The organism is Streptomyces sp. NPDC088254 (genome assembly GCF_044740925.1).
In the GTDB taxonomy this organism is placed as follows: Bacteria; Actinomycetota; Actinomycetes; order Streptomycetales; family Streptomycetaceae; genus Streptomyces.
Map to the genome: position 1 here is coordinate 227,970 of NZ_JBIURQ010000004.1, position 112,304 is coordinate 340,273.

Sequence of the window (112,304 nt, forward strand, 5' to 3'; positions counted from 1 at the left end):
AAAATCAATTATCGTACTGCCATTCGGGGTCCTCTCCTGAAGATCTTTCGGGTAGTCTTCAAACCAGTCGTAATATTGCCTGCTGGAAAGCCGCACGCTGGGAGAGTTAGCTCTGGCGGATCCCATCATTCCAAAGCGGCGCAGTATTCGCATGCCCATAACAGCCGCTCGGAGAATGTTAGACTTCCCCTCATTATTAGGACCGACCAGAACTGCCAACTCTCCGAAGTTGAGGCGCGGGGTCTGTTTGATGGATCGGTAATTCTTTACCGACAGTCCTGAAAGCTGCACTTTCGTAGCCCCTTTGCCCGTGCGGCGGTTGTGGTGCTCAAGCTTATCGGCGCCCTACGAACCGTACGATGCTTTTCTTGCAGTTCGTCCGCGTCGGTTACGTGGCGTAACGCTGTGGTGTCTGGTGCTGTTCGAGTGCCGAGCCACCGTCCAAAAGCACCCGCGTACGCGAGCGCCCTCCCGGGCCGTCCTCGGGCCGTGGAACGGCGCTCAGCGATGACCAACGTCGACAACTGCGGACAGCTCAGCAGCAGGTCAGGACGTTGATCGATTCGGCGGCCGCAGGTCACGGCCGGCCCGCGACTGGAGCAAGTCCCGCACAACACTCCTGCGTAGCTCGTACGGGCACGGCGACGCGCTGGCCGATGCACTCGGCTCGCTCCGGATTCTTGGAGTGTCCGGGAAGCTCACTGCCGTCGATCCGTACGGGGGGGGACACGTTGATGAACGAGCAGGAGTCCGCAGCCACCCTCCGAGAGATCCCCGGCCTGAAGCAGCGATGCGGTGATGACCGTCAGCTCGCCGCATTGGATGACCTCGCAACGATGCTGGCACAGTGCGCGGCCACTCCAGGCAGCTACTTGTGGTTCGCCGGCGACTGAACGTCCTACCGCTGAGGCCTCCGCCGCCTGCCAGGCGACCAGACGGCAATCAACGCGAGGCCGTTTCTGGGCCGTCCAACAGTGACCCACATCGATAAATAACGCGCACATCAGCGCAGGTCAACGCGACACCCAACAGCATCAGTCGAGTTGAATACTCATTCAACCAGTTCGTCATGAAATGGGAAGCAAGATCTCATCAATGGGCCGGAAGCCCACTGGATTATCGACTACCAATCTCCTACCAGTGCCGTGATTCACCTCGCCATCCACGATGACCACTCGGCGAGCACGATGCCAAATGACGGCCTCTTGGTAAGCCTCATAGGGAAGGCGGACGCGGATTTCCGACCGCCTCCCCCTGCGTACTGTTGAGATTGTGGCAAAGCCGAACGGGTCATCTCCCACGTGTCTCAACTCCACAATATTCCCTGAGAATGTCGATGTGGAATCGATGCGATGCTTTTTCAGCTTTTCTGCGGCCTCCTCGATCTTATCTGAAGCATCTGATTCAATTGACACTGAATCAGGAATTGTCTCTGGGGCGGGAACAGAAGAGGCCCATTCGAAACTTGTCTCGAATTCGCTAACCGAAGGTTCCGTTAGGATCTTGGCCAGCGCAGAGCAAAACTCCCTGCTGACACCGCGTGCAACCACGGCATGCAGATCTCCCACACTGGGCGAGGACTCAGGCTCGACAATAATCTCTTTCACTGCCATAAGCGACTGCGCCAAAGTGCGCGTCACTCGACGCTCAAAAGGTTCCGGAGCAGCTTGAAATAGCTCAAGGTCGGCCGTCTGCGAATATTCTCCAGGAGTCTCTTGTGTATGCGATAGAGGAACTAGAATGGGGATGATAAAAGAGCCTTCTTGGGTGTGATCCATCCGTGCACGTCGCAAGACTGCGTCGCCCTGGCGTGCATAGTTGCCCCCGATGTCGCCGCGTTCATTCCATGCGGTGGTACCAACTGCCCTGAGCAACTTGCGCGCGGAGGTGATCACCGTAGATGCGGCCTCGAATGGGATCGTATCTGTGATGGCATAGTCATTCGCAGCCCGCAGGTACGTCACATCCATCAGGTGATATCGAATACTCAGAGCTACGTCTTTTGGACTTCTATGCTCTTGCCTAGCTATTCTTTCAACGATCCCGACAGCAATCCCCGGATCGTTTACAGCTGGGACCCCGATCATGACACCATCTCGGACCCATATCGTGCCGGCCGATCCAGGAGGCTGACTTTCCCATCCCTCAGCTTGCAAGTAAGTGCGAATTTGAGAGACGTTCGGGATCCTGACGCCACGCGAGCCTAGGGCATCGTTGGAATGAAGCATGATTTCACCTCCCTTTCCCACAATTCCAACGTTGCCGCGGTAAGTCGCTGCGTCTTTGGGACCACGATCTTGTCAGTAGGAGCCCCTGCGCCGTTTACCCGCACCCAAAATGCGGCTGCCCTGTGGTTGGTTCCGGCATCGTGATGCTGAACCCAGTCCACGGGATCCTTATAATCCAGAATAACTAGCACGAAATAGACCGGCACAGCTGAGGTTGACCAGCTATCCCGCCAGTGCAGCTCTGAGCCCCAAGTGGCACTATTGCCTGAAATTTTGAATTGCGAGCTACACTTGATCTGAACTCGCGCTGCTGCTATCGCAAATTCCAAGCTGCCGTCTACTGCGATGGCATCTTCATCCGGTGCCGTCTCGTTGAAGCCGACCGCAGCCTGGCTAAATATCGATTTCACATAGGCGACACCGAATCTACCTTTAGCCGTGTTCGGATCCAGCGTGGCGATCGAATGCAAGTGCGTTGCCCCCTCCCCGCCGTGCGGCTTCCCCGTCCCGGCCCGCCAGCGCACATCTGCATGACTGTCCGCCCAGCCCTGGGTTCAACCTGCAACGAGATCGAAATCCTAGCCACGAAGTGACGACCTGTCACTAGTCGTGACCTTCAGTCGCTATCGTGGCCAGCTCACGCAACGAGCCGCGTGCCACGGCCGTGCCAGAAGCAGGGGTCACCAGCGGTCAACAAGGGTGGCTAGCCGGGCATCCGTGCCCGCTCGCTCGACTAGCGACGTCGCAGGTCACCTGCACTACGCCCTCGCCTCTCTCCTAAAGTGGTTGTCCAGCACGCTCACTGAGTCCACACTCTCTGGAACTCTTCGGCCGGGATGGCCTCCAGCGGATCTTCTTCAGGATCGATCGCTTGGTCTGTCAGGCCGCCGTGCTCGTCCTCCAGGTGCTCCCAGCTGTACCGGTGGAGCTGCCCGGCCGAGGTCAGCTCGGCCTGCTTGATGACGATCAACTCGCCGCGGTCGGGTACGGCCTCGATGTACCAGAGGCCGCCTTCCTCGTCAGCGTGGCGGAAGTGGTGCCGCAGCGTGGCGCTCTCGTCGAGTGCTCGCAGGTACGCCATGATCTCTGCCGCGATTCGCTCCAGGTCAACCACGGGACCATCGTGCCAGCGCAGCGCGCGCAGTTGGGCCGCTCTGACATCCATAAGTGACATCAACGGCCCCGGACGCCAGCACTCCTAGGCGACCGTGTAGGGCCAGCTTGGTCATGTGGCTCCCCGGCAGGGCCGAGGAGTGATCGAACTCCTAAAGCGGTGCTCAGTCTCAACACCACTCAGGACGAAGGCGTGAAGCCGGCGGACTGGTCGAGGTGGAACGCGGAGCCTGGCGCCGTCGGTGTCCACCCCTCACGCAGGGCAAGACGAACGGCCGCGGCAACACCGGACGGCAGTACAGGCCCAGCCTCGCTACCCATCCAGTTACTCGGATGCGGCTGGTCGGTGGTGACCACGAGCGTCGCTCCGGGGGTGTCCGCATGCTCGACCGCGAACGTGCACGGCGACCAGGCCAGCCCCTGGGAGTACGTCGGTCTGCCTCGCAGCCGCCAGCGGTAGGCCGTGCCGTCGACATCGATCCGTCGCGATCCCTTGCGGACCAGTGCCATGCCTCCCCCTTCACCACCAACGATGCTAGCGAGCCCGGCCCCAACCCTCCGTCTCAGTTTCCTTCTCATTCAGCGCCGTTCACGGCCGTTCAGACGAGACCGTAGCCCGTAGCCGCTCCCGCGACCGACCGGCCATGAATGCAGGTGAACGGACCCGTACGCGGCCCCACGAGGCACCACCACAGTTGGAAAGCGTGTTGCCTTAGTGGTCTGCGTCGTAAGTCCTTCGGGGGTTGATCATGCTGCGAGGACGGCGGAGGATTCTTCCCGTCGGTCGGGTGTGTGTCGGTCGAGCCTGGCCAGCAGATCGTCCAGGTCGGAAGTGGTGAATTTCCACTGGAGCGGCTGTGCTGCGGCGTTGTAGCGGTCTTCGAATGCTTGGAGCCGGTCTCGAATCTGGTCGAGGTTCGTGAAGTCGTTGGGTGCCACGACTTTGCGTTGGACGACGGAGAAGAAGATCTCGACCTGGTTGGTCCACGACGCGTGGACGGGGGTGTGGATCATGACTGCGTTGGGAAACGCCTTGGTCAGGCGGTCGGCGGCCTTCTTGCCGCGGTGGGAGGAGCCGTTGTCGACGATCCAGAAAACGCGTTTCGCGCTGGCGTAGGGCTCGGTGGTCATGACCTGGGTGACCACGTTCATGAAGGGCGCGATGCCGGTGGTGGGCTCACAGCGGCCGAAGACCTTCGCGCGGTGGACGTCGTAGGCGGCCAGGTAGGCCAGGGCTCCGCCACGCTGGTACTCGTGGTTGACCCGCATCGCCCGGGCCTGGCCCGGGGCCAGGGTGGGGTGGCAGCGGCAGCGGGCCTGGATCGAGGTCTTCTCGTCCGCGGAGATCACGTACTCCTCCGTGCCGAGGGGGACGCCGTCGAAGGTGCGGGCGTACAGGTCCATGATCCGGGCGGCCTTGAGCCGGAAGTCCGGGTCGCGGATGAAGATCCAGGACCGGTACTGCCACGGTTTGAGCGCGTCCTCACGCAACCAGCGGCGCACCGTGGACGCCGAGATGGCGTCGGTGATCCCGCGCGCGGTCAGCTCGGCGGCCAATTCCGGGCAGGACCAGCGCGACAGCGGCACGCTGGTCTCGGCGGGAAGCTGGCAGGCCAGCGCCTTGGCCTCGGCAACCTGCACGGGAGTGAAGCGGGCGGGGCGTCCGCAGCGTTTACGGTCGGCCAGGGCCGGCAGCCCGCCGACGGCGAACCGGCCACGCCAGGTCCGCACGGTGTCCACGTGCAGACGGGTCTCGGCGGCTATCCGGGCGTTGCTGCGGCCGCGTGCCGCCAGTAAGACGACCGTCGCCCGTTGCCGCATCTGGTGCGGGGTCTTGTGGCCGTAGGCCAGCTTCTTCAGACGGTGGCGCTCGGCGGCGGTCAGCACCACGGGCACGGCAGAGCAGGGAGGCATCGCAGGCAGGGCAACCAAATCTTCCAGGGCGCGTAGGGGGATGGGGGGCTCCTGGTGCGTCTGGCGGCCGAGGGCTCAGGCGGCGGGTGGTGCTGCTGCGTGGCGCGTCTGCTGGATCAGGACGGTAGTGGCTCGTTCCAGGAGTTCGCAGAGCGCGGCGTGTTCGGAGGGCGTGAACGCGTCGGTGAGTGCGCGCTCAAGGATGATCACCTCCTGGTAGGCGCGGCCAAGGAGCGCCTGCCCCTCATCGGTCAGGGTGGCGATTTGCACCTTGGCATGCACCGGGGACGCCTCGCGGCGGATGAGTTCCTTGGTCTCCATATTGGTCAGCACGCTGCTCATACTCTGCTGCGTCACCCCGCAGGAGCGGGCCAGTTGGGCACCGGACATGCCGCCTTCGCGCGAGAGGGCCAGCAGCACGGTGTACTGCGTCATGGTGAGCCCGTAGGCGCGCAGCACCGCCTCGTGGTGCGCCATCAACGCCTGCTCCGACCGCCTGATCCGGGTACAGAGGGACTCCTCGACCGGGGCTTCCACCATGCACTCCCACTCCATTGACAGGTTCATGGGTTGACTCAGGAACCTTATATGCATACTGTCCTCGACTGTCAGGTTACTGAGTCAACACAAGGGGCTGTAACCATGAAGGCTGTCCTCCTCGACACCGAGGACCACTACCGGGTCGCCGAACTCGATGAGCCCACCCCCGGCCCCGGCGAGGTGGCGATCCGCGTCGCCTACGCCGGGATCCAGTGGGGGGACACCATGGTCCGGGACGGCCACTTCCCCATGCCGCGCCCCTTCGTCCCCGGCTTCGAGGCGTCCGGGCACATCGCCGCGGTCGGCGAGGGCGTCGACGCAAGCCGTGTCGGTGCGCCCGTTGCCGCGCTGACCACGGCAGGCGCCTATGCCGAGGTGGTCCTGGCATCCACCGCGCTCAGCCTGGACATCGGCGACCTGCCGCTTCGGACGGCCGCAGGTCTCGGCTGGGGCGCCCCGACCGCTTACGACCTGATCAACACCACCGCGCAGGTGCGGCCGGGCGAGAGCGTGCTGATCCACGCCGCGGCCGGCTCAGTCGGCACGCTCGCCGCCCAGTTCGCCCGGTTGGCCGGGGCCGGCCGGATCGTCGGTGTCGCCGGCAGTACCGCCAGGGCCGACTACGCCGCCCAGTTCGGCTACGACCAGGTCCTGCTGCGCGAAGAGTTCCCGGCCAAGCTCGGCACCGAACGCTTCGACGTGATTCTCGACCCGGTCGGCGGTGGGACCCGCCGCGTCGGCCTGGAGCAGCTAGCGGCGCACGGCCGACTCGCGGTGTTCGGCAACCTCAGCACCTACGAACCCGTCCTGGCCGACACCAACGACCTGCTCATGCACGGCAAGTCACTCATGACGTACAACAGCAACCTGCTCAGCCAGACCCACCCCGAGCGCCTCGCCGGCAGCGCCCGCCGTGCACTCGGTCTCGTCGCAGACCGCAAGGTGCGCGTGGACATCACCGCCGAATACGACCTGACAGACCTGGCCACCGCCGTGCAACGGCTCGCCGAGGGTGCCACCCACGGCAAGAGCATCCTCCGCGTCGCCTGACAACACGCCGAAAGCGTCGACCACAAGGTCAGCCCCACGCGCCCCGCCCGGGCGGAAAGGGATCACCCCAGACGCGGGGGCCGAGCCCACATGCCCCCTCATCAGCGCTGGGCAGCGCCCCAGGTCGCTGCCCAGCCTGCCGGTGCCCCACACGGCCACGCCAATCGCGTCAACCCCCGAAGGACTTCCGGAGTCGACCACTTAGTGCCGCATACCGCCTCGCCGGGACGGTCCACGCCTCCGTATGGTCTGCGCCGGGAACAAGGTTGAACGACGACGCGAACTGTACGGGGAGAAGAGGGACAGTGAGCAGAAGACGCTACGTCGCCAGGGGCGTGCCGGGTGGGTACCGGATCTGGGACAACCGAGGCCGTCGTTGGTGGGGCGATCTCTACGAGTTCTGCCCTGATGATCTCCTGGCTGAGCTCAATGGGCAGGCGGACCAAACGCGGATCACCGCGCTGATGAAGCGCTACCGAGCGCAGAAGCGATAGGCAGCGCCGAGAACTGAACGATGACGGCGCGCACCACAAGCGCACCAGATCCAGCGGGGACCAGCGGGGAATCACGGTGAAAGCAACCAGGGCCGAAAGCACCACTCACCGGCCGTTCGCGCAGGTCAGCACCCCAACGAACCTCAAATGATCGCAGCTTCCCAAGCTGAGTGTCTCCTGTTGTCGGAGCCGGGTGGCGCGCATGCCGCGGACGTCTCATGTCGTTGTCGCCAAGTAGCCTGCGCCTAGTGCACTTTCCAGCGCTGGAGGTTCCGTGGACGCGACCGCCCTCACCAATCCTGCACGGCTGTGGTCGGCGCGAGAGGTCTTGGTGCGGCAATGCCCTATACCAGCAGCGACCGGAGTCTACGGGTGGCACTTCAAGGAGCCACCTCACCCCGACTTGGCCCCCGAACGACTGCTCTACGTCGGCATAGCTCCGCGCCACATGTCCAACCGGACCAGCACGCAGAACCTGAGGAAGCGCGTCCGGTACCACTACCGGGGGAACGCGGCTGGATCAACTCTGCGGCTCACCCTTGGCTGCCTGCTCGGGCTCGAGCTACGCCGAGTAGGTAGCGGGAACCGCCTGACGTTCTGTAAGAGCGGAGAAGCCAGCCTCAGCCGATGGATGGCCGACCACGCGCAAGTGTGCTGGCTGGAACACGACGAACCGTGGACGTTGGAGTCGGAGCTCATCGCTCAGATTGACCTTCCCCTGAACCTCGACCAGAACCGCCACAACGGCTTTCACGACCGCCTCAAGGAAGTGCGCGCCAAAGCTCGGGAGCGGGCAAGAGCCTTGCCCGTCAGCGCATAGAAGGAGGCACGGGTGAGCAACGCAGACCTGCCCACGCCTCGGCGCAGCGAAGCCAAGCGCTCCCAGGACCGGCGCCGCCGCGAGCGCATGCGGAGCAATGGGAGCATCGAACGCTACACAGCGCTAGAGATCGGTGAACGGGACGGTTGGATCTGTGGCCTATGCCAAGATCCAGTGGACCAGGCCTATCAGCATCCAGACCCTCGGTCGCCGAGCATCGACCACGTCCGCACTATCGCGGCCGGCGGCGCTGACACTCGCGACAATGTGCGGCTCACTCATTGGGGCTGCAACCATGAACGCAACGCCAGCACGCCGCTGGGGATTGTCGAGGAAGCCGAAGCGCAGCGCGCTGTCCTCCTCCGGATACCCGCGCTCCAGGCCTATGCAGAAAGCCTCAGGGCCGAGGACATGGTCCGTCGCTCTCAGGCTTTCCACGCACCTGAGAGGTATCGCGCCAAGTTGGCGCGTCGGGTGGAACGCTACGAACGCGAAGGACGCTGACCGCGCACGCCTCTACGAAGGAGGCGCGTGCCACAGCCGTGCCAGATGCGAGGGTCAGCCACGGTCAACCAGGGTGGCTGACGGACGCACTCGTGCCCGCTGACTCCGCCAGCAAAGCCGCAGGTCACCGGTCCTACGGCTCAGCCTCTCTCCTAAAGCGGGTGTCGCAGGTTCGAATCCTGCCGGGGGCACGAAGAAACATCAGGTCAGGGGCCCTTCCATCCAGCGGAGGGGAGGGCCCCTGCGGTTGCAGCACACATACGGCACCGACGCCGCGGCCACCTACAGTTGCTGCTCCCACGGATTGACCACCAGAGCCCCGGTTCGGGCCACGTGCTTGATGTTGCGTGTGGCCACCGTCCAGCCGTTGGCCAGGGCGGTGGCGGCGATCAGGGCGTCCGGTGGGTCGATGCTGGTGCCGACGGCCTTGAGCGTCTTGTGGATGGTGAGGTAGGCAGCGGCTTCCGATTCGCCGATCGGTGCGATGCGGTCACGGAATTCGTGCCGTAGCGCAGCGAGGGCTTGTGCGTAGCGGGCTTGCCTTACGGGATCCGGGGCGGCGGCAACGCCTGCCTCGATCTCAGCCACGGTGATGACGCTCAGGAAGCGGTTGGGGCGGGCCGTGGACCGGAACCAGGCCAGGACGCGCGGGTCGGGCTTCGCCCGGGCCGTGAGCTCGGCAACGACATTGGTGTCGAGCAGGTAGATCACTCGGCGTCCGTCTGCGCATCGTAGGAACGGGCGCCGAACTCCAGCCCCTCGAAGGGCCGGGAGAGCAGGAATTCCTCGAAGCCGTCGTTACTCAACGTAACCCAGCGGTGCAACATCTCGGGCAGAGCCTCGATCTCCGTGTCGGCGAGCTCCGCGTCGAAATGCCGACGCTGGTCCTCCGGCAGGGACTCCCGGATGTCACGGATGGTCCGCAGCGGATGCGACGACGGGCGCGGCGGGTGAGCGTCTCCGCTCGGAGCTGTGGTCATCGGCATCCCCTCCGCGTGCATCGGGCTGCGTACTGCTGCTGCTCCCAGGCTACGGGTTTCCGCCTGGCCGCTCACAACCTTGGTCCGAGAGTGGGGCATGGGTCGTGTCTGGCGCGCCGAGCGACAGCCGCAGTTCTTCGGCGTACGCGCGGTCGCCCTCCAATGCGTTCATTGCTCATCTGGCCGCGGCGGGCCACAAGACGCACAGCTTTCAGATCACCATCAAGGGTGAGCCCGGGGCGCTGACTCCCGACTTGTACGACGCGACGGATCATGCGCTGTATGAGACGAAGGGGCGGACGACGCGGGCCAATGTGCGGATGGCGACCGGGCAGTTGGCGGACTGCCGCCGGCACATCCCCGGCCGCAAGGAACTGCGCGTTGCTGTGCTGCTGCCCAGCGAGCCCACAGAGGACGTCAAGGATCTCCTGGGTGAGGAGTACGTGGAGTTGGTCTACCAGACCGAAGACGGCGGCTTCGCCGGCTGGCCGCTTGCCTACAACCAGCCCTGGCCGACTGGGGTGGGGCACGCGTGCCGCCCGGCGAGTAGGTGGTAAGTGGTCTGGAGAATCGTGGGGCTGGCGGGTACGGGAGCGCTGCCTGGTGCAGAAGACGCCGGGCAGCCTTACACTCACAGCGTCTAACTGAATGATCGTCAAAGAAAGCAACTACCTTGCTTAAAGCACGAATAGCCACTGTTCTCGGCGGTATCGCCGCCGCGACCTTGCTCACGATCGGCAACGCCTCGGCCGTCATCTTCAGTGTCGAGAAGGCCGGCACCACGACGTTTGACGGCAGTGTTCCGTCCGCCATGGCGTGCGCCCATAACTCCGTGGGCAAGGCCTGCTTCCGCGAGGTCGGGGACTGGTTCGAGATCGTCGACGAGAAGAAGGACGGGCACGCGACCCTTGCTGCCTGGCGCCTCGTCTACCCCGAGAGCCAGGCGACTGTTCGACAGGGAACCATCTGGAACACCGCTGGCTTCCAGACGTACCGATACAAGAACAAGGACTTCAACGAGGGATACATCCTCGAGCTGCGGGTCTGCGCCGGCGAGTGGCACAACAAGCATGTCATTGACAGCTCTTGCAGCGCATGGACTACGACCAAGGCCTGAAAGCACCCACGTCAACCGCGGGCCCTCGGCCCGCGGTTGACCCGCTTCGATCGCGGGAGGCAGCGCTGTGCCGTGGTCAGGGGACTGCGCTGCGGCCGGTACTGGTCCAGAGCCGGCGCACATCCTGTGGCACCTGCGGAGACAGGGCAGGGGGCGGGGCCCCTGCCCTTACCCCGCAGGCCCTCGGCTATGTGAGGTGCGCGTCTTCGACGCAGCCGCTTCCGGTTGCGGCCGACGTACGGTTGAAGTACCGAGGGCATCACGCACTCCGGCCCCCACGCCGGGTCGTCCTCGGCGAGAGACGAGTGAATCCGGGCCGCCCCCGTGGTCGGCGCGGAGACGGGTCGGCACCATGTCCGCCGCGATCGAAGCAACTCAGCGAGCTGATCACGGCAGGAGCCGCGCTGAGCGCCCCCGCAGGTCCACAGCCCCGCCGAGGAGAGACGTGATGGCCCTGTCCCGGCTGGACATCCACCGGCGGAACCGAGGAGAGCGAACGCTCGTCACGCTTGCCGGCGACATCGGACCGACCACGACGCCGCTGCTGCGGGCCGCAGTGGAGCAGTGTCTGCTGGACGGCGTCACCGAGATCGACATCGACCTGACCACGGTCGGCTCCTGCGACGCCAGGGGCTTGGACGTCCTCCTGTCGGCAGCACGGCGCGCCGGCCGGGTCCACGCTCGCCTGCGGCTGCACCATCCGTGCGCTCAGATCGCCCGGCTCCTCGATGCCACCGGATCGACTTCGCTGCTCCTTACGGCCCCCGTGAGTCCCGTGCCGCCCACCGCATCCGGCGACCTCATGAGTACCGCGACGCGGGCGCCAGAGGACCTGGCCCGTCGGCCGGACCAGCCGGTCCTCAGGGACGGTATCCGCCTTCGCCGGCTGACCCGCCGGCAGGCAGAAGACATGCGCGAGGACATCGCCGACCTGGCTGCGGAGTCCGTCGCGGGCACCGCCGGAGAGGCATACCACGACCGCGGAGACTTCCTGCACTGCTTGGCGGTCACCGCCCACCGCCCCGGCTTCGCCCTGCTGGTCGCCGAGACGACGGTGCTGGTCGGTTGCGCCTTCGGTTCTCCGGCGGGCTCTGACGGCTCCGACGGCCGGCAGGGCGGCGGAACACTCCAGGAGATCATCCAGCGGCTCACTTCCCGGACACGGTTCGTCGTCCTCACCCAGGTCGTGGCCCATCCGCACGCACAGCACCGCGATATCGCCCGCCGACTGCAACAGCGTCTGCTCACAGACCTGCACTCCTCCCTCGGGGTCACCCTGCTGCATCCTGGCGACCAGGCAGGACAAGCCGCCTTCTCGTCCTGGGGCTGGCAGAACATGGGTGAGGTCGTGGGGCTGCACGGCGCCGTCGCCCCCTGCGTGCTGACCTTGTCCGCCGAAGGACAGCCCTTGGCACGCCGGTGATGCGGCAGTGCGATGGCTTCGCGCCACACCGCCTGGCACAGCCGGGAGTAATCTGAGACATACCGAGAACTTCCGGGCGCACGATGACGACGGCGCCGTTCCCGGCGAGTGACAGACACGGGCAGCCGGGAACCGCCCGGAACGGAATCGCACGATGAACACCACCACAGAGCCCGCCGAAGGTGCGGCGCCAGGTGACGGACACTCCTACCGCATGCCCTTGCCCCGGCTGCGCCTCACGCCGGACGTCAGCCATGGCCCGCTGGACGGCGCATGGTGGCCGCGCTGCGACGCACTGGAACTGGAGCTGCCCGTGCTGGTCGGCTCCTTGGATCCGGGCATCGGCACCATCACCCGCGTGACCGTGGGGACGGCCGCTTGGCCCGATGCCCCGCAGGAGGTGATGGCACCCGGCCACGTGATCGAGGTGGTGCTGACCGATTCCGCCGCCGAGGCGCATGCCATCACCGTGGACTGCGGCACCGTGGGGCGCTGGGAACTGCTGGTGATCCCCCCGGACGAGCCGGCCCGAGTGGCCACCCGGCTGCTGACCGCTGCCGCCGACCCCGCGAACCCACTGTCGGCTCCGCGCCTGCTGGCACTCGCCGAGAGCGGCCTCGACGGACAGGACACATGGGAGTCGGAAGGAGGAGCCGGACCCAGGTGAGCAGCCCGGCCGGCTCCGCCCGACCGGCGGGCCGGGCATCCACGACCGCATGATGGAGCCATGGCACCGACAGACCCGTTGTCATACGGGCCCGCCCCCGCCCGAAGCGTGACCGCGGAAGGTGAGGGGATGACAGCAGGACGGCGCCAGGACCGGTCCGAAAGCTTCGGGGAAGCGCTCCTCGGAAAGATCCTCGACAGCGCGCACGAACTCCCACCCCATCTCATCGGGCCCTTGGTCGCCGACGTGGTGGAGCGGCTCGGTGGCCGCCGTCCGCAGGTGCTGTTGCAGGACTACGGCCAGTCGGTGCTCGTACCGCTGCCCGGTGGTGGACTCACCGGCGGGGAACCGCATGTGATCGACGACTCCGAGGCGGGCCGCTGCTTTCTCGACGCGGTTCCCGTGGAGGTGCCCGAGGAGGACGGCGTCCGGGTCCATCTGCCCCTGCTGGACGGCGGTGACCAGGTGGGGGTCATGGCGGTGACGCTGGACAGCGTCGATGACGACGACCGCCGCCTGCTGCTCAGAATCTCCGGCCTGGTGGCCGACCTTCTGGTGACCAAGCACGGCTATTCCGACCTGTTCTTCGACGTCCGACGCGATGAGGGGATGAGCGTCGCCGCGGAGATCCAGTGGTCCCTGCTGCCACCGCTGGCCATGATCATGCCCCGGGTCGCCGTCGCCGGGATCCTGGAACCCGCCTACGACGTGGGCGGCGACAGCTTCGACTACGCGCTGAACGGCGACGTCCTCCACGTGGTCATGATCGACGCGATGGGGCACGGACTGGACGCGGCCACGATGGCCACCGTGGCCATCGGCGCCTACCGCCACGCCCGCCGCGCCGGCATCGGACTGTCGGAGATCTACGCGTTCATGGACCGCGCCGTGGCCGAGCAGTTCGGTCCCGAGCATTTCGTCACCGCGCAGATGCTGCAGCTGGACACGACGACGGGACGGGTGCAGTGGGTCAACGCCGGGCACCCGCCGCCGATCCTCGTCCGCGACCACCGCGTGGCACAGCGTCTGGTCGTCCCGACGACCCTTCCTGTCGGCCTGGGCGGTTCGGAGCCTCGGGTGAGCGAGCTGGGGCTGGTGCCCGGGGACCGCGTCCTCTGCTTCACCGACGGAGTGGTCGAGGAGCACAAGAGCGGCGGGGAGGAGTTCGGGGAGGACCAGCTGATCGACTGCGTGAACCATCTGGAGAGGACCGGCCGCGGCATCCGGGCGGTGACGCGCTCCCTGTCCCACACACTCAAGCGGGCGCGGGGCGGACAGACCAGCGACGACGCGACGCTGCTGATGGTGGAGTGGCGCGGCTGACCTCTCGTCCCCGCCGTCCGTCACCGTTGCGCGACGGCAGATACCGCACATCCGTGCGACCGCTACCCCCCTCGCCGTCGGTGAACGCGGAGTGGTGTGGGCAGTACCGAGGGCATCTCGCACACCGGCTTCCACGCCGGGTCGTCCCCGGCGAAGGATGACATCCGGGCCACGGCACAGGTGGCCCGAGGACAGGTGCGCGCCATGTCGGCGACCTTGTAATCCCACCCTGCCGCACCGCGACCCCGTCGCAGCCCCGGCCGCGCGTCTCGCGCTGAAGACCGACGGCGCCTCCCGCGGGCTGTTGGACGGAGCCTGGTGGCCGCGGTCGCGGGACCTGCTGAGTGAACTGGCGGCGATCTACCGGCACGACCGGGGCGCGCGGGCCCTGGTCACTCTGGCCCCCTGGCCGGTGTGATCGACCCCGTCACCGCACCCCGGGTGCGCGCCGCTCTGGAGCAGTGTCTGCGGGACGGCATCACCCTCATCGACGTCGATCTGACCACCGTCGACCGCTGTGACGACAACGGCCTGCGCGTCTTCCCCGACGTGTCGGAACATGCCGCCGAGGCCCAGGCGTTCCTGCTGCTGCATCACCCCTCCCCGCAGACCGAACGACTGCTCATGGACACGGGCTCCGACGGTCTGCTCTACCCGATGAGGCCGGGAGGGGCGCGCCCTCAGCGGGCCTGACGTCGACAGAAGCGCCCCAGGGAACGGGCCGCCGGACGGGGGGCGCTGGTGCGCCGGTCGAGCCGTACGCCGGTCGTGCCCCGCGTCGCCCCGTCAGCCCACAGGACCACGCCCGCTCCCGGTGTCGATGAGGATCTGTTCCGCGTCGCTGACGTTGTCCGCCCGGACCGCCTGGGCCATCGCGGCACGGGCGGCATCCGGTGCCGCGTCGGGCGGGACGACCAGCAGCGAGAAGATGTCCCGGTCGCCCCGGGTGATCAGGACCGTGTCGTCACCGACCGGGAAGGAGTCGACGTGCACCACGTGGTCGTCCACGACGACACGCGTCGGGAGACCCTCCCAGGCGGCGGCATCCAGCCCCACACGGGTCACGGGGCCGAGGTGGGCGACGAGGGCACTCAACAGGGCGGGCAGCTCGGCGCCGATGTCGCGCGAGCGCGGCCACCACGCGCCGTCGAGGACGCCTTTGCGTGATTCGGTCGTCTCCAGCCTGAGAAGCGCAGATCCCGGTCGCACGGCCTCGTGGACGCCACTGGGCAGACGCCGGGGAACAGGTGGTGTATCCGAGCTGGTCATGACGACCACCCGTCTGTAGGGCCGGTGCGACGACGGGACTCCGCCCCGCAGCTCTCACGCTACTCCTGGCGCCACGCGCACTGACGTCTGCAAGATCGCCCGCCCTCTCGCCCCGCCCCCGACGGAACGGATCCAGCACACATGAGGTCGGGAAGCCCCGTGAACACTGCAGAACCACGGAGTGGTGTTTTTGGTGTTCGGCCCGGCGGACGAGAGGACCGTCGAGATCGCCGAGGCGCTCGCCGTGATCCGCCTCGACCTCGACGGTTCGGCTTCCTGACCCGCTTCCTCCAGTAGCAGCATCGCCGAAATCATGTTGCTCTGCGGCCGAGGGTCTCGCGACGGTCACGTCGCCGGGTGGTTCAGCGCTCACCGGTCTGGCCGCCAGGTCAGTGGTGCCGCCGGCCGTGTTCCGATCCTCTGGCGACGAGTCCACCGCACCGGTTTCCCACATGTCGTGGGCTTGCTGGTCGGATGTCGGCCGACGAGAGGGGGCGTGAGTGAGATCAGCGTGCCGGAAGGACGGCGGACAGTACGCTGAATCCAGCGGGATCGGGCCCGCAGCACAGTGTCCGGGAGGTGCTTCATGACGGCCGATATGGTGGCCCCGGCATGGATGCATGAGCAGATCACGGCGGAGGAGTACGACTCCTGGTCCGAGGAGCAGTGCGCCGGTATCGAGGTCGTGGACGGGATGGTCGTCGTGAGTCCGAGCGCGTCCAAGCGGCACAACCGGCTCGCTCGGATTCTGGCGAACGCCCTGGATGCCGCCGCGGGCCCTGAGTGGAACGCGGACACGGGCTTCGACGTCCGGCTTCAGGACGTCCCGCTCACCAATCGCCGCCCGGACGTCATCGTGTACCGCGCGGACACGATCGACATCACCCCCACTCGCCCTGAGCACGTGCTGCTGGTCGCGGAGGTGGTGTCGCCAGGCTCGGAGACCACCGACCGGATCGTGAAGGTCGACCAGTACGCCAAGGCAGGCATCGGCTTCTACTGGCGGATCGAGCAGGCCGTGACAGGCGTTCCTCTCGTGTACACCTACGTTCTCGACCCCGCGACGAAGACCTACCGGGACGGAGACGTCTTCACCGGCGTCCTCAAGGTCGCGGCCCCTTTCCCGGTGGAGGTCGACCTCGGCCAGGTCTGACCATGCACTGCTTGGCAGTCGGCGACGCGTGAGCGATGCGTGAGCGGACGGCCCGATTCGGGGCGGTATGAGCCGGATCAAGCGGCTCGCCGCGCGATTCTGACCAGGGAAAACCGCACCGTACGGCAGCGCCGGGCAGCCCTCGGCAGGAATTCGATCCCACTCCTGAAGCGGGTGTCGCAGGTTCGAATCCTGCCGGGGCGCAGAGAAAAGGGCCGGCTCAGGAGGGATTCCCTCCTGAGCCGGCCCTTCGGCGTTCCAGGCTCCGTGCCCGCTCCCGGGAGCACTCCTCCACCGTCTCCGATGAGCCAGGCCGTGTGTTCTCCTGATCAGGCCGGGTGAAGGTCAGATGGTGAGCGGCCGCCGACGGAGGAACTCGGCGTCTGCCCGCACGCCGAGTCGGGGCCGGACGACATGTCACGTCCTCGACTGTGCACACCCTTCAACGAGCCACGGACGCGCAGCGCACGCAGGTTTTCGCCGCCGGGCGAACTTCGAGGCGCTCCGTCGGGATCGGCTCACCGCATTGCTCGCAGCGCCCGTAGTCGCCCCTCTCCAGCCGTTCCAGGGCGCGATCGAGATCGTTCAGATGCTCGCGCGCCTGGAACAGCAGGGCGGCGACGTGCGCCCGCTCGAAGGCCGTGCTCCCGCCATCCGGGTCGTGCTCGTCGTCAATGGCCACCAGTGCGTTCGCCTCGACGATCCCTTCGAACTCACAGCTGAGGGCGGATATCTGGTGCAGCGTGCCGACACGGTCGGCCGCGAGCAGCGCCCGCATCGACTCGCCCTGGGACGCGGCGAAAGCGGCATTGGTGCATTGATCGCTCATATCGGAGGAAACCTCGTTGTCTTGTGCCGAATTCCCGGGTGCTCGGCGATGACGGCTTCAGCGATGACGTGGGCGGCCACGCTGGTACTGCTTCGAGATGGACCAGATGCCAGTCCTGCGGATAGCCGTCGACCGAGCTGTACTGGCACATGGGGGCCACCCAGGCCCGGTTCGGGAAGGTCGTGCCGCGGAGGGTGAGCGGCGAGAAGAGACGGCTCATCGGAGGCCTCGCAGGAGAGGTGTGGGAGGCCGGGTGCCCCGCAGCCGTCGAGCCGTGACGGCCTGGGTTCCTGCGGGGTGCCCCGCACGGTGGGTGCCCCCGAGTACCCCGGCCGCTCCTGGCACACACCACCGGCCAGGCGTGCTCACCCCGCGCGGATGTCCGGGCACGTGGCGGTCTCGGGCCGTGGTCGCGTGCGCACCCGGGTTGTCGTCCTCCGGCAGCGTCGGGCGGCGAGGGCGAGTGCGGCGGTGGCGACGGCCCCGGCGAGGGCGAGTACGCCCAGGGCGTTCGCCGGCGTGCCGACGGTGGAGGTGAGCGCGAGGACCACGAGCGGGCAGATGAACTGGCCGAGGAAGAAGGAGCCCGTCCACAGGCCGGTGCCGCGGCCGCGGTCGACGTAGTGGAGCTTGGACATGGCGAGGGTGAGCAGACTCGGCAGCATGATGCCGCTGCCGAGGCAGTTGATCACCGCGCCGGCGGTCAGTACGACGGGGTCGGGGGCGAGCCAGATCACCGCGAAGCCGAGGGCGCAAAGGCCGAAGGCGGTGGGCAGCCAGGCTTGCGGGCTGCGGCCGGCCTTGGCGAAGACGACGGCGCCGATCACGACCGCGGCACTGGAGCCGGCTGTGGCCAGTCCGATCACGCCGGTGTTGCTCACGCCCATGTCGTCCAGGAGGAACGCCATCTCCACCTGGACGGTGTAGAAGAGGACGGCGCCGAAGAGGGTCAGCGCGCAGGTGCCGGCCAGCGGACGCCAGGGGAAGGGCCGTTTGGCCATCGGTTCCGCGGCCGAGGTGGCGGGCTCGTCCGCTTGGTCGGCCGGGCGGGGCCGCGGCAGGAAGGCGGCCATGGCCGGGGCGAGCAGCAGGCTCACGGCGTAGGCCCAGAACGGCGCGCGCCAGCCGGCCGATCCGGCCGCACCGCCCAGCACGAAGAAGGCCGTCGCGGAGATCGAGGCGCACATCGTCTGCATCGCGAGGTAGCGGTCGCGTTGCCGACCGGAGTAGTAGTCGCCGATCAGCGTGGTACTGCAGGTCATGATGGCGGCTTCGGCGACGCCGACGAGGGCGCGGCTGGCGACGATGGCGCCGAGGGAGTCCAGCCACAGGGGGGCGGTGCCGAGGATCGCGTACAGCACGGTCGAGACGACGAGCAGGCGTTTGCGGCCGATCCGGTCGACGAGGACGCCGGCGAAGGGGGCCAGCAGCGCCAGGGAGAGGGCGGGGATGGTCAGGGCCACGGGGACGAGCGCGTCGACGCCCGGCACGTCGGCGAAGTGGGCGTGCATCTGCGGCAGGACGGGGGCGATGAGCACGGCGCCCAGGATGGGCAGACAGGCGCCGGCCATCAGCAGCGTGAGGCGAAGCCGGTGGCCGGGGCCGGAGACGGTGTGCTCGGGCGGGGCGTCCACGACAGCTGCGGGAGGCGGGGAAGGGAGCGGGGGCACGGATGCAGGCATGCGGGAACTCCACGTGGCGGGTCGGGAGGGGGACGGGGCGGTGCGGCCCTCGTGGTCGGGCCGTCCGGTATCCGTGGCAGGTTCGGAGTGGGGAGCCGATGACTGCCGGGCGTCGCGGCGGGCCGGCTCGCCGGGCGCCTGCGCGGTCCCGGCAGTGGGGGATGGTGTGGCTCCGGTGCCGGGTGGGGACGACTATGGGTCAACGGACAGGTCCTGCCTAGCCCTCATCCGATCGATATCGAAGATGTGGATCATCCGGGCCTTGGATGCCGGGCATCCGTAGGAGCCCGTTATCTCGGTGCGACCGTGGCGATACGGCCGGGCTCGGAAGCGGCCAGCTCCGCTCCCACGCGGGCCGCGGTCTCGCGCAGCCAGATGTGGGCCGCGTCGTGGGTGTGCACCGGGTGCCACCACAGTGCCTCCTGGAGCGGGACCGCCCCATAAGGCGGTTCCATGAGGCGTACGGCGGCCACGCCGCGCAGCTTCTCGGCGAGGCGCTGCTGTACCAGGGCGATCCGGCGGGTGCCCGCGACCAGGAAGGGCAGTGCTTGGAAGCTGTCGACGGAGACCTCCACGCGGGGATCGACACCGAGCATGCTCAGCTGCCGGGCGGCCGGAGCGTCGTAGGCGCGCTGGTAGACGACCCAGGGAAGCCGTGCCAGGTCGTCCATGGTCAGCTGGTCGCCGACCTCGTCGTTCGTCTCGGCCACCAGGAAGGCCCAACGGTCGGTGAACAGGTCGACGGCGGGGAAACCGCTGATGATGCCGCGCGGCATCAGAAGCCCGTCGGCCGTGCTGAGCAGCGGTGCCGTGTCCTCAGTGACATCGATGGGTGTCCTCTGGAAGCGCAGCCGTACCCCCGGGGCCTCGGCGTGCACGGTCCGGGCGAGCTCGGTGCCGAACACGGCGAGGGCGTAGTCGGAGGTGAGGAGGGTGAACTCGTGTTCCTCACTGCCGGGAGAGAAGTCGGCCCTGCTGCTGAAGACCCGTTCCAGCAGGTCGCAGGCGGTCGAGGTGCGGTCCAGCAGAGCGCGGCCGAGGGCGGTCAGTTCGTACTGTTTGCCGACGCGTGAGAGCAGTTCGTCGTCGAAGTGGCGGCGCAGGCGGGCCAGGGCCGCGCTCATCGCCGGCTGACTGAGCCCGACGCGCTGCCCGGCGCGGGTGACGTTGCGTTCCTCCAGCAAGGCCCGCAGGGACAGGACGAGATTGAGATCGAGGCCGGAGAGGGACATGGCGCCTCCAGAGCGAGCCCCTTGCGGGCGGCAATCATTCACACCACAGATGATCATTATCTAAAGAATCTATTTCCCAGATTACGGGGTGGCGGTCACATTGGTCTCACCGCAATCTGGAGGACATTCCCGTGAACCTCGCAGTCGCTTCCGCGTCCTTCTCCTTCTCCGGGCCCTTCGCCCTTGGCGTTCTCTCCTCCTCCGACCTGGCGCCTTTCCCCGGTCTTGTGACCCCCGGGGGGCGCGTTCTGGATCTTCGTACGGCCCTCGGGGAGCCGGCCCTGACGGCCCGGGGGATCTTCGAGCGCTGGGACGAGCTGCTCCCTCGCCTGCACGAGGTAGCGGCCGACGAGACGGCCGACTGGCGGCCGTTGGAGCACCTGCGGGCGCACGCGCCGGTCGCGCCCCGCCAGGTCTTCCAGTCCGGTGCCAACTACCGGCAGCACGTGATCGACCTGGAGGTCGCCCACCGCGCCCCCGACGACCCTCGCACGGTGGAGGAGGCGCGCGCGGAGATCGCCGCGGTCATGGACCGGAGGGCGGCCGAGGACCTGCCGTACGTGTTCATCGGCCTGCCGAGCGCGATCACCGGCCCCTTCGACGACGTCGTACTTCCGGACTGGGCCGAACAGCCCGACTGGGAGCTGGAGTTGGCGGCCGTCATCGCCAGGCCCGCCTACCGGGTGACGGTCGCGGAGGCCCTGGAGTACGTGGCCGGCTACACCATCGCCAACGACCTCACCGACCGCTCCACCGTCTTCCGCCGGGACATGAAAGCCATCGGCACCGACTGGCTGCGCTGCAAGAACGCTCCCGGTTTCACCCCGCTCGGCCCGTGGATCGTGCCCGCCGATGCGATCGCCGACCCGGGTGACCTACGTGTCACGCTGAAGCTCAACGGCGAGACCATGCAGGACGAGTCCACCAAGGACATGCTCTTCGGCATCGCGCGGCTGGTGTCGTACATCTCCCGGACCTCCCGGCTTCTGCCCGGCGACCTGGTGCTCACCGGCAGCCCGGCCGGCAACGGCATGCACTGGGGACGGCTGCTGCGCGACGGCGACGTCATGGAGGGCTCCATCACGGGCCTGGGCGCGCAGCGCAACCGCTGCGTCGCCGAGAGGACCGCGTCGTGACGGCCCCGCCCGACCCCCCGGATGCCGAGGCCGCGATCGCCGAGGCCGCCAAGCGGTGTTCCAACTGGGGGCGTTGGGGCGAAGACGACGTGCTCGGCACGCTGAACTTCCTCGACGAGGCCAAGCGCCGCGAGGGTGCGGCACTGGTCCGCCGGGGCATGAGTTTCTCGCTTGCGCAGCGGTTCGACATGAACGGGCCGCAGAAGGGCTGGCGCCGCCGCACCAACCCCGTCCACACCATGCTGGACACGGGAACGGACGCGGCGCTGGGCAACCAGGGCTTTCCGCACGGCATCGGCGGCGCCGACGACGTGATCACGATGCCCCTGCAGTGCTCCACCCAGTGGGACGGGCTCGGACACATCTTCGACCACGGCAAGGCGTGGAACGGGCGGGCGGCCGAGAGGGTCGTCACCTCTGACGGCGATCTGGTCACCGGCATCGAGCACATGGCCCCGTACGTCGCCGGGCGCGGAGTCCTCCTCGACGTCGGCCGGGTGATCGGCGACGAACGCGGGGAACTGCCGGACGGTTTCGCGATCACCGAGGAACACCTGACCTCGACGGCCGAGGCGCACGGCGTGGCCGTAGGCCGCGGGGACATCGTCATCGTCCGGACCGGGCGGCTGACGCGCGCCCGCCGCGAGGGCTGGGGCGACTACGCGGGCGGAGACTCTCCCGGTCTGTCCTTCACCACCGCCGGCTGGCTGCACGCGAGCGAGATCGCCGCGATCGCCACCGACACGTGGGGCTTCGAGGTACGGCCGAACGAGTTCGACGGCGCCTTCCAGCCGCTGCACCAGGTCGTCATCCCCAACATGGGCCTGCTCATCGGCGAGATGTGGGACCCCGACGCTCTCGCGGACGACTGCGCGTCCGACGGCGTGCACGAGTTCTGGCTCACCGCCGCGCCCCTGCCCATCACCGGAGCCGTCGGCTCCCCCGTCAATCCGGTCGCCGTCAAGTGAACCGTCCAACAAGGGAGTCGGCCATGGAAGGAAAGAGAGTCCTGGTCATCGGAGGGGGTACCTCCGGCAACGTCATGACCGTGCTGCTGCGGCGGGCCGGCGTCGACGTCGACCTCGTCGAGGTCAAGGAGGACTGGAACGTACGCGGCTCCGGCATCACCCTCCAGGGCAACGCCCTGCGCGTACTGCGCGAGATCGGCGTCTGGGACGAGGTCCGCGAGCGCGGCTTCGGCTTCGACTCCCTGGGGCTGACGACGCCCGACGGCACCGTGCTCCACGTCGGCGAGGTCCTCCGCACCGGCGGAGACGACCTCCCCGCCACCCTGGGCATGCAGCGCCCGGTGCTCCAGCGCATCCTCGTCGACGCCGTCCGGGCATCCGGCGCGAACATCCGGCTCGGCACCACCGCCGAGATCCTCACCGAGGACGACACGTCAGTGACCGTCCGGTTCAGTGACGGCACCGAGGGCAGCTACGACCTCGTCGTGGCCGCCGACGGCCTGCATTCCGCGACCCGCGCCGCCATCGGCATCGACGTCAAACCCGAGCCGACCGGCATGGCCATCTGGCGTGTCCCGGCGCCCCGCCCGGCCGGAGTGGAGCGCAGCGACCTCTGCCACGGCGGGCCCTGCTACATCGCCGGCTACACGCCCACCGGCGAGGACACGATCTACGCCTATCTGGTGGAGGCCGGCCGCGACCGCGACACGATCCCGCCCGAGTCCTACGCGCAGGAGATGCGCCGCCTCGCTGAGGGCTACGGCGGTGCCTGGGACGAGATCCGTGACTCGATCACCGACCCGGCGCAGGTGAACTACACCTGGTTCGACCGGATGCTGGTCGAGGGGTCCTGGCACCGGGGCCGGGTCGTCCTCGTCGGCGACGCCGCGCACTGCTGCCCGCCCACGATGGCCCAGGGCGCGGCGATGGCCATGGAGGACGCCTGGGTGCTGTCCCAGCTGCTGACCAGCGGATCCGCGTGGGACGAGGAACTGCTCACGCGCTACCACGAGCGGCGGATCGATCGGGTCCGGTTGGTCGTCGAAGCGTCCGTGCAGATCGGGCAGTGGCAGCTCGACGGCGTGCCCGGTGACGTGCCCGGGCTGCTGGGCGCCACCATGCCGGTGCTCAAGGAGCTGCCGTGACGGCCCACCCGCCCCCGGCTACCGCTGGGAGCCGCCCCCAGCCCGACCCCCGCCCCTCGTCGAGCATGGACGCGCACACTTCCCCGACTGTCGACGTACACGCGCACGTCCTGATCCCCGAGGTCGAGGCCCTGGTGGCCGGCCTGCCGGGCCTCGCGGAGGCCAGGGCCCTCGACGCCCGCCGCAACGGGCCCGCGGCCCAAGCCGTCAGCGGCCCCATGGTCGCCGAGCGCATTCCGAGGCTGACGGACGTTGCCGTACGGCTGGCCGCGATGGACGCACAGGGTGTGGACGTCCAGTTGGTCAGCCCGTCGCCCTCGCACTACCACTACTGGGCGGACGAGGAGACGGCGGAGAAGGTGTACCGCCTGGCCGACGAGGCGACGGCCGCCCACTGCGCCCGGGCGCCCCACCGGCTGCACGGTCTGGGCCTCGTCCCCCTGCAGCACCCGGAGTCGGCCGTGCGCGCGCTCGAGCTAGCCGTGGATATGGGCCTGTTGGGTGTCGAGATCTCCTCGCACGCGCCAGGCCGGGAGCTGTCCGACCCCGCGTACGAACCCTTCTGGACCCGGGCCGAGGAGACGGGCGCGATCCTCTTCCTGCACCCCTTCGGCTGCACGCTCGACGAGCGCCTCGACCAGTGGTACCTGTCCAACACCGTCGGCCAGCCCACCGAGAACGCCGTCGCCCTCTCGCACCTGATCTTCTCCGGGGTGCTGGACCGGCACCCGGAGCTGAAGGTGATCGCCGCGCACGGGGGCGGCTATCTGCCCACCCACATCGGCCGCTCCGACCACGCCTGGTCGGCCCGCTCCGACGCGGGAGCGGGCTGCGCCCACCTGCCCAGCAGCTACCTCAAGCGCTTGTACTTCGACTCCCTGGTCCACGACCCGCAGGAACTGCGGGCGCTGATCGGCGCGGTCGGCCCGGACCGTGTGCTGCTCGGCTCCGACTTCCCCTTCGACATGGGCACCGAGGACCCCGTCGGCGCACTGCGCGCCGCACGCCTGCCCGACGACGACTTCCACGCCGTGCGCGGTGGCAACGCGACAACGCTGCTGCGCCTCACCTGACCCCCGCACAGGAGAACCCGCCATGAGCACCCGCCTGCTCACACATCTGCGGCACGTCGACCTCGCCGTGCCCGACTACGACAAGCAGCTCGACTTCTACGCCGGCGTCTGGGGCCTGACCCAGGTCGCCGAGGACTCCGGCATCTCCTTCCTCGCCGCCGAAGGCAGCCCCGAGCAGTACGTGGTACGGCTGCGCAAGGCCGAGGAGAAGCGCCTCGACCTCGTCTCGTACGGCGCCGCCTCCACCGAGGACGTGGACACCCTCGCCGATCAACTCCTTGCGAGAGGCGTTCAGTTGATCTCCCAGCCGGGCAAGATCGACACACCCGGTGGCGGCTACGGCTTCCGCTTCTTCGACGTCGACGGCCGCACCATCGAGGTCTCCGCCGATGTCGAGGCACGGCAGCACCGCCGTATCGAGGAGAAGGAGGCGATCCCGGTACGCCTGTCGCACGTGGTGCTCAACTCCCCCGATCTGAACAAGACCCGTGAGTGGTATGAGACCCACCTCGGCTTCCGGCTCTCCGACACCCTCAGCTCGACGCACATGGGCGAGGTCATGCACTTCATGCGGATCTCCAACCAGCACCACTCCATGGCCATCGCCAAGGGCCCGCACACCTCCCTGCACCACGTCTCCTTCGAGATGCGCGGCCTGGACGAGTACATGCGCGGCTCCGGCCGCGTGATCCGCGCCGGCTTCAAGAAGGTCTGGGGGCCGGGCCGGCACCTGGCGGGCGACAACACGTTCACGTACTTCCTGGACCCGCACGGCAACACCGTCGAGTACACGACGGAACTGGAGCTGCTGGACGAGGACACCTGGCACCCCCACGTCCACGACTTCTCCCGGCCCGAGGTCACCGACCAGTGGGGCACCGCCAACCCCATGAACGAACTGGTCGCCAAGGAGTCCTTCAACGACGTCGACCGCGGCTGCTTCGTCGCCCCGCCGGTCTGACCCCCTCGAACCCCGGGGACGCGGTGGCCCTGTCGACCGCCCTGACGCCCTTGCCGCGTCCCCGGTTTCCACCGCTGTTCGAAGACCCCCGGAGCCTGGAGCCGTGCATGCGTTTCGCCACCTATGAACATCGACACCAGCGACGGGTCGCCGTCGTGGCGGAGGACGGCACCCTCCACCCGGTTCCCGGGGCGCGCTCGCTCACGGAGCTGATCAGCTGCGGCGACGGACTCGACGCGCTCCTGCGCGCCGGCGCCGCCACGCTCGACGTCCCGCCGGGCCCTCACGTGTCCGAGGTGCGGCTGCTGCCACCGCTACAGCCGCCCACCGTGCGGGACTTCGTCACCTTCGAGGAACACGTCGAAGGCGTACGGCGCTCCGTCGACGGGGCCGGCGTCGGCGGGGTGCCCGAAGCCTGGTACGACGCCCCGACGTTCTACTTCACCAACCCGTACGCCGTCATCGGCGCCCACGACGACGTCCCGGTGCCGCCGGGCAGCGGAGTCCTCGACTTCGAGCTGGAGGTCGCCGCCGTCATCGGCCGGGAGGGGCGGGACCTGACGCCCCAACAGGCACGGGACCACATCATCGGCTACACCGTCTTCAACGACTGGTCGGCCCGCGACCTGCAGTCCCGTGAGATGCAGGTCCGCCTCGGCCCGTGCAAGGGCAAGGACACGGCCGCCACCCTCGGCCCGTACCTGGTCACCGCCGACGGGCTGGAGCCGTACCGCGACACCGACGGCTTTCTGCGCCTGGCGCTCACTGCCTCGGTGAACGGCGAGGTCGTCGGCAAGGACCTGCTGTCCAACATGAGCTGGACCTTCGAGGAGATGGCCGCCTACGCCTCACGCGGCACCGTCGTCCGCCCCGGCGACGTGCTCGGCTCCGGCACCTGCGGCAACGGCGGCTGCCTCGCGGAGCTGTGGGGCGTCCGGGGCGAGCAGTCCCCGCCCCCGCTGAAGCCGGGAGACACCGTCACCCTCACCGTGGAGGGCATCGGCACGGTCTCCAACACCGTGGTCGCGGGCAGGGAGCCCGAGCCGCTGCCGACCGCCCGCCGCCGCACCCGGGAGCGGCCGTGAAGGACCTGCACCCCCAAAGACTCCTCGGCAAGGTCGTCGTCGTGACCGGTGCCGCGCGCGGCCAGGGCGCCGCCGAGGCCGAGGCACTGACCCGTGAGGGCGCCCGCGTCATCGCCACCGACGTGACCGAGGCCCCCGGCTGCCGCCGCCTCGACGTCACCGACGAGGAGCACTGGGCGGAGCTGGCCGCCGAACTGCGGGAGTCGTACGGCCAGGTGCACGGCCTGGTCAACAACGCGGGCATCACCTGGCGCGCCCGCCTCGGCGATGTGACCCCCGACGACTTCGCCCGAGTCCACGCCGTCAACGTCACAGGACCGCTCCTTGCCATCCAGCACCTCACGCCCCTCATGCCACCCGGCTCGTCCATCGTCAACGTCGGCTCCACCGCCGCGCTCAGCGGCCACTACCCGGTCGCCTATACGACCAGCAAATGGGCGCTGCGCGGCCTGTCGAAGACCGCGGCCACGGAGCTCGGCCCGCGCGGCATCCGCGTCAACACGATCCACCCCGGGTTCATCGAGACCGGGATGACCGCCTCCGCCGCCCCCGCCTTCCGCGAGGCGAACATCCGCGAGACCCCTCTCGGCCGCACCGGCACGGTGGACGAGATCACCCCGCTCGTGGTCTTCCTCCTGTCCGACGAGTCCTCCTTCATCACCGGCGCCGAGATCCCGGTCGACGGCGGGCTCACCGTGCACGGCGGCGTCAAGTCCATCTCGGACGCTCTGAGTTCGACTGCTGTGGATTCGGCTGCTTCGAGTCCGGAGGGGAATTGAAACGGCTGGAAGGGAAGGCGGCCCTGACATCGGGCACGGCCCGCGGTCATGGACGCGCGGCCACACTGTCGTCGCCCCGACCAGCCGGTGCAGGCTGCCCAGGCCGGACGGCGGGGTGCCGCCCTCGCTGCTTCTGTTGGTGAGCAGGTGCAGCCGCCCGCCCCGTAGCGCGACCGGGTGCGCACCTCTTCAGCAGCACGGCGTCGGTCTCGCTGCGCGCCCGGTAGAGCACGACGACGTCGCCAGGGGCCCCCTCAGACATGGCCCGCATGGGCGTGATCCCCACACGCCCGGCGATCAGCTGGGCACCGGGCCGAGTCCGGCACAGCGAGGTGGACGCCCCGCATGATCCCTCGACGCCGACGCGGCTGACGACCAGGACGTCCCGCTCACCGATCGCCGCCCGCACCAGGAGCACGACCGAGGCCAACCCGACGGCGCCCCGCCAGTCCTCGCTGGGAGTGACCACCGCTTCCCCGGCGTAGACGGCGGCGCACGCCACCGCGAGCGCGGGCACGGACCGGCGGGCGGGCTCGGCCAGTCCGACGAGGTAGGCCGCGAACCCGGCGACGGCCTACGGCTCGCGGGGGATGTCGAGGAGCGACGCCGTGACCAGGGCGGCCAGTACGGCCGTCAGCACCGCGACGGGCCAACGGCGGCGCACGGCGATCGGCAGGCCGACCATGGCTGCGATCAGCAAGCCGAGCCAGGGCGGCCCTGTGTAGACGGGCTGCCCGTGGTCTTCGGGGTCAGACCTGGGTATGACCCTCTGGCTTCGGGCAGGGTCCGGGTGGGTTTGTCCGGGCGTCCGGGTCGGGGGTCAGGATCGCGGTGACGACCGTCGTGGATGACTTCATGACGTCGGCGACGAATCTCAGGCGGCCGACGGCGAGGCGGCGTAGGGCCGGGCCGTGGTCGGCTGCTACGACGAGGGCGGCCGCGAGCAGGAGCAGCCGCCACGCTGCCATCACCGGGCGGCGCGCCGGACGGGGCAGTTCCGTCAAAGAGGCGTGCAGGCGCTCGCAGTGGAACGGGACGTGGCGCTGCTCGTCGGACAGGATCCGGGCGGCCACGTCCGAGGTGAGCGGGTCGTCCGTACCGTCGCGCAGGGCGCGGTAGTAACGCAGGGCCACCACTTCCGCGATCATCAGCACCAGCAGTTCCATGCGCAGGCCCATCAGGCGCCGTAGCCGCACGAAGACCGTGTCGCTCCAGTGGCCCGCCAGCGTCTTCCGGCCGCCCGCCGCCAGGAGCAGGGCGAGGAGGCGGGCGTGGTTCTGTTCCTCGGCGACGAAGAGTCTGACCGCCTGCGCGTAGTCGGCGTCGCCGGCCTGGTCGGCTTTGGCTACGAGGTTGGCGCCGTCGCCGTCCTCACCGACCTGGAAGCGCTGGATGCCGGCCCACACCGCCGGGTGCAGCGTCGCGCCCCTCGTCCAGTCAGGGTCGCCCTGGGCGCTCCTGCGGTCGCGTTCGTCCTCGAACCGCCTTGTCCACTCGGCGAAGCCGCTCGTACGCACCCCGTCCCCCCTTCCCGGACACGGACGCCGTGCCCCGGAAAGGGGGGACGCGCGCGGGGGCCGAGCCGTTCCACTTCGGCTCCGGCGGCGGTCTCAGGCCGGCTCGGGTTGCGGCTCCGGGCGTCGGGCCGGGGCGAGGGACGGTTCCCAGAGTCTGGTGGTGCGCCGGTAGCCGTAGATCACCGAGGCCATCGCCAGGACGAGGAGGGGGCCGGACACGGCCGGGTACGCGGCCAGTTCCGTCGGCAGGAAGCGGTACGACACCAGGAGCGCGGCGAAGACCGCGGTGCCGTGGAGAACGAGGTGGACTCCCGCCCGGTCCCAGCCCCGGTCGAACGAGCGCAGGCCCGCCTCGATCGTGAGCGCGAACACCACGCCTGCGACGAGGTCCACGCCGTAGTGGTAACCGAAGCCGAGGGTCGCCGTGAGCGTGGCGATCAGCCAGAACGTGCCCGCGAACCGCAGCAGGCGGGGCGCCTTGCGGGTGTGGATGAAGATCGCGACGGACCACGCCGTGTGCAGGCTGGGCATGCAGTTTCGGGGGGTGAGACCGTCGTACGGCACCGGCTGCGGGGCGGTGACCGTGGGCGGGGTGTTCGGCCACAGGTTGGCCACCGCCCACTGCACGCCGCCGGTGCCGGAGGCCCCCGGGCCGTAGGCGAAGACCGGCCCCACGACCGGGAAGATCATGTAGATGGCGGGCCCGAGAAGGCCGATCACCAGGAACGTGCGGACCAGGTGATGGCGCGGGAAGCGGCGTTCGGCCGCCACGCGGCGCAGCTGGTACAGCGCGACGACGACCGCGGCGACCGCGAGCTGCGCGTAGACCCACTGGAGAAGGTGGGAGCTGATCGGGCTGGTGGCCTCGACCATCCGGCCCACCAGCCACGACGGGTTGCCCAGCGCCTGATCGGCGGTCACCACGTAGGGGTCGAGCACGTCGGTGCGGGTCTTCGCCGTGATGAACAGCCAGGTGTCGCCGATCTTGCGGCCGGCCACCAGCAGCAGGGCCAGGCCGACGCCCTTCAGCAGCAGGACGCGTTCCGGGCCGGTGCGGCGCGTGACGGCGATGACCGCGGTGCCCAGCATCACCCACAACGCGCCGTTTCCGACGGAATGGTCCTCGGGTATCCGGGCGTCGACCGCCCACCGCACCAGCGCGAAGACGGCGTCGATGCCGATCGCCGCGCCGGCCGCGACGAACCGCTGCCGCCAGGTGAGCACCACCATCATCAGCGCCAGGCCGCCGTACAGCGGCCCCGGCTTCGGGGCGAACACCAGGGCTTCCACCTGGGTGGTGATGGGGCCCGGTTCGCCGTAGCGGCGTGCGGCGATCTCCAGTGCGACGAGGAGCACGAGAGCGACCGCCCCCGCCGTCGCCCACAGCATTGCGCGCCCATGACGCCGCGCGACCGGCGAGATCCTGTCGCTTGTCCGCGAAAACACCCGCGATGGTCTGGTTATCAATCGTCTGGCCGCTTTTGTCGAGTGGTCGATGAACGAAAGGCGACAGGGGTCACCATCGCGAGATCGAACATACTATCGGATAGAGTGTGAAGTCGGGCTTGGGTCCTTGAATCGGTCGCCCTCGGGGCGGCACGGGACTCCTGAGTCTTCTCCACCCCGGCTGTCTATCACCGTGCTTCGCCGACCGGTAGGTCGGTGCTCACAGTGACGCCGGGATCATCCGCCGGCTCGCCCCCGTAGCCGCCGGGAAAGAGCGCGGCCCCATCTCTGGGGCGGGGTCTCGACATAGCGGTGGGTCAGCCAGGAGAGAGGGAGGAGAACGGCTGCGAAGGCCGCCTCCAGGACGAGGTCGTCGCGGGCGGAGCGGCCGATCGTGGCGTCCGTCACGGCCAGCATCACCGGGTGGAGCAGGTAGACGGAGTAGCTGATCGCCCCCAGGGCCGTCAGCCAGCGGGGGGTCCGCCGGTGCCGGAGGGCCCAGCCGGCGGCGAAGGTGAGGACGGCCAGCAGGAACGCCGTGAGCCAGCCGCGTTCCGTGAACTGGCGGGCGTCGCCGTGGCCGTGGGCACTGGCCACGGCGCACAGCAGCACCACCGCGGTCGCGCAGGCGGTGGCGCGCCACCTCACCTGACCGTGCTCGGCGCGGTGGATCGCCGTGCCCAGGAACATCACGGCGAGGATCGTCAACCCCTCCCAGACGGGGACCGTGCCGTTCGCCGTCACCAGCAGCAGGGCCAGCAGTCCGCCCAGCACGCCCCCGGCCGTGCGCAGTACGGGCCGCCCGGCGCAGGCGCAGCAGACGGCGGTCGTCATGGCGACGGAGGTGATCGCCACCAGCGGGCCGGTGCCCAGGGCGTGGGAGAGGGCCGAGGGCGGCAGGCTGACTCCGGCCGCGACGCCGGCGGCGGCCAGTACGGCCAGGGTGACCGCGACCGTCGCCGAACGGTAGTGCCGGCCCACCGTGAAGAGGGCGACGGTGAGGAGATAGAACGCCATCTCGTAGGAGAGCGTCCACAGGACCAGCAGGAGGTTGGGGGTGCCCAACAGCTCCTGGAACATGGTCAGATGGGCGGCGGCCACGGTGGCCAGGGGCTGCTGCGCCAGGTCGGGGCGGATCCGGGCCAGGTCCAGCGCGTGCAGCGCCGCCAGCACCGTGACGGCCACCGCCCACAGCGGGTACACGCGGAACAGGCGTCCGATCCAGAACGTCCGCACGGAGCCGCCGCGTTCGAGGGACGCGGGGATGATGTAGCCGCTCACCAGGAAGAACACCATGATGCCGTAACGGCTGGTGTTGAACTCAGGCATCAACTCCTGCCGGAACTGCGGCAGGAACGCGTACGAGGAGTGGTCGAAGACGACGACCAGGGCGGCGAGGCCTCTGAGGGCGTCCAGCCAGCCGGCCCTGGGTCTCTCCCGCAGCGGTGTCACTTGGGGTGAGAGCGATGAATCGGTGCGTAATCGGCCGGGTTCCACGGGTACTTGGGAGGGGGGCATGGACAAGCGCCTTTCTTCGCGGGGGAGATCGCGCGTTGGAGGCCGAGTCGTTCTGGTCGCCGGGTGTTACTTCTTCGGCTTCGAGCGGTCCGGCAGGGCGAGTTTCAGGGAGACGCAGGGTTCCGCCTTGGTCCCGGCGGCGTAGTGCTCGACCGCGCGGGCCCTGTGGTCGCCCGCCGTGTTCTCGAAGGCGAGCAGGTCGCCTCTGCCCAGGGTGAAGTCCCAGCTCGACTTCAGGGGTACCACGGGTACGGGGTCGCCCTGCTCGTCCAGAGCCACCAGCGTGGAAGCGGGGGCGCTGCGCTCGCACACGTACCCCGGTGGCAGTACGTCGATCGTCACGTGGATCTCCCAGGGGCGCAGCGCCCTCGCCAGGGCCTCCTGGGCCTCCACGCTGATGAACTGCTCCCGGACCGTGAGCCTCACTTTGCCGTCGCCGCGCCCCTGCACCGCGTACGCGACCGGCTGGGCCGGTGGTTCGGAGGCGAGCACGGGGCCGAGCCCGAGCAGCGAGGCGAGTCCGAGCAGCGCGCAGGGCAGCGCCACGACGGCCAGGCGGCGGGGGGCGAGCAGGCGGCGCGGCGGTGTCGCGGGGGGCGGCTGCTCGCGGAACGCGATGTCCCGTTTCAGCTCGGCCAGCAGACGGTCCTCGAACGTCGGCCTCGTGCTCATGCCTCTCCCCCGGAGACGTACATCAAGGGTCCGTCCGGCGTCCGCGCCGCCTCCGGACGCCGCCGGGTCACGGGTGCAGCCGAAGCCGTGGGCGCGGCACTCGCAGTCGTCGGGACCGATGCCGTCGTCGCGGCCGTCGCCGTCGTCGCGGCCGCCTCGGCGCGCAGCGCCCGGCGCGCGCGGTGCAGGCGCACCCTCGCGGTGACCTGGCGGATGCCCAGCGCGGCCGCCGCCTCGGTGATGGTCAGCTGGTCCACGGCGATCAGCTCCATCACCGCCCGCTCCCCCTCGGGCAGTCGCGCCAGCGCGGCCAGGGCGCGCCGCCCCGGGCTCTCCGCGTCGAGCTTGTCCTCCAGGCGGACGACGTCGTCGGCGTCCAGCAGCCGTCTCCCGGACAGGCGCAGATCGCGTGCGGCCTCACGGGCGATCCGGCGGCGCTCCGACGACACGACGTTGCGCGCGACGCCGTACAGCCAGGCCGTCTCGCTGCCGAGACTCGGGCGGTACGAGGCGGCCGAGTCGAGGACGGCGAGGAAGATCTCGGCGGTCAGGTCCGCCGCGGTGTGCGGGTCGTCCACCCGGCGGGCCACGAAGCGCAGGACGGCGTCCACATGACGTCGGTAGAAGTCCTCGAAGAGGCGCGGGTCCCGTAACGCCGCCTCCGGCTCACCCCGTTCAGCGCCGTCCACGGGCGGCCTCCTTGTCGTCGTCGGGCAACGTCGTCGTCTGTTCTTGGTCCGAGGCGGGAGAAGCGTTACACGGGGCGGGCGTGACATGTGTGCCGTCGGCCGCCCGTTGCCCGAGACTGGCCCTGTGAGAGTGACCGATCTGCACCGCCGTCTGCTGGCCGACCTCCTCGACCTGGGCGCGCCTTACCTCTTGGCGCTGACCGGTGGTCACGCCGCCCAGGCGCACGGGCTCGTGGAACGCGTCGTACGGCATGTGGCCGTCGCGACCGAGAGCCCGGCCGGGATGGAGGACATCGCCGGCGTGCTCCGGGCGGGGCTGCAGGAGCGCGGGTGGCTCGTCCCTCGGCCTCCGGAGACGGATCCCCTCTCCGCCCGGCTGGTCGTCGTCGAACCGGTCACCGGTGAGGAATGCCAGGTCGACGTCCTCAAGGAGGTGCTGTGGCGGCCGCCCGTGCCCACGGACCTGGGTCTCGCCCTCTCCCTGGAGGACGTGGTCGGCACGAAGGTCCGGGCGTTGGCCGACCGGGGGCTGGCCCGCGACCTCATCGACGTCCACGCCGCCGCGGGGCGCTGGAGCCACCCCGAGCTGGAGGAACTGGGCCGTCGCCACGCCCGCGACGCCTTCGACCTCGCCGACCTCCAGGCCCGTCTGACCGGCGCGGAGATGATCGACGACGTCGAGTTCACCGCGTACGGCCTCGACGGTCCCGCCGTGGCCGCGCTGCGCCGGTGGGCGCAGGAGTGGGCGGACGACATCGCGGAACGCCTTCTGGAGTCGTCGCCTCCGGAGGAGGAGTGAGGGTCGCACTGCCCGGACCCCTGACTCTCAAGGGCTACTGAGCCGGCTGGGAGGCTGACGTGAACGTCAAGGACATCATCGAACGCAAGAAGCAGTGGCGGGCGCATGCGGCCCGGGTCAAGGTGCTCCCGACGGACCAGCGGATCTCGGGCCGGTTCAGCGGCGGGCGAGGACCCGGGTGATCAGTTCGGTCAGCAGGTGGGTGCGGGGGAGCATGTGGGGGATCTTCACGTGCTCGGTGTCCGCGTGGGGGCCCTCGCCCACCGCGCCCAGGCCGTCCAGGGTGGGGCAGCCCGCCGCCGCCGTGTAGTTGGCGTCGGAGGATCCCCCTACGGCTCTTCCCGCCAGGGGCGCCTGGCCCAGGTCCGCGGCGGCGCGCGCGGCGAGGGCGAACAGGTCGGCGGAGGCCTGCGGTGGCATCGGCGGGCGTTGCGCGCCGCCCACGATCTCCAGACGCGCGCCGGGCGTCACGGGAGCGAGACCGCGTACGAGGGCGTCGACGCGGTGCTGCGCCGTCGCCGTCGGCACCCGGACGTCCACCCACAGGCTCGCGCGCGCGGGCACCGTGTTGCGGACGCTGCCCGACGACAGCAGCGTCGGCGTGACAGTCGTCGCGCCGAGGACGGGGTGGGCGGCGTCGGCGGGCAGCGCGGCCTCGATGCCGGCGACGGCCAGGACCTGGTGGGCCGCCTCGACGGAGGCGTTGATCCCCTCGTGCGGCTCCACCCCGGCGTGCGCGGCCCGGCCGTGCACCACGATCTCGTACCGCGAGGTGCCCTTGCGGGCGGTCTTCACCGCGCCCCGCGCGTCGGCCGCCGCCTCCAGCACGAAGGCGGCCGCGCAGCGCCGCGCGGTCTGCTCGACGAGCGCGCGCGAGGTCGGGGAGCCGACCTCCTCGTCCCCGGTGACCAGCACGCACACCCCGGACGGCGAGGGCAGCGAGGCCAGCGCGTGGAACATCTGCACCAGGCCCGCCTTCATGTCGAGGACGCCCGGACCGCGGGCGATCCCGGCCTCGGCCGACCAGGGGTGGGAGCGGAGCGAGCCGAGGGGCCACACCGTGTCGTGGTGGCCCAGCAGCAGGACGCGCGGACTGCCGAACGTCCACCGCAGGTGGGTCACCCCGTCGATCACGATCGTCTCCGGCGCGGCACCCAACAGCCGTGCGCCGAACACGCCGACCGTGCGGGCGCTGCGCGCCACCGCGGCGTGGTCGGCGGAGAAGGACTCGCACCGCACGAGTTCCTCCAGGTCGGCCAGCATCGCCCGCAGGCCGGCCGGCATCGCCGGCGACTCCGCCCGCCGTCCTGGCATGGCCCGTCTCCTTCCGCCGGGAGCGCCGTCGCCGTATCCACGACGGTAGGGCGGGTCGGGACCTGCCACCAGCGGCGGGGCCGCGAAGGCCCGGCGAACGGGCTGCGAGGGCCCCGCCCGGTCAGAGCAGGCCCAGGTCGTCCAGTTCCCTGTGGAGGTCCGCGCGGGGGTGGTCGGCGGGCGTCGACGGCACGGAGCGGCGCTTCGGGGCGCGGGCGGTGGCACCGGTCGCGAGTGCCGGGGCGGCGGCCTCGGGGCGGGCGCCGCGGTCGCGGTCGCGGAAGAGCCAGGCTCCCGCGAGACCGCCGACCAGCCCGCCCAGGTGGCCGAGCCAGCTCACGCCGGGCGTGCCGGGGACGGCCGTGGTGAGCAGGTAGGCGAAAGAGGCCGCCATGACCAGGCCGATCAGGGTGTCGATCAGGTGCCGGTCGAAGAGCCCGCGGACGACGACGTAGGCGAAGTACCCGTAGACCAGGCCGCTCGCGCCGACCGTCACCGCGTCGCCCTGCTCCAGGAGCCACACCGCCGTGCCGCTGGTGAGGGCGACCAGCAGGCTGAGCCCGAGGAAGCGGGCGACGCCGCGGTACGCGGCGAGGAAGCCGAAGACGAACAGCGGGCCGGAGTTGCTCTCGATGTGGGCCCAACTCCAGTGCAGGAACGGAGCGGACAGCACATGGGGCAGCGATCCGACGTCGCCGGACGACACGCCGAAGTCACGGGCGAGTCCGTAGTCCTGTGCCGCGTTGGCCAGTTGCACCAGCCAGACGATCGCCAGGAACGCGAACACCGTGAAGAACGCCTTGCGCGCCTCCGCGATCAGCTGTTCCGGACTGACCGGCGCCCCTTCCGTCCTGTTCATCCCGCTTCCCCTCCCCGGCGGATCCCGTCTCCCTCTCCTCGCACTCTACGGAGTTCGGCGGCTCCTCGGGATCCCGCCCGGGCCAGTGTCAGGGTCACCACGACCGACGCGAGCGCCATCGCCGTCATCGCCGTTCCCGGCGAGGCGAGTTGGGCCGCGGCGCCGGCGAGGGCGGCGCTCACGCCCTGGAGGGTGAGCATCCCGGCGGAGTGCAAGCCGAGGGCCTGGCCGGCGAGTTCGGGCGGGGTGAGGGCCATCAGGCGTTCCTGCTGGACGAGGCTCGCGCCGAATCCGACGGAGGCCAAGGCGACGGTGACCGCGGCGACGGGCAGCGGCGGGCGAAGGACGAAGACGGCGTACGGGGCGGCCAGGAGCAGCAGGAGCGGGGTGGCGAGGCGGCTGCGCACCGCGGGCGGGAGGAGGCGGCCGACGGCGAGGTCGCCGGCCAGCATGCCCAGCGCCGCGCACGCGAACAGCGTGCCCGCGGCATCGGGGTCGTACGACACGAAGAGGGCTTCGCAGCCGACGATCAGACCGTTGGGCAGCCACAGGCCGAGATAGAGCAGCCGGCGTGGACGGGAGGACCACAGGCGGGCGTTGGTGCGCCAGGTCCGCGCGACCGAGGGGCGGCCCACGGCACGGGGTGCGCGGACGGTCAGCCCGACGCGGGCGACGAGCGCGGCGCCGGCGTGGAGGAGGGCGGCGAGGAGGAGGACGGGCCGTGGGGAGAGGACGGCGACGAGGACGCCGCCGGTCGCGTACCCGGTGATCTGCAGCAGCCCGTGCGTCATGTTGAAGACGGACCGCGCGGCGAGGTAGCCGCCCTCGGGGACGATCTCGTTGAGCAGGCCCCAGCGCACCCCGCCGCCGAGGGCCGCGACCAGCCCCTGCGCGAGGACGGCGACGAAGACGGCCCCGATCGGCAGCCCCGGCAGGGCGAGTACGGCCGTGATGACGGCGAAGGCCAGGGAGAGGCCGGCCAGGACACGTCTCGGCGGGAGGCGGTCGGCCCCGGAGAGGAGGAGCGTCGCACCGAGGACCTGGGCGAGGGACGGCCCGAACATGCTCACCGCCGAGAGGAACGGAGAGCCGGTGGCACGGTGGACGAGGGTGCCCAGGGCGAGTCCCGCGATGGTCTGGGCGGCGGTGTGGGCGGCTGAGGACAGGAGGAGGGGGCTGAACTCCGGGGTGCGGAAGAGGGGTCGGTATCCGGTCGCGCTGAGCGTCATGCGGGGAGTCTCGGGCGGGGCGGGAGGGGGTGGTTATTGTTTCGCCGGGGTGCGAAACGTTGGGGTGCGGTGGGGAGTCGGGCTTGGCTGGGCCTGGCGTGGGAGGGGCGTGAGCCCTGGCTCCGAGCGGGACCGTTTTGCCGTGTGGCAGAGGTGAGGGGGTGGGGCGGGTGGGGTGGTGGCAGGTGAACGCCGACACGCTCGCCGGGAGCCGGTTTCTGATCTCGCCGCTCGCCGAGACCTTCGCGAGTCTGAAGCTGCTGCACTCCGGGGCGGGCGCTCATCCCGGGGAGACGGCCTGGCTGCGGGCGCATCTGCCCGGTTACCGGGCGCGGCTAGCCGCCGATCCCGTCACGGCGCGGCTGGTGCGGGCGGGGCTCGGGCGGTACTGGCTCGCGGACTTCCTGACGCCCACCCCGAGGGACGGGGAGAGCTTCGAGGACGGCCTCGGCAGGGTGCGGTCGGCGCGGCCGGCGGACGCCCTGGCGCATCTGCGGATGTCCCTCGCGGGACCGCTGCCGGACGTCCTTGAGCGGGACGATCTGCCCGAGCGGGCGGCGGCGCTGCTGGAGTACGTGTGGGAGGCGGCCGTACTGCCCTACTGGGAGCGGCGGCGCAGAGTCCTCGAAGCGGATGTCGCGGTGCGGACGGCGCAGGTCAGTCGGGGCGGGTGGGCCTCGGTGCTGGATTCGTTGCGGCCGGGGACGCGGTGGCTCGGGGAGAGCCGGCTGCAGGTGAACCTGCATGAGTACCCTCCTCGGGAGATCTCCGGCGCGGAGCTGCTGTTCGTGCCGGTGACTCCGCGCGCGGGGTGGGTGTCGTGGGAGGAGGCGGAGGGGCGGGGAGGGGCTGGGGAGCGGGGAGGGCGGGGACGGTATGCCGTCGTCTATCCCTGCGTGGGGGCTCTCGCCGGGGACTGCGGCGGCGCAGCGGCGACGCCTGCGCTGAGCGCGCTGCTGGGGGCTGGGCGGGCGATGGTCCTGGTGCTGCTCGGGGAGGGTGCGCTGACCACGACGCAGCTGGTCGCGTCGACCGGGCAGGGGTTGGGGTCGGTGGGTCGGCATCTGCGGGTGCTGCTGGACGCGGGGCTGGTGGAGCGGCGGAGGGTGGGACGGTCGGTGCTGTACTCCCGGACGGGGGTGGGGGATGCGGTGGTGGAGGCGGGGGGTTAGTTGCTGCGCGGGTCGGCTGGGGCTGGGGGGGGGTGGGTCGCGCAGCCCGGTGCTGCCGGGGTGCCGCCGCGCCCACCCGTGCCGCCCCAGCGGCACGACTGCCCGCGGTCGGGCGGACCGGGCGGGCCCGCGTGGTTGGGCGGGTGTGCGGCCTGGGCCGGGCGTGATGCGGGGTGGACACCGGGTGCGGCAGCACCGGGAAGGGGCGCGGGGAACTGCGCGACCGGCCACGACGGCGCAGCGCCGAACCGACAACGCATCGCGGCACTCCCCTCGGCGCAACCGCGAACCGGCGCACGGTGCTTTCCAGGCACCGCGCCCGGGTGAGGGGCAGGGTTGAGGCAGCGGAGCGTTTAGCATCGCGGGCATGACTACTGATGCTGTTGGTTCGCCCCTCGACGTGGAGATCGGTGCGCTCAAGGGAGGCGGCGCTGAGCTCTCGCGGTATGCCGGGCAGGTCGTGCTGGTGGTGAACGTCGCGTCCAACTGCGGTCTGACGCCGCAGTACACGGGGCTGGAGCGGCTCCAGGAGCGGTACGCCGAGCAGGGCTTCACCGTGCTCGGGGTGCCCTGCAACCAGTTCCTCGGGCAGGAGCCGGGCTCCGCCGAGGAGATCGCCGAGTTCTGCTCCGCCACGTACGGCGTGACCTTCCCGCTGACCGAGAAGGTCGAGGTGAACGGGGACGGCCGGCACCCCCTCTACGAGCGGCTCGTCGGCTTCGCCGACGCCGAGGGCCACTCCGGCGACATCCGGTGGAACTTCGAGAAGTTCCTCATCGGGCGGGACGGCACAGTCGTGGCCCGTTTCTCGCCGCAGACCGAGCCGGAGTCCGCCGAGGTCGTCGCCGCTGTCGAGAAGCACCTGGGCTGAGAATCCCCGGGCCGGGATTCCCGAGTGCGCCAGGGCGCAAGCCGAGCCCCCTCGGCAAGGACGGCGAGCTCGTCGAGAGGGCTTGGCCGGTCGCGGCACTGAGCGAGGAGTTCAGGACCTGTCCTCCCCCTGAGCCGTGACCGGAGACTACGCCTTGACCGAGGCGACGAAGACGTTCCACGCGGTGGCGGGGAAGTCCAGCACGGGCCCGTTCTCGACCTTGGAGTCCCGAACGGCCATGGCCGCGACGACCGGCGACTTGATCTCGACGCACGCGCCGTTGCCGGTGGAGTAGGAGGACTTGGTCCACGTGTCCGTGGCACCCTGACGAATTGCCATTTTTTTGCTCCGGATTGCCGGTGTGATGAGTTGCTGTGTCGCCGCCCCGGGCAGGAACGCGAGCCCAGGAACGGTTTCCGCCAACGGCGTTGCCCGATGGCGTGATCGACGCTACTCGCCGACATCGACGTACGAAGCGACTATTCACTCGACCGGATGGCATATTCCAGATGAGTCTTCCGTCCCGGTTGGGTCGGGTGTACTCTGCGGCACCTTCCACACCCGACGGCCTCTCAGCGGCCGCCAACGGCACTACTGGGCGTACTCCTTGGCGATCCGCGAGATGAACTGCCGGGACTGCTCCACGTTCAGCGCCTGCGCCCGCAGATGCTCGTACATCACGCTGTACTTCTGGACGTCGTTCGGCTTCTCCAGGTACAGATCGCTGGTGACTCCCTCGATGTAGACGACGCTGGAGTCGGACGCGTCGGGGAACTCCAGGATCGCGTACTGGCCGTTCAGGCCCGGGTGCGCGCCCATGTCGAAGGGGATCACCTGCACGGTGACGTGCGGCAGTTGGGACTGCTCGACGAGATACTCCAGCTGATCCCGCATCAGGGACCTGCCGCCCACGACACGACGCAGCGCCGCCTCGTCCATCACCGTCCACAGCCGCAGCGGGTTCTCCTCGGCGCTGATGCGTTCCTGACGGCGCATCCGCACCTGCACCCGCTTGTCGATCTCGGCCGGCGCGGTCTCCGGCAGCGCGCCGGCGATCAGCGTCTCGGCGTACTGCCGGGTCTGCAGCAGGCCGGGCACCACCTGCGGGTCGTACACGCGCAGGCTCGCCGCGTCGGTCTCCAGGCCGATGTAGACGCTGTAGGGGACGTCCCCGAAGGCGTGCCACCAGCCCTGCTGACGGGAGTCCTTCGCCATCTCCATCAGCGAGTCGACCATCCGCTGGTCCTCGACCTCGTAGACCCCGCACAGATCGCGGACGTCACGTTGGCTGATGCTGCGCCGGCCGTTCTCCAGACGGCTGATCTTCGACTGCGACACGAGCAGGCGGTCGGCGACCTGTTCCGCCGTCATGCCCTTGTCCTCGCGGAGCTTGCGCAACTCCTGGCCCAGCCGGCGCCGCCGGACGGTGGGATTGACATTCGACGCCACGGGACGTGCACCTCCGGCTGCATGCCTGTATCTGACACTTTGCGTATCTGCTGTTGAGCAGACTGCCACCAAGGTGCTTTCCACCGCTGGAAAACGGTGGATATGCGATCGCCTGCCCCGGACATGCGTCCGCGCGGGACGGCGACACCGAAGGACGTCCCTGCTGACGGACGTACGGCGTCACCGCCCCGCGCGGGCCGCGGCGGCTCCCGAACGGGTCTTACGGGTCGTGCGCATCGCACGGGTACTACGGGTGCTACGGGTCTCACGGGGGTGAAGGGGTCCCCGTCAGCCGTCCCTCAAAGGTGTGCTCAGTGGGCCACGACGCGTGCCATGGCGCTTCGATGAGGCTGCACCGGAACGCCACGGGCGGGCTCCGGGGCCGTCCTCGCTCCCGGTCCGGCCTGACGGCCGGCCTGGGCCGGGCTCCGGCGCGGCTGGGCCGCCGCGCCGTTCTGAACGTCCATCACGGCGTGCGCCACGAGGCCGCCCATGGGGTCGTGCCTGATCAGGTCCCGCAGCCGGGAGCGGGACGAGCGTCCCTCGTTGCCCGGGTACAGGTGCTTGCCGAGACCGACCGCGTGCGCCAGCGCGGCGAGCGCCGCGGTCCGCGGGTCCGGCGGCACGCCGGTGCGGATCGCGGAGTCCAGCCGGGCCCTGATCTCCCGGCTGATCGCCGTGTCGGTCGCCTGGTAGCGAGTCGTCGGCAGCACTCCGCACATCTGGCCCGCCACGGCATGCACCATGCCGCACCGCTCCAGATGCGAGAGGTAGGTCTGACGGAGCCCCAGCCGGGGTCCGCCGATCCAGTGGACGGCCCGTACGGGAGCGCCGCGCCTTCGCAGCAACTCCAACGCGCAGTCCAGAGTCGGATCTCCAGTCGGCCGTGGGGACACCACGGCGATACGATCCCCGTCTGGGGCTATCCGTCCGGCCAGCGCCAGCTCCACTAGCTGCGCTCCGGCCAGACCAAGGTCGAGCGACTGCGGCTGCGCAGTGGTACCCGTGGTCGGGTCCAATGCCAGCAGCAGAAGCTCCTCCGGAAGTGTTCTGCGGCTCCTGCCCATCCATGCCTCCCCGCGTGGATGAATGACAGGGTGACCCCTCTCACATTCATCTGTCGAGGGTGCGTGACCGGTTCGTAGTGGAACCAGTAGGTATGTCGTTCTCGTCTACCGCAGGAGCCAAGGTCACTACCCAGGACACTGGTAGATGGTTCGGACAGCGCGTACGGCACTGTCACGGGCGGCGGTTCACGGTTCGGCAGGCGCGCGCGGTGGGCGTGCGGCACATGAGGAGGCATCGGTGGCGGGCGAGTCCCCCGACAAGTCGAAGTCGAAGCAGCGCGAGTCGTCGGCAGAACCGACGTCGGGGAGCGCCGGCGCGGTTCCCGAAGCTCGGGATCCCAGGGTCGCGGCGGCACGTGACGGCGAGGCGTCGAGTTCGTCGAGTGCGGCACGCGGGGGTGTGGACACGGCGACAAGGGTGTTCTCCGTCCGCGAGCTGAAGACCGACGAGGACGGGCAGGAGGAGCGGGGCGAGCCCGAGGAGAGCGCTGAGGAGGCCTCAGAGGCGGCCGAGGGCTCCACGGAGAAGGCCGACGCCTCCGACGGCGCCTCCGGCGGCTCGGGGAGCGGCGACGGGCGTCTGCGGGCCGCGGTGGCCCAGTGGGTGGCCTCCGCGGACGAGGAGACGGCCGAGGCCCCGGAGAGCACGAAGGACGCGAAGGACTCGGACGAGACCGAGGGGTCGTCCGCGGCCCGGAGGGATTCCGGGGCCGAGGAGGAGTCCGAGAAGGACTCCGGGGCGAAGCCCGTCGCCAAGTCCGCGCCCAAGTGGGCCGCGAAGGACGACGCCAAGGCCGAGGACGAGGCGGGCGACGCCCCCGAGGACGAGGCTCCCAAGGGCGGCGAGACCTCCGAGGAGGACACCGCCGAGGACGACGAGCCCGAAGCCGGCAAGGCCGACGACGCCCCCGCGAACGACACGGAAGCCAAGGACGCCAAGTCCCCCAAGGCCGCCGAGGACGACGAGGACGCCGACACCGACGCCCCCGTCGACCAGCCCACCGCCATCTTCAAGATGCCGTCCGCCAAGCCCGCCGTGGACCAGCCCACCACGATGCTGAAGCTCGGCGGCGACGCCACCGAGCCCGTGTCCGGGGCGAAGAAGGACGCGAAGAAGCCGGCCACCGACAAGCCGAAGGCCGACGCCGACAAGCCGAAGGCCGACGACAAGGCGAAGGCCGCCGACGGCGAGGCGGAGCCCGACCCCACCCCCGCCCCCGAGCGCACCAGCAAATTCGTCGCGCTCAAGCCCCTCGACGACCCCTCCACCCGCAAGCCGCCGACCGCCGCCCCGGCCGAGCCGACGCCCGCACCGGCCGAGCCCGGCGCCAAGACGACCGCCAAGCCTGAAACCAAGCCGGCCGCCAAGCCGTCCCCGCAGCCGACCACCGAGCCCTCGAAGCCCGCGAAGCCGGCCGCCGACGCCACCGCCGTCGTGCCGCAGATCGGCCCCGAGCGCACCACCCAGCAGCCGCTGCCGCCCAAGCCGCCGCTGGACCTGCTGGCCGAGCTGACCAACACCCCGCCGCCCCCGCCCACTCCGCTGCGCACGCTGGGCCGCCGGGTCAAGATCTGGACGCCGCTGTTCGTGCTGCTGGTGATCGTGTTTGCGATCGCGCAGGCCGTACGGCCGCTCCCGGCACCCGCGCTGGCTCTCACCGCGAAGGAGACGTACACCTTCGAGGGCGGCAAGCTCACGCTGCCGTGGCCCGCGGACGGCCAGGGCTCGATGGACGTCACCGGCATCGGCACCATGAGCAGCTTCGGCGACCAGAAGCCCGTGGCCATCGGCTCGGTGGCGAAGGCGATGACGGCGTACGTCGTGCTCAAGGACCACACGCTGAAGTCGGGCGAGGAGGGGCCGGCCATCACCGTCGACCCCACCGCCGAGAAGGAGGGCGGCTACGACGTCAGCGGCGGCGAGTCCACCCTCAACACCGTCAAGGCGGGCGACAAGCTCACCCTGCGTCAGGCCCTGTCGGCCGTGATGATCCCCTCGGCGAACAACATCGCCCGGCTGCTGGCCCGTTGGGACGCGGGCAACGAGGCGGCCTTCATCGCCAAGATGAACGCCACCGCCAAGCAGCTGGGGATGACGAACACGACGTACACCGACGCCTCGGGGCTGAAGGAGACCACCGTCTCCACGGCCGCGGACCAGGTGAAGCTCGGCAACGAGCTGGTGAAGATCCCCGCCCTGGTGGAGATCACCAAACTGCCGAAGTGGTTCGACCCGACCGGCAAGGAGTGGCGCAACTACAACACGCTCGTGCCTTACAACAACGCCATCGGCCTGAAGACCGGCTCCACCAGCAAGGCCGGCGGCAACCTGCTGTTCGCCGCGACCAAGGAAGCCGGCGGCAAGACCGTCACCCTGGTGGGCGCGGTCCTCGGCCAGCACACCGCGCCGATCATCGACACGGTCAACGCGGTCAGCAAGACCGCGCTGCTCGCCGCCCAGGACGCGATGACCTCGGCGAAGATCCTCAAGAAGGGCGACGTCGTCGGGTACGTGGACGACAGGATGGGGCACCACACTCCCGTCGTGGCGACCGAGGACGTCTCGGCGGTCGGCTGGGCCGGGCTGACGGTGAAGCTGTCGTTCGCCCCCGGTGAGGTTCCGCACACGGCGAAGGCGGGCACCCAGGTGGGCACGCTCACCGTCGGCGACGGGGTCAGCGGGGCCGTCAAGGTTCCGGTCGCGCTCCAGTCGGAGCTGGCCGAGCCTGGCTTCCTGGACAAGCTGACCCGCGTCAGCTGAGCCCCGCACCGCTCACAGTCCCCTCACGCACCCCGCCGGGCAGCCGCCCGGCGGGGTGCTGATCACCGGCGCCCAACACTGGCAGATACCCCTCACCAGCACGACCCGCACCACCACCCGCCACGAGGCCGCCGCCGTGGCGATCGGAAGGCGCGCCCTGGGACACCGGATCCGGCTGGGGGTACCTCCCAAGGCCCTTAAGGCACTGGGGGAGGACGGCACCGCCCCCTCCGCACCGGCGCGATGCGGAGGGGCATCGGACCGTCCAGGCCGCAGCGGGCACCCGGGAGCGTGCGGAAACCCGCCTCCGCATCACCGGACCACGGACACGATCCGTGCGTGCCGGATGCGGAGCGAAAGCGGGGGACCAGTGTGCCCACAATCGTTCGGGGCACGCGGCTGAGCGTGAGTCCTGGCACCAGGACTCACTCCCGCTCAGTCATCAGGAACGGTGCGTGCTAGCGTCCCGAACCGGGACAGGTCGGCGGTCGTGGCGACGCGGCCGTGCAGCGAGCGCGAACGCGACGCGACCGAGGACGGGAAGACGGGACACGGGGAGTGCCTTCAGGTGGCCACTGCGGAGCCGAGACGCGCCGACGACACACGGGTGCGCTTGCCCGCGCCGCAGGCGGGCGACCACGACCGTGACGCCCGCCCGGCCCCCGCTGCCCCAGACGCCTCAGACGCCTCAGACGCCCGCGACGACGACCTCGCATCCGGTGACCCCGTGAAACCCGACGCCGAGCCTGCCGGCCCGCGGAACACCACCGCCGCCCCGCAGGAGACCGCCCCCGAGCCCACCCCCGCTCCGGGCGGCGTCGCCGAGCGGGCGCGCGCCTGGTGCCGGCGGCATCTCGTGCTGTCCGTCACCCTGCTGTCCGGTCTCCTCCACGTCATCTGGTTCTTCACGTTCGCGAACAGCGGCGGGGACCTGGCGGCGCAGGACGCGTGGGCCGAGTTCGTCGGCCGGCACCCCGATTCCGCGTACAACCTCGCCTGGTACGGCGGCATGCACCCGGTGTCGTACAGCGTGGTGTCGCCGTATCTGATGTCCGTGCTCGGCGTCCGTACGACGATGATGATCGCCGGGACGATCTCGGCGGGGCTGCTGACGCTGATCCTGCTGCGCTGCCGGCCGGTGCGGGACCCCCTGCCGCCGGCGCTGGCGGGCGTGTTCGGGCTGCTGTGCAACGCGATCTCGGGGCGGGTCACCTTCGGGCTCGGCACCATGTTCGCGCTCGGCGCGGTCGCCGTCGTGTTCTGCTGGCCGCACCGCTGGCGCTACAAGCGGTGGGCCAAGGCTCTGTGCGCCGCGCCGCTGGCCGCGCTGGCCACGATGGGGTCGCCGGTGGCGGGCCTGTTCGTGGGGCTGGTCGCCGTCGCGATGTTCCTGCAGAAGCGGCGGCCTGGCGCGTGGGCGCTGGGCCTCGCCCCGGCGGTGGTCGTGGCGCTGTCCGCGTGGCTGTTCCCGTTCTCCGGAACCCAGCCGATGCTGTTCGGCTCGACCGTGCTGCCGATCCTGTTCTCGGTGGTGGTCTACATCGCCGTCCCGCAGGACTGGACGACCGTGCGGATCACGGCGGCGGTGTACGGGACCGCGGTGCTCATGGTGTGGATCGTGAGCTCGCAGATCGGCTCGAACATCACGCGGCTGCCGATGCTGTTCGCGGGTGTGGTGCTGATGGCGGCGCTGCCGTTCGCGGCTCCGAAGACCCGCAAGTGGTACGCGATCGTGCTGACCACGGCCGTGTTCGTCGGCTTCGTCGGCTTCAAGACGGTCGACGACATCATCCACACGACGCCGAGGGCGTCCTGGGCACGTGAGCTGGCGCCGCTGGTCAACGAACTCCAGGAGGTCGGCGCCGAGCGTGGCCGGGTGGAGGTCGTGCCGGCCCGCTCGCACCGCGAGGCGTCCGCGCTCGCGCCGTACGTGAACCTGGCCCGCGGCTGGAACCGCCAGGCCGACATGAAGCGCAACCCCCTCTTCTACGACGACACCCTCAACTCCGCGAACTACCACCAGTGGCTCCAGCGGTGGGCCGTGCACTTCGTGGTCCTGCCGAAGGACGAGCCCGACGGGGACGGCGGGCAGCGGGAGCGTGCGCTGTTGCAGCGCGGGCTGCCGTTCCTGGAGCAGATCTGGGGCGACGCCAACTGGCAGCTGTTCCGGGTGAAGGACCCCGCGTCCCTCGCGGAGCCGAACGCCGTCGTGCAGCGGGCGGCGCAGGGTGAGCTGACGGTGGACGTGCGGAAGGCCGGGCGGGTGCTGATCAAGATCCCGTACTCGCCGTGGCTGAGCATCGTCGACGCGGAGGGCGAGAAGCTGGAGCCGCCGCAGGAGACCCAGGCGTCCAAGGACCGCTCCGAGGGCGAGGCCAAGACGTACGACAACCTCAACGGGTGCCTCTTCGAGACCGAGGAGGACGGGGAGGGCGACAAGTGGACGATGCTGGTCGCTCCCCGGGCGGGGACGTATCGCCTTGCCGCGCCGTACGAGCTGCCCCGGGGGACACCGTGCCCGGACGAGATGCGGTGACGTTCCCGTCCCGGTGACGGCGGCCGGAGTGGGCGTCGCCGCCCGGGGCCGGTCAGCGCAGGTCGGCCACGTGGGTGTCCGTGCCCGGGATCGTCGGGATGAAGGGTGCCAGCAGTTCCAGCCGTCCGAGGCCCGACTCCCCCACCGCCGTCTCCAGGTCGGCGAAGTGGGCGTCCCAGCAGTCCCTTGGGTCGCTCTGCAGGAACCACAGCAGGGTCAGCCGGGTGCCGACGCCCTCGACCTGCTTGACGTACGTCATGCGGTCGCCGGGCAGGGGGGTCGGGCGGAAGACGGTCACCATCGCCGTCGGTGAGCCGGCGAGACGCCGGGGGAGCAGGCGGGTGCGCAGCCAGTCCAGGAGGGCGGGGCGCTGCTCGGGGGTGTCGGCGTCGACGACCTGGAGGACCAGTCCGGCGTAGGGGTGGTCGAGGGCGTGGAAGTCGCGGGGGCCGGCCGCACCGTCGCGGTAGACGGTTGTCTCGTGGTCCTGGAACGCGGTGAAGACGTGGGTGCGGTCGCGGTAGACGCGGGCGTCGCGGTTGAGGCGTTTGTTGATGGCGACCGTCCAGCGCATGTGGTCGTCGTAGCGGCCGTCGGTGATCCAGTAGGTGGAGAGGTAGCAGCCGGCGGTGACGGGCTGGGCGATCGCCGACTTCTCGGGGGCGCGCAGGAGCTGGAGGTCGCGGGTGGCGACCCAGCGGCGGCCCGCGTACATCCAGGGCATGGCCATCGCGCCGGCGTAGTAGTGGTCGTCCTCGTACCAGCGGTTGTAGGCGTACTCATGGCCGGGATGGGGTTCGACCATGGTGATCAGGGCGTGGCCGGGGTGGACCCCGTAGGGGCCGACGGCGGCCAGTTCGGCGTAGGTCTCGCTGTGGGTCTCGTCGCTGCGGGTCTCCTCGCTCATGGCGTTCCCTTCCGTCCTCTTCCGTCCTCCTGCGGTCGCCCATACTCTGACGCCCCGTCAGGTGATGCGCCAGGGCGCGTTCCGAAAGTAGCGTCGTCCGCCCGCCGGGCAGGCGGGACTTTCGAAACACGCCCCAGACCCGGGAGGTCCCGATGCCCCTGCTCACCGGCAAGACCGTCGTCGTCTCGGGAGTCGGCGCCGGGCTCGGCCACCAGGTCGCCGCCGCGGTCGTACGGGACGGCGGCGCCGCGGTGCTGGGGGCACGCACGGAGGCGAACCTCGCCAAGAGCGCGGCGGAGATCGACCCGGACGGGACGCACACCGCGTACCGGGCGACGGACGTCACCGACGAGGAGCAGTGCGCGGCGCTGGCGGGGCTCGCGGTGGAGCGGTTCGGCGGCATCGACGCCGTGGTGCACGTGGCGGCCTGGGACTCCTACTTCGGCGGGCTGGAGGACGCGGACTTCGCGACCTGGCAGTCGGTCATCGACGTGAACCTGCTGGGGTCGCTGCGGATGACGCGGGCATGCCTTGACGGGCTGCGGGCGCGGGGCGGTTCGGTGGTGTTCATCGGGACGCAGTCGGCGGTGGCCGCGCCCTCGCAGGTGCGCCAGGCGGCGTACGCGGCGTCGAAGGGGGCGCTGACCAGCGCGATGTACTCGTTGGCGCGGGAGCTGGGGCCGTCCCGGATCCGGGTCAACACCGTGCTGCCGGGCTGGATGTGGGGGCCGCCGGTGCGGGCGTACGTGCAGTTCACGGCGGCGACGGAGGGGGTGGCCGAGGAGGTGGTGCTCGGGCGGCTGGCGGAGCGGATGGCGCTGCCGGAGCTGGCCACGGACGCGGATGTGGCGGACGCGGCGGTGTTCCTGGCGTCGGACCGGGCTCGGGCGATCACCGGGCAGTCGCTGCTGGTCAACGCGGGCGAGCTGATGCGGTGAGCCCTGGGGTGGGCCTTGCGGCGGGCTGCCGGTGAGCCCTCTCCACAGGTTCATGTAAGTGAACATCGGACAGCATGACGAATATTTTTACCTCCCTTTGACCTTACGGTTACTTGTCGTGTTCACGCGACAGCGCCCACGATGAGCGCCGGGCTGATCCCTGGGAGGGCGCACATGAACGGTCTCGACTGGACCGTGCTCATCGGCTACTTCGGCGTGATGGTCGCCATCGGCGTCTGGTCCCACAAACGCGTGGACGACGTCAGCGACTTCTTCACCGCGGGCGGCAGGATGCCGTGGTGGCTGTCGGGCATCTCGCACCACATGTCGGGCTACAGCGCGGTCATGTTCACCGGGTACGCCGGGATCGCCTACACCTACGGCGTCACCTCCTTCGTCACCTGGTCCTTCCCCATCGCGATCGGCATCGCCATCGGGTCCAAGCTCTTCGCGCCGCGCATCAACCGGCTGCGCTCGCGTCTCCATGTCGCCTCCCCGCTGGAGTACCTGAAGAACCGCTACGACCTGAAGACGCAGCAGGCGCTCGCCTGGTCCGGGATGCTGCTGAAGATCGTGGACGTGGGCGCCAAGTGGGCCGCCATCGCGACCCTGTTGTCCGTCTTCACCGGCATCTCCCTCAACCAGGGAATCCTGATCACCGGCGGCATCACGGCCGTGTACTGCACGATCGGCGGACTGTGGGCGGACGCGCTGACCGAGTTGGGGCAGTTCGTCATCCAACTCCTCGCGGGTGTCGCGATGTTCGTCGCGGTTCTGGCCGAACTCGACGACAAGGGCCTCGGGCCGGTCAGCGCGTGGGACGAGCCGGCCATGAAGGGCCACGCGGAGCCGCTGGTCGGCGACTACGGCGTGGTCTTCCTGCTGGCGTTCCTGTTCATCAAGCTCTTCGAGTACAACGGCGGCATGCTCAACCAGGCCCAGCGGTACATGGCCACCGCCACCCCGCGGGAGGCCGCCCGCTCGGCGCGACTGTCGGCGGTGCTGTGGCTGGTGTGGCCGCTGGTGCTGTTCTTCCCCATGTGGATGTCACCGCTGCTGGTGAAGTCGCAGAAGCCGAACGGCTCCGACTCCTACGCCCTGATGACCGAACAGCTCCTGCCGCACGGTCTGTTGGGCCTCGTCATCGTCGGCTTCTTCTCGCACACGATGGCCATGTGCTCCTCCGACGCCAACGCCATCGCCGCCGTGTTCACCCGGGACTGCGCGCCGGTGGTGTGGCGCAGGGCGCGCACCTGGAGCGAGGGTCAGGGCCTGCGGGTGGCGCGGATCGCCACGGTCGTCTTCCTCGGGCTGTCCATGGCGGCGGCGACCCAGGTCAACTCGCCCACGTTCAAGGACATCATCACCGTGGTGATCAAGTGGGTGGCCGGGCTGATGGGCCCGATGGCGATCCCGATGATGCTCGGCCTGCTGCGCCCGTTCCGGCGCTCCGGCCCGACGGCGGCCCTGACGAGCTGGTCGATGGGCCTGCTCGCCTTCTGGCTGGTCAACTACCCGATCAACTGGAACGTCGAGGGCGGCGTGCCCCTCCAGTACCAGGTCTCGGTGCCGCTGGCCGTCTCCCTGGTCCTCTACATCCTGATCGGCTACCTGAAGCCGGAGGACACCCCGGAACGTCTGGCGATCATCGACCGCGTCAACGGCGACGGGGGCGACACGGGCGCTGCGGCGGAGTCCGAGAGGGCGGCCCGCACCTCCAGTCCGTCCGGGGCTTGAGGACGAGACCCGCCGACCTCGACGAGTCTCAGTCCACCCCGCCCCGGGGATACCGCGCCAACCAGGCGGCGGAAGCCCCCGCAGGGCTGTGCAGGGCCGGCCCCTGCGTCATCTCCATCGCGAAGTCGTCGCACAGTTCCAGCATCGTCGGACGGCCCTCCAGCTCGGCCACCCAGGCCGGCGGGAGGGCCGTCTCGCCGTGCAGCGCGCCGAGCAGCCCGCCGGTCAGCGCGCCGGCCGGGGCCGAGCGGGCGCCGTGGTTCACCGCGAGGCGCAGCCCGTGCCGTACGTCCTCCGCGACGAGGGCGCAGTACACGGCCGCCGACAGCAGTCCCGCCGCCGTCCCCTCCCCCGCCAGCTCCGCCACCCGCGCCGGGCCGGGCATCCCCTGCCGCACCGCGCCGAGCGCGCGCTGCAGCGCCTCCGACACCGGCTCGTGCCCGGGGCGGGCGGCCAGCACGGCGAGCGCCCGCTGCACCGCGCCGTCGAGACTGTCGCCGCGGGCGAGGGCGTGCACGGTCACGGCGTACGCGCCCGCGGAGAGGTACGCAACCGGGTGGCCGTGGGTCTGGGCCGCGCACTCGACGGCGAGCTGGGCGACGAGCTGCGGCTCCCAGCCGACCAGCAGCCCGAAGGGCGCCGACCGGGCGGCTGCCTCGGGGCCCGTCTCGTCGGGGTTCTTGGGCGCCTCCAGAGTGCCCATCACCTCGTCGCCGAGCCCGAGGAGCAGCGCGCGGGGCGGGTCCCGGCGGACGTACAGCCACTCCTCGTGGGCCAGCCAGCCGTCCTCCTTGCGGCGCAGGTCGGGGCCCCAGTCGCGCTGGGTGGCCGCCCATCTGAGGTAGGCGCGGTGCAGGTCGGTCGGCGGGTACCAGGCGCCGGTGTCCCGACGGACCTGGGCGCGGATCAGGCCGTCCACGGTGAACAGGCTGAGCTGGGTGAGGTGGGTGACGGCGCCGCGACGGCCGTGGACGGGGGCGAGGTCGACGACGGCCTCGGGGCCGTGGGTCTGCCGGATCTCCTCCAGGCCGAGCCGGTCGACGGGCGCGCCGAGGGCGTCCCCGACGGCGGCGCCCAGCAGCGTGCCGCGCACCCGGCTGCGGAAGTCCTGCTGTTCGGTACGGCCCCAGACCGGGCCGGCTGTCGCACCCACCAAGTCCTCCCGGCACCGTCCGTACGTACGACGTTCGCCACTGTAATCGAACGAGGCCGGAGCGGCAGAGGAGGCCTGCCCGGCACGACCGGGGACCGCCTGTCACGGACGGGCGGGGTCGCCGACGCGCTCAGTTGACGACGCGCACCTTCGTGCCCGTCGCGCCGAACGCCCACAGGGCCGAGCCGTCGGCCTTGGCCATGCGGATGCCGCCGGTCTGGGCGCCGGCGGCCGGGTTCGGGGACGCGCCGTCGACGGCGTTGGAGAAAGCGACGTTCACGCCGGACTTCACGGTGAAGTACACGATGTGCTCGATCTCGACACCGTCGGAGCCGGTGGTTGCGTCCTTGCGCAGGGAGATCGTGTAGTTGCCGGGGTCGGGGTCGACGGTGCCCGGCCAGACGAGGAAGGTGCGGCGGGCCGCGTCGTCGGCGTCGACCAGCCAGACGCGGCGCTGCTGGAGGGAGTAGACGATACGGCGGCCCGTGCCGGAGTCCTCGGGCACGGCGGCCTTCGCCGGGGCGGACGGCGCGGGCGCCGGGGGCCGGGGGCTCGCGGAGGCCGACGCGGAGGGCTTGTCCGCCGTCACCGCCGGCCGCTCCCCCTTGTCGGCCTGCAGCGTCAGCGCGCCGACGGCGACGATCGCGCCGGCCGTGAGACCGGTGACCCAGGCCCACGAGGGAAGCCGTCGGGCAGCCACGGGCACATCTCCTCAGATACGGGGCCCCGTCCTCCGGGGCCCGATCATCGTACTGTGCGGTTCCTGCCCCCGGGTTCCCGTCCCCCGGCCGCCGGTTCCCGTCCCCCGGCCCGCGATCCGACGCCGGGACCATGCCCGGCCCGGCGTCGGATCGCGCTGCCTGCACGGAGGGAGTCTCAGTCCAACACCGGGAGCAGTTCGGGCAGATGGCCGTCCGAGGCGGTGGCCGCGCGCTGTCGTTCCTCGGGGACCTCGCCGTACAGGGTGGTGCGGGGCCGGGAGGGGCGGCCGGCCGCGTCGGCGACGGCGATCAGGTCCTTGACCGACTTGTAGGAGCCGTAGGAGGAGCCCGCCATCCGGGAGATGGTCTCCTCCATCAGCGTGCCGCCGAGGTCGTTCGCCCCGGAGCGGAGCATCTCGGCCGCGCCCTCCGTGCCCAGCTTGACCCAGCTGGTCTGGATGTTGGGGATCCAGGGGTGCAGCAGGAGGCGGGCCATCGCGGTGACCGCCCGGTTGTCCCGTGTCGTCGGTCCGGGGCGGGCGATGCCCGCGAGGTAGACCGGGGCGTTGGTGTGGATGAAGGGGAGCGTCACGAACTCCGTGAAGCCGCCGGTGCGTTGCTGGATCCCGGCCAGGGTGCGCAGATGGCCGAGCCAGTGCCGCGGCTGGTCGACGTGGCCGTACATCATCGTCGAGGAGGAGCGGATGCCCAGTTCGTGGGCGGTGGTGATGACCTCGATCCAGGTCGCCGTGGGCAGCTTGCCCTTGGTCAGGATCCAGCGCACCTCGTCGTCGAGGATCTCGGCGGCCGTGCCGGGGACGGAGTCGAGGCCGGCCTCCTTCGCCGCCGTCAGCCACTCGCGGATCGACATGCCGGTGCGGGTCGCTCCGTTGACGACCTCCATCGGCGAGAAGGCGTGCACATGCATGCCGGGGACGCGTTCCTTGACCGCCTTGGCGATGTCGAAGTAGGCGGTGCCGGGCAGGTCGGGGTGGATGCCGCCCTGCATGCAGACCTCCACCGCGCCCACGTCCCAGGCCTGCCGGGCGCGGTCGGCGACCTGCTCCAGGGAGAGGGTGTAGGCGTCGGCGTCGGTGCGGCGCTGCGCGAAGGCGCAGAAACGGCAGCCGGTGTAGCAGACGTTGGTGAAGTTGATGTTGCGGGTGACGATGTAGGTGACGTCGTCGCCTACCGCCGACTTGCGTACGTCGTCGGCGACTTGGCACAGGGCGTCCAGGGCGGGGCCGTCCGCGTGCAGGAGGGCGAGGGCCTCCTCGTCGGTGAGCCGGGTCGGGTCGTCGGCCGCCGTCGCCAGCGCCTGCCGTACGTCGGTGTCGATGCGCTGCGGGACCATGCCGGGGGCGGCGGCCTCGCGCAGGGCGGCCCAGTCGCCGTAGACCTCGTCGAAGTCGTCACGCCGGTCGGAGGTGCGGCCGTCGGTGTCGATGGTGCGGTGCAGGTCGGTGCGGCCGGACGCCTCGAAGGCCTCCTCCGGCTCCTGCCACGGGAGCCCTTCGACGACGGCGTCCGGACGGGCGAGCCCGGTCTCGGGGTCGGCCAGCGCCCGTACGTGCGGCCGCAGCCGCGGGTCCAGCCAGGGCTCGCCGCGCTGGACGAACTCCGGGTAGACGCACAGCCGTTCGCGCAGGGTGAAGCCGGCGGCCTCCGACTTCGCGGCGAGCTCCTCGATCTGCGGCCAGGGGCGTTCGGGGTTGACGTGGTCGATGGTGAGGGGCGAGACGCCGCCCCAGTCGTCGATGCCGGCGCCGATGAGGCGTTCGTACTCGGAGTCGACGAGGTTGGGCGGCGCCTGGAGACAGGCGCTCGGGCCCATGATGTGCCGGGCGACGGCGACGGTGGCGACCAGTTCGTCGAGTTCCGCGTCGGGCATGCCGCGCATCGCGGTGTCCGGCTTGGCGCGGAAGTTCTGGATGATCAGTTCCTGTATGCCGTGGTAGGCGCGCGAGACCTTGCGCAGCGCGAACAGCGACTCGGCGCGCTCCTCGTAGGTCTCGCCGATCCCGATGAGGACGCCGGAGGTGAACGGCACGGAGGAGCGGCCGGCGTCCTCCAGGACGCGCAGCCGCACGGCGGGCTCCTTGTCCGGGGAGCCGTGGTGGGGGCCGCCGGGCTCCGACCACAGGCGGGTCGCGGTCGTCTCCAGCATCATGCCCATGCTGGGCGCGACGGGCTTGAGCCGCTGGAAGTCGGTCCAGGACATCACGCCCGGGTTGAGGTGGGGCAGCAGCCCCGTCTCCTCCAGGATGCGGACGGAGACGGCGCGGACGTAGGCGATGGTGTCGTCGTAGCCGTGCGCGTCGAGCCACTCGCGGGCCTCGGGCCAGCGGTCCTCCGGCTTGTCGCCGAGGGTGATCAGGGCTTCCTTGCAGCCGAGGGCCGCGCCCTTGCGGGCGATGTCGAGGACCTCGTCCGGGGACATGAACATGCCGTGCCCGGCGCGGCGGAGCTTGCCGGGGACGGTGACGAAGGTGCAGTAGTGGCACTTGTCCCGGCACAGCCGGGTGAGGGGGATGAAGACGCTCTTGGAGTAGGTGATGACGCCGGGGCGGCCGGCCGCCTCCAGGCCCGCGTCCCGGACGCGGGCGGCGGACTCGGCCAGGTCTTCCAGGTGCGCGCCGCGGGCCTGGAGCAGGACCGCGGCCTCGGAGACGTCGAGGGCGACGCCGTCCCGGGCACGTTTGAGCGCGCGACGCAGGGAGTTCTCGGTGGGTCCTGCGCCGCCGGGGCGGTCGGCGGGTCCGGTTCCGGAGGTCGCGGAATTCGTCATCTCTTGAGCATACGTTCGCGCTGATCAGGGCCGACGGGGACGCCCGGATACGCCTGCCCGGCCGGCGTCACGCGATGGCGCCGGCGGCGGGCAGGTACCGGGCGCAGTCGTCGAGCAGCCCCAGGACCTCCTTCTCGCCCGCCGGGGGCAGTTGCAGCACGACCTCCTCGATGCCCAGGTCGGCGTAGTACGCGAGCTTGCCGGGGGACGGCTGGACGGCGTACGGGACGACCTGGAGGGCGGACGGTTCGCGGCCGGCGTCGGCCCAGGCGGCGCGCAGCACGGGCAGCGACTCGGACAGGCCGCGCCCGCCGATCGGCAGCCAGCCGTCGGCGTACTCGCCGATGTGGGCGAACAGTTTGGGTCCCGCCGCCCCGCCGATCAGCGTGCGGGGGCCGACGACCGGGCCCCGCGGCCGCTGGACGGGCTTGGGGTGGGCGTCGCTGGCTCGGACGGAGGCGTAGGGGCCTTCGTGGGCGGTGGGCCGCGCCGACCACAGGGCGTGCATCACCGCCATCCGGTCCCGGACGAGTTCACGGCGGGTGCGCCACTCCACGCCGTGGTCGGCGGCCTCCTCGACGTTCCACCCGTAGCCGAGGCCGAGGGTGAACCGTCCGCCGGACAGGTGGTCCAGGGTCGCGATCTGCTTGGCGAGGCCGATCGGGTCGTGCTGGGCGACGAGAGTGATGCCGGTTCCCAGGCCGAGGTTCTCCGTCACGGCCGCCGCCTGGCCGAGGGCGACGAAGGGGTCCAGGGTGCGGCCGTACTCGCGAGGCAGGTCGCCGCCGGCGGGGTAGGGCGTTGTCCGCTCCACCGGGATGTGGGTGTGCTCGGGCAGATAGAGGCCGGCGAACCCGCGTTCCTCCAGCTCCCGGGCGAGGCGGGTCGGGGTGATCGTCTCATCGGTGAGGAAGATCGTGACGGCGATGCGCATGAGTGGCCTTTCGTCTCGTCCGACTCGGCGACGCGGGAGTCGCCCTCATCTGTACCGCCGCAAGGAGCGACTGTCCATACCGACCGGTCGGCATCAGCCGTGGGCCGCGCTTCTCCCGGCGACGACGGTCGCCGTCGGGCCTACGCTTCCAAGAGTGGGCTTCTTCCCGGCCGGCGGCGGCCGTGAGCGGGTGACGAGGACCGTGCGGGGCACACTGCCCGCCGGCGCCCCCGACTATGTGTACATACCCGTCGACGTCCCGCCGGGTGTACGGGAGTTCAGGGTCGCGTACGCCTACGACCGCCCGTCCGTCCCCCCGGGCACGCCCCGCAACGCACTCGACGTCGGCGTCTTCGACGAGCGGGGCACCGAGCTCGGCGGAGAGGGCTTCCGGGGCTGGTCGGGAGGCGCCCGCTCGGAGTTCTTCGTCCGCGCGGACGAGGCGACGCCCGGCTATGTCGCCGGCCCCGTGCGCGAGGGGAGGTGGCATGTGGCGCTGGGCCCCTACACGGTGGCCCCGCAGGGCTTGTCCTACGAGCTGACGGTCACGCTGACCTTCGGCGAGCGGGGCGAGACCCCCCGGCCGGCGTACCCGCCGGAGCGGGCGCGGGGCCGGGGGCGAGCCTGGTACCGGGGCGACTGCCATCTGCACTCCTGGCACTCCGACGGCCGCCGCACACCCGGCGAGATCGCCGCGCTGGCCCGGGCGGCCGGACTGGACTTCGTCAATACCTCCGAGCACAACACCCATGCGGGGCACGGCGCCTGGGCGGACGCGGCCGACGACGACCTGCTGGTCCTCCTGGGTGAGGAGGTCACCACGCGCAACGGCCACGCCCTGGCCGTGGGCACGGACCCCGGCACCTTCGTCGACTGGCGCCACCGGGCCCGCGACGACTGCTTCGGCCGGTTCGCCCGGCAGATCCGCGCGGCGGGCGGCCTGGTCGTCCCGGCCCACCCGCACGCCCCGTGCGTCGGCTGCGGCTGGCGGTTCGGCTACGACGAGGCGGACGCGGTGGAGGTGTGGAACGGGCCGTACACACCGGACGACGCGACGACGCTGGCGGACTGGGACGCGCGGCTGGCGTCGGGGGCGCGCGGGGGCCGGCGGGAGTGGCTGCCGGCGATGGGCGGCAGCGACGCGCACCGGGCCCCGGACGCGGTGGGGCTGCCGCAGACGGTGGTCCTGGCCGACGACCTGACCCGGCGGGCCGTCCTGGCGGGCCTCCGGGCCGGCCGGTCGTACGTGGCCGAGTCGGCCGGACTGTCGCTGACGTTCACGGCGACGGACGCCCGGGGGGCGGGGGCGGGCATCGGGGAGCGGCTGGACGTGGAGCCGGACACCCCGGTGACCGTCCGCCTGGAGGTGACGGGCGCCCCCCGCTGCACGGTCCGCTTCGTGACCGACCAGGGGGTGCTGTTCACGGGCGGCCCGCTGCCGGTGTCGGGCCGGGGCGTCGCGGAGTGGGCCACGACGCCCTCGCGCGCGACGTACGTGCGGGCCGAGATCCGGCACGAGACGGCGGTGGGTCCGGTGCCCGGGGTGATGGCCGCCTTGACGAATCCGGTGTTCCTGGGGCGGAAGTGAAGCATCCCCCTGACGGGAAAAGGGGCAGCACCTCCTGCTCGTCACCCCGCTCCGCGAGGACCTGGAGACGGACGCGTCCAGCGGAGCGGAACTGCCCCGGATGCGCGAGGTCATCGGCGCCAACCGGTCGAAGGCGGCCACGACGAAGTGCCCGCGCCACTGGCGGGAGACGCCGGGCCGAGGCGGCCGCAGTGGGTCAAGGACCGTCCACGCCGTCCGCCGCCAGGTCGGCGAGTACCGCCGCGTGGTCCGAGGGCCACACGCCGTCGACGGGGCCGTGGCCGGCGCGGCGGACGGCGCGGATGTGGCCCTCGCCTGCGGGGCCCGGCAGGCCGACGTGGATGTAGTCGATGCGGGCTGGCGGTTCCAGGAGGCGGGCCGCGTAGGGGTTCTCGGGGGTCCAGGTGGCGGAGGGGGCCGTCGGGTCGGCGTACTCCCAGGCGTCGTACAGGACTTGGCCGGGCACCGCGGGCTCGGTCTTGTAGCCGCCGAACAGGCGCACCGCGTCGGAGTCCGGCACGGCGTTGAAGTCGCCGGTGACCACGGGTGGGAAGGGGGTGTCGCCGCGGTGCCGGGCGACGAACTCGGCGAGCGCGGTGACCTGTTGGCGGCGTAGGGCCGCGGCCGCCGGGGCCGAGGTGAGGTGGGCGGTGAAGAACGGGACGTCGTGGGCGGGGGTGGCGAGGCGGGCGTACAGGGCGGTGCGGCCGTCGGCGAGGTCGGCCGGCGCGGGCAGTTCGAGCACCTCCCGCTCGACCACGGGCCAGCGGCTCAGCACCGCGTTGCCGACGTCGACGGACGCGTCCCCGATCCGTCGCCGCCAGCGTTCGGGGGACGGGGAGGGGCCCCAAGCCCAGTGCAGGCCCAGCTCGCCGGCGAGCCACTCCGCCTGGTTCTCACCGCCGGAGGCCCACACCTCCTGCAGTCCGACCACGTCGGGACGCAGATCGCGCAGCACGGACAGGATCGCCTTCTGCCGCGCCTCCCACGGCCCGAAGCGCCACCAAAGATTCCAGGTCACGACCCGCATCGACAGCCTCCGTCCCACGGCACATGAGCATCGTATGGTGGCGGCATGACGGTCAACACGACGATGAGCCTGCCGGACGACGTGGCGGCCTTCGTGAAGGCCAAGGGCAACGCCTCCGCCTATACGGCGCGCATACTGCGTCAGCAAATGCTCGCCGAGGAACTGCAGAGGTCGGCGTGGGTGCGCGCCGAAGCCGACATCACGGCCACGGTCGCGGAGCCCGGTGAGAATGAAGAGGCCACGCTGGAGCGGTGGGGCCGGGTGGCGGGGTGATGAGGCGCGGGCACGTCTACGAACTGCGCTTCGCCGGTGGGCCGGCACACGTCCTGGTGGTCTCTCCGATGTCCTCAACGACCAGCACAAGTCGGCGACCTGCGTGTTGATCTACCCGCAGCAGGTGCGCGAGGCCACACTGGTGGACATCCCCGTGACCTCCCCCTCCTCCGGCACCGTCGTGCTGGGTGAGTTCCGGACGCTGGCCGCCACCCGCTTCACCCATGACCTGGGCCCTGTGGAGGAGCGGGTGATGGAGGCGGTCGAGATCGGGCTTCGCGCCGTTCTCGACCTGTGACCGCCGGCAGCGGTTCTCACCCAGGCCAGACGATCGCCTGAACCTCGCTGTACGCGTGCAGGGCGTAGGAGCCGACGTCGCGGCCGACTCCGCTCTTCTTGAAGCCGCCGAAGGGGGCTTCCATGTTGCGGGCGACCGTGTTGACGCCGACGCCGCCGGCGCGGAGGCGGCGGGCGACGCGGAAGGCCTTCGCCACGTCGGCGGACCACACGTAGTCGATCAGGCCGTAGTCGCTGTCGTTGGCCAGGGCAACCCCCTCCTCCTCGTCGTCGAAGGGGATCACCACGACCACCGGGCCGAAGATCTCCTCCCGGGCGACCCGCATGTCGTTCGTGCAGTCGGCCAGGAGGGTCGGGGCGACGTAGAACCCGCGCTCCAGTGGCGGGCGTTCACCACCGGCGACGATCACCGCACCCTCCTTGCGGCCCAGTTCGACGTACGACTCCACCCGGTCGCGGTGGGCGGCGGAGATCAACGGGCCGACGACGGTGTCCGGTTCGCTCGGGTCGCCCACCTTCAGCCGGCCCGCGTACGCCGCCAGCCCCTCCACCAGCCGTTCGTACACGCCCCGTTGGGCCAGGACGCGGGTCGGGGCGGTGCATATCTGGCCGCTGTAGAAGGAGAAGGTGGTGCCGATCCCGGCCACCGCCGACCTGACGTCCGCGTCGTCGAGGACGAGCGCCGCGCCCTTGCCGCCCAGCTCCATCAACTGCCGCTTCATGGAACGCCCGCACTCCTCGGCGATGCGCTGCCCGACCGCAGTGGAACCGGTGAAGCTCACCATGTCGACGTCCGGCGAGGACACCGCAGTCTCACCGACCTCCACCGCGCGGCCGGAGACGACGTTCACCACACCCCTCGGCACCCCGGCGGCCTCCAACGCCTCCGCCATGCGGTACACGGACAGCGGATCCTGCGGGGCCGGCTTCACCACCACCGTGTTGCCCATGGCCAGCGCCGGGGCGACCTTGCCCGCCGGGTTCGCCCACGGGTTGTTGTACGAGGTGACGCAGGTGACGACGCCGACCGGCTGGCGCACGGCCAGCGCGCCCGTCACCCCGGCCTTCCCCATCGGGCCGGCCTCGTTGATCTGCGGCGGGATCGCCCACTCGGCGGGCTCCACGCGCGCGTACCGGCGGAAGCGGGCCGCCCCGACGCCCACCTGCATCGCCCGCGCGGTCCCCGTCGTCGCGCCCGTCTCCGCGCGGGCCAGTTCGGTGTACGGCCCGAGGTGGCCGCGGATGAAGTCCGCGGCCCGGGCCAGCACCGCCGCCCGCTCCTCGGGCGCAGTCCGCGACCAGGGGCCGAAGGCCTCGCGGGCCGCCGCGCAGGCCGCGAGCACCTGCTCCCGTGATGCCTCCGGAGCCCATCCGACCCTCTCCTCGGTCGCCGGGTCGGTCACCGCGTAGTGACCGCCGTCCGGTTCGGCCCACGCACCGCCGACGAACAGCCGCTGCCCGTCGCCCGCTCGGCCGCCGCTCGCGGTCGACCCGGATCCCCGGCTCACTTCGTCGCCACCGTCCGTGTGTCGCGGCCCGAGCGCAGCACCCGGCCCGGCACCGCCCCGGTCACCACGTCGTCGCGGATCGCGGGGACCCCGTTGACCCACACCGCCCGCACGCCCAGCGCCTTGGAGTCCAGCCGCGGGCTGTCTCCCGGCAGGTCGTGCACCAGGGTGGCCGTGCCCGCGTCGATCCGCTCCGGGTCGAACAGGACCAGGTCGGCATGGAAGCCCTCCTCGATCCGGCCCCGCTCCCGCAGGCCGAACAGCCGCGCGGGGTCGTCGGTGAGCATCTTCACCGCCTGCTCCAGGCCGACGAGCCGGCGCCCGCGCAGACAGTCGCCGAGGAACCGGGTCGTGTACGGCGCCCCGCACATGCGGTCCAGGTGCGCGCCCGCGTCGGAGCCGCCCAACAGCACGTCCTCGTGCTGCCAGGTCTCCGCTCTGAGCGCCCACGACGCCGGGTCGTTGTCCGTCGGCATCGGCCACAGCACCGTGCGCAGCCCGTCGGCGGCGCAGATCTCCACCAGGCAGGCGAACGGGTCCAGGCCGCGCTCCGCCGCGATGTCGCGCACCACCCGGCCGCTCAAGCCCCGGTTCGCCTCGCTGTAGGTGTCGCCGATGACGTACCGCCCGAAGTCGGCCAGCCGCCGGAAGACGCCCGCCTCCTTGGAGTCGGCGCGCCGCAGCATCTCGGCCCGGACGGCCGGGTCACGGAGCTTCTCGATCCGCTCCGGGACCGGCAGCGCGAGGACCGGCCCCCAGCCGGGGATGAGGTTGAGGGCGCAGAAGGTGCCCAGGGACATGTTCATCGGGGTGAGGATCGGCATGGTCAGGGCCACCACCCGGCCCCCGGCCTTCCGCGCCCGCTCGCTCGCCGCCAGCTGCCGGGGCACCCGCTCCGGCACGGCCGCGTCGACGGTGAGGACGTTCCAGTTCAGGGGGCGTCCGGCCGTCGCGCTCATCTCGACGAACAGGTCGATCTCGGCGTCGCTGAACTGGTCGAGGCAGCCCGCGACGATCGCCTCGATCTGGGTGCCCTCGTGCTCCCCGACGGCGCGGGCCAGCGCGAGCAGTTCCCGGGGGCGGGCGTGCCGGGAGGCGACCGGCTGTCCGTCGCCGTCGGAGTGGGTGGAGGACTGGGTGGTGGAGAAGCCCCATGCGCCGGCGTCCATCGCCTCGTGCAACAGCCCGACGATCCGGTCGAGTTGTTCCTCGCTGGGCTGCCCGCCGACCGCGTCCGGCCCCATCACGTACCGCCGCAGCGCGCAATGCCCCACCATGAACCCGGCGTTGACGGCGATGCGGCCCTCCAGCGCGTCCAGGTACTCCCCGAACGAGTGCCAGTTCCAGGGCGCGCCCTCCTCCAGCGCGACCAGCGACATGCCCTCGACCTTGGACATCATGCGGCGCGTGTAGTCGGCGTCGCCGGGCCGCTCCGGGTTGAGCGGCGCGAGGGTGAACCCGCAGTTCCCGGCGGCGACCGTGGTGACCCCGTGGTTCAGCGAGGGCGTGGCGTAGGGGTCCCAGAACAGCTGGGCGTCGTAGTGGGTGTGCGGGTCGACGAACCCGGGGGCGAGGACGAGCCCGGAGGCGTCCTCGGCGGACCTCGCCTCCTCTGTGACGTGGCCGATCACGGCGATACGACCGTCCCGTACGCCGACGTCGGCGGCACGGGCGGGCGCGCCCGTCCCGTCGACGACGGTCGCCCCTTTGATGACGTGGTCGAGCATGGGGGTGACTCCTTCGAGTGCGTGAGGATGCCTGTCCGGGGGTGCGGGGCTGTACCGATCCGCGGCTCCGCCGCGTGGGCGCGACCAGCCACGGCGCACCCGCGCCCTCACCCGCCGACGGCGATCACGCGGCGGCCCGGAACCGCGAGGTGCGGTGCACGGGATCGGTGTCGATCTTCGGGATCACGTGCTCCCCGATCAGCCGGATCGTCTGCAGCGTCTCCTCCTTCGGCACCCCGACGGGCAGTCCGAAGGACAGCTGGTCGGCGCCCGCCTGCTCCCACCGCTTGCACTGGCGCAGCACCTCGTCCGGGTCCCCGCAGATCAGCAGCTCCTCCTCCACCAGCAGCTCCACGAACTCCGGGGTGTACTCGGGCAGCGTCTCGGGCCACTCCGGGAAACCCTCGGGCCGCGGGAAGGTGTCGTGGTAGCGGAAGACCAGCGAGGGCAGGTAGTGCAGCCCGCCGGAGGCGGCGATCCGGATCGCCTCGTCGTGGGTGGGCGCGCAGATCGCGGTCGTCGTCACCATCACGTTGTCGTTGACGAAGTCCCCGACCGGCTCGGCGTTCACGATCGCCGTCTTGTACTGCTCCAGCACCCACTCCATGTCGGAGACCTTCTGGATGCTGAAGCCGAGCACGCCGAGGCCCTTGCGGGCCGCCATCGCGTACGAGGGCGGGGAGCCGGCCGCGTACCACATCGCCGGGTGGGACGAGCCGTACGGCTTGGGCAGGATCTTCCTCGGCGGGAGCTGCCAGTGCTTGCCCTGGAAGCCGGCGTACTCGTCCTGGAGCCACATCTTGGGGAACTCGGCGATGGTCTCTTCCCAGATCTCCTTGGTGTGGTTCATGTCGGTCACGCCCGGGATGAACCCGAGGATCTCGTGTGAGCCGGCCCCGCGTCCGCTGCCGAACTCGAAGCGGCCCTCGGAGAGGTGGTCGAGCATGGCCACCTTCTCGGCGACCTTCACGGGGTGGTTGACCTGGGCCAGCGGGTTGAAGATGCCCGAGCCGAGATGGATGCGGTCGGTCGCGTGCGCGAGGTAGCCGAGGAAGACGTCGTTGGCGGAGAGGTGGGAGTACTCCTCCAGGAAGTGGTGCTCGGACGCCCAGGCGTACTTGAAGCCGGACTTGTCCGCCTGGATGACGTACTCGGTCTCCTCCATCAGCGCCTTGTGCTCGGCCAGCGGGTCGGTCTCCGCGCGCTTGCCGACGTATCCCTGTACAAAGAGCCCGAATTCCAAGGAGTTTCACCGTCCCCAGGTCCACCGATTCCTTTTCTGACGCCTCGTCAGATCAGCTTCCCGCCGACTGTGGCACCACCCCCTCGCACCGTCAATAGCCGCACCCCCACGAGCTGACTGACCGTCAGATGATGCTGACCCCGGCCAGCCATCCCCCGTCTATGACGAACGGCTGCCCGGTGATGTAGGAGGAGTCGTCCGAGGTGAGGAACAGCGCCAGCCGGGCCACCTCCTCCGGACGGCCGATGCGGCCCAGCGGCACGAGCTTGCGGTACAGCCCGTCGAGTGCCTTGGTGGTCTCCTCGGCGTCCGCGGCCGGGTCCAGGGCGGCCGGGTTCGACATCGGCGTGTCGATGGCCCCGGGGCACATCGCGTTGACGCGGATGCCGCGCGGGGCCAGTTCCAGGGCGGCGACCCGGGTGAGCCCGACGATCGCGTGCTTGGTCGCCGCGTACGCGCCCACGGCCGCCATCCCGGTCAGCCCGGTGTAGGAGGCCGTGTTCACGACGGTACCGCCGTCGGCCATGGCCGGGGCCACCGTCCGCACCCCCAGGAAGCAGCCGACCTGGTTGACCCGGACCACCTCCATGAACTCGTCGAGAGGCGTGTCGGTGAGGGAGTTGAACCGCAGGATGCCGGCGTTGTTGACGAGGCCGTCGACCCGGCCGTACGCCTCCTGCGCGGTGTCGAGGGCGTGCCGCCAGCTGTCCTCCTCGCGCACGTCGAGGTGGGCGTACAGCGCCCCGATCTCGTCGGCCAGGGCCTGCCCCTGCTCGTCGAGGACGTCGGCGACGACGACCCGCGCGCCCTCCGCCGCGAACAGTCGCGCCTCCTGCTCGCCCTGCCCGCGCGCGCCGCCGGTGACGAGCACGACACGTCCGTCCAGCTTGCCCATGGTGTCTCCTCAGGGGTGTGCGGCGATGCCGAGTCGGGGGCCGGCGTCGAGGTGCGGGGCCACGTCGGCTCCGAACGCCTCGATCTGGTCGGTGAGTTCGGTGCGGGAGCGGCAGCGGAAGCGGACCTGGATCTGGTCCACGCCCATCGCGCGGTACTCCCGCAGGGAGGCGGCGAGTTCCCCCGGCGGGCCGGTGAGGGTGCGGCGGCCGACGTCCCAGGCGGGCGTGCCGACGTAGAGGGGCTCGGTGATGGCCCCCACGGTGAACGGGGAGTCGAGGCCCGCGCCCGCCCGCAGGGAGCGGAGGCGTTCGATCTGCGCGGGCAGCCGGTCGCGCGGGTCCCCCTGCGGCAGCCAGCCGTCGCCTCTGAGGGCGGCGCGGCGCACGGCGGCCGGGGAGGAGCCGCCGACCCAGAGGGGCACGCGCGGCTGGGCGGGCCGGGGGCGCTGGCCCAGCCCTTCGAAGTCGTACGCCTTTCCGTGGTGGACGGGGTACTCCTCGGGGCCGAGCGCCGCCCTGAGCGCGTCGACGCACTCGTCCAGGACGGCTCCGCGGCTCGTGAAGTCGACGTCGAGCGCCTCGAACTCCTCCGGCACGTGCCCCGCGCCGACGCCGAGGATCAGCCGGCCGCCGCTGAGGTGATCGAGGGTGGCGTACTGCTTGGCGGTGACCAGCGGGTGCCGCAGGCCGACGATCGCGACATGGCTGAGCAGGCGGACGCGTTCGGTGACGGCGGCGAGGTGGGCGAGGGTGGCCACCGGGTCGTACCAGATCGTGCCCATCGCGGACGCGAGCCGGCGCGGCACGGCGACATGGTCGCAGCAGGCGACGTAGGAGAAGCCGGCGCGGTCGGCGGCGCGGGCGACGGCGACCAGGTCGGCGGGGCCGGCGTCGGCCTCCCAGCGCTCGGCGTACAGGGCGGACTGGGACTGGACGGGCAGCTGGATGCCGTAGGCGAGGCTCACCGGGCGCCGCCCGGCCACAGACCGTCCCGCGTCAGCCCCAGCAGGTCGATCGCGTTGCCCCGGACGATCCGTTCGACGACCTGGGGGTCCAGGTGGCCCATCTGCGCCTCGCCGACCTCGCGCGACTTCGGCCAGGTGGAGTCGGAGTGCGGGTAGTCCGTCTCGTACAGCACGTTTCGGACGCCGATCGCGTCCAGGTTCCTCAGCCCGAACGCGTCGTCGAAGAAGCAGCCGTAGACGTGCTCGGCGAACAGCTCCGACGGCGGGCGGTGGACCTTGTCGGCGACGCCTCCCCAGCCGCGGTTCTCCTCCCAGACGACGTCGGCGCGCTCCAGGATGTAGGGGATCCAGCCGATCTGCCCCTCCGCGTACATCACCTTCAGGCCCGGGAAGCGTTCGAACTTGCCGCTCATCAGCCAGTCGACCATCGAGAAGCAGCAGTTGGCGAAGGTGATGGTGGAGCCGACGGCGGGCGGGGCGTCGGCGGAGGTCGACGGCATACGGCTGGAGGAGCCGATGTGCATGGCGACGACGGTGCCGGTCTCGTCGCAGGCGGCGAGGAACGGGTCCCAGTCGTCGGTGTGGACGGACGGCAGCCCGAGGTGCGGGGGTATCTCGGAGAAGGCGACCGCGCGGACCCCGCGCGCGGCGTTGCGGCGGACCTCGGCGGCGGCCAGCTCGGCGTCCCACAGGGGGATGAGGGTGAGCGGGATCAGCCGGCCGCGCGCCTGCGGGCCGCACCACTCCTCCACCATCCAGTCGTTGTAGGCGCGCACGCACAGCAGGCCGAGCTCGCGGTCGGCGGCCTCGGTGAAGGTCTGGCCGCAGAAGCGGGGAAAGGTGGGGAAGCAGACGGCGGACTGGACGTGGTTGACGTCCATGTCGGCGAGGCGGGAGGGGACGTCGTAGGAGCCGGGGCGCATCTGCTCGTAGGTGATCACCTCCAGCTTGATCTCGTCCCGGCTGAAGCCGACGGCGGTGTCGAGGCGGGTCAGGGGGCGGTGCAGGTCCTCGTAGACCCACCAGTCGCCGACGGGGCCGTCGTCCCCCGGCGCGCCCATGACGGGCGAGAAGCGGCCGCCGAGGAAGGTCATCTCCTTCAGCGGGGCGCGGACGACGCGGGGTCCGGTGTCCAGGTACCTCTTCGGGAGGCGGTCCTGCCAGACGGTGGGGGGTTCGACGGTGTGGTCGTCGACGGAGATGATCCGGGGGAAGCTCTCGTCGGTCGCCAAGGTCTCCGATGTCTCCATGGGGGCACGGTAGCGCCGATCTGACGGTCCGTCAGTAACGGTGTGCGAGACGGTTTCGTACGCGTTCGTGAGCGGCGACAGCGCGGGGCGGGGCCGGTTCGCGGGCCTTCGTGTGCGGAGGATGTGTCACGGCTGTGTCGCTTCCGTGTGCCGGCCCGCGATCGGCGTCGCCCCCGGCTGACGGTTCCGGCACGGACAGGGCAAACTGACCTGGTCGGTCATGATGCCTAGGGGGACCCCGATGAACGAGGGTGTACCGCGCGCACCGGAGCCAAGACGCCCCGGCTCCTCGGAGGAGCCCGCGGCGCTGCGCTTCGACGTGCTGGGTCCGGTGCGGGCCTGGCGCGGCGATCAGCCGCTGGCGACCGGATCTCCTCAGCAACGCGCGCTGCTCGCCGCCCTGTTGCTCCGCGAAGGGCGTACGGCGACGGCCGCCGAGCTGATCGACGCGCTGTGGGGCGAGGAACCGCCGTCGCAGGCGCTGGCGGCGGTGCGGACGTACGCCTCCCGGCTGCGCAAGGCGCTGGACCCCGGCGTTCTGGTGAGCGAGTCGGGCGGGTACGCGGTGCGCGCCCCGGCCGACGGCTCACTGGACCTGACGGCGGCTCAGGAACTGTCCGCCGAGGCGGAGAAGGCGCGCGGTGCCGGGGATCTGCGGCAGGCGCGGGAGACGCTGAACCGGGCGCTGGCGCTGTGGGACGGCGAGGCGCTGGCCGGGGTGCCCGGCCCGTACGCGGAGGCGCAGCGCGTCCGCCTGGAGGAGTGGCGGCTCCAACTCCTCGAAAGCCGGCTCGACATGGACCTGGAGCAGGGCTGCCACGCCGAGGCGGTCTCGGAGCTGACCGCGCTGACGGCGGCGCATCCGCTGCGCGAACGCTTCCGTGAGCTGCTGATGCTGGCGCTGTACCGCAGCGGCCGGCAGGCGGAGGCGCTCGCGGTGTACGCGGACACACGGCGGCTGCTCGCCGAGGAGCTGGGCGTGGATCCGCGCCCCGGCCTGCGTGAGCTGCAGCGCCGTATCCTCCAGGCGGACCCGGAGCTGGCGGAGCCGTCGGCCGCGACGGAGGCGGCGGTGGTGCTGGTGCGGCCCGCGCAACTCCCGGCGACGGTGCCGGACTTCACGGGCCGGGCGGCCTTCGTGACCGAGCTGAGCGAGGTGCTGGCGGGGGCGTCGGGGCCGCAGGGCGGCGGTGAGGGCCGGGTGATGGCCGTGTCGGCGCTGGCGGGCATCGGGGGCGTCGGCAAGACGACGCTGGCCGTGCACGTCGCCCACCAGGCCCGGTCCGCCTTCCCCGACGGGCAGTTGTACGTCGACCTCCAGGGGGCGGGCGGTAGGGCGGCCGAGCCGGTGACCGTTCTCGGCGCCTTCCTGCGCGCCCTCGGCACGGCGGACTCGGCGGTGCCCGACTCCCTGGAGGAGCGGGCGGCGCTGTACCGGTCGGTGCTGGACGGGCGGCGGGTGCTGGTCCTGCTGGACAACGCCAAGGACGCGGCGCAGGTGCGTCCGCTGCTGCCGGGCACGGAGGGGTGCGCGGCCCTCGTGACCTCCCGGGTGCGGATGGTGGGGCTCGCCGGCGCGCATCTGGTCGACCTGGACGTGATGTCCCCCGACGAGGCGCTGTCGCTGTTCACGAAGATCGTGGGCGAGGAGCGGGTGGCGGCGGAGCGGGAGGCCGCGCTGGACGTCGTCGCGGCGTGCGGTTTCCTGCCGTTGGCGATCCGTATCGCCGCGTCGCGCCTCGCCGCCCGCCGCACGTGGACGGTGTCCGTCCTCGCGGCGAAGCTCGCCGACGAGCGGCGGCGTCTGGACGAGTTGCAGGCCGGCGACCTCGCGGTCAAGGCGACCTTCGAACTCGGCTACGGCCAGCTGGAGCCGGCCCAGGCGCGTGCCTTCCGCCTGCTGGGCCTGGCGGACGGCCCCGACATCTCCCTGCCGGCTGCGGCGGCCGTCCTCGACCTGGCGCAGGAGGACGCCGAGGACCTGCTGGAGTCCCTCGTCGACACCTCCCTGCTGGAGTCGGCGGCCCCCGGACGCTACCGCTTCCACGACCTGGTCCGCCTCTACGCGCGTGCATGCGCGGAGCGGGACGAACAACCGCCCGGCGAGCGGAAGGCGGCGATGTCGCGCCTGCTGGACTTCTACCTGGCGACGGCGGCGGGCGTCTACGCCATCGAGCGGCCCGGAGACCGGCTGGTGGACCATCTGGCGGGGACGGAGTACCCGGGGCTGCGCTTCGCCGAGGCCGCCGCCGCGCTGGACTGGCTGTACACGGAGGCGGACTGCCTGCTCGCCTGCGTGCGCCAGTCGCTCGGCGACGAACGGCTGCGGCGGGCCACGGACCTGCTGTGGGCCGCCAAGGACCTCGCGGAGTCGGGGGCCAACGCCCGGGACTACGAGGTGTCGGCGGCCGCCGCACGCGAGGCCGCGCGGGCCGTGGGCGATCCGCGCACGGAGGGCCGGGCCCGGATGGCCATCACCAACGTGCACCTCGTCGCCGGCCGTTTCGCGCAGGCCGACGAAGAGGCCGCCCAGGTCATGGAGTTGACGCGCGTCACCCGGGATCCGCTGCCGAGCGGCTGCACCCCGAACGACCGCGGGATCATCGCCCTGTACCAGGGCCGCCACCGTGACGGCGAGGCCCTCCTGAACGAGGCCATCGCCAACTACCGGGCCGACGGCAACCGGCCGGGCGAGGCCAGCGCGCTGTGCAACATGTCGCGGATCCTCCTGGCCACCGGCCGCACCTCGGGCGCCGTGGCGCTGGCCCGGGAGGGCGTCGCCATCTACGACAGGCTGGGGCACTCCCTGCGGGGCGCGAACGCCCGCTACGCGCTGGGCCTCGCGCTGACGCAGGCCGCTCAGTTGGAGGAGGCCGTCAGCTGCCTCGACGACGCGCTGGAGGTGTTCCGGGAGTGCCGCCAGCGGCTCTGGGAGGGCATGACCATCTTCCGCACGGCCGAGGTCCATCTCGCCGCGCGCCGGTCCGCGCAGGCGGCGGCCATGGCCGAGCACTCCCTCTCCGTGCTGCGGGGCATCGGGGGCGAGTGGCGGCGCGCGAACGTGCTGACGGTGCTCGGGCGCAGCCTGCGAGGGCTCGGGCAGTCGGATCGGGCGCGGGCCTGCTGGCAGGAGGCGCTCGCCGTCTTCGAGCAACTCGGCTCGCCGGAGACCGAGGAGGTCCGGGCGCTGCTGGCCCCCGTCCCGGCGGTCTGACAAGGCCCTGGTCCGGCGCATTCATCGTTCGTTTATCGCCGTCAGGCAGGCTCGTCCCACGTCGATCCGGCGCGTCGGGGGGCAGGCGGGTCGATGTCGGCCCCCACCACCAGGGTGGGCGCCCCGAACGCCCGTCCAGCGACCCGCGGGGGAGTCGCTGGACGGGCTTCACGGACCTCGTCCCGTCCTTTAGGAGCCACATCATGAGCGAGCAGCACAACAGCGAGGCACAGGCCGCCGCCAAGCCGGCGGAGAACCACGCCACGGGCGAGAAGCCGGCCGTCACCACGCTGGAGAACCACGCCACGGGTGGCGTCGCCGACGTCCGCACGATGGAGAACCACGCCACCGGCGGCGTCGCCGACGTGCGCACCCTTGAGAACCACGCCACCGGCGGGGTCGCAGACGTCCGCACCCTTGAGAACCACGCCACCGGCGGGGTCGCAGACGTCCGCACGATGGAGAACCACGCCACCTCTGAGCGCGCCGAGTAGGCACCTCGACGGGGGAGTTCGGCCGCGGTGGCGGGGAGGGGACGCCACCGCGGCCGACGTGTGTCCGTCAGAGCTTCCGAACGGGCGTCCGGGCGCCCTCCCGCAGCTCCCCCTTGACCACCTTCCCGCTCGCGTTGCGCGGCAGTTCCCGTACGAACTCGACCGCTCTGGGCACCTTGTAGTTCGCCATCTCCCTGCGGGACCAGGCGATCAGGTCGTCGGCGGTCAGCGGTGCGCCGGGGCGGCGGACCACGTAGGCCTTGCCCACCTCGCCGAGGCGGGCGTCCGGGACGCCGATCACCGCCACGTCGGCCACATCGGGGTGCAGGCCCAAAAGTTGCTCGATCTCCGCCGGATAGGCGTTGAAGCCGCCGACGATGAACATGTCCTTGATGCGGTCGGTGATGCGCAGGTTGCCCCCGGCGTCCAGGACGCCCACGTCACCGGTGCGCAGCCAGCCGTCCTCGTCCAGCACCTCCGCCGTGGCCGCCGCGTCCTCGTAGTAGCCGCGCATGACGTTGAAGCCGCGGACCAGGACCTCCCCGGGGACCCCGGGGCCGAGCACCGCGCCCTCGGCGGAGACCACCCGCACCTGGGTGCCGGGGATCGCCCGGCCGGACGTCGAGGCGATCACCGCCGGCTCGTCGCCCCGGCGGCACATCGTGACGATGCCGCTCGCCTCGGACAGGCCGTACGCCGTGAGCACGGTGGACACGCCCAGCTCGCCCCGTAGCCGTTCCACCAGCCGCAGCGGCACCACCGCCGCGCCGGTCACCACCAGGCGCAGCGTGGAGAGGTCGTAGGCGTCCCGGGACGGGTGGTCCAGGAGGGACTGGTGGAGGGTCGGCGGGCCGGGCAGCACCGACACCCGCTCGGACGCGACGTTCGCCAGCACCGTCTCCACGTTGAACACCGGCTGCGGGATCATCGTCGCGCCCCGCGTCAGACAGGCGATGACGCCCGCCTTGTAGCCGAAGGTGTGGAAGAAGGGGTTCACGACGAGGTAGCGGTCGCCCCGGCGCAGTCCGGCCAGGTCGGACCAGATGTCGTACGCCCGCAGCGTCTGCCCGTGGGTGATCACCGCGCCCTTGGGGCGGCCGGTCGTGCCGGAGGTGAAGACGATGTCCGAGGGCCAGTGACCGGCCACCGCCCCCGCCCTCGACCGGACCTCGGCCGCGCCCACCCCCTCCCCGCCCGCCAGGAAGTCCTTCCAGGCGCGGAAGCCGACGGGCGCGTCCTGGGACAGCACCACCACCTCGCGCAGCGCGGGCAGCCCGGGCAGCGGCCCCTCCCCCGGCCCCTCACCGGCCGCCCGCCGAAGCGACGCCACGTACGAGGTCCCGAGGAAAGTGCCGGTCACGAACAGCAGTCGCGCGCCGCTGCGCCGGAGCACATCGGCCGCCTCGCCGCCCTTGAACCGCGTGTTCAGCGGGACGAGGACCGCGCCCGCCGACACCGCTCCGAGCGCCGCGACCATCCAGTCCAGGGAGTTGGGCGCCCAGATCGCCACCCGGTCGCCCGGCTCCACCCCGTTCGCCAGGCAGGCCGCCGCCGCACACTCCACGCGGGCGCCCAGCCCGGCGTAGGAGACGCGCGTGCGGCCCTCCACCACCGCCTCGGTGTCCGCGAACCGCACGGCGGCCCACCGGACCAGCTCCGGGATCGTCTCCCACTCCACGTCACGGCCCATGACGCCTCCCCGGCACAGTAGCTGACTGACCGTCAGATTAGCTGTAACCTGACGACCTGTCAGCTCCGTCCGTCCCTGTCGCGGAGGTGTGCGCGCATGCCCGGAGCACCAGGAATCAAGGACGCCACCGCCGTCGTCGGCATCGGCCAGACGCCCTTCGCCAAGCGCCTCCCCGAGGACGAGAAGACGCTCGCCTGCCGCGCCGTCCTCGCAGCTCTCGACGACGCCGGGATCGCCCCCGGCGAGGTCGACGCGCTCGCCTCCTACACCATGGAGGAGACCGACGAGGTGGAGCTCGCGAAGGCCGTCGGCTTCGGGGACCTCACCTACTTCTCCCGCGTCCCCTACGGCGGCGGTGGCTCCTGCGCCACCGTCGCCCACCTCGCCGCCGCCATCGCCGCCGGCCAGGCGACGGTCGGGGTCGCGTGGCGGTCGCGGAAGCGGGGCAGCGGGCCCCGGCCGTGGACCGACACCGCCGTCCAGCTCCCCACGCCCGCCCAGTGGACGCGGCCCTACGGGCTGCTGCGGCCCGTCGACGAGATCGCCATGCTCGCCCGCCGTTACATGCACGAGTACGGCGCGACCCGCGACCACCTCTTCAACGTCGCCCTGGCCTGCCGCAACCGCGCCAACCAGAACCCCGCCGCGATCATGTACGAGCGGCCCCTCACCCGGGAGTCGTACATGACCGCCCGGTGGATCAGCGAGCCCTTGTGCCTCTACGACAACTGCCTGGAGACGGACGGTGCGTTGGCGTGCGTGGTGGTGAGCCGTGAGCGCGCCCAGGACTGCCGGCAGCGGCCCGTGTACGTGCACTCCGCCGCCCAGGGGCTGCCCGCCCAGCACCACGGCATGGTCAACTACTGGAACGACGACCCGCTCACCGGCCCCGCCTGGGCCGCCGCCCGACACCTGTGGAAACACGCCGACTTCACCCCGCAGGACGTCGATGTCGCCCAGATCTACGACGCGTTCACCCCGCTCGTCCCGCTGTCCCTGGAGGGGTACGGCTTCTGCGGCCGGGGCGAGGGCGGCGCGTTCACCGAGGGCGGCGCGCTGGAGACCGGCGGACGGCTGCCCGTCAACACCGGCGGGGGCGGGCTGTCGGAGGCGTACGTCCACGGCTTCAACCTCATCAACGAGGGCGTCAAGCAGCTCCGCGGGACCAGCACCGCCCAGGTCCCCGGCGCCGCCACCTGCCTCGTCACCGCGGGCGAGGGGGTCCCGACCTCCGCGCTGCTGCTCAGGAACTGAGGAGTCCGAGATGCTCGAACCGGTCGTCGACACCGACGGCGCCCCCTTCTGGGCCCACGCCGCCCGCGGCGAACTGCGCGTCCAGGCCTGCGCGGACTGCGGCGAGCCCCGCTTCCCGCCCCGCCCCTGCTGCCCGCACTGCCAGTCCTTCGCGAGCGCATGGCGGCGCACCGACGGACGCGGGCGCCTGTGGTCGTTCGTCGTCCCGCACCCGCCGCTGCTGCCCGACTACGCCGCCCACGCCCCGTACAACGTCGTCCTGGTGGAGCTGGCCGAGGCGCCGAGGATCCGGCTGGTCGGCAACCTGGTGACCGAACCCGGAGCGCCGCTGGACTCGTTCGACCCGGCCCGGCTGCGCATCGGCGCCCGGGTGCGGGCCGTCTTCCCCGAGGGCGGCCTGCCCCAGTGGGTCCTGGAGCGGCCGTGAGCGTGCGGCTGTCCCGCGACGCGGACACCGGCGTCGCCGTCGTCACCCTCGACCGGCCGGACCGGCTCAACGCCATCGATCTCGACATGGCCGGGCGGCTGCGCGAGGTGTGGCGGGAGCTGCGGTTCGACGACTCGGTGCGCGCGGTCGTCCTCACGGGCGCGGGCCGGCGGGCGTTCTGCACCGGCATCGACCGGGACGCCGTCGTGCCCCAGCCCGCCTCGCCCTACATGCAGGACGATCCGCTGCTCACCGTCGGCCCGAAGGCCAACGACCTGTGGAAGCCGGTCCTCGGCGCGGTGGAGGGCATGGCGTGCGGCGGCGCGTTCTACCTGCTCGGCGAGTGCGAGTTCCTCGTCGCCGGCGCCGACGCGGTCTTCTTCGACCCGCACACCACGTACGGGATGGTCAGCGCGTACGAGTCGGCACTGATGGCGCAGCGGATGCCGTACGGGGAGGTCGCCCGGATGACGCTCATGGGCGCCGTCGAACGCCTCTCCGCGCGCCGCGCCCACGACATCGGCCTGGTCTCCGAACTCACCGAGCCCGGCCAGGCGTTGCCCACGACGCTGACCCACGCCGCCACCCTCGCCGGCCTGCCGCCCACCGCCGTCCAGGGCACGGTGAGGGCCCTCTGGGCGACCCGGGCCCCGTCCCGTGCCGCGGCCTTCGCCGAGGCCCCCCACCTCATCACCCTGGGCAACCTGCCCCCGGAGCGTCAGGCGGAGCTGTTCACGGGCCGCCGGGCCGAGGGGTACCGGGTGCGGTGAGCGGGCCGGGTCAGGTCGTTCGCGCCGTGCCGGTGCCCTTCTCCGCGTCCAGGGCGTAGACGCAGCGGTCTTTGCTGCAGGCGTAGACGACTCCGTCGCGGACGACGGGGGAGCCGGTGATCTCGCCGCCGGTGGCGAGTTTCCAGCGCAGGCGGCCGTCGTCGGCCTTGAGGGTGTACAGGAGGTGGTCGGTGGAGCCGAAGTGGATGCGGCCCTCGGCGACCGCGGGGGCGCCCACGATGTCGCCGCCCGCCTGGAAGCGCCACTTGGGCGTGCCGGTGACCGCGTCGAGGGTGTAGAGGCCCTTGCCGCTGCCGACGTGGACGTGGCCGCCGGCGACCAGCACCGGGTCGATGGAGGAGCGCGCTTCGGTGGCGATGCGCCAGCGGTCGCGGCCGTCGGCGGCGTCGAGGGCGTAGACCGTGCCGAGGTAGTCGGCGAGGTACACGCCGCCGCCGGTCACCGCGGGGCCGGACACGAACGTGGGCGGGGAGAGGAAGACCGCCGGGGCCTCGAAGTGCCAGCGCACCATCCCGCTCGCCACGTCGACGGCGAGGACGCGGGTGCCGGCGGAGAGGTAGACGTGGCCGTCGGGGGCGGCCGTGACGCGGACGGGGACGCCGCCGCAGGACGCCATGTCGCCGACGGGGTACGACCAGCGCTCGTCGCCCGTGCGGGCGTCCAGGGCGCGCAGCCGGGCGTCCTGCCAGACGTAGACGGTGCCGTCGTGCAGGGCGGGGCCGGCCTCCGGTGACTCGAAGTCGGTCTGGCAGCCGGTCACCTCCCACAGCTTCTGGCCGGTGGAGGCCTCCCAGGCCTGGACGCCGCCGCCGCGGGTGCCGGTGACGACGGTGCCCCGTTCGGCCTTCAGGCAGTACACCCAGCCGTCCGTCGGCAGCCGCCACAGGTCGGTGCCCTCACGGGCGTCGAGGGCGAACAGGGTGGGGCCGTCGGAGGCGTGGACGCGGCCGTCGGCGACCGCCGTCGACCAGGCCACGTCCCGCGTCTTGAAGCGCCGCCGCCCCGTCGCCACGTCCAGCGCGTGCACCTCGAAGGAGGTGACGTAGACGAGGTCGTCGGCGACGGACGGGGTGCCCCACACATCGTTCGACATGCGGAAACGCCAGGGACGCCAGCCGGCCGGGGTCTCCGGCGGCGCGGACGGGGCGGCCGGCAGGGCGGCCGGGTCGGCGCCGTTGACGCCGGGGCGGGGCCGCGACCAGGAGGCGACCAGGCCGGGCTCGGGCAGGGGCGCCTTGACGGCGGCGGTGGCACGGACGTCGGCGACGCGCGGCCCGGGGCCGATCGGCACGGCGGCGCCCGGCAGCCGGACCGGGCCGGTGCCGGGGGCGGCCGTCGCGGGGCGGGAGAGGACGACCGGGTCGTGCGGGGGCGGCGGCGGGGGCGGCAGGGCCGGCCGGGCGGGGCTGGGCGCCGGTTTCGCCGGGCGGCCGCCGCGGCGCGTCTCGATGAGGGCGACCGCCTTCTCGGGCAGCCACGCCGACGCCGTGCCGCTGTCGTCGGATCCCGAGCCGAAGAGATGCGGGGCGAGCTGGGCCTGGAGGTCGGCGGGGTTGGGGCGGCCCGTGGCGTCCATCTGCATACAGGAGTCGATCAGCGGGCGCAGCTCGTCCGGGAGTCCGTCGAGGTCGGGCTCCTCGCGCAGCAGCATGAAGACCGTCTCGACCGGGTTCGCCCCGTGGAACGGCGGGTGCCCGGTGGCCGCGAAGACCAGCATGGAGCCGAGCGAGAACACATCGCTCGCGCCGGTGACGCTGCGTGAGTCCTTCGCCTGCTCGGGGGACATGTACGCGGGCGTGCCGACCGCCACGTTCGTCATCGTCAAACGTGTGTTCGACACTCCGGAGGCGATCCCGAAGTCGATCACCCGGGGGCCGTCCTCGACGACGAGGACGTTGGACGGCTTCAGGTCCCGGTGCACGAGTCCGGCGCCGTGGATGGACTGCAGCGCCTCGGCGACGCCCGCGGCCAGCCAGCGCACCGCCTGGGCCGGCAGCGGCCCGCACTCGTTCACTATCTCCTCGAGGGAGGGCGCGGGAACGTAGGCGGTGGCCAGCCAGGGCACGGCAGCGCGCGGATCGGCGTCGACGACGGCGGCCGTGTAGAAGCCGGAGACCGCCCGCGCCGCCTCCACCTCGCGCGTGAAACGCACGCGGAAGAGCTGGTCCTCGGCGAGCTCGGTCCGGACCGTCTTGATCGCCACGCGCCGGCCCGAGGCCGACCGCGCGAGATAGACCAGCCCCATGCCGCCGGCCCCCAGCCGTCCCAGCACCTCGAACGGCCCGATCCGCCGCGGATCGTGCTGCGTCAGCTGATCCACCACTTGCCTGCCACCTCCCCGTACGAGCCACGCCACCCGTGTGTGTACGCGACCCCGTGCAGCCCATTTGTGTACGCGGCCCCGTGCAGCGTCTCACCACCGCACCGCCGTGGCGGCACGCACCCCGATTCTTCCTGGCCCGGCCACCGGTTGCGAACCCGGCGACAAACGGGGTGTCCAACGCCATTCCGGGGCAAAAGCTACAGCTCAGCGCTCCAGAACCGCGAACGACGCCCCTTGATTGTCGGTGACGACGGCCACCGTTCCGTACGAAGCTGTGAACGGCCCCGCCTGCACCCGGCCGCCGAGCCGGGTCACCGCGCCGAGAGCCGCCTCGCAGTCCTCCACGCCGAAGTGGACGAGGAAGTGCGGCGGCATCATCTCGGGGAACACGTCGGTGACCGGCGCCCGCCCGAAGTCGGGTTCCGCGCCGGACCCGAACAACGCCTCGTGGAAGAGGTGCCCGTAGAAGGTGTTGGCCGTCCCGGTGTCACGGGCGTACAGCTGCGCCCAGGCGAACGCGCCGGGCCGGCGCCGGACACCGAACCCTCGGTGGACGCCGGGCTGCCACAGGCCGAAGACTGCGCCCTCCGGGTCGGCGGCGAGGGCGGCCCGGCCCAGGCCGTCGACCGGGTAGGGCGCCATGATCACCTGCCCGCCGGCCGCCTGCACCCGGCGGACGGTGGCCCCGGCGTCCGGCGTCGCGAAGTACACCGTCCACACAGTGGGCATACGGCCGTCCGTCTTGTGCGCGAGACCGGCGACGGGCTCGCCGTCCAGCCGGGCCCACACGGTGGCGCCGTACGCCGTACCGGGCTCCTGGAACCCCCACCCGAACAGCTCACCGTAGAACCGCTTGCCCGCGCCCACGTCGGGAAGCTGCGCGTCCACCCAGCAGGGGACGCCCTCCGTGACGCCCGCCGCGTCCACCGATGCCCTGTTTTCGGCCATGCTGCCAAACTAACCGCGCCGTCCGCGGGCCGCAGACCAGGCACACCCGCCCCCGCACCCCCTCGCACCCCATTTGCAGTCGGCCGAATAGCGCTCCGATCACCCCTCGGTAAGCTGACGGCATGACAGGACAAGTGCGTACCGTCGACGGCCGCGTGGCCGGTCGGCGCGGGCAGGCGACGCGGCAGAAGCTGCTCGACTGCCTCAGCGAGATGCTCAGCTCCTCCCCCTACCGGGACGTCAAGGTCATCGACGTCGCCCGGAGGGCGGGCACTTCGCCCGCGACGTTCTACCAGTACTTCCCCGACGTCGAGGGCGCCGTCCTCGAGATCGCCGAGCAAGTGGCCGCCGAGGGAGCCGGGTTGACCGAGCTGCTCGAAGGACGGTCCTGGGTCGGCAAGGCGGGCTGGCAGACGGCCCAGGAACTCGTCGACGGCTTCCTGGAGTTCTGGCGGAAGAACGACGCCATCCTGCGCGTCGTCGACCTCGGTGCGGCCGAAGGCGACAAACGCTTCTACAAACTGCGTATGAAGATCCTCAACTCGGTGAACAACTCCCTTTCGGACGCCGTCGCCGAGTTGCAGGCCAAGGGGCGAGTCGACAAGGACGTGAACCCGGCCGCGATCGCGGGTTCGATCGTCGCGATGCTCGCGGCGGTCGCCTCGCACCAGAAGGGTTTCCAGAGCTGGGGCGTCAAGCAGGCCGAACTCAAGCCGAACCTGGCCCTGTTGGTGCACCTGGGCATCACCGGCAAGAAGCCGACGAAGTAGCGCCCTTGTAGCACTCCCGCATCGATGCCCCGAGTCCTGTCACGCAGGCGGTGGTCCACCCCGGTGGGCCACCGCCTGCGGCCGTGTGAGGAGGATGTGCGGTCCTGTGCGGTCCTCACCGGCGCCCGGCTCGAAGGTGTGCGAAAGTGCGCGCGGGCGCCTTGTTCACGCCGGCAGCGGGCGGTCCTTCACGACGTGCTTCATCACGAGCGTGGACGTCAGCCGCTGCACCCCCGGCAGGGTCGCCAGCCGCTCGTCGTACAGCCGCTGGAAGGCCGCGAGGTCGGCGGTGGCCACCCGGAGCAGGTAGTCCGGCTCGCCGAACAGCCGCTGCGCGTCCAGGACGTGTTCCACCTCGCCGACGGCCCGCTCGAACTCGGCGACGGTGTCCCGGTCCTCCTGCCGCATCGAGACGAAGACCAGCGCCTCGAAGCTCAGCCCCACCGCGGCCGGCTCCACCACCGCGCGGTACCGGCTGATCGCCCCCGACCGCTCCAGCTCCCGCAGCCGCCGGTGGCAGGGCGAGACGCTCAGCCGCACCCGCGCGGCCAGCTCCGTCACGGTCAGCCGCCCATCCTGCTGCAGCTCGGCAAGAATCTTCCGGTCGACGTCGTCCATGGGGCAGATCTTTCTTCAAGCACGCGCTTGCTGGGAAAACAACGGAAACACCTTCGCCCGTATCGCCACTATTGTCCCCTGCATGGACTCGGGAATCCTGCTCTCCTTCCTCCTCGTCGACCTGCTGCTGGTGTGCGTGCCGGGCGCGGACTGGGCGTACGTGATCGCCGCCGGGCTGCGCGGCCGCTCGGTCGCCGCCGCCGTGGGCGGCCTGGTCGGCGGCTACGCCCTGCACACCGCTCTGGCCGCAGCGGGCCTGGCGGTGCTGGTGGCGGGCTCGCCGGCGCTGCTCACCGCGCTGACGGTCGCGGGCGCGGGCTACCTCGTGTGGCTGGGGTGGAGCGTGCTGCGCCGGCCCGCGGTGCCGGAGGCGGGAGAAGCACCCGCCACTGAGGGCGGACGGCGGGTCTTCCTGCGCGGGGCGGCGATCAGCGGCCTGAATCCCAAGGGCCTGCTGCTCTACCTGTCGGTGCTGCCCCAGTTCCTCGTCACCCGGGACGCGGCCCTGCCGGTGCCGGCGCAGACCGCGGTCCTCGGAGTCCTGCACATGGCGTGCTGCGCCGCCGTCTACCTGACGGTGGGCGTCCTGGCCCGCACACTGCTCGGGGCCCGCCCGGCCGCAGCCCGCGCGGTCACCCGCACCTCGGGGGCGGCGATGCTGGGGATCGGGGCGTTCCTGCTGCTCCAGCACGCCTTCTGAGCACCCCCTACGGGGCGCCCGGGACGTCCCTGAGGGTGATCCGGAAGAGGCGGATCTCGCGTTCCACCCGCGCCTGGTACGTCGCGTACGGCGGCCAGAACGCCAGCGCCGCCCGCCAGGCCGCCGCCCGCTCCTCCCCCGTCAGCAGGCGGGCCGTCACGGGGAGGTCGGCGCCCTTGAAGCTGATCTCGGCGTCGGGGTGGGCGAGGAGGTTGGCGGTCCAGGCGGGGTGGCCGGGCCTGCCGAAGTTGGAGCCGACCAGCAGCCAGCTCCGGCCGCCCTCCTCGGGCACGCAGGCGAGGGGCGTCCGGCGGGGCCGCCCGCTGCGCGCGCCGGTGGCGGTGAGGACGACCCCGGGCAGCATCTGCGCGCTGAGCAGCACCTTTCCCCGGGTGAGCCGGTGGACGGCACGGTCCAGGGCGGGAATGACATGGGGCGCGACCTTGGCGAAGGCCGGGGCCGAGGACATCTTCTGCACGAGACGTACGCCGATCACGCCGTCACCTCCGTTCGCCCGAAGACGCGGGCCTCTTCGGCGGCGCGGGCGCGCAGCCGGTGCGCCGGGCCGAAGAGCAGGTCGTCGCCCGCGGCCCGCTTGAAGTAAAGGTGGGCGTCGTGCTCCCAGGTGAAACCGATGCCGCCGTGCAGCTGGACGGCTTCCGCGGCGGCGCTGCGCTGGGCCTTGAGGGCCTGGGCCAGGGCGAGCCCGCCGACCCGCTCGCCCCGGGGCGTCGCCCAGGCGGCGTAGTAGGCGGCGGAGCGGGCGGCCTGGACCTGGACGTGGACGTCGGCCAGGCGGTGCTGGACGGCCTGGAAGGAGCCGACGGCCCGGCCGAACTGCTCGCGCTGCCCGACGTACTCGACGGTGCGCTCCAGCGCGCGGCCGGCGGCCCCGGCGGCCTCGCAGGCGAGGACGGCGGCGGCCTGGTCGCCGAGCCGCAGGAGGGCCCGCAGCACCTGCTCCCCGTCTCCGTCTCCCAGTAACTCCGCTTCCACGTCACGCAGTTGGACGCGCCCCAGCGGCCGGGTCGCGTCCAGCGCGGTCTGCCGGGTGCGGACGAGGCCGGGGGCGTCCCCGGGGACGAGGAAGAGGAGGGTGCGGGAGCGGACGTATCCGCCCGTGCGGGCGGCGACGAGCAGCAGGCCGGCGCTGTGCCCGTCGAGGATCTGCGCCGCCTCCCCGTACAGCCGCCAGCCCGCGCCGCCGTCCCGTCCGCCGCCGTCCCGGCCGCTTGCCGTCCGGCGGGCCTGGACGCCGCCCGCGCGTCCGCCGCCGGCCCAGTCGCCGTCGTTGCCGCCGGTCAGCCCGAGGGCGGTGGCCAGGGCGGGGCCGGGGACGGCGAGGGCGGCGGTGAGGTCGCCGGAGGCGAGACGCGGGAGGAGGGCGGCCCGCTGGGCGTCGTCGCCGAGGGCGAGGATCAGCGGGGCGGTGAGGACGGAGGTGGCGAGGAGCGGGGAGGGGGCGAGGGCACGGCCGGTCTCCTCGCAGGCGAGCGCGAGGTCGGTGACCGGGCAGCCGACGCCGCCGTACTCCTCCGGGAGGGCGAGGCCGGGCAGGCCGAGCTGGTCGGCGAGGGCGGCCCACAGGGCGGGGTCGTGGCCGGCGGGGGCATCGAGGGCGGCCCGCAGCTCATGGGGGCCGCAGCGTTTGCAGAGCAGTTCCCGCAGGGTGCGGCGGATCTCGTCCTGTTCGGCGGTGAAGCTGGGGTCCATGGGCGGCACTCCCCTCCGGAACGCCCCCTCCGGACGCCCCTGTCCGGACCGCTCCGGATTTGACGGAGCGTCATATTAGGGCGGGCGGCCGGGGATGCCCAGAGCGACGACGCCTGCCCTGACGTACGTTTCTGATGTACCGTCAGATTCATGGTGACCGTCAGCTCTCGCAGGGTCGCCGTGGTCGGCGCGGCCCTCTCCGACTGCGGCCGGGTGGACGACGCGACCCCGTACGCCCTGCACGCCCAGGCGGCCCGCCGCGCGCTCGCGGACGCGGGACTGGACCGCGCCCACGTCGACGGCTTCGCCTCCGCGGGCCTCGGCGCCCTCGCGCCCGTCGAGGTGGCCGACTACCTGGGCCTGCGGCCCACCTGGGTCGACTCCACCTCCGTCGGCGGCTCCACCTGGGAGGTCATGGCCGCCCATGCCGCCGACGCGATCGCGACCGGGCACGCGAACGCCGTCCTGCTCGCCTACGGCTCCACCGCCCGCGCCGACATCCGGGCGGGCCGGCGGACCGGCACGTTCGCGTTCGGCACCCGCGGCCCGCTCCAGTTCGAAGTCCCCTACGGCCACACCCTGATCGCCAAGTACGCGATGGCCGCGCGCCGCCACATGCTGGAACACGGCACGACCATCGAGCAGTTGGCCGAAGTCGCCGTCCAGGCCCGCGCCAACGCGGCCCTCAACCCCGACGCGATGTTCCGCACCCCGGTCTCCGTGGACGACGTCCTGTCCGGCCCGATGATCGCCGACCCGTTCACCAAGCTGCACTGCTGCCTGCGCTCCGACGGGGGCGCGGCGGTCCTGCTGGCCGCCGAGGAGTACGTACGGGACTGCCGCACCGCCCCCGTCTGGATCCTCGGCGCCGGCGAGCACGTCTCGCACGCGAGCATGACGGAGTGGGACGACTTCACCGTCTCCCCGGCGGCGGTCAGCGGGCGACTCGCCTTCGAGCGGGCCGGGGTGGGGCCGGCGGAGATGGACTTCGCGCAGATCTACGACGCGTTCACCTACATGACGCTGGTGACCCTGGAGGACCTCGGTTTCTGCGGGAAGGGCGAGGGCGGGGCGTTCGTGGAGAAGGGCCGGCTCAGGGTCGAGGGCGGGGAGCTGCCGGTCAACACCGACGGCGGCGGCCTGTCGGCCCAGCACCCGGGGATGCGCGGTCTGTTCCTGCTGGTGGAGGCGGTACGGCAGCTGCGCGGCGAGGCGGGGGCGCGGCAGGTGCGCGGGCGGGACGGCGGCCTGCCCCGCCTGGGCGTGGCCTCGGGGACCGGCGGATGGTTCTGCTCCTCGGGGACGGTGGTCCTGGGCCGGGAGTGAGAACCGGCCCGGCCCGGACGCGCACCCCTTCGGTAGCGCACGGGCGATACTCGCGGCATGGCAACGGATCTTCACGAGCTGCTGAGGTCGCTGCGGGTGTGGGACCCGGAGGTGACCGAGCTGCCGGCCTTCGACCCCGGGGCGGCGCCCGCCGATCCGCTCACGCTGTTCACGACGTGGTTCGGCGAGGTGGCGGCGGCGGGCGAGCGGGAGCCGCACACCATGACCCTCTCGACCGTCGACGAGGAGGGACTGCCGGACGCCCGGATCGTCATGCTGCACGGCGCCGACGCCGACGGCTGGTCCTTCGCCAGTCACGCGACGAGCAGGAAGGGCCGCTCCCTCGCCGCCCGCCCCTGCGCGGCGCTCACCTTCTACTGGCCCGTCCTGGGCCGTCAGGTCCGGCTGCGCGGCCCGGTCGCGGCGTCGCCCTCCGCCGAGTCCCAGGCGGATCTGCACGCCCGCTCGACGGGTGCGCTGGCCGCCGCGCTGACGGGCCGGCAGAGCGAGGTCCTGGCGTCGCCCGAGGAGCTGGCGAGAGAGTCGGAGGCGGCCTGGGAGCGGGCCCGCCGTGAGCCGGACGCCCCCTCGCCGACCTGGACGCTGTACCGGCTGCGGCCCGCGGAGGCGGAGTTCTTCCAGGGGGACGCGCGTCGGCGGCACCTGCGGCTCAGGTACCGGCGGGAGGGCGCGGCCCAGGAGGGTGACACGGGCCGCGAGGACGCGTCCTGGGTCAGGGAACTGCTGTGGCCTTGACCACAAGAGACGATCAATGTCCACGGATGTTCCAGTTTGTCTGATCACGGTCAGATAAAAACCACTCCCCGCTCGTAGCGGTCGCCCTGACGACGCGTAAAGATTCACTTCTGGCTGTCGTCCGCCGCGTGGGAGCGGTGACACCGCCGGGGGGGCTCACGTAGGTCGTCCTGTCCGGGCTCGTCGTGCCCGGACCCAGTGAACCGACTCTTCACGCTTTCGCCGTGCCCGCGTGCGCGCAGTTCCGCGCGCACGTCCGCACGGACGCGCCCCCTCCGCGGTCTCACCCGCCCGCGCCCTGACCGGGCGACAGGGACCGCGAGAAGGAGTGTGCATGGGCCGAACCGCCCGTGAGAAGGCGTTCAGGTGGAGTGCGGCGACCGTCGCCGCCCTGGCCGTGACCGCGACCATGACCCCGTTGTCGTACGCGACCACGAACGACGAGCCGGCCCCGCAGCGGGTCGGTTCCGCGCCGAAGATCCCGCAGGGTGCCGTCCGCGCGGCGGACCCGGCGGCCGGGGAGTCGCTCGACCTGAGCGTCGTCCTGGAGCCCCGCGACCCGGCGGCGCTGAGCCGTTTCGTCGCCGAGGTGTCCGACCCCAAGTCGCCGAACTACCGCCGCTACCTCGGCACGGGCGAGTTCGCGAAGGTCTTCGGCGCGCTGCCGCAGACCGTCGAGAAGGTCCGCGCCGAGCTGGAGGACAAGGGCCTCACGGTGGGCGAGCTGGGCTCCGACGGGCTCACCCTGCCGGTGCGCACGACGGTCGCCGAGGCGTCCAAGGCCTTCTCCACCGAGTTCGACGGCTACAAGCTGAAGGACGGCGACACCGGCCTCACCAACACCCGCGCCCCGCAGTTCGACGGCGCGGTCGCGGACGACGTCCGCGGTGTGGTCGGCCTGAGCACGCTCGCCTCGTACGAGCCGCGCAACACCGGCGCGAAGAGCGCGGCCCGCAAGCAGCGGACCGCGGTGACGAGCGACGGCGCCCGTCAGTCCCGGCTGACCGGCACCACGCCGACGATGTGCACGTCCATCAGGGACCTGTACGCGTCGACCGACGGCGGCTCCCAGCCGGCCTACGACAAGCAGGACTACTGGAGCGCCAAGTCGCTGGCCTCGGCCTACAACATGGCGGACCAGCCCAACGTGCAGACGGGCACCACCATCGCCGTCTACTCGCTGGAGAATTACGACCTGCGGGACATCAACAGCTACCAGGCGTGCCACGGCACGAAGGTGCCGGTCAGCTCGGTGCGGGTGGGCCGCGGTCCCCAGGAGCCGGCCGACCTGTACACCGGTGTCGGCCTGGAGACCGCGCTGGACGTCGAGACCATCGTCGGCCTCGCCCCGCAGTCCAAGATCCTCGTCTACCAGGGCGAGAACACCTGGGACCAGGGCACCGAGACCTTCCGCCGGATCGTCAACGAGAACCGCGCGAAGGTCGTCTCGGTCAGCTGGGGCAGCTGTGAGCTGAACACCCCGAACGAGGTCCTCGACGCCGAGAACCTGATCTTCCAGCAGGCGGCCGCCCAGGGCCAGACCGTCGTCGCCGCCTCCGGCGACAGCGGCTCCACCGGCTGCTACAGCCCCAACTACGCCGCGCCGAACGCGAACCAGCTGGTCACCGACAACCCGGCCAGCTCGCCGTACGTCCTCGGCGTCGGCGGCACGACCATGCGGACCGCGGTCACCAACCAGACCACCTGGAACGGCTCGGGCGGCGGTGTCTCCCGGCGCATCCAGCTGGCGAACGACGGCTTCCAGAACCGCACCGGGGCCGGTTACAGCAACGCCTGCGGCGCCGGCGAGGGCAAGGTCTGCCGTCAGGTTCCGGACGTCTCCGGCGTCGGCGACCCGGCCACCGGCTACCCGGTCGCCTTCGGTCACGACGACGACGGCACCCAGTACTGGAACATCATCGGCGGCACCAGCGGCGCCGCTCCGGTGTGGGCCGCGCTGATGGCGCAGGCCGACCAGGACCTCGCCTGCCAGGCCAACGGCTCGGTCGGCTACGTCCATTCCGCGCTGTACCAGCTCCCGGGCACCGCGTTCCGTGACGTCACCACCGGCAACAACAACGTGACGGCGTCCGGCAACTTCAGCGGTTCGTACCAGGCCGGCACCGGCTACGACCTCGCGACCGGCCTCGGCTCCCCGAACGGCCGCGAGATCGTCAAGGGTCTGTGCCAGGCCGTCCCGGCCTCCCCGGCCAGCACGTTCAACGCGCTGACCCCGGCCCGTGTCCTCGACACCCGCTACGGCATCGGCCGCGCCGGCACCACCCCGGTCGCCGCGAACGGCACCGTCAAGCTGAAGGTGGCGGGCGTCGGCGGCGTCCCGGCGACCGGCGTCACCGCCGTCGTCGTCAACGTCACGGCCGTCTCGCCGACCGCGTCCGGTTTCCTGATCGCCTACCCGAGCGGCACCACCCGCCCGTCCTCGTCCAACATGAACTGGCTGAAGGGCCAGATCGTCCCGAACCTGGTGACCGTGCCGGTCGGCAAGGACGGCTCGATCGACCTCTTCAACGCCGGCGGCGGCACCACGCACTTCATCGCCGACGTGTCCGGTTACTACTCCACCGAGGCCGGCGGCAGCACCTACCTGGCCAAGGGCCCGGCCCGGATCCTCGACACCCGTAATGCCATCGGCGTCCCGGGCAAGACCCCGGTCGCCGGCAAGGGCACGGTGTCCCTCCAGGTCGCGGGCGCCGGCGGCGTCCCGGCCTCGGGTGCCACCGCCGTGGTCCTCAACGTCACGGCGACCGCGCCGACCTCGACCGGTCACCTGATCGCGTACCCGAGCGGTGCTGCCCAGCCGACCGCGTCGAACATCAACTGGCTCAAGGGCCAGACCCGTCCGAACATGGTCGTCCTGCCCATCGGCCCCGACGGCAAGGTGAACCTGTACAACGCCGGCACCGGCACCGTGCACTTCATCGCGGACGTCTTCGGCTACTTCTCGTCCGCGCCGGAAGGCTCGTCCTTCCACACCGCGGGCCCGAGCCGACTGCTCGACACCCGGTACGCCCTCGGCACGGCCCGCAACACGCCGATTCCCGGCGGCACCAACCTGGTGCTGAACATCAACGACGGCCACACCCTGGCGAAGGCCAAGGCCGTGGTCCTCAACGTGACCGTCACCGCCCCGACGACCAACGGCTTCCTGACCGTCTGGCCCGACGGAACCACCCTGCCGAACGCGTCCAACCTCAACTGGACCGCCGGCCAGACCGTGGCCAACCTGGTGACCGTGCCGGTCGTCAACGGAAAGATCGACTTCCGCCCGAACGCCGGCAGCGCCCACGTGATCGCGGACCTGTTCGGCTACTACCTCTGACCGACGGCCCGTAACACTCCTCTCACAGGCCCCGCCCCCGCCGCTTCCGAGCGGCGGGGGCGGGGTCTTTCGTGCGGCGGGCGGGGCGCCTGCGCACTTCTCTACCGACCGGGCCGCCCGGGTCACGTGACGGAGTCGTCGGCTCTCGTCGCCGGTTGGGTCGGCTTTTGGGCCAGGAGGTATGCCTGTTGGCCCTGGCGGGGTTTTTCCTGGGCGTTCGGTTCGCGGATCAGGCGGGCTTCCACTGGCAGTCCGGCCCGGGTCAGCAGGTCGGTGATGTGGTCCGGGGAGACCCAGTAGACGTCCAGGGACAGGTCGTGGCCGTAGGCGTTCTCCAGGTGCCGGAGCCTGTCGCCGGCCTTGAAGGCGAGCAGCAGATGACCGCCCGGAGCCAGTACGCGGTGGAACTCGGCGAACACCACCGGCAGCAGCTCCGGAGGCGTGTGCACGATGGAGTACCAGGCGATGACGCCGCCGAGACTGCCGTCCGCCAGGTCCAGGTCGGTCATCGACCCTTCGTCGAACCGCAGGTCCGGATGTCTGCGGCGGGCGACCGCGACCGTCTTCGGGGACAGGTCGACGCCGAACGCGGTCACCCCGAGCGACTGGAGGTGCGCCGTCACATGGCCGGGCCCGCAGCCGAGGTCGGCGACCGGTCCGGCGTCGAGGGACCGCGTGAGCCGGGCGAACGTGCTGATCATCGCGCGGCCGTACAGGTCGTCCTCGAACAGCGGCGGGACGAGCTCGGCGTAGTCGACGGCGACGGTGTCGTAGGCCGCGCGAGTGGCTTGCAGGTAGGTCGGTTCGGTCACGGGTGGAGACCTTAACGCCCCTGCTGATCAGACCAGTTGACCTTCAGCTGCGAGAGGGGAACGTCACCGGGTGACACAGTCGCGGATGATCTTTCTCGCCAACAGGCTTCCCGGGGCGGACAGTTCCTCGGCGATCGTCCCTGCCAGGCGGGGGTCGAGTGTGATCGTCGCCGGCTGGGCCTCGGTGCGGGAGAGGCGGGCCAGGCGCTGGGGTTCGGGTACGGGGGCGCAGTCCTCGCCCCGGCGGTGGGCGGGCTGCTCGGGGTCGGCGTGGAGGGGGCTCTCGGGGCCGTCTCCCGTGCGGTGGGGCAGCGCACGGGCGTGCGCCGCGACCCGGTCCCAGAACTCCCGCTCGGTGCTCGCGGCCTTACCGTGGCCGAACGTGCGGGCCGTCACCGCCAGCCGGTGCACCTCGAAGCCGACGGCATCGGCCAGTCGCCGGTCGCGCAGGACGGAGTCCACCGCCCGGGTGGACGCTATCCGGGCGGCGACCTCGTCGGCCTGGAACTCGACGTGCAGCGAGCCGGACCGGGTGAGCCGGGTCAGCAGCCGCGCCGTGCCCCGCACCAGCAGGCCGGGCAACCACATGATCCAGTTGTTCGTGCGACCGCGGGCCTTGAACCTGTTCACCGCGGTCGTAGCCTCGTCCGCATACCGAGAGGTGGGGGACAGAGCGACACCGGAATGAGTCCCTTCGGGGCGACTCTGCGTCAGGTCCGCACCACCCGCCAGCGAGCTGAGAGCCGTGCCGACCAGGGTGCCGCGCCGGATGTCGCCCGCCGCGAAGTGGCCCACCTCGTGGGCGACGGCGGCGACGCGCTGCTGCGGGGTGAACGTCTGCCACAGCGGCAGGCCCAACTCCAGGCACGGCCTGCGCCGGACGCCCGTGAGAGAGAGCCGTACGGCGAAGTTCCCGCTGAGCTGGACGATGTCGATGTGCCGCGCCCGGGCGGCGTCCGCGATCGAGTCCAGCAAGGCGAACAGGGACGGCGCGTCGTCCCGTCCGAGCGTGGGCAGGTCGGGTCTGGGCCTGCTGAAGCGGGGCCGCACCTGGACGGCGAGCCCGATCATCAGCAAGCCGATCAGCGGCTGCACCACGGTGCTCCAGCCGAGAACGACGAGCAGCAGGCCGCCGATCAGCAGACCCGCCGTACCGACGTGCACCAGAGCGGCCAAGCCGCAAGCGGCCGCCGCCGACCAGCCGATCCGGCGGAACCCGACCGTCTCGGGTTCTCTTGAGGACACTTCCAGCTCACGCATCGCGCTTCCCCCCTGATGACAACGCGTCGATCACAGAGTGCCCCGGTCAACATCAGGAACTTATAAGGGAGTTACTCCGGGTCGGTCGACAGGCGGCCGTGGCGGTGGACGTCACGCCAGGCGTCCCTGCGGCCCGCCTCCCACATCGCCCCGCGCAGGGTCCCCTCGTACCGGAAGCCGCACCGCTCAGCGACCCGGCAGGACGCTTCATGCCCTACGGCATGACCCAACTCCAACCGGTGCAGGCCGAGTTCCCCGAACGCCCAGCTCGCCATCAGCCGCAGGGAGCGGGTGGCCACCTGGCGGCCTCGCGCCTCGGGCAGCACCCAGTAGCCGACGTTGGCGACGCTCTGCACGGTGTCGAGGGAGTTCAGCCCGATCTGCCCGAGGACCGTCCCGTCACCGGCGTCCGTGACGCAGAAGGCCGCGCCGGTCCCGGCCACCGCCTGCGCGGCCTTCGAGCGCAGCGACTTCCGGGCGTCCCCGGCGTCCGTGACGTCCCGCAGCGGTGTGTTCCAGCGCAGGAACTCGGGGTCCTGGTGACCGCGCAGCCAGGCGTCCACATCGGCCTCGGCGTCCGGGTCCCAGGCGCGCAGGAGGAGGCCGTGACCCCGGAGGCCGGATGCGGGCAGGACGGAGCGCGGCACACGTATCTCGGTCATCCGGTCATTGAACACCGGGAGCGTCCGGAGCCCCCGCAGGCCCGTCCGGGGCTCCCGCACGACCGTCCGCAGCGCCCGCTCGACCGTCCGCGCCAGGAGGGCCGCCGTCCGTACGGCGGAACACCGGCACGCCCTCCCTGAAGGCCACCTCCAGCTCCGCCCCGGCGGACAGCTCCCCCGGGCCGACGATCTCCGTGGCCATCCGCGGCCCCTCCGCCAGATCGACCACCGCCGCGACGTACGGCGTCCGCTCCCCGAAGGGCGGCAGGTCGTTGCGGTGGACGACGGACCAGGTGTAGAGGGTCGCCCGGCCGCTCGCGTCCTCCCAGTTCACGTCGTCGCTCCAGCAGTACGGGCAGAACTCCCGCGGGTAGTGGTGAGCCCGCGCGCAGACCGCACAGCGGCGGATCAGCATCCGTCCCCGCGCCGCCGCGTCCCAGTACGCGCGCGTGAAGGCGTCGGCGTCGGGGACGTCGTACCGGCCCTCGCCCGCCGCGCCCATCTCAGAACCACCCCAGCGCGCTGTCCAGCGACCACGTCTGCCATGCCATCGCGAACAGCGCCACCGCCGAGATCAGCGCCATCATCGCGTTCTGCCCCTGCTCCGCCCAGTCGTGGATCATGAGGGTGAAGTAGAGGAGGTTGAGCAGCAGCCCGCCCGCCAGTGCGACCGGGGTCAGGAAACCGGCGACGAGACCGAGCCCGAGTGCCAGTTCCGCGTAGACGACCACGTACGCCATCGCCCGCGGCCTCGGGGCCACCACCCTCCGGAAGCCCGACCGTACGGCGCTCCAGCGATGCCGGGCCGCGACGTCCGCCGCCCACGCGATACCCGTGCCGCGCTCGAACCAGCCCTTTTTGTCCTTGTGCCGCCAGCTCTCCAGCCACCACAGGCCGAGCCCGATCCGCAGCACGGCCAGCCATTGCGCACCGGTGAGCCAGATCGTGTCCATGAATCTGACGGTACGTCAGCTCAGGAGCGCGGGGAAGGCCGCGGAAGCGCCCGCGTCACCACATCACGTCCATGAACGGACGGCCCGCGGCACACGCTTCGCGCAGACCTCCCCCAAGCGTGATCGATCCGCAACCAATTCCGGTCTTGACCGAGACCCATCAACGTTTTACGTGATTACGCTCCCGCTCATGGCCGACTCCGCACCACTCGAGCACCCCACCGCAAACGCTTCCGGCGGCGATTCCGGGAACCCCGCCGAGCGCCCCGTCTACGTCATCGGCGGCGGCCCCGGCGGGCTCGCCGCCGCGTACGCGCTGCGGACGCGGGGGATACGCGCGGTCGTCGTGGAGAAGGCGGACCGGGTCGGCACGTCCTGGCGCCGGCACTACGACCGGCTGCATCTGCACACCACCCGGCGGCTGTCGGCGCTGCCGGGCCTGGCGATGCCGCGCCGGTTCGGACGCTGGGTCGCCCGGGACGACGTGGTGCACTACCTCGAGAAGTACGCCGAACACCACGACCTGGAACTCGTCACCGGCGTCGAGGTCTCCCGCGTCGAGCGCTCCCCCGACGGGACCGGCTGGCTGCTGCGCGCCTCCGGCGGACGGGAGCTGACCGGGGCGGCGGTCGTCGTCGCCACCGGCTACAACCACACCCCGTCCCTGCCCGACTGGCCCGGTCTGGAGGACTACCCCGGCGAGCTCGTCCACGCGTCCGCCTACCGCGACGGCGTCCCGTACGCCGGCCGGGACGTCCTCGTCGTCGGCGTCGGCAACACGGGTGCCGAGATCGCCGTCGACCTCGTGGAGCGCGGCGCTGCGCGGGTGCGGCTGGCCGTGCGGACCGTCCCGCACATCGTGCGCCGGTCCACGGCCGGCTGGGCCGCCCAGTACAGCGGCATCCTCGTGCGCCGGCTGCCGGTGGGGCTGGTGGACCGGCTCTGCCGGGTGATGGCGAAGGCGAGCGTCCCGGACCTGTCGGCGCACGGGCTGCCGCGCCCCGACACCGGGCTCTACTCCCGGGCCAGGCAGGGGGCGATCCCGGTGCAGGACGTCGGCCTGATCGACGCGGTGCGCACCGGGAAGGTGGAGATCGTGGCCGCCGTGGAGGGCTTCGAGGACGGCAAGGTCGTCCTCGCCGACGGCTCCCGCGTCGAGGCGGACGCCGTCGTCGCCGCGACCGGGTACGAGCGCGCACTGGAGGATCTGGTGGGGCACCTCGGCGTGCTCGACGAGCAGGGCCGCCCGCTCACCCACGGCGGCCGCGCCCCGAAGGACGCGCCGGGCCTGTACTTCACCGGCTTCACCACCCCGATCAGCGGCACCCTGCGCGAACTCGGCCTGGACGCAGAACGAATAGCGAAGGCGATACGCCGCCAACTCGGCTGACCGAGCCGAAAGGGTCCGCCGTACCCAGCCCACCGCCCCCCAACTCCATTGCCATAGCTGCCCGTTACAGATGACTTCGGTGTGACCGGAGCGTTGTCCCGTGCCTTTGTGCGGAGCCAGAATGTGAGGACTGTTCACCTTTCCGGTACCACCCTCTCGACGGAGGACGCACGTGGCAAGCGAAAGACAGCTCTCCCCCGGTTCCGGCGCAGCCCTCTCCCGCCGCTCCCTGCTCGGCCGCACCGCCGCCGTGGCCGCCGGAGCAACCGCCGGCGCAACCGCTCTCACCGCGACCGCCGCCGGCACGGCGACCGCGGCCGGCGCCGGGACCTCCGCGACCGCGCGGGACGTGGACGTCGCGATCGTCGGCGCCGGGCTCGCCGGCCTGACCGCGGCCCGCGATCTCGTGGCAGCGGGGAAGAAGGTCGTCGTCCTGGAGGCCCGTGACCGCGTCGGCGGCCGGGTGATGGGCCTGCCACTGGCGGGCGGCGGGGTCACCGAGGGCGGCGGTGAGTTCATCGGCCCGACCCAGGACCGTGTGAAGGCGCTCGCCGACTCCCTCGGCGTGGCCACCTTCCCCACCTACAACAGCGGCAAGAACCTCCTCTACAAGGACGGCAGGAGAACCCCGTACGCCACTGACGGGCTGCTCGGCTCGGTCCCGCCGATCGACGCGGCCGGGCTCGCCAACGCCGCGATCGTGCAGGCCGGCCTGGACGACCTGGCCAAACAGGTGCCGGTCGACGCGCCCTGGACCGCCGCGAAGGCCGCGGAGTGGGACCGGCAGACCTTCGAGACCTGGCTGCGCGCCAACGCGGTGGTCCCGTCGGCGAAGTTCCTCCTCGACGTGGCCTGCACGTCGATCTTCTCGGCCGAGCCCCGCGAACTGTCCTTCCTGTTCGTCCTCTTCTACATCGCGGCCGCCGGCAACCCCTCCACCCCGGGCACCCTGGAACGCCTCACCGAGACCGCGAACGGCGCCCAGGAGCTGCGCTTCGTCGGCGGCTCCCAGCTGCTCCCGATCAAGCTCGCCGCCACACTCGGCGACCGGGTGGTGCTGAACGCCCCGGTGCGCTCCATCTCCCGCTCCGGCAGCCGGTACGTGGTGAGCGCGAACGGCACGACGGTCACCGCCGACCGCGTCGTCGTCGCCCTGCCCCCGCCCCTCGCGGCCCGCATCTCCTACGACCCCCTCCTGCCGGCCGCCCGCGACCAGCTCACCCAGCGCATGCCGATGGCCTCCGTCGGCAAGGCCATCGCGATCTACGACACCCCCTTCTGGCGGGCCGACGGCCTCAACGGCCAGGTCGTCAGCGACACCGGCGTGATCAGCTCCACCTTCGACAACTCCCCTCCCGACGCCTCCTACGGCGCGCTGATGGGCTTCATCGAGGCCGACAAGGCACGGGCCCTGGACGCGGCGAGCGAGGCGGAGGTCAGGACGGCGGTGCTGAGGGACTACACGACGTACTTCGGTGAGAAAGCCGCCAACCCGACCTCCTTCGTGCTCCAGCGCTGGAACAACGAGGGCTACACCCGGGGCGGCCCGGTCTCCATCGCCCCGCCCGGCGTGCTCACCCAGTACGGCCCCGCCCTGCGCGCCCCCGTCGGCGGCATCCACTGGGCCGGCACCGAGACGTCCATCCACTGGATGGGCTTCATGGACGGAGCGGTGCGCTCGGGGGAGCGGGTGGCCCGGGAGGTGCTCGCGGCGCTGTGACGCCGGGGCCGCGACACCGCCGGTTTCGCGGCCCGCCACGAAGGGGGCATCTCCTCTGTGCAAGCCCATTCCTGACAGACCGTCAGTTCTGTAACCTGACAGTTCGTCAGTTACTTGGCAGTCACACAGGAGCGGGCGGGCCCATGCTTGGATCAACCCACGGCACCCTCACCACCGACTCCCGCCGGGCCCGGGTCCTCGCCTGCGAGGAACGCCCCGGGCCCGCCGTGCACGGCCGGTCCTCCGACACGGACGACCTGGACGTCAGCGGACGCCCGCTGTACCAGGCCGTACCCGATCTGGACCGGTTCTTCCGCCCCGAGTCCGTCGCGGTGATCGGGGCCTCGGACGCCGAGGGCCGGCCGAACACCGGCATCACCCGGCAGCTGGCCGCCTGGGCGGAGCGGGTGGGGGCACGGCTGCATCCGGTGCACCCCACCCGCGCGACCGTCTTCGGTATCCCGTGCGCGCCGTCCGTCGCCGACCTGCCCGAGCAGGTCGACCTGGCGGTGCTTCTGGTCGCCGACCCGCTGCCGGTGATCGAGGAACTCGCCGATACGAAAGTGAAGTTCGCGGTGGTCTTCGCCTCCGGGTTCGCGGAGACGGGCGCGGAGGGCGCTGCGGCGCAGGGCCGGCTCGCGGCGGCCGTGGCCCGCTCCGGAATGCGCTTGCTGGGCCCCAACACCAACCTCAACGCGTTCGAACGGTTCCGGGACGACCTCGACGGCCCGGCCATCGCGTTGATCACCCAGTCCGGCCACCAGGGCCGCCCCGTCTTCGCGCTGCAGGAGCTCGGCGTCCGCCTCTCGCACTGGGCGCCGACCGGCAACGAGGCCGACCTGGAGACCGCCGACTTCCTCTCCTACTTCGCCGAGCAGCCCGAGGTAGGCGCGATCGCCTGCTACGTCGAGGGCCTCAAGGACGGCCGCGCCTTCCTGCTCGCCGCCGACCGGGCCGCCCGGCGCGGCGTCCCGGTCGTCGCGGTCAAGGTCGGCCGCACCGAGGTGGGCGCGCGCACCGCCGCCACCCACACCGGCAAGCTGACCGGCGCGGACGACGTCGTGGACGCGGCGATGCGCCAGTACGGCGTGATCCGCGTCGACGGCCTGGACGAACTCCAGGACACCGCGACCCTGCTGGCTCGGGCGAAGCCCCCGCGCGCGGACGGCGTGGCGGTGTACGCCATCTCCGGCGGCACCGGCGCGCACGTGGCCGACCTGGCGACGGCGGCCGGACTGCGGCTGCCCGAGCTGTCCGCCGCCAAGCAGGCCGAGCTGCACCAGTGGATACCGGAGTACCTGAACGTCTCCAACCCCGTCGACAACGGCGGGCACCCGGTCGGTGACGAACGGGGCCGCAAGATCATCGACGCGATCCTCGCCGATCCCGGGATCGGTGTGCTGATCTGCCCCGTCACCGGCCCGTTCCCGCCGCTCAGCGACCGGCTGGTGCGGGACCTGGTCGACGCGGCCGAGACCACGGACAAGCTGGTCTGCGTCGTGTGGGGCTCGCCGGTCGGCACCGAGTCCGCCTACCGGGACGTCCTGCTCGGCTCCTCCCGGGTGGCGACCTTCCGCACGGTCTCGGGCTGCCTCACCGCCGTCCGCGCCCATCTGGAGCACCACCGCTTCGCACGGGACTACCGCTCCCCCTTCGACCAGGCCCCGCGCACCCCCTCCCCGTCCTTCCGCAAGGCGCGGATGCTGATGCGGCCGGGGCAGCAGCTGAGCGAGCACGCGGCGAAGCAGCTCCTTCGCGCGTACGGCATACGCGTGCCGCGCGAACAGCTGGTGACCAGCGCTGCGGCGGCGGTGCGGGCGGCGGGGCCGGTCGGCTACCCGGTGGTGATGAAGGCGTCCGGCGCGCAGATCGCCCACAAGACCGAGCTGGGCCTGGTGAAGATCGGCCTCACCTCGGCCAGCCAGGTCCGCGACGCCTACCGCGAGCTGACCGACATCGCCCGCTACGAGGGCGTCGACCTGGACGGCGTCCTCGTCTGCCAGATGGTCGAGCGGGGCGTGGAGATGGTCGTCGGCGTCACTCATGACGACCTGTTCGGGCCGACGGTGACGGTCGGGCTGGGCGGCGTCCTGGTGGAGGTGCTGCGGGACGCGGCCGTCCGCGTGCCGCCCTTCGGCGAGGGCCAGGCCCGCGCCATGCTCGGCGAACTGCGCGGGCGGGCCCTGCTGGACGGCGTCCGGGGCCGCCCGCCTGCGGACCTGGACGCGCTCGTCGAAGTCGTCCTGCGCGTGCAGCACATGGCTCTCGAACTGGGCGACGACCTGGCCGAGCTGGACATCAACCCCCTGATGGTGTTGCCCCGCGGGCAGGGCGCGGTGGCGCTGGACGCGTTGGCGGTGTGTCGCTGAGATGCGCATGAACAATTCCCCCGATGACTCCACTTGGACGGACAAGCCGGACAGATCCGCTGACTCATTGGTACTGCACGCCACTGACAATCACGTCTCGACCCTCACCCTCAACCGCCCCGAGGCGCTCAACGCCATCACCCCCGACCAGCGCGAACACCTGATCCAGCACCTCGCGGACGCCTCCGCCGACCCGGAGATCCGGGCGGTCGTCCTCACCGGGACCGGACGGGGCTTCTGCGCGGGCGCGGACCTGCGGGGCGGGCCCGCGAGGGGGACGGGCGCGAACGGCGACAGGAGCGGCAGCGGCACGGCGGCCGGGGAGCGGATCCCCGGCGACGTGGCCCGGACCCTCCGGCTCGGCGCGCAGCGTCTCGTCGCCGCCGTGCTGGACTGCGAGAAGCCGGTGATCGCGGCGGTGAACGGCACGGCGGCCGGCCTCGGCGCGCACCTCGCCCTCGCCTGCGACCTGGTCCTGGCGGCGGAGTCGGCCCGCTTCATCGAGGTGTTCGTACGGCGCGGTCTGGTCCCCGACGCCGGCGGCGCCTACCTCCTGCCCCGGCTCATCGGCCTGCATCGCGCCAAGGAACTGATGTTCTTCGGCGACGCCCTCACCGCGGCCGACGCCGAACGCCTCGGGCTGGTCAACCGGGTGGTGCCGGACGCCGACCTGGACAAGACGGCCCGCGCCTGGGCGGAGCGCCTGGCCGGCGGTCCCACCCGCGCCCTCGCCCTGGCCAAGCAGCTCGTCAACGCCTCCCTCGACTCCGACCGCGCCACCGCCTTCGCGGCGGAGGCGGCTGCCCAGGAGATCAACATGACGACGGCGGACGCACAGGAAGGCGTGGCGAGCTTCGTACGGCGGAGGGAGGCGCGGTTCCGGGGGCGGTGAGGCTCAGGGATCCCGGGTCAGCACCCGCGGACTGCTCGCGTCCGGATCCCCGAAGAACACGAACAACTCGGGCGACCGCTCCGTCCCACCGGAAGACCAGACCGTCTCCCCACGACAGCCGTCCTCATCCTCGCCCGCCTCGTCGGCGGCGAGGCGGACGACCACGCCGTCCCGTACGCGACCTGGCTCCAGCCGCCAGCTCCCGGCACCGTCGCACACCGCGAAGTCCGCGGTCGCCCGGACGCCGGGATCGACCGGCATCCGCGTCAACTCCGCCCGGCCGCCCGGAAGCAGCTCCAGCACGGCCCCGTCCTCGCCGTGCCAGACCCCGGCGACCCGTTCGGCGGACAGCGGGGGCGGCTCGTACTCCTCGGCCAGGCCCACCGCCGTGGCCAGGGGCCCGGCGACGAGGGCGAGGACGAACAGCACGACGGAGGCGCCCGCGGCCCGCCACCACAGGCCCCCGTTGCCCGTCGGCCGCACGCGCGCGTACTCCATCGCGAGCACCGGCAGCACGCCGAGGGCGGCGAGGCAGGCGGCCGCGGCGGGGAAGGACATCCCCGCCCCCACGGCCCCCACGACGGCCCACACCGCGCCGACGAGCGTCACGCCCAGCAGACGGCGGGCCCACAGCGGCCATGGGACACGGCGCAGCACGACGTCGGCGACGACGGCCCCCGGAAGGATCTGCGCCCACGCGTGCAGCAGTCCCAGCACCGGCAGCAGCACCGGCGCGAAGAGGAACAGACAGAGCAGCCCGAACGCCGGGCCGTAGCCGACGCCGTAACGATCGGTGGCCAGCGCCTGCCAGAACAGCAGCGCGAACACCGCCGGAAGCTGCGCCGCTCCCGCTGCCACAGCCGCGACCGACTCGGGCCACGCCCGCCCCGGACGCACCCGATCCCGCACGCCTGCCCACCCCATGCGAGCAGCGTAGAAGTCATCGCCGGACCTCCCCGCAATGCCCTTCCTATCTGACGAGCCGTCAGCTTCAATGGCGACATGATGGGACACGCAGGCATGGCGGCCGCCGCAGTCCGCCACCTCCGGGGCCGGCCGGTCGAGGCGCACCCCCGGCCCGAGTTGCGCTGCGTCCGCGAGGACGAGCGGGCGCCGGTGGACCAGGGCGAGTTCCGGCGCGTGCTGGGCACGTTCGCGACGGGCGTCACGGTCATCACCGCGCCGGCCGGCGCCGACGAGGACGCGCCCGCCGGCTTCGCCTGCCAGTCGTTCACCTCCCTCTCCCTCGACCCGCCGCTGGTCGCGTTCATGGTCGGCCGCACCTCCACGACCTGGCCGCGGATCGCACGCGCGGGCGTGTTCTGCGTGAACGTCCTGAGCGCGGGCCAGGCCGGCCTGTGCCGTGCCTTCGCGGTGAGCGGCGCCGACAAGTTCGCGGGCGTCGCCCACGACCCCGCCCCCACCACCGGCTCACCCCGCCTCACCGGCGCCGCCGCCTGGATCGACTGCACGATCCACGCGGTCCACACCGGAGGCGACCACCTGATCGTCGTGGGCAGGGTGAACGCCCTGGGCGCCCCCGCGTCCGGCGGCGCACCGCTGCTGTTCCACCGAGGCCGCTTCCTCTGACCGCCCCGTGACGGCGGCAGCGTCGCTGGACGGGACGCCACGTCCCGCCCGGGGCGGTCGAGCGGGCCGTCAGGTCCGGCAGCACGAGGCGGAGCGCGGCAGGGCCGGGGGGCCGGGCCCGGAGGCCGGCGGCCCTCTTGCAGGACCGCGAAGAAGATAACCGGGGGGCGATCGGCAGGCCGGAAACGGGGACGGGCAGGACACTGGACAGGACGTCCGAGTGCGGACACGATCGTGCTCATGACACCCGAGGACGCCATTGTCGCCACGGCCGACCGGATCGCGGCGCTGCTGCAGGCGGGGGCCGATCCACGGACGCCGTTGCCAGGCGCGGAGTGGACGGTGGGGGAGGCGGCGGCGCACCTCGCGCTGGCGGGGAAGCTGATGGCGGACATCGGGGCGGGCGAGGACCGTCCCTACGGCGATGGGACGCCGAGCGGTCTCGCGGCGGCCAACCGTGCGGCTCTGGCCGTCTACCCGCAGCGGGATCCGGCGGTCCTCGGCGCGGAGATCGCGGACAGCGCCCGGGACTTCGTCGCGGCCGCGGCCGACTGCGGTCCGCGCAAGGCGGTGCTGACGCCGATGGGGCCGATGGACATGGCCACCCTGGGCTCGTACCTGCTCACGCACCTGCTCGGGCACGGATACGACATCGCGGTCGCGCTGCGCGGGCCGCACATGGTCGACCGGGAAGTGGTCGCTTTCACGCTGCCCTTCATGCGACAGGCCATGCCGCGAGTCGTGAACGCCGGCGCGGCCGGCCACCACGCGTGCTACCTGTTGCGGATCGGCCCCGACCGCTTCGCCGTCACCTTCGCGGACGGCGTGCCCACGGTCACCGACACCCCGCCCCGGCGCCCCGACTGCACGATCGCCATCGACCCCGTCGCCTTCCTCCTCCTCGCCCTGGGCCGCTGGACCGCCCCCGCCGTCATGGCCCGCGCCAAGGTCGTCGCCTGGGGCCGCAAACCGTGGCTGGGCCTGCGCTTCCCGATGCTCTTCACAGCGCCGTAGACGAGCGAGCGGCTCACCCGCCGCCCGTCGTTCGCGCCCCCGCCTCCGGCCTCCGCCGGATCACCAGGGCCATCAGGGCCGCCGCCGCGCACAGCGCGCCGGAGGCGTACCAGACCATGTCGTACGTGCCGAAGACGTCTCGGGCGACGCCGCCGAGGAAGGCGATGAGGGCCGCGCCGACCTGGTGGGCGGCGAGGACCCACCCGAAGACGATGGCGCTGTCGTCGCCGTACTGCTCGCGGCACAGAGCCAGGGTGGGCGGGACGGTGGCCACCCAGTCGAGGCCGTAGAAGACGATGAAGAAGACCATCGGCAGGCGGACGGACGGCGCGAGCAGCATGGGCAGGAAGAGCAGGGAGAGGCCGCGCAGCGCGTAGTACACCGCCAGCAGGCGGCGGGAGTCGAAGCGGTCGGTGAACCAGCCGGAGGCGATCGTGCCGGCGACGTCGAAGACGCCGATGACCGCGAGGAGCGAGGCGGCGGCCGTGACGGGCATGCCGTGGTCGTGGGCGGCGGGCACGAAGTGGGTCTGCACCAGGCCGTTGGTCGAGGCTCCGCAGATCGCGAAGGTGCCGGCCAGCAGCCAGAAGGGGCCGGTGCGCGCGGCGGAGAGGAGCACGGAGACCGCCCTGCGCGCGGCGCCCGTCACCGGCGCGGGCTTCGGGACGAACTCCCGTGCGCCGTAGGGCTTGAGGCCCACGTCGGCCGGGTGGTCGTGCAGCAGGAGCCAGACGAAGGGGACGACCACGAGGGCCGCCAGGGCGACCGTCAGCGCCGCCGGACGCCAGTCGTAGCGGGTGACCAGCCAGGACAGCAGCGGCAGGAAGATCAGCTGGCCGGAGGCGGAGGCCGCGGTGAGGATGCCGCTGACCAGGCCGCGCCGCTCGGTGAACCAGCGGTTGGTGACCGTCGCGGCGAAGGCCAGCGCCATCGCCCCCGAGCCGGCGCCCACCAACAGACCCCAGCACAGCAGCAGTTGCCAGGCCGAGGTCATGAACACCGTCAGTCCGGAGCCGGCCGCGATCACCGTCAGCGCGACGGCCACCACCCGGCGGATGCCGAAGCGGTCCATCAGCGCCGCCGCGAACGGCGCGGTGAGCCCGTACAGCGCGAGGTTGACCGAGACGGCCGCGCCGATCGTGCCGTGCGACCAGCCGTACTCCTCGTGCAAGGGGTCGATGAGCAGCCCCGGCACCGAGCGGAAGGCGGCCGCCCCGATGATCGTCACGAAGGTGACGGCGGCGACCAGCCAGGCGCGGTGGACACGCCTGCGGGCGGGCTTGAGGTCTTGTGCGGCGGCGAGCACTTCGATGGTCCGGGTCACGCCATAGAGCTTCGGGCACGGCACCACGCCCATCGAGTGGCCCGAAAGACAGTGTTCGTTAGGATCGGGCCATGGAAAGGGCCACGGGCTTGCGCCCCCACCGCGTCGTCGTCCTCGCCCTGGACGGCCTGCTCCCCTTCGAGCTGGGCATCCCGCACCGCATCTTCGGCCGCCCCAAGGATGCCGCGGGCCGGCACCTGTACGAGGTCGTCACCTGCTCGGTCCGCCCGCCCGGCCCGGTCGAGACGGACGCCGACTTCGCGATCCAGGTCGGGCTCGGACCGGAGACGCTCGCCACCGCCGACACCGTGATCGTCCCGGCCTCCTACGAGCTGGGCCCCGTCTTCGAGGAGGGCGTGCTGACGGAGGACCTGGCCGCGGCCCTCGGCCACATCCGACCCGGCACGCGCCTCGCCTCCATCTGCACCGGCGTCTACGTCCTCGCCGCCGCCGGCCTCCTCGACGGCCGCCCGGCGACCACGCACTGGGCCGACGCCGACCGCCTCCAGCGTCTCTTCCCGCGGATCCAGGTCGACCCGGACGTCCTGTTCATCGACGACGGCGACGTCCTCACCTCCGCCGGGGTCGCCGCCGGGATCGACCTGTGCCTGCACATGGTGCGCCGCGACCACGGCACCGCCGTCGCCAACGAGGTCGCCCGCCGCACGGTCGTCCCGCCGCACCGCGACGGCGGACAGGCGCAGTACATCGAGCGGCCCGTGCCCGACCCCCAGCAGGCGACCACGACCGGCGCCCGCGCCTGGGCCCTCGGCCGCCTCCACGAGCCGCTCCAGCTGCGGGACATGGCCGCGCGGGAGTCGATGTCGGTACGCACCTTCACCCGCCGCTTCCGCGAGGAGGTCGGCGTCAGCCCCGGCCAGTGGCTCACCCGGCAGCGCGTCGAACGCGCCCGGCACCTGCTGGAGTCGACCGACCTCTCCGTCGACCAGGTGGCCCGGGACGCCGGCTTCGGCACCGCCCAGTCGATGCGCCAGCACCTCCAGACGGCGCTCGGCGTCACCCCGACCGCCTACCGGCGGACGTTCCGGACGGGCGCCGCCCTCAGAACGTGAGGACCGCCCGCGCCACCCGCCCCGCCTCCGCGTCCGTCGCCGCCTTCTCGAAGTCCTCGACCGGGTAGGTCCGGGTGACGAGCTCGTCCAGCAGCAGCCGGCCCTCGCGGTACAGCGCGGCGTACAGCGCGATGTCCCGCTGGGGGCGGGAGGAGCCGTAACGGCAGCCCAGGATCGACTTGTCCAGGTAGAGCGACGAGACGAGGAAGGACGCCTCCGCCGTCGCGGGCGGCACGCCGAGCAGCACGGCCTGGCCGTGACGGTCGAGCAGGTCGATCGCCCGGCGGATCAGCTCCACCCGCCCCACGCACTCGAACACATGGTCCGCCCCGGTCGGCAGCAGGTCCCGCACGCCGTCCGTGGAAGCCAGGAAGTCGGTGGCCCCGAACCGCCGCGCCACCGCCTCCTTCGCCGGGTTGGCGTCCACGGCGACGATCCGCCCCGCGCCCGCGATCCGCGCGCCCTGCAGCACGTTGAGCCCGATGCCGCCGGTACCGATGACGACGACGGACTCCCCGCGGTCCACGCGCGCGCGGTTGAGCACGGCCCCCACACCGGTCAGCACCCCGCAGCCGATCAACGCGGCGGACGTCAGGGGGACGTCCTGCGGTATCCGCACCGCCTGCACGGCCTTGACCACCGTCCGCTCGGCGAACGCGGAGTTCGACGCGAACTGGAACACCGGCCGCCCCGCACGCGTGAACGGCCGCCCCGGCCGCCCGATGGCCCGCCGGCACATCGTCGGCCGCCCCCGGTCGCAGTCGGCGCACGTCCCACAGTTGGCGAGCGTGGACAGGGCCACATGGTCCCCGGGAGCCACATGGGCGACCCCGGCGCCCACCGCCTCCACCACCCCCGCGCCCTCGTGCCCCAGCACCACCGGCGCCGGGAAGGGAATGGTCCCGTCGACCACCGACAGGTCGCTGTGGCACAGCCCGGCCGCCGACACCGCGACGAGCACCTCCCCGGGGCCCGGATCGCGGACGACGAGATCGTCGACGACCTCCACCCGCTTCCCGTCGAACACCACGCCACGCATCAGACGACCCCCTTGCGTTCTCTGGGCAGACCGAGCACCCGCTCGGCGATGATCGTGCGCTGGATCTGGTCGGAGCCGCCGTAGATCGTGTCGGCCCGGGAGAACAGGAACAGGCGCTGCGCCTCGTCGAGTCCGTACGGCGCGGTGGGCGACCAGTCGGCCGGGCCCACCCCCGCGGCCGCGCCCCGCACCTCCACCGCGAGCTCCCCGAGCCGCTGGTGCCAGCCCGCCCACAGCAGCTTGGCGACACTGGGCGCGCCCGGCCCGCCGGAGCCGCCGAGCGTGCGCAGCGCGTTCCACCGCATCGCCCACAGCTCGGCCCACAGCTCCACGATCCGGGCGCGGACGACGGGATCGCCGGCGGCGCCCGTCTCCACGGCCGTGCGCACCACGCGCCCCAGCTCCTCGGCGAACCCGATCTGCTGGGCCAGCGTCGAGACCCCGCGCTCGAAGCCGAGCAGCCCCATGGCGACCCGCCAGCCGTCGCCGACGCCGCCCACCACGTGCTCCGCGCGGGCGTGCGCCCCGTCGAAGAAGACCTCGTTGAACTCGCTCGTGCCGGTCATCTGCCGGATGGGCCGCACCTCGATCCGCCCGGGCTGGTCCATGGGCACGAGGAGGAAGGTCAGCCCGTGGTGGCGGGTGGACTGCGGGTCGCTGCGGGCCAGCACGAAGCACCAGTCGGCCTCGTGGGCGAGGGAGGTCCAGATCTTCTGCCCGGTGACGCGGTAGTCGCCGTCGGCCGTCCGCTCGGCACGCGTGCGCACGCCCGCGAGATCCGATCCCGCGCCCGGCTCGCTGTACCCCTGGCACCACAGTTCCTCCCCGGCGGCGATCGCCGGCAGGAAGCGGCGCTTCTGGCCGGCGCTGCCGTGGGCGACGAGGGTCGGCGCGAGCAGGTTCTCCCCGATGTGCCCGGAGCGGGGCGGGGCGCCCGACCGCGCGTACTCCTCGGCCCAGGCGACCTGTTGGGTGAGGGTGGCGGTCCGGTTGCCGTACCCCCCTTCCGCCCAGCCGAGCCCGATCCAGCCGGCGCTCCCGAGGGTCCGTTCCCAGCCGCGCCGGTCGGCCTGTCCGCCGGCGTGCGCGGCCAGCCACGCCCGCGCGTCCGCCCGGAACTCGTCATCAGCCGCGGCAAACCCGAAGTCCACGCTGCCTCCTCCAGCCGGGGACCGCACGGCCCCGCTCACGGGTGTCGATATCCGATGCAGTGCGCTCCGCAGCCCCGCCCGGCCACGGCCCGCCCCCTCCCTCGGAAGCAGGACGGACCTCCAGCCGGTGCCCGAGTCCAGCGCCGGCACCGCCACGCGGTGGGGACCGTGGGGCACGGTCCTGCTGCTGCACCAGCCCGGCAGCGGCTCCGCCGTCGGGTGCGCGGGGCCTCGGCCAGCCGCCGCCTTGAGACGCGCCAGGACCGCGTCGCCGGCGTGGCCGCCTCGACTTCGCTCGCACGGGATGCCGTCCCCGCAAGCCGGCGCCCCCGCTCATGCGTTGGGTCGTGCTCCCTGCGCCGCTGCGCGGGCCATCTCCTGGAGGCGTTCCAGCATCGGCATGGGGTCCGAGCCGACCGCTCCTGCCAGCGCCCGGCCGATCCGGTCCGGCGTCCAGCCGTCGGCGGCGTAGGCCGAGCGGAGTTCGCGGGGCTGCGCCCACACCGCGATCTTCTCACCGGCGACCGTGTAGACCTGGCCGGTTATCCCCAGGTCGCGCGCGCGGTCCGACAAGAGGAAAGTCACCATGGCGGCGACGTCCTCCGGCTCGCCGATCTCCGCGAGTTCGGTCGGCACTCCGGCCGACATCCGGGTGCGGGCCACGGGGGCCACCGCGTTGGCGGTCACCCCGTACTTGTGCAGGCCGAGCGCCGCGCTGCGCACCAGCGAGATGATCCCGCCCTTGGCCGCGCTGTAATTGGCCTGTGAGACGGAGCCTTGGTGGTTGCCGCTGGTGAAGCCGATGAGCGTGCCGGACCGCTGGGCCCGCATGACCGCCGAGGCCGCCCGGAACACGGTGAACGTGCCCTTGAGGTGGGTGGCGACGACCGGGTCCCACTCCTCCTCGGTCATGTTGAACAGCATCCGCTCCCGCAGGATGCCGGCCACGCAGACGACCCCGTCGAGCCGCCCGTAGGACTCCATGGCCGTGTCCACGACGCGTTGTCCGCCTGCCATCGTGGAGATGTCGTCGGCGACGGCGACGGCCTCCCCGCCGGCCGCCTCGATCTCCTTGACGACGGCCTCGGCGACCTCGCTGGTGGGTGAGGCGCCGGCCACGGAGACGCCGTAGTCGTTGACGACGACCCGCGCCCCCTCGGCCGCCGCCGCGAGGGACACCGCCCGTCCGATGCCTCGTCCCGCGCCGGTGACGGCGACGACCTTGCCGCTCAAGAAGTTCCCCACGCCGGGCCCCTTCCCGCAGTTTCTGACGGACCGTTAGATTTTATGGCCCGTCAGTCAGTCGGGGACAAGCCCCGGGGAGGCACGAATGGCACTGCCCTCGCTCCATCCGGCGTTCCAGGACATCGCCAAGCGCGTCAACAACTGGGGGCGCTGGGGGGACGACGACGAGATCGGCACCCTGAACCTGATCACCGACGAGGTCGTGCGGACGGCGGCGGCCGAGGTCCGCACGGGCCGCCGGGTCCCGCTCGCCCTGCCCCTGCGGGAGGACGGCGTGCAGACGGGGATGATCCCGGGTCGGGTCAACCCGCTGCACACCATGGTGCAGATCAACCAGGAGATCTTCGGCCCGGGCTCGGTGGCGTGCAGCGACGACGCCGTGACGATGGGCCTCCAGGCGGCCACCCACTGGGACGCGCTGACCCATGTCTCGCACTCCGGCAAGCTCTACAACGGCCGCCCGGCCGGCACCATCACCCCGCACGGGGGCGCGGAGTTCAGCGGCATCGACAAGGCGCGGCACGTCGTCTCGCGCGGAGTGCTGCTGGACGTGGCACGCGCGCGTGGCGTCGACCGGCTGGCCGGCGGTCACGCGGTCACGCCCGAGGACCTGGAGGCGGCCGAGGAACTGGCGGGGACGCGGGTGCGGGCCGGCGACATCGTGCTCGTGCGGACCGGGCAGATGCGGTTGTACCTCGCCGGGGACAAGCACGGGTACGCGTACCCCTCGCCGGGGCTGTCGCTGCGCACTCCGGAGTGGTTCCACGCGCGCGATGTGGCCGCCGTCGCCGACGACACCCTCACGTTCGAGATCTTTCCGCCGGAGATCGACGACCTGTGGCTGCCCGTGCACGCCCTCGACCTCGTGGAGATGGGGATGCTCCAGGGGCAGAACTGGAATCTCGAAGAGTTGTCCACAGCCTGTGGACAAGAAGGGCGCTACGCGTTCCTGCTGTCGGCGATGCCCGAGCCGTTCGTCGGCGGGACCGGGACTCCGGTGGCGCCGGTGGCGATCCTGTAGGGCGGCTCGGGAGCTCCGGCCGACGGCGAGCGCGGCGGGGCGGCTCACGGGGTTCGACGGATGGTGGCGCGCCACTGCCCGCCCCGAGCACGGCACCGCGCGCCACCATCCGACTCGGCGTACCCTCCCCTCGGTTCCCCTCGGCCCTGAGGGCTCCGACGCCGAATCGGCGATCCGCATTCGGCGAGGGCCTCCGTCACCGACGCCCTCGTCGTCCCCTCACGGCGAATCGCTGACCACAAGCGTGATCAAACGGACACGTGACGTCAACACCCGATCGGTGATTTGTTGCTTGCGCCCCGTTTTGTCACGGGCGCGCACGGAAGCACGCACGGGCGCACCGAGGCCCGCCGGGGACACACGCGCCACATCCCCCGCCACCGTGCACCGGCCGTACGGGGCCGCGCGCACGCCGCGTGTCACACGGCTTCGTACGCGATCCCCCCGTACGACGGTTTCTGACAGACCGTCGCCGTCCCGCCCGTCGGGCCGGCGTCCGGGCGGGGGGCCGCACAGCGGTCGAGTTCACACCAGATGCGCTTGCCGGGACCCTCGACGCTCCAGCCCCAGCGGTCCGCGAGGCAGTCCACGAGGGCCAGTCCGCGGCCGCCCGTGGCGTCGTCGCCCACACAGCGGGGGACGGGGGCGCGGTCGCTGCTGTCGGCCACCTCGAGCCGCACGACACCCTCCCAGGGCCTGCCGGCTCCCTCCGGGGTCCCGACCGCCGCGCCCGGCAGCGAGAGCCTCAGGACGGCTGGACAGCCCGTGTGGACCACGGCATTGGTGACCAGCTCGGAGACGAGCAGGATCAGCGTCTCGGCGAGCGGCTCGTCGGCCCCTATCCCGGACCCGGCGAGGCGCCCACGGGCCCACCTGCGGGCGCGACCCACTTCAGTGGGGTCGGGCCGGATCTCCAGCTGCACTTGAAGCACCTGCACCGCTCACACCATCCGAACCGGCGGACACATGGCCGCGCGCCACGTGAGCCACGCTAGCCACGCGAGGACCATGACGACGAGGGCCACGATCGTAGCCATTTTCTGCATGACCAGAACAACAGTCAGGGGCAGAGTGACGGAACGTGAATCCCTTGAGAGACAGCTTGGTTGACGTACAGTCACCTCAACAAGCGCTTCGGGCATATTCCAGCGCGAAGGAGTACCCGTGCGGCATACTGTGCGACGCTCATCGCGGAAAGTCGAACAGACGGGGCCGTGACGCCCGTCCGCCCTGCGAGCAGCGGTGCGCACCCCCGTCCACGGCGTCGCCCCAAGGGCTCGGCCGGCACGGTCCGCGCTCACGGCAACTCGCATCTCACAGAAGGTACCGGAGCGACCGCCCGACTCCGGGCCGTGACGGGTCACCGATCGGACACAACCGAATCTCACGTTCCGTGACCATGTCTTGCCACGATCAGTGACACATGCCGCACGGCCCGCCCCGCGCTTGCACATCAGCGCAGGCAGGCGGCCTGCGGCGGCTGGTGGTCAGGCGTCGTCAGCAGGTCCTCGGCGAGCCTTTCCTCACCCTGCGTGCCACCTCCCGTACGTCTCGTGCGCACCCAGGAACGCTTCAGCAGCAGATGAACCTCCGCCTCCCAGGTGAATCCCATCCCGCCGAACACCTGGAGGCAGTCGCGCGCTCCGCGCACGGCGGCCTCGTCGGCGAGCAGCCGGGCCGCCGCGACATCGGCCGGTCCGGCGGTGACGGCGGCCGCGTACACCGCCGCCCGGGCCACCTCCACGCGGACCAGCAGGTCCGCACAGAGGTGTTTGACGGCCTGGAAGGCGCCCACGGGCCGCCCGAACTGCTCGCGCGTGCGCGCGTGTCGCACGGCGAGCTCGCACGCGCGCGTGGCCGTGCCGAGTTGCTCGGCGGCGGTGAAGAGGGCCGCGACGGGATCGGGGGACGGTGCCCGGCCTCCCCGCGTGCGGTGCAGCGGGGTCAGCGGGTCCACCGACCGCAGGGGCCGCGCGCCCTCCGCGTCGCCCAGGACGACGTCCGCCTCGGCCAGCCACTCCACCAGGCCGCCGTCGACCGCGGTCACCACGCTCTCGCCGGTCGCCGCGCCGGGCACCTCACCCGCCGCGAGGAAGGTGGCCGTCAGCGGGCCGGGCAGCAGGGCGCGGCCGGCCTCCTCGAAGGCCAGGACCGCCTCGGGCAGGCCCAGTCCGACGCCGCCGTCCGCCTCGGGCAGCCGGAGCGCGAAGAAGCCGGCCTCCCCGAGCTCCCGCCACAGCCGGCGGTCGAGCCCGGGCCGGGACACCGCCGCGCGCAGCTCCTCGGGGCCGAACCGCCGCGCCAACAGCTCCCGTACGCCGCCTCGCAGGTCCCGCTGGTCCTTCGTCAGCCGGAAACGCACGTCAGCCTCCCTTCGGCAGACCGAGGATCCGCTCGCCCACGATGTTGCGCTGGATCTGCGAGGTACCGGCCGCGATGGTGTACGAGAGGGAGGAGAGCCGGTCCAGGACCCAGGGCCGCTCCAGGTCGAGGGCGTCGTCGCCGAGGACGTCGGCCGCCGCGTCGTAGAGCTCCTGGCGGGCGTGCGAGTAGCTCAGTTTGAAGACCGAGCCGCCCGTGCCGGGCACGCCGCCGCCCGTGGCCTCCGCCTCGCTCACGTTCCACTGGGTGAGCCGCCACAGGGCCCGCAGCTCGGCGTTGAGCCTGCCGAGCCGCCTCCTGACCGCGGGATCGTCCCAGCGGCCGTTGCGGCGCGCCTCGCGGGCGAGTTCGCCGAGGGTGCGCCGGCAGGCCACCACCTCCCCCGCGAACGCCGTGCCTCGTTCGAAGGACAGCGTCACCATCGTCACCCGCCAGCCGTCGTTCTCCTCCCCCACCCGGTTGGCGACGGGCACGCGCACGTCGTCGAGGAACACCTCCGCGAACTCGGCGGACCCGGCGAGCGTCCGCAGCGGCCGTACGGTGACGCCGGGGGCGTCCATCGGCAGGGCGAGCCAGGTGATGCCCCGGTGCCGGGGGGCCGACGGGTCGGTGCGCACCAGCAGTTCGCACCAGTCGGCGACCTCGGCGTGCGAGGTCCAGATCTTGGATCCGTTCACCACGTAGGCATCGCCGTCGCGTCGCGCGCGGGTGCGCAGCGCCGCGAGGTCGGAGCCGGCGTCGGGCTCGCTGAAGCCCTGGCACCAGACCTCCTCGCCGCGCAGGATCGGCGGCAGCCAGCGCTCCCGCTGGGCCGCGGTGCCCTCGGCGGCGATGGTCGGCCCGGCGTGCAGCAGTCCGACGAAGCCCGCGCCGACGTAGGGCGCGCCCGCCTCCTCCGTCTCCTCCAGGAAGATCAGCCGTACGGTGGGCGAGGCGTCCCAGTGCACGTGCGCGTACCCGGCGTCGTACAGCATGCGCTGCCAGCCGAGGTCGTAGGCCCTGCGGGCCGGCCAGTCGTCCGGGGAGGGCTTCGGGGGCAGCTTGGGGAGCGCCTTGGCCAGCCATTCCCGCAGCCGGGCCCGGAACTCGGCTTCCTGCGGGGTGTCCGCGAGGTCCATCGGCGTCACCCGGAGCGGTCGGGGCGGCGGTCGCGGACGAGGTCCAGGCCGAGCATGCGGATGGCGTTGCCCCGCATCAGCTTGTAGACGGTCTCGTCGTCCAGGCCCTTCACATGGTCGAGGGCGACCTCCTTGGTGTGCGGGAAGGTGGAGTCGACGTGCGGGTAGTCCGTCTCGAAGGTGGCGTTGTCGCGGCCGACGACGTCCAGGGACGTCACTCCGTGCTTGTCGCGGAAGAAGCAGCAGAAGATCTGCCGGTAGTAGTACGTCGACGGCGGCTCGGGGACGATGTCGCGGACCCCGCCCCAGGCGCGGTGCTCCGCCCAGACGTCGTCGGCGCGCTCCAGGGCGTAGGGGATCCAGCCCATCTGACCTTCGGAGTAGGCGAGTTTCAGGGCCGGGAACTTCACCAGGACGCCGCTGAAGAGGAAGTCCATCATCGAGGCCATGGCGTTGTTGAAGCTCAGCGAGGCCTGGACGGCGGGCGGCGCGTCCGGTGAGGCGGCGGGCATCTGGCTGCTGGACCCGATGTGCATGTTGACGACCGTGCCGGTCTCCTGGCACACCGCGAAGAACGGGTCCCAGTAGCCGGAGTGGATGGAGGGCAGGCCCAGGTAGGTGGGGATCTCAGAGAAGGTCACCGCGCGCACGCCGCGCGCGGCGTTGCGCCTGATCTCGGCGACGGCCAGCTCGATGTCCCACAGCGGGATCAGGCACAACGGGATGAGCCGGCCGCCGCTGTCGCCGCACCACTCCTCCACCATCCAGTCGTTGTAGGCGCGCACGCAGGCCAGCGCGACCTCCTTGTCGTGCGCCTCGGCGAAGGTCTGGCCGCAGAAGCGCGGGAAGGTCGGGAAGCAGAGGCTGCCCTCGACGTGGTTGAGGTCCATGTCTGCGAGCCGCGCCTTCGGGTCCCAGCAGCCGCGTCGCATCTCCGCACGCGTGATGCCCTCCAGCGTCATCTCGTCGCGGTCGAAGCCGACGGCGGCGATGTTGCGCTTGTACGGGAACTGGAGGTCCTCGTAGATCCACCAGTCGGTGGGCGGACCGTCGGGGTCCATGGTGATCCGGTACTTGCCGCCCACGTACGCCAGCTCCCCGATCCCGGCGGTGAGGGGCTTGGGGCCGCGGTCGTGGTACTTGCGCGGCAGCCAGGTCTCGAAGAGGTGCGCGGGCTCGATCACGTGGTCGTCGACGCTGATGATGCGGGGCAGTTCGGTCATGGTCCCCTCCGCCTGGCGGACGCGTGCTGAAAGGCCGCAGGTGCCACGGCCGGTTCCGCGGGCCGTGGTCCGGCGGGCGTGGTCCGGCGGACCCGACAATCTGATGGCCCGTCAGATTTGTTCTGCCCAGCAGGCTAGTCCGCGACCCCTGGACCGACAAGGCGGCGAGCCCTACGCTCTGCCCACGATCTGACTGACCGTCAGTTATTGAGGGGGCCGCCGTGACCGACACCGCCCACGCCCTGAGCGCGTCCCGCACCCTGTGGGACCTGCTCGACCGCCGCGCCGCCCTCACCCCCGACCGTCCGGTCCTCCTCCAGGGCGACCGCGCCCTGACCTTCGGCGGGCTGCGCGAGCGCGCCGAACGCGCCGCGGCCGGCCTG

Annotated in this window: 105 protein-coding genes and 3 pseudogenes (2 of these 108 cut by a window edge); 51 read left to right on the forward strand and 57 right to left on the reverse strand. The window is 71.6% G+C overall.

Translation table 11 applies throughout. The features are described 5' to 3' along the window. Positions 1-291, reverse strand: the start of a protein-coding gene (locus ACIOC0_RS13985; protein WP_402155257.1) for an ATP-dependent nuclease. It extends 1,410 nt beyond the left edge of the window; the window shows 291 of its 1,701 coding nt (coding positions 1-291); its start codon is at positions 289-291; its stop codon lies beyond the left edge, outside the window. 443 nt (positions 292-734) lie between these two features. Here ACIOC0_RS13985 and ACIOC0_RS13990 point away from each other — a divergent pair, with 443 nt between their 5' ends. Continuing rightward, a complete protein-coding gene (locus ACIOC0_RS13990; protein WP_402155258.1) occupies positions 735-893 on the forward strand; it encodes a hypothetical protein in 159 nt (52 codons plus the stop codon). Positions 894-1,067: 174 nt separating this feature from the next. Here ACIOC0_RS13990 and ACIOC0_RS13995 read toward each other — a convergent pair whose 3' ends face one another. The 6 genes from ACIOC0_RS13995 to ACIOC0_RS14020 form a co-directional block, all read right to left on the reverse strand. Beyond that, positions 1,068-1,970: a hypothetical protein gene (locus ACIOC0_RS13995; protein ID WP_402155259.1), complete on the reverse strand. Its 903-nt coding sequence runs from the start codon at positions 1,968-1,970 to the stop codon at positions 1,068-1,070. Between the two features lie 233 nt (positions 1,971-2,203). Further along, positions 2,204-2,698, reverse strand: a complete 495-nt coding sequence (locus ACIOC0_RS14000) for a DUF4365 domain-containing protein (RefSeq protein ID WP_402155260.1) — start codon at positions 2,696-2,698, stop codon at positions 2,204-2,206. Between the two features lie 329 nt (positions 2,699-3,027). Next, positions 3,028-3,342 carry a hypothetical protein gene (locus ACIOC0_RS14005; protein ID WP_260844704.1) on the reverse strand — a complete coding sequence of 105 codons (315 nt, stop codon included), beginning with the start codon at positions 3,340-3,342 and terminating at the stop codon, positions 3,028-3,030. Positions 3,343-3,521: 179 nt separating this feature from the next. Next, positions 3,522-3,851, reverse strand: a complete 330-nt coding sequence (locus ACIOC0_RS14010; RefSeq protein WP_402155261.1) for a hypothetical protein — start codon at positions 3,849-3,851, stop codon at positions 3,522-3,524. A gap of 237 nt (positions 3,852-4,088) precedes the next feature. Further along, positions 4,089-5,255: an IS630 family transposase gene (locus ACIOC0_RS14015; protein ID WP_402155262.1), complete on the reverse strand. Its 1,167-nt coding sequence runs from the start codon at positions 5,253-5,255 to the stop codon at positions 4,089-4,091. A gap of 75 nt (positions 5,256-5,330) precedes the next feature. Continuing rightward, a complete protein-coding gene (locus tag ACIOC0_RS14020) occupies positions 5,331-5,795 on the reverse strand; it encodes a MarR family winged helix-turn-helix transcriptional regulator (RefSeq protein ID WP_402155263.1) in 465 nt (154 codons plus the stop codon). A gap of 102 nt (positions 5,796-5,897) precedes the next feature. Between ACIOC0_RS14020 and ACIOC0_RS14025 the strand changes: the two genes are divergently transcribed. From ACIOC0_RS14025 to ACIOC0_RS14040, 4 genes are all read left to right on the forward strand, one after another. Next, a complete protein-coding gene (locus tag ACIOC0_RS14025) occupies positions 5,898-6,845 on the forward strand; it encodes a zinc-binding alcohol dehydrogenase family protein (RefSeq protein ID WP_402155264.1) in 948 nt (315 codons plus the stop codon). A 305-nt stretch (positions 6,846-7,150) separates the two neighbouring features. Continuing rightward, positions 7,151-7,339 carry a hypothetical protein gene (locus ACIOC0_RS14030; RefSeq protein ID WP_133924458.1) on the forward strand — a complete coding sequence of 63 codons (189 nt, stop codon included), beginning with the start codon at positions 7,151-7,153 and terminating at the stop codon, positions 7,337-7,339. A 448-nt stretch (positions 7,340-7,787) separates the two neighbouring features. Continuing rightward, entirely contained in the window at positions 7,788-8,159 is a 372-nt protein-coding gene (locus tag ACIOC0_RS14035; RefSeq protein WP_402155510.1) for a GIY-YIG nuclease family protein, read from the forward strand. Positions 8,160-8,171: 12 nt separating this feature from the next. Next, positions 8,172-8,663, forward strand: coding sequence for an HNH endonuclease (locus ACIOC0_RS14040; protein ID WP_402155265.1), 492 nt, complete (start codon positions 8,172-8,174; stop codon positions 8,661-8,663). Between the two features lie 282 nt (positions 8,664-8,945). Here the strand turns inward: ACIOC0_RS14040 and ACIOC0_RS14045 are convergent, their stop codons facing one another. Together ACIOC0_RS14045 and ACIOC0_RS14050 are read right to left on the reverse strand one after the other, a co-directional pair. Further along, positions 8,946-9,374 carry a type II toxin-antitoxin system VapC family toxin gene (locus tag ACIOC0_RS14045; protein ID WP_402155266.1) on the reverse strand — a complete coding sequence of 143 codons (429 nt, stop codon included), beginning with the start codon at positions 9,372-9,374 and terminating at the stop codon, positions 8,946-8,948. Beyond that, positions 9,371-9,643, reverse strand: a complete 273-nt coding sequence (locus tag ACIOC0_RS14050) for a hypothetical protein (RefSeq protein WP_133928855.1) — start codon at positions 9,641-9,643, stop codon at positions 9,371-9,373. The genes ACIOC0_RS14045 and ACIOC0_RS14050 overlap by 4 nt, the downstream gene beginning before the upstream one ends. Before the next feature lie 104 nt (positions 9,644-9,747). Here ACIOC0_RS14050 and ACIOC0_RS14055 point away from each other — a divergent pair, with 104 nt between their 5' ends. From ACIOC0_RS14055 to ACIOC0_RS14085, 7 genes and pseudogenes are all read left to right on the forward strand, one after another. Continuing rightward, a complete protein-coding gene (locus ACIOC0_RS14055; protein ID WP_402155267.1) occupies positions 9,748-10,200 on the forward strand; it encodes a hypothetical protein in 453 nt (150 codons plus the stop codon). 116 nt (positions 10,201-10,316) lie between these two features. Further along, positions 10,317-10,760: a hypothetical protein gene (locus ACIOC0_RS14060; RefSeq protein WP_402155268.1), complete on the forward strand. Its 444-nt coding sequence runs from the start codon at positions 10,317-10,319 to the stop codon at positions 10,758-10,760. Positions 10,761-11,208: 448 nt separating this feature from the next. Continuing rightward, positions 11,209-12,183 carry an STAS domain-containing protein gene (locus tag ACIOC0_RS14065; protein ID WP_402155269.1) on the forward strand — a complete coding sequence of 325 codons (975 nt, stop codon included), beginning with the start codon at positions 11,209-11,211 and terminating at the stop codon, positions 12,181-12,183. Between the two features lie 154 nt (positions 12,184-12,337). Next, positions 12,338-12,850: a DUF5994 family protein gene (locus ACIOC0_RS14070; protein ID WP_402155270.1), complete on the forward strand. Its 513-nt coding sequence runs from the start codon at positions 12,338-12,340 to the stop codon at positions 12,848-12,850. Positions 12,851-12,979: 129 nt separating this feature from the next. Further along, a complete protein-coding gene (locus ACIOC0_RS14075; protein ID WP_402155271.1) occupies positions 12,980-14,173 on the forward strand; it encodes a PP2C family protein-serine/threonine phosphatase in 1,194 nt (397 codons plus the stop codon). Between the two features lie 96 nt (positions 14,174-14,269). Beyond that, positions 14,270-14,529: pseudogene (locus ACIOC0_RS14080) on the forward strand (DUF5994 family protein); the annotation flags it as partial. Between the two features lie 58 nt (positions 14,530-14,587). Further along, positions 14,588-14,866 (forward strand): STAS domain-containing protein, encoded by a 279-nt coding sequence (locus tag ACIOC0_RS14085; RefSeq protein ID WP_402155272.1) that lies wholly within the window; start codon positions 14,588-14,590, stop codon positions 14,864-14,866. A gap of 93 nt (positions 14,867-14,959) precedes the next feature. On the opposite strand, the gene ACIOC0_RS14090 is transcribed toward ACIOC0_RS14085, so the two are convergent. Next, positions 14,960-15,442 (reverse strand): DUF5994 family protein, encoded by a 483-nt coding sequence (locus tag ACIOC0_RS14090; RefSeq protein ID WP_402155273.1) that lies wholly within the window; start codon positions 15,440-15,442, stop codon positions 14,960-14,962. Between the two features lie 586 nt (positions 15,443-16,028). On the opposite strand from ACIOC0_RS14090, the gene ACIOC0_RS14095 reads away from it, so the two are divergent. Continuing rightward, a complete protein-coding gene (locus tag ACIOC0_RS14095) occupies positions 16,029-16,595 on the forward strand; it encodes a Uma2 family endonuclease (RefSeq protein WP_402155274.1) in 567 nt (188 codons plus the stop codon). 442 nt (positions 16,596-17,037) lie between these two features. Here ACIOC0_RS14095 and ACIOC0_RS14100 read toward each other — a convergent pair whose 3' ends face one another. From ACIOC0_RS14100 to ACIOC0_RS14110, 3 genes are all read right to left on the reverse strand, one after another. Next, on the reverse strand, positions 17,038-17,424 hold the full coding sequence (locus ACIOC0_RS14100; protein ID WP_402155275.1) for a TraR/DksA family transcriptional regulator: 387 nt from the start codon (positions 17,422-17,424) through the stop codon (positions 17,038-17,040). Between the two features lie 365 nt (positions 17,425-17,789). Continuing rightward, entirely contained in the window at positions 17,790-19,106 is a 1,317-nt protein-coding gene (locus ACIOC0_RS14105; protein ID WP_402155276.1) for an MFS transporter, read from the reverse strand. A 290-nt stretch (positions 19,107-19,396) separates the two neighbouring features. Then, on the reverse strand, positions 19,397-20,338 hold the full coding sequence (locus ACIOC0_RS14110) for a LysR family transcriptional regulator (RefSeq protein ID WP_402155277.1): 942 nt from the start codon (positions 20,336-20,338) through the stop codon (positions 19,397-19,399). Positions 20,339-20,469: 131 nt separating this feature from the next. On the opposite strand from ACIOC0_RS14110, the gene ACIOC0_RS14115 reads away from it, so the two are divergent. From ACIOC0_RS14115 to ACIOC0_RS14145, 7 genes are all read left to right on the forward strand, one after another. Beyond that, positions 20,470-21,474, forward strand: coding sequence for a fumarylacetoacetate hydrolase family protein (locus ACIOC0_RS14115; RefSeq protein ID WP_402155278.1), 1,005 nt, complete (start codon positions 20,470-20,472; stop codon positions 21,472-21,474). After that, complete coding sequence (locus ACIOC0_RS14120) at positions 21,471-22,442, forward strand: cyclase family protein (RefSeq protein ID WP_402155279.1); 972 nt, start codon at positions 21,471-21,473, stop codon at positions 22,440-22,442. Before ACIOC0_RS14115 ends, ACIOC0_RS14120 begins: the two co-directional genes overlap by 4 nt. A gap of 23 nt (positions 22,443-22,465) precedes the next feature. Next, the gene (locus ACIOC0_RS14125; protein WP_402155280.1) at positions 22,466-23,587 is read left to right on the forward strand and encodes an FAD-dependent oxidoreductase; all 1,122 of its coding nucleotides are present in this window, start codon (positions 22,466-22,468) and stop codon (positions 23,585-23,587) included. Continuing rightward, on the forward strand, positions 23,584-24,660 hold the full coding sequence (locus ACIOC0_RS14130; protein ID WP_402155281.1) for an amidohydrolase family protein: 1,077 nt from the start codon (positions 23,584-23,586) through the stop codon (positions 24,658-24,660). Before ACIOC0_RS14125 ends, ACIOC0_RS14130 begins: the two co-directional genes overlap by 4 nt. Before the next feature lie 22 nt (positions 24,661-24,682). After that, a complete protein-coding gene (locus ACIOC0_RS14135) occupies positions 24,683-25,621 on the forward strand; it encodes a VOC family protein (protein ID WP_402155282.1) in 939 nt (312 codons plus the stop codon). A gap of 107 nt (positions 25,622-25,728) precedes the next feature. Further along, positions 25,729-26,706, forward strand: coding sequence for a fumarylacetoacetate hydrolase family protein (locus ACIOC0_RS14140; RefSeq protein ID WP_402155283.1), 978 nt, complete (start codon positions 25,729-25,731; stop codon positions 26,704-26,706). After that, positions 26,703-27,485 carry an SDR family NAD(P)-dependent oxidoreductase gene (locus ACIOC0_RS14145; RefSeq protein WP_402155284.1) on the forward strand — a complete coding sequence of 261 codons (783 nt, stop codon included), beginning with the start codon at positions 26,703-26,705 and terminating at the stop codon, positions 27,483-27,485. Before ACIOC0_RS14140 ends, ACIOC0_RS14145 begins: the two co-directional genes overlap by 4 nt. Before the next feature lie 574 nt (positions 27,486-28,059). Here the strand turns inward: ACIOC0_RS14145 and ACIOC0_RS14150 are convergent. The 6 genes from ACIOC0_RS14150 to ACIOC0_RS14175 all read right to left on the reverse strand — a co-directional run bounded on the left by ACIOC0_RS14150 (position 28,060) and on the right by ACIOC0_RS14175 (position 33,327). Further along, complete coding sequence (locus tag ACIOC0_RS14150; RefSeq protein WP_402155285.1) at positions 28,060-28,185, reverse strand: hypothetical protein; 126 nt, start codon at positions 28,183-28,185, stop codon at positions 28,060-28,062. Between the two features lie 49 nt (positions 28,186-28,234). Further along, positions 28,235-29,002 (reverse strand): ferritin-like domain-containing protein, encoded by a 768-nt coding sequence (locus tag ACIOC0_RS14155; RefSeq protein WP_402155286.1) that lies wholly within the window; start codon positions 29,000-29,002, stop codon positions 28,235-28,237. Between the two features lie 93 nt (positions 29,003-29,095). Beyond that, the gene (locus tag ACIOC0_RS14160) at positions 29,096-30,391 is read right to left on the reverse strand and encodes a phosphatase PAP2 family protein (RefSeq protein WP_402155287.1); all 1,296 of its coding nucleotides are present in this window, start codon (positions 30,389-30,391) and stop codon (positions 29,096-29,098) included. Between the two features lie 294 nt (positions 30,392-30,685). After that, positions 30,686-31,891, reverse strand: a complete 1,206-nt coding sequence (locus tag ACIOC0_RS14165; protein WP_402155511.1) for an acyltransferase family protein — start codon at positions 31,889-31,891, stop codon at positions 30,686-30,688. A 141-nt stretch (positions 31,892-32,032) separates the two neighbouring features. Then, a complete protein-coding gene (locus tag ACIOC0_RS14170) occupies positions 32,033-32,638 on the reverse strand; it encodes a hypothetical protein (protein ID WP_402155288.1) in 606 nt (201 codons plus the stop codon). Further along, complete coding sequence (locus ACIOC0_RS14175) at positions 32,635-33,327, reverse strand: RNA polymerase sigma factor (protein ID WP_402155289.1); 693 nt, start codon at positions 33,325-33,327, stop codon at positions 32,635-32,637. The genes ACIOC0_RS14170 and ACIOC0_RS14175 overlap by 4 nt, the downstream gene beginning before the upstream one ends. Before the next feature lie 124 nt (positions 33,328-33,451). Between ACIOC0_RS14175 and ACIOC0_RS14180 the strand changes: the two genes are divergently transcribed. Beyond that, on the forward strand, positions 33,452-34,126 hold the full coding sequence (locus tag ACIOC0_RS14180) for a nucleotidyl transferase AbiEii/AbiGii toxin family protein (protein ID WP_402155290.1): 675 nt from the start codon (positions 33,452-33,454) through the stop codon (positions 34,124-34,126). A 59-nt stretch (positions 34,127-34,185) separates the two neighbouring features. Beyond that, the gene (locus ACIOC0_RS14185; RefSeq protein ID WP_402155291.1) at positions 34,186-34,308 is read left to right on the forward strand and encodes a hypothetical protein; all 123 of its coding nucleotides are present in this window, start codon (positions 34,186-34,188) and stop codon (positions 34,306-34,308) included. Here ACIOC0_RS14185 and ACIOC0_RS14190 read toward each other — a convergent pair. From ACIOC0_RS14190 to ACIOC0_RS14200, 3 genes are all read right to left on the reverse strand, one after another. Then, a complete protein-coding gene (locus ACIOC0_RS14190; protein WP_402155292.1) occupies positions 34,283-35,440 on the reverse strand; it encodes a M20/M25/M40 family metallo-hydrolase in 1,158 nt (385 codons plus the stop codon). The two genes, ACIOC0_RS14185 and ACIOC0_RS14190, sit on opposite strands and share 26 nt — an antisense overlap. A 121-nt stretch (positions 35,441-35,561) precedes the next feature. After that, positions 35,562-36,299, reverse strand: a complete 738-nt coding sequence (locus tag ACIOC0_RS14195) for a rhomboid family intramembrane serine protease (protein WP_402155293.1) — start codon at positions 36,297-36,299, stop codon at positions 35,562-35,564. Beyond that, complete coding sequence (locus ACIOC0_RS14200; protein ID WP_402155294.1) at positions 36,296-37,528, reverse strand: MFS transporter; 1,233 nt, start codon at positions 37,526-37,528, stop codon at positions 36,296-36,298. Before ACIOC0_RS14200 ends, ACIOC0_RS14195 begins: the two co-directional genes overlap by 4 nt. Positions 37,529-37,698: 170 nt before the next feature. Between ACIOC0_RS14200 and ACIOC0_RS14205 the strand changes: the two genes are divergently transcribed. Further along, positions 37,699-38,700 carry an ArsR family transcriptional regulator gene (locus ACIOC0_RS14205; RefSeq protein WP_402155295.1) on the forward strand — a complete coding sequence of 334 codons (1,002 nt, stop codon included), beginning with the start codon at positions 37,699-37,701 and terminating at the stop codon, positions 38,698-38,700. A gap of 367 nt (positions 38,701-39,067) precedes the next feature. Beyond that, positions 39,068-39,571 (forward strand): glutathione peroxidase, encoded by a 504-nt coding sequence (locus tag ACIOC0_RS14210; RefSeq protein ID WP_402155296.1) that lies wholly within the window; start codon positions 39,068-39,070, stop codon positions 39,569-39,571. Between the two features lie 147 nt (positions 39,572-39,718). Here the strand turns inward: ACIOC0_RS14210 and ACIOC0_RS14215 are convergent, their stop codons facing one another. The 3 genes from ACIOC0_RS14215 to ACIOC0_RS14225 all read right to left on the reverse strand — a co-directional run bounded on the left by ACIOC0_RS14215 (position 39,719) and on the right by ACIOC0_RS14225 (position 42,087). Beyond that, positions 39,719-39,910 carry a DUF397 domain-containing protein gene (locus ACIOC0_RS14215; protein ID WP_351091464.1) on the reverse strand — a complete coding sequence of 64 codons (192 nt, stop codon included), beginning with the start codon at positions 39,908-39,910 and terminating at the stop codon, positions 39,719-39,721. Between the two features lie 252 nt (positions 39,911-40,162). Further along, the gene (locus ACIOC0_RS14220; protein ID WP_130442206.1) at positions 40,163-41,020 is read right to left on the reverse strand and encodes a helix-turn-helix transcriptional regulator; all 858 of its coding nucleotides are present in this window, start codon (positions 41,018-41,020) and stop codon (positions 40,163-40,165) included. Positions 41,021-41,331: 311 nt separating this feature from the next. Further along, complete coding sequence (locus ACIOC0_RS14225) at positions 41,332-42,087, reverse strand: GPP34 family phosphoprotein (RefSeq protein WP_351091466.1); 756 nt, start codon at positions 42,085-42,087, stop codon at positions 41,332-41,334. A 238-nt stretch (positions 42,088-42,325) separates the two neighbouring features. On the opposite strand from ACIOC0_RS14225, the gene ACIOC0_RS14230 reads away from it, so the two are divergent. The 3 genes and pseudogenes from ACIOC0_RS14230 (at position 42,326) to ACIOC0_RS14240 (ending at position 47,384) form a co-directional block, all read left to right on the forward strand. Continuing rightward, a complete protein-coding gene (locus tag ACIOC0_RS14230; RefSeq protein WP_402155297.1) occupies positions 42,326-44,848 on the forward strand; it encodes a D-alanyl-D-alanine carboxypeptidase in 2,523 nt (840 codons plus the stop codon). 67 nt (positions 44,849-44,915) lie between these two features. Further along, positions 44,916-45,297, forward strand: a pseudogene (locus ACIOC0_RS14235) (IS200/IS605 family accessory protein TnpB-related protein); the annotation flags it as partial. 119 nt (positions 45,298-45,416) lie between these two features. Further along, positions 45,417-47,384, forward strand: a complete 1,968-nt coding sequence (locus tag ACIOC0_RS14240; RefSeq protein ID WP_402155298.1) for an MFS transporter — start codon at positions 45,417-45,419, stop codon at positions 47,382-47,384. A 52-nt stretch (positions 47,385-47,436) separates the two neighbouring features. Here the strand turns inward: ACIOC0_RS14240 and ACIOC0_RS14245 are convergent, their stop codons facing one another. Beyond that, a complete protein-coding gene (locus tag ACIOC0_RS14245; protein WP_402155299.1) occupies positions 47,437-48,291 on the reverse strand; it encodes a hypothetical protein in 855 nt (284 codons plus the stop codon). A 152-nt stretch (positions 48,292-48,443) separates the two neighbouring features. Between ACIOC0_RS14245 and ACIOC0_RS14250 the strand changes: the two genes are divergently transcribed. Both ACIOC0_RS14250 and ACIOC0_RS14255 read left to right on the forward strand, forming a co-directional pair. Beyond that, positions 48,444-49,229, forward strand: a complete 786-nt coding sequence (locus tag ACIOC0_RS14250) for an SDR family oxidoreductase (RefSeq protein ID WP_402155300.1) — start codon at positions 48,444-48,446, stop codon at positions 49,227-49,229. A 174-nt stretch (positions 49,230-49,403) separates the two neighbouring features. Further along, the gene (locus ACIOC0_RS14255; protein WP_402155301.1) at positions 49,404-50,966 is read left to right on the forward strand and encodes a sodium:solute symporter family protein; all 1,563 of its coding nucleotides are present in this window, start codon (positions 49,404-49,406) and stop codon (positions 50,964-50,966) included. Positions 50,967-50,994: 28 nt separating this feature from the next. Here ACIOC0_RS14255 and ACIOC0_RS14260 read toward each other — a convergent pair whose 3' ends face one another. The 4 genes from ACIOC0_RS14260 to ACIOC0_RS14275 all read right to left on the reverse strand — a co-directional run bounded on the left by ACIOC0_RS14260 (position 50,995) and on the right by ACIOC0_RS14275 (position 56,542). Continuing rightward, positions 50,995-52,119 carry an ADP-ribosylglycohydrolase family protein gene (locus ACIOC0_RS14260; protein WP_402155302.1) on the reverse strand — a complete coding sequence of 375 codons (1,125 nt, stop codon included), beginning with the start codon at positions 52,117-52,119 and terminating at the stop codon, positions 50,995-50,997. A 130-nt stretch (positions 52,120-52,249) separates the two neighbouring features. Next, the gene (locus tag ACIOC0_RS14265; protein WP_402155303.1) at positions 52,250-52,825 is read right to left on the reverse strand and encodes a hypothetical protein; all 576 of its coding nucleotides are present in this window, start codon (positions 52,823-52,825) and stop codon (positions 52,250-52,252) included. Between the two features lie 170 nt (positions 52,826-52,995). Further along, positions 52,996-55,608, reverse strand: a complete 2,613-nt coding sequence (locus ACIOC0_RS14270; RefSeq protein WP_402155304.1) for a bifunctional FO biosynthesis protein CofGH — start codon at positions 55,606-55,608, stop codon at positions 52,996-52,998. A 67-nt stretch (positions 55,609-55,675) separates the two neighbouring features. Beyond that, positions 55,676-56,542, reverse strand: coding sequence for an LLM class F420-dependent oxidoreductase (locus tag ACIOC0_RS14275; protein WP_402155305.1), 867 nt, complete (start codon positions 56,540-56,542; stop codon positions 55,676-55,678). Between the two features lie 76 nt (positions 56,543-56,618). Here ACIOC0_RS14275 and ACIOC0_RS14280 point away from each other — a divergent pair, with 76 nt between their 5' ends. Then, positions 56,619-58,130, forward strand: a complete 1,512-nt coding sequence (locus tag ACIOC0_RS14280; RefSeq protein WP_402155512.1) for a CehA/McbA family metallohydrolase — start codon at positions 56,619-56,621, stop codon at positions 58,128-58,130. Positions 58,131-58,326: 196 nt separating this feature from the next. On the opposite strand, the gene ACIOC0_RS14285 is transcribed toward ACIOC0_RS14280, so the two are convergent. After that, positions 58,327-59,160, reverse strand: a complete 834-nt coding sequence (locus ACIOC0_RS14285; RefSeq protein ID WP_402155306.1) for an endonuclease/exonuclease/phosphatase family protein — start codon at positions 59,158-59,160, stop codon at positions 58,327-58,329. Between the two features lie 45 nt (positions 59,161-59,205). Here ACIOC0_RS14285 and ACIOC0_RS14290 point away from each other — a divergent pair, with 45 nt between their 5' ends. Further along, entirely contained in the window at positions 59,206-59,433 is a 228-nt protein-coding gene (locus ACIOC0_RS14290; RefSeq protein ID WP_402155307.1) for a hypothetical protein, read from the forward strand. A gap of 124 nt (positions 59,434-59,557) precedes the next feature. Beyond that, positions 59,558-59,731 carry a hypothetical protein gene (locus ACIOC0_RS14295; RefSeq protein WP_402155308.1) on the forward strand — a complete coding sequence of 58 codons (174 nt, stop codon included), beginning with the start codon at positions 59,558-59,560 and terminating at the stop codon, positions 59,729-59,731. A 16-nt stretch (positions 59,732-59,747) separates the two neighbouring features. Here ACIOC0_RS14295 and ACIOC0_RS14300 read toward each other — a convergent pair whose 3' ends face one another. The 6 genes from ACIOC0_RS14300 to ACIOC0_RS14325 all read right to left on the reverse strand — a co-directional run bounded on the left by ACIOC0_RS14300 (position 59,748) and on the right by ACIOC0_RS14325 (position 67,319). After that, entirely contained in the window at positions 59,748-61,238 is a 1,491-nt protein-coding gene (locus tag ACIOC0_RS14300; RefSeq protein WP_402155309.1) for an aldehyde dehydrogenase family protein, read from the reverse strand. Continuing rightward, positions 61,235-62,965 (reverse strand): amidohydrolase family protein, encoded by a 1,731-nt coding sequence (locus tag ACIOC0_RS14305; protein WP_402155310.1) that lies wholly within the window; start codon positions 62,963-62,965, stop codon positions 61,235-61,237. Before ACIOC0_RS14305 ends, ACIOC0_RS14300 begins: the two co-directional genes overlap by 4 nt. Positions 62,966-63,089: 124 nt before the next feature. After that, positions 63,090-64,208 (reverse strand): LLM class flavin-dependent oxidoreductase, encoded by a 1,119-nt coding sequence (locus ACIOC0_RS14310; protein ID WP_402155311.1) that lies wholly within the window; start codon positions 64,206-64,208, stop codon positions 63,090-63,092. Positions 64,209-64,332: 124 nt separating this feature from the next. Then, positions 64,333-65,103 carry an SDR family NAD(P)-dependent oxidoreductase gene (locus tag ACIOC0_RS14315; protein WP_402155312.1) on the reverse strand — a complete coding sequence of 257 codons (771 nt, stop codon included), beginning with the start codon at positions 65,101-65,103 and terminating at the stop codon, positions 64,333-64,335. 9 nt (positions 65,104-65,112) lie between these two features. Further along, positions 65,113-66,087: a TIGR03619 family F420-dependent LLM class oxidoreductase gene (locus ACIOC0_RS14320; protein WP_402155313.1), complete on the reverse strand. Its 975-nt coding sequence runs from the start codon at positions 66,085-66,087 to the stop codon at positions 65,113-65,115. Further along, complete coding sequence (locus ACIOC0_RS14325) at positions 66,066-67,319, reverse strand: amidohydrolase family protein (RefSeq protein ID WP_402155314.1); 1,254 nt, start codon at positions 67,317-67,319, stop codon at positions 66,066-66,068. The genes ACIOC0_RS14320 and ACIOC0_RS14325 overlap by 22 nt, the downstream gene beginning before the upstream one ends. Positions 67,320-67,560: 241 nt before the next feature. Here ACIOC0_RS14325 and ACIOC0_RS14330 point away from each other — a divergent pair, with 241 nt between their 5' ends. Then, on the forward strand, positions 67,561-70,533 hold the full coding sequence (locus ACIOC0_RS14330) for a BTAD domain-containing putative transcriptional regulator (protein WP_402155315.1): 2,973 nt from the start codon (positions 67,561-67,563) through the stop codon (positions 70,531-70,533). A gap of 203 nt (positions 70,534-70,736) precedes the next feature. Next, positions 70,737-71,027: a hypothetical protein gene (locus ACIOC0_RS14335; protein WP_402155316.1), complete on the forward strand. Its 291-nt coding sequence runs from the start codon at positions 70,737-70,739 to the stop codon at positions 71,025-71,027. Between the two features lie 67 nt (positions 71,028-71,094). On the opposite strand, the gene ACIOC0_RS14340 is transcribed toward ACIOC0_RS14335, so the two are convergent. Next, positions 71,095-72,717 carry a FadD3 family acyl-CoA ligase gene (locus ACIOC0_RS14340; protein WP_402155317.1) on the reverse strand — a complete coding sequence of 541 codons (1,623 nt, stop codon included), beginning with the start codon at positions 72,715-72,717 and terminating at the stop codon, positions 71,095-71,097. 96 nt (positions 72,718-72,813) lie between these two features. On the opposite strand from ACIOC0_RS14340, the gene ACIOC0_RS14345 reads away from it, so the two are divergent. The 3 genes from ACIOC0_RS14345 to ACIOC0_RS14355 are packed head-to-tail and all read left to right on the forward strand — an operon-like array spanning position 72,814 to position 75,168. Next, positions 72,814-73,971: a lipid-transfer protein gene (locus ACIOC0_RS14345; RefSeq protein ID WP_402155318.1), complete on the forward strand. Its 1,158-nt coding sequence runs from the start codon at positions 72,814-72,816 to the stop codon at positions 73,969-73,971. 10 nt (positions 73,972-73,981) lie between these two features. Beyond that, positions 73,982-74,398: a Zn-ribbon domain-containing OB-fold protein gene (locus ACIOC0_RS14350; RefSeq protein ID WP_402155319.1), complete on the forward strand. Its 417-nt coding sequence runs from the start codon at positions 73,982-73,984 to the stop codon at positions 74,396-74,398. Next, entirely contained in the window at positions 74,395-75,168 is a 774-nt protein-coding gene (locus ACIOC0_RS14355) for an enoyl-CoA hydratase/isomerase family protein (RefSeq protein WP_402155320.1), read from the forward strand. Before ACIOC0_RS14350 ends, ACIOC0_RS14355 begins: the two co-directional genes overlap by 4 nt. Before the next feature lie 10 nt (positions 75,169-75,178). On the opposite strand, the gene ACIOC0_RS14360 is transcribed toward ACIOC0_RS14355, so the two are convergent. Beyond that, positions 75,179-77,512, reverse strand: a complete 2,334-nt coding sequence (locus ACIOC0_RS14360; RefSeq protein WP_402155321.1) for a PQQ-binding-like beta-propeller repeat protein — start codon at positions 77,510-77,512, stop codon at positions 75,179-75,181. Between the two features lie 204 nt (positions 77,513-77,716). After that, entirely contained in the window at positions 77,717-78,460 is a 744-nt protein-coding gene (locus ACIOC0_RS14365) for a VOC family protein (protein WP_402155322.1), read from the reverse strand. Positions 78,461-78,582: 122 nt separating this feature from the next. Here ACIOC0_RS14365 and ACIOC0_RS14370 point away from each other — a divergent pair, with 122 nt between their 5' ends. Continuing rightward, a complete protein-coding gene (locus ACIOC0_RS14370) occupies positions 78,583-79,230 on the forward strand; it encodes a TetR family transcriptional regulator (protein ID WP_402155323.1) in 648 nt (215 codons plus the stop codon). 165 nt (positions 79,231-79,395) lie between these two features. Here ACIOC0_RS14370 and ACIOC0_RS14375 read toward each other — a convergent pair whose 3' ends face one another. Next, positions 79,396-79,848: an Lrp/AsnC family transcriptional regulator gene (locus ACIOC0_RS14375; RefSeq protein WP_130442156.1), complete on the reverse strand. Its 453-nt coding sequence runs from the start codon at positions 79,846-79,848 to the stop codon at positions 79,396-79,398. A gap of 82 nt (positions 79,849-79,930) precedes the next feature. Between ACIOC0_RS14375 and ACIOC0_RS14380 the strand changes: the two genes are divergently transcribed. Continuing rightward, a complete protein-coding gene (locus ACIOC0_RS14380) occupies positions 79,931-80,548 on the forward strand; it encodes a LysE family translocator (protein ID WP_402155324.1) in 618 nt (205 codons plus the stop codon). 7 nt (positions 80,549-80,555) lie between these two features. On the opposite strand, the gene ACIOC0_RS14385 is transcribed toward ACIOC0_RS14380, so the two are convergent. Together ACIOC0_RS14385 and ACIOC0_RS14390 are read right to left on the reverse strand one after the other, a co-directional pair. Continuing rightward, a complete protein-coding gene (locus ACIOC0_RS14385; protein ID WP_402155325.1) occupies positions 80,556-81,044 on the reverse strand; it encodes a nitroreductase/quinone reductase family protein in 489 nt (162 codons plus the stop codon). Beyond that, positions 81,041-82,261 (reverse strand): acyl-CoA dehydrogenase family protein, encoded by a 1,221-nt coding sequence (locus ACIOC0_RS14390; RefSeq protein WP_402155326.1) that lies wholly within the window; start codon positions 82,259-82,261, stop codon positions 81,041-81,043. The genes ACIOC0_RS14385 and ACIOC0_RS14390 overlap by 4 nt, the downstream gene beginning before the upstream one ends. A 150-nt stretch (positions 82,262-82,411) precedes the next feature. On the opposite strand from ACIOC0_RS14390, the gene ACIOC0_RS14395 reads away from it, so the two are divergent. The 3 genes from ACIOC0_RS14395 (at position 82,412) to ACIOC0_RS14405 (ending at position 87,683) form a co-directional block, all read left to right on the forward strand. Further along, positions 82,412-83,587, forward strand: a complete 1,176-nt coding sequence (locus ACIOC0_RS14395) for a thiolase C-terminal domain-containing protein (protein ID WP_402155327.1) — start codon at positions 82,412-82,414, stop codon at positions 83,585-83,587. A gap of 57 nt (positions 83,588-83,644) precedes the next feature. After that, the gene (locus ACIOC0_RS14400) at positions 83,645-84,343 is read left to right on the forward strand and encodes a pyridoxal 5'-phosphate synthase (protein ID WP_402155328.1); all 699 of its coding nucleotides are present in this window, start codon (positions 83,645-83,647) and stop codon (positions 84,341-84,343) included. Between the two features lie 334 nt (positions 84,344-84,677). Next, entirely contained in the window at positions 84,678-87,683 is a 3,006-nt protein-coding gene (locus ACIOC0_RS14405; RefSeq protein ID WP_402155329.1) for a protease pro-enzyme activation domain-containing protein, read from the forward strand. A gap of 122 nt (positions 87,684-87,805) precedes the next feature. Here ACIOC0_RS14405 and ACIOC0_RS14410 read toward each other — a convergent pair whose 3' ends face one another. The 5 genes and pseudogenes from ACIOC0_RS14410 to ACIOC0_RS14430 form a co-directional block, all read right to left on the reverse strand. Then, positions 87,806-88,495, reverse strand: a complete 690-nt coding sequence (locus ACIOC0_RS14410) for a class I SAM-dependent DNA methyltransferase (RefSeq protein ID WP_402155330.1) — start codon at positions 88,493-88,495, stop codon at positions 87,806-87,808. Positions 88,496-88,558: 63 nt separating this feature from the next. Then, positions 88,559-89,755 carry a M48 family metalloprotease gene (locus ACIOC0_RS14415; protein WP_402155331.1) on the reverse strand — a complete coding sequence of 399 codons (1,197 nt, stop codon included), beginning with the start codon at positions 89,753-89,755 and terminating at the stop codon, positions 88,559-88,561. Between the two features lie 71 nt (positions 89,756-89,826). Then, positions 89,827-90,417 (reverse strand): GNAT family N-acetyltransferase, encoded by a 591-nt coding sequence (locus ACIOC0_RS14420; protein ID WP_402155332.1) that lies wholly within the window; start codon positions 90,415-90,417, stop codon positions 89,827-89,829. A gap of 109 nt (positions 90,418-90,526) precedes the next feature. Further along, a pseudogene (locus ACIOC0_RS14425) lies at positions 90,527-90,919 on the reverse strand (Zn-ribbon domain-containing OB-fold protein); the annotation flags it as partial. 1 nt (position 90,920) lies between these two features. After that, positions 90,921-91,370: a DoxX family protein gene (locus ACIOC0_RS14430; protein WP_402155333.1), complete on the reverse strand. Its 450-nt coding sequence runs from the start codon at positions 91,368-91,370 to the stop codon at positions 90,921-90,923. Between the two features lie 190 nt (positions 91,371-91,560). Between ACIOC0_RS14430 and ACIOC0_RS14435 the strand changes: the two genes are divergently transcribed. The 4 genes from ACIOC0_RS14435 to ACIOC0_RS14450 all read left to right on the forward strand — a co-directional run bounded on the left by ACIOC0_RS14435 (position 91,561) and on the right by ACIOC0_RS14450 (position 97,741). Next, positions 91,561-92,760 (forward strand): flavin-containing monooxygenase, encoded by a 1,200-nt coding sequence (locus ACIOC0_RS14435; RefSeq protein WP_402155334.1) that lies wholly within the window; start codon positions 91,561-91,563, stop codon positions 92,758-92,760. A gap of 172 nt (positions 92,761-92,932) precedes the next feature. Continuing rightward, the gene (locus tag ACIOC0_RS14440; RefSeq protein WP_402155335.1) at positions 92,933-94,480 is read left to right on the forward strand and encodes a flavin monoamine oxidase family protein; all 1,548 of its coding nucleotides are present in this window, start codon (positions 92,933-92,935) and stop codon (positions 94,478-94,480) included. Positions 94,481-94,623: 143 nt separating this feature from the next. Continuing rightward, on the forward strand, positions 94,624-96,849 hold the full coding sequence (locus ACIOC0_RS14445; protein WP_402155336.1) for an acetate--CoA ligase family protein: 2,226 nt from the start codon (positions 94,624-94,626) through the stop codon (positions 96,847-96,849). A gap of 7 nt (positions 96,850-96,856) precedes the next feature. Further along, positions 96,857-97,741 (forward strand): enoyl-CoA hydratase/isomerase family protein, encoded by an 885-nt coding sequence (locus ACIOC0_RS14450; protein ID WP_402155337.1) that lies wholly within the window; start codon positions 96,857-96,859, stop codon positions 97,739-97,741. A gap of 3 nt (positions 97,742-97,744) precedes the next feature. Here the strand turns inward: ACIOC0_RS14450 and ACIOC0_RS14455 are convergent, their stop codons facing one another. Beyond that, on the reverse strand, positions 97,745-98,665 hold the full coding sequence (locus ACIOC0_RS14455; RefSeq protein ID WP_402155338.1) for a hypothetical protein: 921 nt from the start codon (positions 98,663-98,665) through the stop codon (positions 97,745-97,747). 81 nt (positions 98,666-98,746) lie between these two features. Between ACIOC0_RS14455 and ACIOC0_RS14460 the strand changes: the two genes are divergently transcribed. Together ACIOC0_RS14460 and ACIOC0_RS14465 are read left to right on the forward strand one after the other, a co-directional pair. After that, positions 98,747-99,331, forward strand: a complete 585-nt coding sequence (locus ACIOC0_RS14460) for a flavin reductase family protein (protein WP_402155513.1) — start codon at positions 98,747-98,749, stop codon at positions 99,329-99,331. 240 nt (positions 99,332-99,571) lie between these two features. After that, positions 99,572-100,345 carry a maleylpyruvate isomerase family mycothiol-dependent enzyme gene (locus ACIOC0_RS14465; protein ID WP_402155339.1) on the forward strand — a complete coding sequence of 258 codons (774 nt, stop codon included), beginning with the start codon at positions 99,572-99,574 and terminating at the stop codon, positions 100,343-100,345. A gap of 13 nt (positions 100,346-100,358) precedes the next feature. Here the strand turns inward: ACIOC0_RS14465 and ACIOC0_RS14470 are convergent, their stop codons facing one another. Further along, a complete protein-coding gene (locus ACIOC0_RS14470; RefSeq protein ID WP_402155340.1) occupies positions 100,359-101,669 on the reverse strand; it encodes an MFS transporter in 1,311 nt (436 codons plus the stop codon). A 71-nt stretch (positions 101,670-101,740) separates the two neighbouring features. On the opposite strand from ACIOC0_RS14470, the gene ACIOC0_RS14475 reads away from it, so the two are divergent. Next, a complete protein-coding gene (locus ACIOC0_RS14475) occupies positions 101,741-102,742 on the forward strand; it encodes a GlxA family transcriptional regulator (RefSeq protein ID WP_402155341.1) in 1,002 nt (333 codons plus the stop codon). On the opposite strand, the gene ACIOC0_RS14480 is transcribed toward ACIOC0_RS14475, so the two are convergent. The 3 genes from ACIOC0_RS14480 to ACIOC0_RS14490 form a co-directional block, all read right to left on the reverse strand. Then, positions 102,732-103,781, reverse strand: coding sequence for a Zn-dependent alcohol dehydrogenase (locus ACIOC0_RS14480; protein ID WP_402155342.1), 1,050 nt, complete (start codon positions 103,779-103,781; stop codon positions 102,732-102,734). The two genes, ACIOC0_RS14475 and ACIOC0_RS14480, sit on opposite strands and share 11 nt — an antisense overlap. Beyond that, the gene (locus ACIOC0_RS14485) at positions 103,781-104,932 is read right to left on the reverse strand and encodes an acyl-CoA dehydrogenase family protein (RefSeq protein ID WP_402155343.1); all 1,152 of its coding nucleotides are present in this window, start codon (positions 104,930-104,932) and stop codon (positions 103,781-103,783) included. The genes ACIOC0_RS14480 and ACIOC0_RS14485 overlap by 1 nt, the downstream gene beginning before the upstream one ends. Positions 104,933-105,265: 333 nt before the next feature. Further along, the gene (locus tag ACIOC0_RS14490) at positions 105,266-106,177 is read right to left on the reverse strand and encodes an SDR family NAD(P)-dependent oxidoreductase (protein WP_402155344.1); all 912 of its coding nucleotides are present in this window, start codon (positions 106,175-106,177) and stop codon (positions 105,266-105,268) included. A gap of 85 nt (positions 106,178-106,262) precedes the next feature. Between ACIOC0_RS14490 and ACIOC0_RS14495 the strand changes: the two genes are divergently transcribed. Continuing rightward, on the forward strand, positions 106,263-107,198 hold the full coding sequence (locus ACIOC0_RS14495; protein WP_402155345.1) for a cyclase family protein: 936 nt from the start codon (positions 106,263-106,265) through the stop codon (positions 107,196-107,198). Between the two features lie 419 nt (positions 107,199-107,617). On the opposite strand, the gene ACIOC0_RS14500 is transcribed toward ACIOC0_RS14495, so the two are convergent. The 4 genes from ACIOC0_RS14500 to ACIOC0_RS14515 form a co-directional block, all read right to left on the reverse strand. Further along, positions 107,618-108,121: an ATP-binding protein gene (locus tag ACIOC0_RS14500; RefSeq protein WP_402155514.1), complete on the reverse strand. Its 504-nt coding sequence runs from the start codon at positions 108,119-108,121 to the stop codon at positions 107,618-107,620. 530 nt (positions 108,122-108,651) lie between these two features. Further along, on the reverse strand, positions 108,652-109,560 hold the full coding sequence (locus ACIOC0_RS14505) for an acyl-CoA dehydrogenase family protein (RefSeq protein WP_402155346.1): 909 nt from the start codon (positions 109,558-109,560) through the stop codon (positions 108,652-108,654). Position 109,561: 1 nt separating this feature from the next. Continuing rightward, complete coding sequence (locus ACIOC0_RS14510; RefSeq protein WP_402155347.1) at positions 109,562-110,698, reverse strand: acyl-CoA dehydrogenase family protein; 1,137 nt, start codon at positions 110,696-110,698, stop codon at positions 109,562-109,564. 5 nt (positions 110,699-110,703) lie between these two features. Next, positions 110,704-111,921 carry an amidohydrolase family protein gene (locus ACIOC0_RS14515; RefSeq protein WP_402155348.1) on the reverse strand — a complete coding sequence of 406 codons (1,218 nt, stop codon included), beginning with the start codon at positions 111,919-111,921 and terminating at the stop codon, positions 110,704-110,706. Positions 111,922-112,142: 221 nt separating this feature from the next. Here ACIOC0_RS14515 and ACIOC0_RS14520 point away from each other — a divergent pair, with 221 nt between their 5' ends. Further along, positions 112,143-112,304 carry the 5' end (the start) of a class I adenylate-forming enzyme family protein gene (locus ACIOC0_RS14520; RefSeq protein WP_402155349.1) on the forward strand. It continues 1,368 nt past the right edge of the window, so only the first 162 of its 1,530 coding nucleotides appear in the window; it begins with the start codon at positions 112,143-112,145; the stop codon falls past the right edge of the window.

Bases quoted from the DNA above. Each gene is read 5' to 3' on its own strand.
- ACIOC0_RS14065 (WP_402155269.1), top strand. From the start codon at position 11,209: ATGGCCCTGTCCCGGCTGGACATCCACCGGCGGAACCGAGGAGAGCGA.
- ACIOC0_RS14135 (WP_402155282.1), top strand. From the start codon at position 24,683: ATGAGCACCCGCCTGCTCACACATCTGCGGCACGTCGACCTCGCCGTG.
- ACIOC0_RS14035 (WP_402155510.1), top strand. From the start codon at position 7,788: ATGTCCAACCGGACCAGCACGCAGAACCTGAGGAAGCGCGTCCGGTAC.
- ACIOC0_RS14455 (WP_402155338.1), bottom strand. From the start codon at position 98,665: ATGGGGTGGGCAGGCGTGCGGGATCGGGTGCGTCCGGGGCGGGCGTGG.
- ACIOC0_RS14200 (WP_402155294.1), bottom strand. From the start codon at position 37,528: ATGACGCTCAGCGCGACCGGATACCGACCCCTCTTCCGCACCCCGGAG.
- ACIOC0_RS14225 (WP_351091466.1), bottom strand. From the start codon at position 42,087: ATGGGCAGGAGCCGCAGAACACTTCCGGAGGAGCTTCTGCTGCTGGCA.
- ACIOC0_RS14105 (WP_402155276.1), bottom strand. From the start codon at position 19,106: ATGCCTGCATCCGTGCCCCCGCTCCCTTCCCCGCCTCCCGCAGCTGTC.
- ACIOC0_RS14020 (WP_402155263.1), bottom strand. From the start codon at position 5,795: ATGGTGGAAGCCCCGGTCGAGGAGTCCCTCTGTACCCGGATCAGGCGG.
- ACIOC0_RS14285 (WP_402155306.1), bottom strand. From the start codon at position 59,160: ATGCGGGTCGTGACCTGGAATCTTTGGTGGCGCTTCGGGCCGTGGGAG.
- ACIOC0_RS14250 (WP_402155300.1), top strand. From the start codon at position 48,444: ATGCCCCTGCTCACCGGCAAGACCGTCGTCGTCTCGGGAGTCGGCGCC.
- ACIOC0_RS14510 (WP_402155347.1), bottom strand. From the start codon at position 110,698: ATGGACCTCGCGGACACCCCGCAGGAAGCCGAGTTCCGGGCCCGGCTG.
- ACIOC0_RS14010 (WP_402155261.1), bottom strand. From the start codon at position 3,851: ATGGCACTGGTCCGCAAGGGATCGCGACGGATCGATGTCGACGGCACG.
- ACIOC0_RS14475 (WP_402155341.1), top strand. From the start codon at position 101,741: ATGGAAAGGGCCACGGGCTTGCGCCCCCACCGCGTCGTCGTCCTCGCC.
- ACIOC0_RS14330 (WP_402155315.1), top strand. From the start codon at position 67,561: ATGAACGAGGGTGTACCGCGCGCACCGGAGCCAAGACGCCCCGGCTCC.
- ACIOC0_RS14070 (WP_402155270.1), top strand. From the start codon at position 12,338: ATGAACACCACCACAGAGCCCGCCGAAGGTGCGGCGCCAGGTGACGGA.
- ACIOC0_RS14415 (WP_402155331.1), bottom strand. From the start codon at position 89,755: ATGCGTGAGCTGGAAGTGTCCTCAAGAGAACCCGAGACGGTCGGGTTC.
- ACIOC0_RS14090 (WP_402155273.1), bottom strand. From the start codon at position 15,442: ATGACCAGCTCGGATACACCACCTGTTCCCCGGCGTCTGCCCAGTGGC.
- ACIOC0_RS14215 (WP_351091464.1), bottom strand. From the start codon at position 39,910: ATGGCAATTCGTCAGGGTGCCACGGACACGTGGACCAAGTCCTCCTAC.
- ACIOC0_RS14100 (WP_402155275.1), bottom strand. From the start codon at position 17,424: ATGAGCGATCAATGCACCAATGCCGCTTTCGCCGCGTCCCAGGGCGAG.
- ACIOC0_RS14210 (WP_402155296.1), top strand. From the start codon at position 39,068: ATGACTACTGATGCTGTTGGTTCGCCCCTCGACGTGGAGATCGGTGCG.
- ACIOC0_RS14015 (WP_402155262.1), bottom strand. From the start codon at position 5,255: ATGCCTCCCTGCTCTGCCGTGCCCGTGGTGCTGACCGCCGCCGAGCGC.
- ACIOC0_RS14395 (WP_402155327.1), top strand. From the start codon at position 82,412: ATGGTGACCGTCAGCTCTCGCAGGGTCGCCGTGGTCGGCGCGGCCCTC.
- ACIOC0_RS14305 (WP_402155310.1), bottom strand. From the start codon at position 62,965: ATGCTCGACCACGTCATCAAAGGGGCGACCGTCGTCGACGGGACGGGC.
- ACIOC0_RS14170 (WP_402155288.1), bottom strand. From the start codon at position 32,638: ATGAGCACGAGGCCGACGTTCGAGGACCGTCTGCTGGCCGAGCTGAAA.
- ACIOC0_RS14435 (WP_402155334.1), top strand. From the start codon at position 91,561: ATGGCCGACTCCGCACCACTCGAGCACCCCACCGCAAACGCTTCCGGC.
- ACIOC0_RS14270 (WP_402155304.1), bottom strand. From the start codon at position 55,608: ATGACGAATTCCGCGACCTCCGGAACCGGACCCGCCGACCGCCCCGGC.
- ACIOC0_RS13990 (WP_402155258.1), top strand. From the start codon at position 735: ATGAACGAGCAGGAGTCCGCAGCCACCCTCCGAGAGATCCCCGGCCTG.
- ACIOC0_RS14125 (WP_402155280.1), top strand. From the start codon at position 22,466: ATGGAAGGAAAGAGAGTCCTGGTCATCGGAGGGGGTACCTCCGGCAAC.
- ACIOC0_RS14255 (WP_402155301.1), top strand. From the start codon at position 49,404: ATGAACGGTCTCGACTGGACCGTGCTCATCGGCTACTTCGGCGTGATG.
- ACIOC0_RS14275 (WP_402155305.1), bottom strand. From the start codon at position 56,542: ATGCGCATCGCCGTCACGATCTTCCTCACCGATGAGACGATCACCCCG.
- ACIOC0_RS14405 (WP_402155329.1), top strand. From the start codon at position 84,678: ATGGGCCGAACCGCCCGTGAGAAGGCGTTCAGGTGGAGTGCGGCGACC.
- ACIOC0_RS14025 (WP_402155264.1), top strand. From the start codon at position 5,898: ATGAAGGCTGTCCTCCTCGACACCGAGGACCACTACCGGGTCGCCGAA.
- ACIOC0_RS14380 (WP_402155324.1), top strand. From the start codon at position 79,931: ATGGACTCGGGAATCCTGCTCTCCTTCCTCCTCGTCGACCTGCTGCTG.
- ACIOC0_RS14290 (WP_402155307.1), top strand. From the start codon at position 59,206: ATGACGGTCAACACGACGATGAGCCTGCCGGACGACGTGGCGGCCTTC.
- ACIOC0_RS14160 (WP_402155287.1), bottom strand. From the start codon at position 30,391: ATGCTGTGGGCGACGGCGGGGGCGGTCGCTCTCGTGCTCCTCGTCGCA.
- ACIOC0_RS14460 (WP_402155513.1), top strand. From the start codon at position 98,747: ATGGGACACGCAGGCATGGCGGCCGCCGCAGTCCGCCACCTCCGGGGC.
- ACIOC0_RS14095 (WP_402155274.1), top strand. From the start codon at position 16,029: ATGACGGCCGATATGGTGGCCCCGGCATGGATGCATGAGCAGATCACG.
- ACIOC0_RS14140 (WP_402155283.1), top strand. From the start codon at position 25,729: ATGCGTTTCGCCACCTATGAACATCGACACCAGCGACGGGTCGCCGTC.
- ACIOC0_RS14365 (WP_402155322.1), bottom strand. From the start codon at position 78,460: ATGGCCGAAAACAGGGCATCGGTGGACGCGGCGGGCGTCACGGAGGGC.
- ACIOC0_RS14050 (WP_133928855.1), bottom strand. From the start codon at position 9,643: ATGACCACAGCTCCGAGCGGAGACGCTCACCCGCCGCGCCCGTCGTCG.
- ACIOC0_RS14075 (WP_402155271.1), top strand. From the start codon at position 12,980: ATGACAGCAGGACGGCGCCAGGACCGGTCCGAAAGCTTCGGGGAAGCG.
- ACIOC0_RS14420 (WP_402155332.1), bottom strand. From the start codon at position 90,417: ATGACCGAGATACGTGTGCCGCGCTCCGTCCTGCCCGCATCCGGCCTC.
- ACIOC0_RS14480 (WP_402155342.1), bottom strand. From the start codon at position 103,781: ATGCGTGGCGTGGTGTTCGACGGGAAGCGGGTGGAGGTCGTCGACGAT.
- ACIOC0_RS14430 (WP_402155333.1), bottom strand. From the start codon at position 91,370: ATGGACACGATCTGGCTCACCGGTGCGCAATGGCTGGCCGTGCTGCGG.
- ACIOC0_RS14340 (WP_402155317.1), bottom strand. From the start codon at position 72,717: ATGGGCCGTGACGTGGAGTGGGAGACGATCCCGGAGCTGGTCCGGTGG.
- ACIOC0_RS14190 (WP_402155292.1), bottom strand. From the start codon at position 35,440: ATGCCAGGACGGCGGGCGGAGTCGCCGGCGATGCCGGCCGGCCTGCGG.
- ACIOC0_RS13995 (WP_402155259.1), bottom strand. From the start codon at position 1,970: ATGGATGTGACGTACCTGCGGGCTGCGAATGACTATGCCATCACAGAT.
- ACIOC0_RS14345 (WP_402155318.1), top strand. From the start codon at position 72,814: ATGCCCGGAGCACCAGGAATCAAGGACGCCACCGCCGTCGTCGGCATC.
- ACIOC0_RS14370 (WP_402155323.1), top strand. From the start codon at position 78,583: ATGACAGGACAAGTGCGTACCGTCGACGGCCGCGTGGCCGGTCGGCGC.
- ACIOC0_RS14515 (WP_402155348.1), bottom strand. From the start codon at position 111,921: ATGACCGAACTGCCCCGCATCATCAGCGTCGACGACCACGTGATCGAG.
- ACIOC0_RS14325 (WP_402155314.1), bottom strand. From the start codon at position 67,319: ATGGAGACATCGGAGACCTTGGCGACCGACGAGAGCTTCCCCCGGATC.
- ACIOC0_RS14400 (WP_402155328.1), top strand. From the start codon at position 83,645: ATGGCAACGGATCTTCACGAGCTGCTGAGGTCGCTGCGGGTGTGGGAC.
- ACIOC0_RS14375 (WP_130442156.1), bottom strand. From the start codon at position 79,848: ATGGACGACGTCGACCGGAAGATTCTTGCCGAGCTGCAGCAGGATGGG.
- ACIOC0_RS14390 (WP_402155326.1), bottom strand. From the start codon at position 82,261: ATGGACCCCAGCTTCACCGCCGAACAGGACGAGATCCGCCGCACCCTG.
- ACIOC0_RS14315 (WP_402155312.1), bottom strand. From the start codon at position 65,103: ATGGGCAAGCTGGACGGACGTGTCGTGCTCGTCACCGGCGGCGCGCGC.
- ACIOC0_RS14350 (WP_402155319.1), top strand. From the start codon at position 73,982: ATGCTCGAACCGGTCGTCGACACCGACGGCGCCCCCTTCTGGGCCCAC.
- ACIOC0_RS14495 (WP_402155345.1), top strand. From the start codon at position 106,263: ATGGCACTGCCCTCGCTCCATCCGGCGTTCCAGGACATCGCCAAGCGC.
- ACIOC0_RS14110 (WP_402155277.1), bottom strand. From the start codon at position 20,338: ATGTCCCTCTCCGGCCTCGATCTCAATCTCGTCCTGTCCCTGCGGGCC.
- ACIOC0_RS14450 (WP_402155337.1), top strand. From the start codon at position 96,857: ATGAACAATTCCCCCGATGACTCCACTTGGACGGACAAGCCGGACAGA.
- ACIOC0_RS14195 (WP_402155293.1), bottom strand. From the start codon at position 36,299: ATGAACAGGACGGAAGGGGCGCCGGTCAGTCCGGAACAGCTGATCGCG.
- ACIOC0_RS14245 (WP_402155299.1), bottom strand. From the start codon at position 48,291: ATGAGCGAGGAGACCCGCAGCGACGAGACCCACAGCGAGACCTACGCC.
- ACIOC0_RS14465 (WP_402155339.1), top strand. From the start codon at position 99,572: ATGACACCCGAGGACGCCATTGTCGCCACGGCCGACCGGATCGCGGCG.
- ACIOC0_RS14445 (WP_402155336.1), top strand. From the start codon at position 94,624: ATGCTTGGATCAACCCACGGCACCCTCACCACCGACTCCCGCCGGGCC.
- ACIOC0_RS14335 (WP_402155316.1), top strand. From the start codon at position 70,737: ATGAGCGAGCAGCACAACAGCGAGGCACAGGCCGCCGCCAAGCCGGCG.